Below are 115,343 nucleotides of genomic sequence, written 5' to 3'. Positions count from 1 at the left end.
AAATAGGAATAATTGTTTACACAACAACTTTACCCCGTTATTCTATAGATAAACCCTAATAGGTCTATAGACGTATTTCATGGTTAATTTAAAGACAATTAGAAAATCTTCATATATAATAACGTTTGAGGTGAACAGTATGTCTTTTCTTAGGAAACACACCGAGATCATATTTAGCTACATTATCGGTATCGTTTCACTTTTCACAGGTCTCATCATTCTAATTAACTTGCCATTGATTAAACAATTTAATGGTGATAAAAAAGTTAATACTCATGTACATAATGTATGGGAATTTCTTAATGCATTCTTCGCTGAAATTATAAAAGTGATGAGTAGGTTTATAGGTAGTTTCCCAGTTATAAGTGCCATTATTATTATTTTGTTTGGTATCTTAGTTATGCTTTTAGGTCATACTTTATTCAGAACTATTAAATATGACTATGACATATCCATTTTCTTCTTAGTTATTGGTATTATGTATTTTATTATTACACTAATATTAATGACTCAAGTTTATGGTTTCTTCGCAATTGTGTTTATTATACCGTTCATCGTTCACATCGGATACATTGTTTATAAAGATGAATTAAATAAAAATAATCGTAAAAGTCATTATATGTGGATTATCGTGACATATGGTATTAGTTATTTGATTACACAAATTTCTTTATACGGACGTATAGATGCGAATGAAATTGAATCTATAGATATTTTAAGTGTGAACACATTCTTCATTATTATGTGGTTATTAGGACAGATGTCTATATGGAATTTCTTATTCTTAAGACGATCATTACCATTAACTAAAGAAGAGTTAGGCGAGGAAGAACCTGAACTTTCTAGAACTAATAAAGGAAACGTATCTAATCAAACTAAAGTTCACTTAAAACAACTACAAGATAAGACAACAGAATATGCACGTAAGACTAGAAGAAGTGTAGATTTAGATAAAATAAGAGCTAAAAGAGATAAATTTAAGGAAAAAGTTAAAAATATTGTAGATATTCAAGAAGATGATATTCCTAATTGGATGAGAAAGCCAAAATGGATTAAACCAATGTATGTTGAGTTGTTCTGTGGTGCTGTTATTTTATTCTTTACATTTCTTGAATTTAATAACCGCAACGCCCTATTCTTATCAGGAGAATGGGAACTTTCTCAAACGCAATATGTAGTAGAGTGGGTCACACTCATATTATTACTATTCATAATCATCATCTTTATTGCTACAACTTTAACTTATTATTTAAGAAATAAATTTTATTACTTACAGCTCTTCATGGGTAGTATTTTATTCTTTAAATTCTTAACTGAATTTATCAATATTATGATTCACGGTCTATTGTTATCAATTTTCATCACACCAATTTTACTGTTAATGTTAATTGCAATGATTGTTGCTTATTCATTACAGTTAAGAGAGAAACCATAATTGATTATTAAAAGTCATTGTTATTGTTTATTCAATAGCAGTGGCTTTTTTACATATAATTAAAGACTGATATTTGTTAAAATGATTTTGAAATTGTGCTTACGTATTAATTTTTGAAAAAAGAGAATAGAAAGTGAGGTAAAAGTAAAAAATGAAAATAGCAACATTGAATAGAGGTAAAGAAACTAAATATCTTAATCAATATCCTTTAATTGATGAGGAAGATATTTACCAACATGACCACCTTAAAGAAGGGGATTTAGTTAAAATTGTGACTGATCAACAACAGTATATCGCAACTGGTTATGTTGGCCGTCAACATAAAGGATTAGGTTGGGTATTAAGTTATGATGAAAATGAGGACATTAACACTCAATTCTTCGTAAAATTATTTGAAAGTGCATTAGAGGAAAGAGAATATTATTTCAACATTGATGGTACAAATGCTTTTAGACTTTTTAATGCTGAGGGTGACGGCGTAGGAGGTCTCACAATTGATAATTATGATAGTCATTTATTAATTCAATGGTATTCCAAAGGCATTTATAAATTTAGATATCTTATCATAGAAGCAATTAAAACAGTATTTGGTTATACGTCTATATATGAAAAAATGAGATTTAAGGATACAACATACACAGGTGGATTTGTTGATGGTGAAGCCCCTGAGTTTCCAATTACTATTGAAGAAAATTTCACATTTTATAATGTAGATTTAGAAGATGGTTTAATGACTGGTATCTTTTTAGATCAAAAGGAAGTACGTAAAAAATTAAGAGACCAATTTTCCGAAGATAGAGATGTATTAAATTTATTTAGTTATACAGGAGCGTTTTCAGTTATAGCAGCTCATAATGCACGCTCAACTACAAGTGTTGACTTAGCAAATCGTTCAAGAGGCTTAACGGAAGAAAACTTTGGTTTAAATGGTATTGATCCTAAATCTCAATACATTTATGTGATGGATACGTTTGACTATTATAATTACGCGGCACGTCATGGTCTTCAGTATGAAACGGTAGTCATTGATCCTCCAAGTTTTGCACGCAATAAGAAAAAGACATTCTCAGTTCAAAAAGACTATGGTTCACTCGTTAAAGGCGCCTTAAGTGTATTAGCTCCAGAGGGTTCACTGCTATTATGTACAAATTCAAGTGCATTTTCTTTAAAAGCGTTCAAAAATGTGATTAAAAAGACATTAGATGAAGAGGGGGTAGAGTTTGAAATAAGAGAGGTCATGGGACTTCCTAAAGATTTCAAGACTCATCCACATTACAAACCTTCAAAATATTTAAAAGCTGTATTTATAGATATTAAGCATTAAATTTTTAAATATTGGGTATAAGATTTTATTGAAACAATACTAAGAAAGGATGTATGAATTTGGGTATTAGAAGTAAATTCACAAATGATATCACTAATAAAGTGGGCAATGAACTTTTAAATATAGAAGAAATTAAAGAAAAAAATAATTTACCTAAGACTAAAGAAGAATTAGCGCGTCGCCGAGAACAGGCGTTAACGTTAGTTAAAAAGAAATCAATACTTTCATCAGGCGCAAGTATTGTACCTATCCCAGGATTAGACTTCGGTGTAGATATTAAATTAATGAGAGACATTATTGAGGATGTTAACAAAATTTATGGTTTAGATCATAAAGAAGTGAATTCGTTAGGGGATGATGTAAGAGAGAGAGTGATGTCTGCAGCAGCGATTCAAGGGAGTCAATTTGTAGGAAGAAAAGTTTCAGAAGCACTCTTAAAAGTTGTTATTAAAGATGTAGCGAAACGAGCAGCTGCTAAACAAACAAAATGGTTCCCAGTGATCGGTCAAGCTGTTTCAGCTTCAATTAGTTACTACTTTATGAATAAACTTGGTAAAGATCACGTTGAAAAATGTGAAAAAGTTATCAATAACCTATAGTAAGTGATATAATTTCTAATGTAACGTAAATAATGATATTGAAACCGGTTTTAAACGAATTGAATTTAACAATCGGTTTTGGTAAAGTTATTGTATAAAATATATGTTAGATTGTAATAATATTGAAGATTCTAACTATACGAAGGAGAATATAACTATGGAACAAAAATCATATGTAATTATCGACGAAACAGGGATTCACGCTCGCCCTGCTACAATGCTAGTTCAAACTGCATCAAAATTTGATTCAGATATTCAATTAGAATATAACGGTAAAAAAGTTAACTTAAAATCAATCATGGGTGTTATGAGTTTAGGTGTAGGTAAAGATGCTGAAATCACTATTTATGCTGACGGTAGCGATGAAACTGATGCTATTGAATCTATCAGTGATGTCTTATCAAAAGAAGGATTAACTAAATAATTATGTCTAACTTAATTAAAGGGATTGCTGCCTCTGATGGTGTAGCAATCGCAAAAGCTTACTTATTAGTAGAGCCAGATTTATCTTTTGACAGTAACGAACAGGTCACTGATGTAGAAGGCGAAGTTAATAAATTCAATAAAGCTATCGAAGCATCTAAAGTTGAATTAACTAAGATTAGAAATAATGCAGAAGTTCAATTAGGCGCTGATAAAGCAGCTATTTTTGATGCTCATTTATTAGTTCTAGATGATCCAGAATTAATTCAACCTATCCAAGATAAAATTAGAAATGATAAAGTTAATGCGGCTACAGCATTAAACGATGTGACAACTCAATTTGTTACTATTTTCGAATCTATGGATAATGAATACATGAAAGAACGTGCAGCAGATATTAGAGACGTTTCTAAACGTGTTTTAGCGCACATTCTAGGTGTAGAATTACCAAACCCAAGTATGATTGATGAAAGCGTTGTTATAATTGGTAACGATTTAACACCTTCAGATACTGCACAATTAAACAAGGAATTCGTCCAAGGCTTTGTAACTAACATCGGTGGTAGAACGAGCCACTCTGCAATAATGAGTCGTTCACTTGAAATTGCAGCAGTTGTAGGTACGCAAACTATCACTCAGCAAGTTAAACAAGGTGATATGATTGTTGTAGATGGAATTACAGGTGATGTAATTATCGATCCAACTGAAGACGAATTAATCGCTTATCAAAACAAACGTGAACGTTTCTTTGAAGATAAGAAGGAACTACAAAAATTACGTGACGCGGATACGGTAACTGTTGATGGTGTGCATGCTGAATTAGCAGCGAATATTGGTACGCCAAATGATTTACCAGGAGTTATTGAAAACGGTGCTCAAGGTATAGGTTTATACCGTACAGAATTCCTTTATATGGGAAGAGACCAAATGCCAACTGAGGAAGAACAATTTGAAGCCTACAAACAAGTACTAGAAACAATGGATGGTAAACGTGTTGTTGTACGTACTTTAGATATCGGTGGAGATAAAGAGCTTCCTTACTTAAATTTACCTGAAGAAATGAATCCATTCTTAGGTTATAGAGCAATTCGTTTATGTTTAGCTCAACAAGATATTTTTAGACCGCAATTACGTGCATTATTACGTGCATCTGCTTACGGTAAATTAAATATCATGTTCCCAATGGTTGCTACTATCAAAGAATTCCGTGATGCTAAAGCGATTCTTTTAGAAGAAAAGAAAAACCTTGAAAATGAAGGTTATGAGATATCTGACGATATCGAATTAGGTATCATGGTTGAAATTCCAGCAACTGCTGCATTAGCAGATGTATTTGCGAAGGAAGTAGACTTCTTTAGTATCGGTACTAATGACTTAATTCAATACACACTAGCTGCTGATCGTATGTCAGAACGTGTATCTTATTTATATCAACCATATAATCCTTCTATTTTACGTCTTGTTAAGCAAGTAATAGAGGCTTCTCATAAAGAAGGTAAATGGACTGGTATGTGTGGTGAAATGGCCGGAGATGAAACAGCTATTCCATTATTACTAGGTTTAGGATTAGATGAGTTCTCAATGAGTGCAACTTCTATTCTTAAAGCTAGAAGACAAATTAATGGTTTAAGTAAAAATGAAATGGCTGAATTAGCTAATCGCGCTATTGAATGTGCTACACAAGAAGAAGTTATGGAATTAGTTAACAATAAAGCAAAATAATATAGCTTAATAATACAGCATGAGAGAGTGAATGCAACATTGCATTTACTCTCTTTTTAATCTGTAATTGAAATAAGCTGGCTTCACTTATTAAAAAATCACTCAATATCCTAGAAAAGATAATGTTGAGTGATTTTTATGACTAATTTTAACTATCTAAATTCAATGTAGAATTTATTTTGTCCATATCTACACTATACATTGGTTCATTATTTAATAAGATAAAAGGCGTTGCAAATGCATCATAATCAATCATTTCATTACGATATTGATTATTTTTAATATTCTTTTCAATAAAATCAACGCCTTGCTCTGATAAATAATTTTTCACGAAAGTGCATGGTGGACAATCATCTTGGGTATAAATGACAATGTTCGAAGTCATATAGGTCGTCCTTTCATTAGTAATTCTCAAAATACTATATAGAAAAATGTTGAGAATTTCAAACATGTGAACATTATGTGTCTTGTCAAAAAATGTACATATAAATTTAAAGCAATTTAATTTTGTTCAAAGTCATGAGGTTTTATAATTTTAGACACTTGTGACTCCAATTATTAATAAAAATAGATAAAAAAGGTGATTTATATATGGATTCAGTTGAAATTAGCCGATTTCTCACTGGTATGACATTAGCAGTGCATATTATATTTGCCACAATCGGCGTAGGTATGCCTTTAATGTTTGCGATTGCAGAATTTATCGGTATTAGAAAGAATGATGCAAACTACATTGCATTAGCGAAAAGATGGTCAAAAGGGTACACAATTACAGTAGCCGTTGGAGTCGTGACAGGTACTATTATAGGCTTACAACTTTCGCTTGTGTGGCCAACATTTATGAAAATGGGTGGGCATGTTATTGCTTTACCTTTATTTATGGAAACTTTCGCTTTCTTCTTTGAAGCAATCTTCTTAAGTATTTATCTGTATACTTGGGATAGATTTAAAAATAAATGGACGCATTTTATTATTTCATTACCTGTAATTATTGGCGGTTCATTCTCGGCGTTTTTTATTACATCAGTTAACTCATTTATGAATACACCAGCAGGTTTTGAAATGAAAAATGGACGCATGGTTAATGTACAACCATTAGAGGCAATGTTTAACTCCTCATTTATTGTCAGAGCATTCCATGTAGTAGCTACTGCTGGTATGACGATGGCATTTATATTGGCTGCAATAGCGGCGTTTAAATTATTACGTAATAAACATTCTGAAGATAAAACTTATCATAAAAAAGCATTGAAAATGACAATGATAGTTGGTTTCTTATCAACGATATTATCAATGGTAGCTGGAGATCTTTCCGCTAAATTCTTGCACAAAGTGCAACCAGAAAAACTAGCTGCTTATGAGTGGCATTATGATACTCAATCACATGCTAACTTAGTATTCTTTGGTGTGCTCAATGAGAAGACACATGAAGTAACTGGTGCTATTGAGATTCCGGGATTACTTAGTTTCTTAGCAGATGACAGTTTCAAAACAAAAGTTAAAGGATTAACTGATTTTCCTAAAAATGATTTACCACCTATGATTGTTCATTATTTCTTTGATTTAATGGTTTCTATGGGTGTGTTCTGTTTCATTATTTCAGGACTATATATGTTAATTTTATTCTTCAAGAAATTACGTAAATTTAAAGTTAATAAAGCTATGCTATATGCAATACTTTTAACTGGCCCAGCCTCATTACTTGCAATAGAATTTGGTTGGTTCTTAACTGAAATGGGTCGTCAACCTTGGATCATTAGAGGTTATATGCGTGTGTCTCAAGCTGCTACACAAGCAGGTGGTATCACGTTAGTTACGATTCTCTTCGGTATATTGTATCTCGTGCTTATGGTAACAGCAGCTTATGTACTTATTCGTATGTATCGAAATAAACCTGCTTATCAAGATGTAGACAAAGTGATTGAAGAAAGAGGTGGAACAAAATGATTTACGCATATATTGGGATAACAGTATTATGGATATTTTTATTTTGTTACATCATCGTAGCATCAATTGACTTTGGTGCTGGATTTTTCGCTTTACATTCTAGAATTACTGGTGAAGAGAAGAAGATCAATCACTTAATTCATCGTTATCTTAATCCAGTGTGGGAAGTTACAAATGTTTTCTTTGTCTTTTTCTTCGTTGGATTTATTGGGTTCTTCCCTGATTCTGCAAAGTATTTGGGAACCGTTTTATTAGTTCCAGGTTCAATAGCATTAATTCTTATCTCCATTAGAAGTAGTTTTTATGCTTTTGAAAATTACGGACAAGATACGAAGTTACCATGGATAGTGCTCTATGGTTTTACAGGATTACTTATTCCAGCATCATTAGCTACTGCACTAACTATCTCGGAAGGTGGATATATTAGGGAACATGGGTCTCATATAGATTTGAACTGGGTACAATTACTATTGAGTCCATTTGCCTGGTCTGTGGTATTCTTGGCTATCATTTCGGTTCTATATATTTCTTCAGGTTTCTTAACATTTTATGCTAGTAAAGCAAAAGATAAACCTGCATACCACTTAACAAGACAATGGCATATTTTCTGGGGCCCGCCTATGATTGTTATTTCACTGTTTGTATTTTTATCTTTAAGAATACAAAATGCAGATCATTTTAATAATGCTGTATTTAACTATTGGTGGATGTTTGTAATCAGTTTTATCTTCTTTTTAATTGCAGGTGTATTAACGATTCTTAAGAAAAATCATGGATTAGCTTTTGTCATGGTCATATTACAGATGTTCTTTGCATTCTTTGGCTATGGTATGAGTAAATTGCCATTTTTATTACATCCATTTGTGAAAATCACAAGTTCTCATGTTAACCCAGAAATGGGATTAGCATTAGTTATAGCCTTTATTTTAGGTTTACTTTTATTAATTCCATCGTTAATATTATTATTAAGATTATTTGTTTTTGATAAAGAGTACGTAGAAGGAAAGAAATAATATAACCTTTGAGTATAAGGGGAGATATGTTGATATATTTTATCATCAAACTCTCTTTTTCTCTTTTATTTAATGGAGGACGCATATGGATAAAGAATACGTCGTTATTGGACTAGGTCGTTTTGGTGGCAGTATTGTTAGAGAACTTAACGCTTTAGATATGGATGTCATGGCAATTGATAATGATGAAAATCGTGTCAATGAATACAGTGATATCGCAACACATGCAGTTGTAGCTGATACGACTGATGAAGCGGTCATGAAAAGTTTAGGTATACGTAACTTTGATCATGTCATTGTGGCCATTGGTGAAAACATTCAATCAAGTACGTTAACTACTTTAATTTTAAAAGAGTTAGGTGTTAAAAAGGTAACTGCAAAAGCACAAAACGATTACCATGCTAAAATATTAAATAAAATAGGTGCAGACACTGTCGTTCACCCAGAACGTGATATGGGTAGACGTATAGCGCATAATGTAGCAAGTGCGAGTGTATTAGATTATTTAGAACTTGCTGATGAGCATTCAATTGTAGAGCTTAAAGCGACTGAAAAAATGGCTGGACAGACTATAATTAATTTAGACATCCGAGCACAATATGGTATAAATATCATTGCAATTAAACGAGCGAAAGAATTTATCGTTTCCCCAGATCCGAATCTTAGTATAGAGATTGGTGATATTTTAATCATGATTGGTCATGATAATGATTTAGGTCGTTTCGAGAAAAATATAGCCAAATAATCGGTGACGATAAATTAAGATATACGTTTTTTCTTTTAGCTTATAAATGAATTGAGTTAAAATTCATTTATAAGCTTTTTTGTATAGAATTATTTAATTGAGTCGGTTATACCCATCATACGATTTCATGCTAATCTAAACATAAAAAAATAATAAAGCTTCAATCAATTTAAAAACAAAATAAAATATGAAATATTGTGATTGATTAAATCTATAATTTATTAAGTTTTGCGTAAACACTTGAGAAATAGAATATATCAATTAGGGAAGATAACAAAAATTTTAAAACAATGATGTTAACATTAAATTTGAAAAAATTAATAAGGAGAGTGGATATGTGTAAATTTGTTTTAAAATGCACATCATTGTTAGTAATTGTTTTGTTATTATGTAGTTGTTCGAACATAAAAAATGGCTCATTTAATAATCATTCAAACCGCACTAAATGCATAACAATTTATGGTGATTACAAATGTGCCTATTGTAAAAAAATTGAAAATACTATCGTTCCTAAATTGAAAAAAGATTATATAAAAAAAGACAAAGCGGAAGTTAATTTTGTTAATCTCGGTTTCTTAGGCAAAGACTCTATGAAAGCTGGACGAGCAGCATTAGCAGTCAAACTCATATCTGATAAAGAGTATTTAAAATTTAATCACTTAATTTTTAACGAACAACCTAAAAATAGCCATAAAACTTGGATTACTAATAGATTATTAGATAAGCAAATAGATAAACTTAACTTGAATGATGAAGAAATAAAAAAAGTTAAGAAAATGTATAAAGAAAAAGATAGTAAAGCATGGGAAATGGCTAATGATGATAAAAAAGTTGCTAAAAAGAAAAAAGTTAAGAAAGTTCCTTTAGTATACATAAATGGTGAAAAAGTAAAAAACCCATATAAATATAAAGAATATCAACGCATATTAGACAAAAAGACATCGTAAAATTATATATTCATGCAACAACTAGAGTGAAAACTAAAGGAGAAAAAAAGTTAATTAAAAACAAGCTATATATACTTAGTATTATCACACTCATGATTATAGACATTATCTAAATTAATAATGATAATGTCATCAAAAGCCCAATTGGTTACAGACTTATTTATTTAATTATGTTTATTTCATTTCTAATGATTGTAATAGGAACTACTGTTAGAAAGAGAAATAAATAAAAGGCAAGGACATGTGTCCTTGCCTTAAATATTTAAACAGATAAATTTTATAAGTTAAAAATGTTATTTAGACTCATTTTTATCTTGTTTGTTATTTTTCTTATTAGAAGGTTTATTGTTACCTTTATCTTCATTCACTTTCATAATTACTGGTAAAATCATCGGTCTACGAGCTGTCTTTTCATATAGATAAGGTTGAAGTGTTTCAATAATTGATGATTTAATCTGATGCCATTGAATATCTTTGTTACCATTTAATTTAGATATCACGTCTGTTTTAATTTTACGTTGTGCGTCATAAATAAGTTGACCGGATTCGCGCATATAAACAAAGCCACGTGAAATGATATCAGGTCCTGATAATAACTTATTAGTATTAAAATCGATACTTACAACAACAATGACTAAACCTTCTTCAGAAAGTAGTTTACGATCTCTAATAACTACATTTCCGATATCTCCAATACCGCTACCGTCTACTAACACATTACCTGATGGGATTCTTCCAGCTTTACGAGCTGAATCATGTGTTAAAGCTAAGACATCACCGATATCGAAAATGAATACATTATCCTCATCTACACCACATTCAACACCCGTTTGACCATGTGCTTTCAACATACGATATTCACCATGAATCGGTAAGAAATACTTAGGTTGAATTAAACGTAGCATCAATTGTTGGTCACCTTGTGAACCATGACCTGACGTGTGAATATTTGAAATCTTACTGTGAATGACATCCGCACCAGCTTTATATAAAGCATTTATAGTGCGATTGATACTTTTAGTGTTACCTGGAATAGGAGATGAACTGAATACAACAGTATCTTCAGGTATAATTTTGATTTGTTTATGTGTACCATTTGCAATTCTTGATAATGCAGCCATTGGTTCACCTTGTGAACCAGTACAAAGAATTAACAATTCGTGTTTAGGTATATTGTTAATTTTATTAGGTTCAACAAATGTTTCAGGTGGTGCTTTAATATATCCAAGCTCCATACCAATTTTTATGTTATTTTCCATTGAACGACCAAAAGTAACGATTTTACGATTATATTTTATCGCTGCTTCAACTGCTTGTTGTACACGATAAATATTAGATGCGAAGGTAGCGAAAATGATACGGCCCTTGCAATTTCTAAAAATCTTATCAACGTTTTGTCCAACTTCACGTTCGCTAAGCGTAAAATCAGGTACTAGTGAATTTGTTGAGTCAGATAATAAACATAGTACGCCTTCTTCTCCAAGTTTAGCCATTTTAGCTATATTAGCTGGCTCTCCAACTGGAGTGAAATCAAACTTAAAGTCACCAGTATGAACAATTTTACCTTCTGGTGTATCAACGATAACTCCGTATGCTTCAGGAATACTATGAGTAGTTAAATAGAATGATATTTCAAAATGCTTAGATTTTATTACACTACTCTCATCAATTTCATGTAATTCAGTGGTTCTAAGTAAATGATGTTCTTCTAATTTATTGCGTATGAGACCTAATGCTAATGGACCACCGTAAATAGGTACATTAATTTGTTTTAATAGGAAGGGCACACCACCTATATGGTCTTCGTGTCCATGAGTAATAAACAGACCTACAATTTTGTCTTGGTTCTGTTCTAAGTAAGTGTAGTCAGGAATAACATAATCTATTCCTAGTAAGTTATCATCTGGGAATTTAATACCTGCATCAATGATAACAATTTCATTCTTGTACTCGATGGCGTAGGTATTTTTACCAACTTCACCTAAACCACCAAGTGCATACACACCTACTTCATTAGAATGTAATTGCTTCATTATTCAGCATTCTCCACATTGAAGTGAGTTGAGTGTTCTTTCTCATAGTCTAAATGTGCGCCCTCTAATTTAGTAATAAACTCAATATTATAATTACGATCTTTCAAATAACGTCGAACTTGTTCTTCAGTTTGTCCTTCAACATAAATTGTTTGAGTGTTCTCACGAACGATGACTTCGTCTTTATTATGTTGATAAAATACTTTAAATACTGCCATTTTATATATTTCCTCCTAGAATAATTTCCATAATTTATTTACGACCCTAGTCATTAATACTCGGGTTATTAAAGAATATTCATGCGTACAATTAAGTCTTCAATAATCTAGTGTTCTAATATTTTATTTAGAAACATACCAGCTCAATCTAAACTTTAATATATGTGTTCGTTTAATTTCACTGCCCAGTATGTTTTCTAGGGTAATAGTGTCGTTCCTAATTAGAAATTAGTATTGATATACTAAGATTTCAGTTAACTTATATTTTACATGATGTATTTGAATAAATAAAGCAGTTTTATCTTACTAATTATTGAGTCATACGTATTATTATATATAGAAATATTTTTATTTTGAAAAATAAAAAATACACTTCATCAAGCGTGATAAGTTATCAACTTGATAAAGTGTATATAAGTTTAATAATTTTACTTAAACTTCGACTGCATCTTCGTGAGGTTTAAGTGGTTCATTAGCGTCAATATAATCATAAAACATAACGCCATTTAAATGATCAATTTCGTGTTGAAACACAATTGCTGGATAGCCTTTTAATCTTAGTTTAACTTCATTACCGTCTATATCTTGAGCTTTAATTGTCACTCTATTATGACGGTGTACTAATCCTGGAATGTTTTCGTCAACACTCAAACAACCTTCGCCAGTTGGTAGATAAGCTTCCTGCACACTGTAGCTCATAACTTTAGGATTGACGAGCATATAATCATAAGATTTTCCATTACCATCGTCTGGTAAATAAACTGCTATCATTCTTTTAGCCACATCAATTTGTGGAGCTGCCAAACCAACGCCAGAACGTAATCCATAACGTTTTGCAGTTTCTTCATCTTGACTATTAATTAAAAACTCTCGCATAGAGCGTAAAGTTTCTTTATCTTCTTCAGAAAGAGGGAAACTTAATTCTTTAGCCTTCTCACGAAGCGTTGGATGACCGTCTCTAATAATATCTTTCATAGTTAACATGTCATACACCTTCCTTAAGTAATAATATATCAGATACTATAGAGATTAGTACATTAATAGGTATTTGATTTTGAATGAAGGTTTTATAATATAGGAGGAACAGACACTTTAGACTATTCCATTTAGCTTCAATGAATCGTTTTATTAGTGTATATTGATTTATGAACAATAATTATTTAATATTACAAGCGAACAACTATGAGGAGGTAACAGTTAATGAAGTTCGGTAAAACTGTCGCAATTGTCCTAACATCAACAGTGTTATTAGCTGGATGTACAACTGACAAAAAAGAAATTAAAAAATATGACAACCAAGTTCAAAAAGCTTTTGACCAAGAAAAATCAGTAAATAGTACTAGTAAAAAAATAAATGATTTAGAAGAAAAGAAACAAAAATTATTTAAAAAAGTAAATGGTAAAGATCAGAATACAAGAAAACAAGCTGCAGAAGATATCGTAAAAAATGTAGAGAAGCGTCAAAAAGAATTTAAAAACGAAGAACAAGCATTGAATAATTCTGAAAAAGAATTTAAAAAAGCTAAACAGTATATGAATCATATTGATAACTCGGCTAAGAAAAAAGAAGTAACTCAACTTAATGATGCACTCAAAGAAAAATACGAAGCACATGATGCATATGCAAAGGCTTACAAAAAAGCTTTAAACAAAGAAAAAGAACTGTTTACATTCTTGAACCAAGATGGTGCTACACAATCAGAAGTAGACAGTAAATCTAAAGATTTATCAAAAGCATATAAAGATATGAATAAAAAATTCAATACCTACTCAAAAGCGATGAGAAAGGTTACTCAAGAGAAACAAGACGTAGATCAATTGAAATAAATTATCAGACTGATACAGTTGTGCGGAAAGTACTATAACAGACCGTGCAACTGTATCTTTTTCTATTGAAACAGAACTTTATGAAATCGTTTAACAGGAAAAATCATTTGTGATACAATTAGGGAGGATAAAATGAATTTCTATTTACATGGGAAAGGTATGGTGAATTGAATGGCTCCTAAGTTACAAGCCCAATTCGATGCAGTTAAAGTATTAAATGAAACTCAATCGAAATTTGAAATGGTTCAAATTTTGGATGAGGATGGTAATGTCGTAAATGAAGACTTAGTACCTGATTTAACAGATGAACAATTAGTAGAATTAATGGAAAGAATGGTATGGACGCGTATTCTTGACCAACGTTCTATCTCATTAAACAGACAAGGACGTTTAGGTTTCTATGCACCTACAGCAGGTCAAGAAGCATCTCAACTTGCTTCACAATATGCTTTAGAAAAAGAAGACTTCATCCTACCTGGTTATCGTGATGTTCCTCAAATTATTTGGCATGGTTTACCACTTACAGAAGCTTTCTTATTCTCTAGAGGACACTTCAAAGGTAACCAATTCCCTGAAGGCGTTAATGCACTAAGTCCACAAATTATTATCGGTGCTCAATATGTACAAACAGCTGGAGTAGCATTCGGTCTTAAAAAACGTGGTAAAAACGCAGTAGCAATTACTTATACTGGTGATGGTGGTTCTTCACAAGGTGACTTCTATGAAGGTATCAACTTTGCATCAGCGTATAAAGCGCCTGCTATTTTTGTAATTCAAAATAATAATTACGCTATTTCAACACCACGTAGTAAACAAACTGCTGCAACAACATTAGCTCAAAAAGCTATCGCAGTAGGTGTACCAGGTATTCAAGTAGATGGTATGGATGCTTTAGCTGTATATCAAGCTACATTAGAAGCGCGTGAAAGAGCTGTTGCAGGTGAAGGTCCAACAGTAATTGAAACATTAACTTATCGTTATGGACCACATACAATGGCTGGTGATGATCCAACTCGTTACAGAACCTCAGATGAAGACGCAGAGTGGGAGAAAAAAGACCCATTAGTACGTTTTAGAAAATATTTAGAAGCAAAAGGTCTTTGGAATGAAGATAAAGAAAATGAAGTCATTGAACGTGCTAAATCTGAAATTAAAACAGCTATTAAAGAGGCTGACAATACAGACAAACAAACTGTTACTTCTCTAATGGATATTATGTATGAAGATATGCCTCAAAATTTATCAGAACAATATGAAATTTACAAAGAGAAGGAGTCGAAGTAAGCCATGGCACAAATGACAATGGTTCAAGCGATTAACAACGCGCTTAAAAGTGAACTTAAAAGAGACGAAGACGTTTTAGTTTTCGGTGAAGACGTTGGTGTTAACGGCGGTGTATTCCGTGTTACTGAAGGTTTACAAAAAGAATTTGGTGAAGATCGAGTATTTGACACACCATTAGCGGAATCTGGTATTGGTGGTTTAGCGTTAGGATTAGCTGTAACAGGTTATCGCCCAGTTATGGAAATCCAATTCTTAGGATTCGTATTTGAAGTATTTGACGAAGTTGCAGGTCAAATTGCTCGTACACGTTTCCGTTCTGGCGGGTCTAAACCAGCACCAGTTACTATTCGTGCACCATTTGGTGGTGGAGTACACACTCCAGAATTACACGCCGATAATTTAGAAGGTATCTTAGCACAATCACCTGGTTTAAAAGTGATTATTCCATCTGGGCCATATGATGCGAAAGGCTTATTAATTTCAGCAATTCAAAGTAATGACCCTGTTGTCTACTTAGAACATATGAAATTGTATCGTTCTTTCCGTGAAGAGGTACCGGAAGAAGAATATACAATTGACATTGGTAAAGCTAATGTTAAAAAAGAAGGTAATGATATATCTCTAATTGCGTACGGTGCTATGGTTCAAGAATCTATCAAAGCAGCTGAAGAGCTTGAAAAAGATGGATACTCTGTCGAAGTCATCGACTTACGTACAGTTCAACCAATTGACATTGATACATTAGTTGCATCAGTAGAAAAAACTGGTCGTGCAGTAGTTGTTCAAGAAGCACAACGCCAAGCTGGTGTAGGTGCACAGGTTGCTGCAGAATTAGCTGAGCGTGCAATTCTTTCATTAGAAGCACCTATCGCTCGTGTAGCTGCAGCTGATACTGTATATCCATTCACTCAAGCTGAGAATGTTTGGTTACCAAACAAAAATGACATCGTTGAACAAGCTAAAGCTACATTAGAGTTCTAATTTAAACTCATTAATAAATTAAGTAGCTAACTATAGCAATGAGTAATGAATAAGTGTAAACTAGGTTGTAAGGGCTTCCTTAACTTGCAACTTTAGTATATAAGTATTTGAAATGATTTGATTAAGTAAAATCTTAGGAGGACAAGAACGTGGCATTTGAATTTAGATTACCCGATATCGGGGAAGGTATCCACGAAGGTGAAATTGTAAAATGGTTTGTTAAAGCTGGAGATACCATCGAAGAAGATGATGTCTTAGCAGAAGTGCAAAACGACAAATCTGTAGTAGAAATCCCATCGCCTGTTAGCGGAACTGTTGAAGAAGTTTTAGTAGATGAAGGAACTGTTGCAGTAGTTGGTGACGTTATTGTAAAAATTGATGCTCCTGATGCTGAAGAAATGCAATTTAAAGGTAGCCATAGTGATGACTCTTCTAAACAAGAAGAGAAACAAGAAGAAGCACCAGCTGAAAAAGAATCAACTTCATCATCACAAACTCAGGAAGCTTCAACAGCTTCTACTCAAGAAGCAGAAGTTGATGAGAATAAAACAGTTAAGGCTATGCCTTCTGTACGTAAATACGCTCGTGAAAATGGTGTAAACATTAAAGCTGTTACAGGCTCTGGTAAAAACGGACGTATTACTAAAGAAGACGTAGACGCATACTTAAATAGTGGAAGCACGGATTCAGCTTCTAACGAAAGTGCAGCTGCATCATCTACAGGTAGTGAAGAAACTAGTGCTTCAGCTAGTCAATCAGTACCAGAAGGTGACTTCCCAGAAACAACTGAGAAAATCCCTGCTATGCGTAAAGCAATTGCTAAAGCAATGGTTAACTCAAAACATACAGCACCTCATGTTACATTAATGGATGAAATTGATGTACAAGAATTATGGGATCACCGTAAAAAATTCAAAGAAATTGCAGCTGAACAAGGTACTAAACTAACGTTCTTACCATATGTTGTTAAGGCTTTAGTTTCTGCACTTAAAAAATATCCAGCACTTAACACTTCATTTAATGAAGAAGCTGGCGAAGTTGTACACAAACATTATTGGAATATCGGTATCGCAGCTGACACAGATAAAGGTTTATTAGTTCCTGTTGTTAAACATGCGGATCGTAAATCAATCTTCGAAATTTCAGATGAAATCAATGAACTTGCAGTTAAAGCTCGTGACGGTAAATTGACTTCAGATGAAATGAAAGGTGCAACTTGTACAATCAGTAATATCGGTTCAGCTGGTGGACAATGGTTCACTCCAGTTATCAATCACCCAGAAGTAGCCATCTTAGGAATTGGCCGTATTGCTCAAAAACCTATTGTTAAGGATGGAGAAATTATAGCAGCTCCAGTATTAGCGTTATCACTAAGCTTTGACCACAGACAAATTGATGGCGCAACTGGTCAAAATGCTATGAATCACATTAAACGTTTATTAAATAATCCAGAACTATTATTAATGGAGGGGTAAAAACATGGTAGTTGGAGATTTCCCAATTGAAACAGATACTATTGTAATCGGAGCAGGTCCTGGCGGATACGTTGCAGCAATTCGTGCAGCGCAATTAGGACAAAAAGTAACAATCGTTGAGAAAGGTAATTTAGGTGGCGTGTGCTTAAACGTTGGTTGTATTCCATCTAAAGCATTATTACACGCGTCTCATCGTTTTGTTGAAGCGCAACATTCAGAAAACTTAGGGGTTATTGCTGAGAGCGTGTCTTTAAACTACGAGAAAGTCCAAGAATTCAAATCATCAGTAGTAAATAAATTAACTGGTGGTGTTGAAGGATTATTAAAAGGTAACAAAGTTGAAATCGTTAAAGGTGAAGCATACTTTGTTGATAATAATAGCCTTCGCGTTATGGACGAAAAAAGTGCTCAAACTTACAATTTCAAACATGCTATTATCGCAACTGGTTCTAGACCAATTGAAATTCCTAATTTTGAATTTGGTGAGCGTGTTATCGATTCAACTGGCGCTTTAAATTTACAAGAAGTTCCTGGTAAACTTGTTGTTGTTGGTGGCGGTTATATCGGCTCTGAATTAGGTACAGCATTTGCTAACTTCGGTTCAGAAGTAACAATCCTTGAAGGTGCTAAAGACATCTTAGGTGGATTCGAAAAACAAATGACTCAACCAGTTAAAAAAGGCATGAAAGAAAAAGGTATCGAAATTGTCACTGAAGCTATGGCTAAATCTGCTGAAGAAACTGACAATGGCGTTAAAGTTACGTATGAAGCTAATGGTGAAGAACAAACTATTGAAGCTGACTACGTATTAGTTACTGTAGGACGTCGTCCAAACACTGATGAATTAGGCTTAGAGGAATTAGGTCTTAAATTCGCAGATCGTGGTTTATTAGAAGTAGATAAACAAAGCCGTACTTCTATTGAGAATATCTTTGCAATTGGTGATATCGTTCCTGGTTTACCACTTGCACATAAAGCAAGTTACGAAGCTAAAGTAGCTGCTGAAGCAATTGATGGTCAAGCTGCTGAAGTTGATTACATTGGTATGCCTGCAGTATGCTTCACTGAACCAGAATTAGCTCAAGTTGGTTACACTGAGGCTCAAGCGAAAGAAGAAGGTTTATCAATTAAAGCTTCTAAATTCCCATATGCAGCTAATGGACGTGCGTTATCATTAGATGATACTAATGGTTTTGTTAAATTAATTACACTTAAAGAAGATGATACTTTAATTGGTGCTCAAGTTGTTGGTACTGGCGCATCTGATATCATCTCTGAATTAGGTTTAGCAATTGAATCAGGTATGAATGCAGAAGATATCGCATTAACTGTTCATGCTCACCCAACTTTAGGTGAAATGTCAATGGAAGCTGCTGAAAAAGCAATTGGTTATCCAATCCATACTATGTAATTATTAAACCTTAATCACAATAGTTAAAGATTAATCATTATATACTGCTGAGACTCGTCATGTGCGGGTCTCAGCTTTTTTTAATTATTATTTGTATCGGTTGTTTTATAAAAATGGCTCCGATACACTGTACTTACATAATTATTACAGGAGGTTATTAAGACAATGGAATATCAATATCCTTTAGATTTAGATTGGACGAATGAAGAAATGATGCAAGTCATTCAGTTTTTTAATAAAATTGAAAATTACTATGAATCTTCTGTTAAAGGTGAAGATGTAAAAAAAGCTTATAAAAAATTTAAAGACATTGTACCTGGCAAAGCTGAAGAAAAACAAATCTTTAAAGAATTTGAAAATAAAAGCGGATATAATAGTTATAAAGTTGTTCAAGAGGTAAATAAATATCCTGAACAGCAGAGATTTGGTAAAGATTCTTAATTGATTTCAGATACACTTATTATCTAAAAATTTATACTTACTTGTTTTCTAAAACAATTGAATAAAACTATTGCTTACAAAGCTATATTCTGTTACTTTTATAAAGCACTAAACAAAATGTTTGATATTAGTAAACTTAATGTAGCTTTTTTAGGTGGTTAAAAATATGGATATAGGATATAAATTAAGAAATTTAAGACGTATTAAAAATTTTACTCAGGAAGAACTTGCCGAACGTACGGATTTGTCAAAAGGGTATATCTCTCAGATTGAGAGTCAACATGCGTCTCCAAGTATAGAGACGTTTTTAAACATTTTAGAAGTTCTTGGGACATCAGCTAGTGACTTTTTTCAAGAGCGCCCAAGTGAGAAAGTGTTATATAAAAAGAAAGATCAAATTACATATGATGAATACGATCGAGGTTATATTCTAAATTGGCTAGTTACAGATTCAAATGAATTTGAAATGGAACCATTGATCCTTACATTGAAACCTGGAGCATCCTATAAAAATTTTAAACCATCTGAGTCAGACACGTTTATATACTGCTTAGAAGGTGAAGTGTCATTGCTACTTGGTAATCAAACTTATAAAGCGAGTACTGAAGATGTACTTTATTTTAAGGCGAGAGATAAACATCGCTTATACAATGAAACTCATGAAGAAGTGAAAATATTAATTGTTGCCACAGCTTCATATTTATAGGGAGGAATGTTTATGAATCCGTTACTTTCATTCAAATCTGTAAGTAAAGGCTTTGATGATGTACAAATTTTAGATGAAATTGATTTAGATATTGAATTAGGTTATTTTTATACATTATTAGGACCTTCTGGCTGTGGAAAAACGACAATATTAAAGTTGATTGCTGGGTTCGAGTATCCTGACAGTGGAGAAGTGATATACCAAAATAAACCTATCGGAAAGTTACCCCCCAATAAACGTAAAGTAAATACAGTATTCCAAGATTATGCGCTCTTTCCACATCTTAACGTTTATGACAATATTGCCTATGGCTTAAAATTAAAAAAATTAAGCAAGTCTGAGATAGATGAAAAGGTCATAGAAGCTTTAAAACTAGTGAAGTTACAAGGTTATGAACAACGACAAATTGAAGGCATGAGTGGGGGGCAAAAACAACGTGTAGCGATTGCTCGAGCGATAGTAAACGAACCTGAAATACTTTTACTTGATGAATCATTATCTGCATTAGATTTAAAATTGCGTACGGAAATGCAATATGAGCTACGTGAACTTCAATCTCGTTTAGGAATCACTTTCATATTTGTGACCCATGATCAAGAAGAGGCTTTAGCATTAAGTGATTATATCTTTGTTATGAAAGATGGGAAAATTCAACAGTTTGGTACGCCTATTGATATATATGATGAACCAGTTAATCGTTATGTCGCTGATTTTATTGGTGAATCAAATATCGTTGAAGGAAGAATGGTTAAAGATTTCGTGGTAAATATTTATGGTCAAAACTTTGAATGTGTAGATATGGGGATACCTGAAAATAAAAAAGTAGAAGTTGTAATTAGACCAGAAGACATATCACTCATTGATAAAGAACAAGGACTTTTTAAAGCAACTGTAGATTCAATGCTATTTAGAGGTGTACATTACGAAATTTGTTGTATTGATAGAAAAGGCTACGAATGGGTTATTCAATCTACTAAGAAAGCTGAAGTTGGAAGTGAAGTAGGTCTATTCTTTGAACCAGAAGCAATTCATATTATGGTACCTGGTGAAACTGAGGAAGAATTTGATAAACGTATAGAGAGTTATGAGGATGTAGACCATGCGTAATATCAATAAATTACTACTTGTTCCATATTTATTATGGATGGTTATTTTTATTATTATACCTGTAATTTTACTTGTTTATTTCTCATTCACAGACGTGCATGGTCATTTTAGTTTTACAAATTATGAACAAATTTTTTCGTTGCGCTATTTTAAAATGTTTGCGGATTCCATATGGTATGCATTTCTAATCACTCTCATTACTTTATTGATCAGTTATCCAGCAGCATACTTTATTGCTCAATCTAGATTTCAGAATATATTACTAATGGTAATGATTATTCCAACGTGGATTAATTTACTTCTGAAGACCTATGCTTTTATAGGGTTATTAAGTCATGATGGTATTATAAATCAAGCACTACATGTCTTTCACTTACCAGTATTTAATATGCTTTTCACAAGTGGAGCGTTTTTATTGGTTGCAAGTTATATTTATATCCCTTTTATGATTTTACCTATATTCAATAGTATGAAAGCAATACCTAATAACTTATTACAAGCTTCTAGTGATTTAGGTGCTAGTCCGTTAATTACTTTCAGAAAGGTCATCATTCCTTTAACTAAAGAGGGAGTAATGACGGGGATTCAAGTGACTTTTATACCTGCGTTATCACTATTCATGATTACGCGATTGATTGCAGGTAATAAAGTTATTAATATAGGTACATCGATTGAAGAGCAATTTCTAACAATTCAAAATTACGGTATGGGCTCTACAATTGCGTTATTCCTAATTATATTTATGGCCTTTATTTTAATCTTAACTAAATCTAAGTCATCTAATGGGAAGGGGTGAACGACGTGAAATGGTATGGAAAGATGTACATAGGTATTTTAATAGCAATACTTTATATACCGATATTTTTCTTGATGATATATTCATTTAACTCAGCTGGAAATATGATTCATTTTGAGCATTTCACGTTAGAACATTATCGTACTCTCTTCCAAGATGATCGATTAATATCTGTAATATTTAACACGGTTGCGGTCGCCCTATTAGCTGCATCAGTGTCTACGATAATTGGTACGTTTGGCGCAATTGCTTTATATTATTTACGCAATAAAAAATTCAAAGTAACATTATTGACTTTGAATAATGTACTCATGGTCTCATCGGATGTAGTTATTGGTGCATCATTTTTAATTATGTTTACCGCAATTGGACATTTTACTGGTTTAGGTTTAGGGTTCTTTACTGTATTAGCATCACATATCGCATTTTGTATACCTATCGTAGTGATTATTGTGTTACCACAACTTTATGAAATGAACGATAACATGTTGAACGCAGCTAGAGATTTAGGAGCTAATGAATCGCAATTATTGAGTAGCGTCATTATACCTAATATCATGCCTTCAATTATTGGTGGATTTTTCATGGCTTTAACATATTCTTTAGATGACTTTACAGTTAGCTTTTTCGTAACAGGAAACGGATTTAGTGTCTTATCTGTGGAAGTTTATGCAATGGCTAGAAAAGGTATAAGTATGGAAATTAATGCTATATCGACTATATTATTTATAGTTATTTTATTAGGTATCATAGGATATTATTTAATACAACACTTTGTTAAACGTCAAAAGACGGTGAAACGGGGTGTAAGTGAATGAAACGATTTCTACAACTTATCTTTTCTGCAGTAATTATTGGTATTTTATGTTTAGTTATGAGTCATTGGTTTAAATCTAAAGAGAACACCCAAACGCAAGAAAAGATTTATGTTTATAACTGGGGAGAATACATTGATCCTAGTTTGATTAAAAAGTTCGAAAAACAAACAGGCATACAAGTTGTATATGAAACGTTTGATTCAAATGAAGCCATGGAGGCCAAAATTCGTAATGGGGGTACACATTATGATGTGGCATTTCCAAGTGAGTACACCGTACAAAAGCTTAAGCGTTCCAATTTGTTAGTTCCTTTAGATCATACTAAAATACCCAACATCAAAAATCTTGATTCTGATTATATGAATATGTCTTATGATCCTCATAATAAATATTCATTACCTTATTTCTTTGGTACAGTGGGTATTTTATATAATAAAGATAAATATCCTCATGAAAATTTCAATAGTTGGAGTGATTTGTATCAATCTAAGTATAAAAATGATATTTTATTAGTAGACGGTGCTCGAGAAATGATGGGAATGGGATTAAACAAATTAGGTTATAGTTTGAATGATAACCATTCTTCTCATATTAAAAGAGCTGAAGTGGATTTAAAAAAATTAGTTCCACAAGTAAGAGGTGTCGTTGGTGATGAGATAACAATGATGCTTCAACAACATGAAGGTAACATCGCTGTAGTTTGGAGTGGTGTGGCAGCACCTTTAGTTCAAGGTAGTAATAAGTATAACTATGTCATTCCCAAAGAGGGATCTAATCTTTGGTTTGATAACATGGTTATTCCTAAAACTGCTCAGAATAAAGAAGGCGCATATAAATTTATGAACTTCTTATTAGATGAGAAAAATAATAAAAAGAATACAGAGTGGGTAGGCTATGCAACGCCTAATAAAGCAGCTAGAGATAAGCTACCTAAAGAAGTTAGAGAAGACCATAGATTTTACCCAACAAAAAAAGAACAAAATCGTTTGGAAGTTTATAAGGATTTAGGCCAGAAAACACTTAGCGAATATAACGAAAGCTTTTTAAATTTTAAAATGAACTTAAAATAGATTGATGATAAATAGTAGTTATTTACTCATATTTCTTATATAATGATTTGATAGTAAAGTAAGGAGTTGTAGCGGATGTCAGGAGAGCAATACACACAAATTAAGCGTCCAGTCGGTCGGCTAACTGAAAAAGTACTAGGTTGGTTTAGTTGGGTATTTTTACTCATATTGACGATTGTAACGATGTTTATTGCACTTGTATCATTTAGTAATGATACATCGATTGCTAATTTAGAAAATTCATTAAATAATAATGAGTTGGTTCAACAAATTTTAGGTAACAATGATTTAAGTACAACTCAATTTGTTATTTGGTTACAAAATGGTGTTTGGGCTATCATTGTTTACTTCATCATTTGTTTATTGATTTCATTCTTAGCTTTAATTTCAATGAATATTAGAATACTTTCAGGTTTCTTATTTCTATTAGCAGCTGTAGTTACGATTCCATTGGTATTATTAGTTGTCACATTAATTATTCCAATTTTATTCTTTATCGTCGCTATCATGATGTTTGCTAGAAAAAATCGGGTAGAAACCGTACCAGCATACTATAATGATGAGTATGGACAACCATACTATGATAATTATGAATACTATGATAATCGTAGACCACAGTCTACCTCTCATAATGACTATTACGAAGATGGGTACAATCACGGTTATTACGATGATTACGAACAACCACGTGATAATAAAGAATATAGAAACACACGTCGTAAACGCAGAAAAGAACGTCAACAAAGAGAAGCCTATGAAGCAGAGCACCAATATGAACCTCAACAACATGATGCTTATATGAATGATGAGTCAGAGAGTCATGTTTATGATGAGACAGATGATAAATATGCTCAATTTCCAAAACGTGCTGTAGAGAGTGAATACAAGTCCACTCAGCAGGAAGAAGAAGAACCGACGATTATGTCTAGACAGGCGAAATATAATAAGAAATCTAAAAAAGCTAAGCGTGATGAACAATTCCAAGAAGATTATTATCAAAATGAAGATGATAGTTACGGTTATGAGGATGGCTATGCTTACAACCAAGAGCCACAAGAACCTCAAGTTGATCCTAGAGAACTTAAGGCTCAACGCAAAAAAGAAAAAGCTGAAATTCGTGCGAAGAAAAGAGAAAAGAAAAAAGCTTATAATAAACGCATGAAAGAAAGAAGAAAGAATCAACCTAGTGCAGTCAATCAACGAAGAATGAATTATGAGGAACGTCGTCAAATGTTCCAAGGTGAACAACCTCAAGAAGATAATCAAGAGAACCAAGTTGAACACAAAGACGACACGGAAAATAAATAACACAATATAAGTGATTGACTTAAAATGAAAAGTCAATCACTTTTTTATATGTGTTCGCTATAAGTTCTAATTTTTAGTATTATTGTTTTAGAATGTAACTAAGAGGAGTGTAGCCTAATATGAATAGAAAAACAGAAACTATCTTAGCATGGATAGCTAATGGTTTAAGTATTATATATTTATTATTAACTTGTTTATCACTTTTAGTAATGAAAAGTGGTCAAAATCAACAACAATATAAAGATATAATGAAACAAATGTATGGCAATAATCAAAATGTATCCTCTGATATTTTGTTAGCCTCAATGATGATTTCAATTGGATTTTTAGCATTCTCTACAATATTAGGGATATTTGGAGCCTTAACAATCAAAGGGCGTAAAAATTTAGCAGGGGCCTTACTTATAGCTGCTGCAGTAACAGGTTTAATAACTATGAATTTCATTGCAATGATTTTATGGATTATTGCTGCTATTATGTTGTTTAGTAAAAAGAAAGACCGCAACAATCAGGCACATTATAATCAATCTCATAATAGAGAACAATTTAAAGATAATTACCATGAAAACAAACAATCACATAATAAAGAGTGGGATCCAGACAAAGAACTAAAAAATCACAAGAAAGATGATCCATACATTTATTAGGATTAAAAAGGGTAGAAATTTTACAATTTAAAATCTTTTTAAAGTAGATTATTTAAAAAAGGACATTATTCGACATACTTAATCTACTAAAAAAGCACAAAGATGATTTTTAATTGAATCATCTTTGTGCTTTTTTATGAATATATTGTATAAGAATTTTATAATTCTTGGAACGTTTGAATGATTAAGTAAACATTTAATCCACTTAGAATGACAATTAGCGTCCATGAAATAATATTAACCCACGTTTTATTAATAAAAGGTCCCATTAATTTTTTATTACTTGTAGCAAGTTGAAGCGGTATTAATGAGAAAGGTAATGCGATACTTAGAAATACTTGTGAAAATACAAGAAGTTGTTCAATTTTTTCAGAGTTGCCTTTAAAAATAATTAAACAAATGATAACTGGGATGACTGCAAGCGCTCGAGTAATCAAACGACGTAACCAGTTAGGAATTGATAATCGTAAAAATCCTTCCATCACAATTTGACCAGCCAAAGTACCTGTAATAGTAGAATTTTGTCCAGAAGCTAATAAAGCTACTGCAAATAGTGTACTCATCACGCTGCCTAAAGTTGCGCCTAATACGGGTTCAGTTTTTAAGGCATGATATAAATCGTAGAAACCACCTAAATCATTTGTTTTAGTTCCAAAAAATAGAGCTGCACCTAAAGTTAATAATAAACAATTAACTACAAAAGCTATAGATAATTGAAGGTTTGAATCAATTGTAGCGTACTTAATTGCTTGAGCTTTCTCTTCATTGTCATGTCGATCATATTTACGTGATTGAACAATTGAAGAATGTAGATATAAATTGTGAGGCATGATTGTCGCTCCAATAATACCTAAAGCAATATATAAAATGCCTTGATTAGTAACAATTTCTTTATGTGGTACAAAGCCATTCAATATATCAGTTAATTGTGGAGAAGATATAAAAACTTCAAATACAAATATCGCTAATACAGTAAATATCAATGTTCCAACGATGGCTTCAATTTTTCTGAAACCGAAGCGCATAATAAATAACAATAAGAAAACGTCGAATACGGTAATTAAGGCGCCGACAATTAATGGAATACCAAAAATTAAGTCTAACGCGATAGCACTACCAATAACTTCTGCGATGTCAGTAGCTATGATGGCTAATTCAGCGATAATCCAAAATATGATAGCTACAGGTTTACTTAAAAAATGACGTGTCATTTGCGCAAGATCTTTACCGGTTGCTATTCCTAATCTAACCGTCATACTTTGTAATAACATTGCTGCTAAACTTGAGATTAAAATCACGAATAGCAAGGTATAGCCATATTGTGCGCCACCTTGCATGGATGTAATCCAGTTGCCGGGGTCCATATAACCTACTGCCACGAGTAAACCAGGGCCTAAAAATGCTAAAAACTTCTGACTTGCACTACTTTTATGGTCAAAATGAATAGTATTATTTATTTCGTCTAAACTTCGTTGTTGTTCATAGTTGTCGTCTTTTAACTTCAATCATATCACTCCTAAAATCTTATGAAAATATATTAACCTAAACAAAAAGTTAGGTCAACCTAAAAATATTGTGCGACTATAAAAAAGCCTGAATAGAATTGTAATCATTCCATTCAAGCTTAAAAATGAAGATGTATTATTGATAAAATCTTAAAAACGCATCAAATGTTTCTTCAATAAACTGTAGAAAGGCTTTATCACTTTTTAATCTTTGATCAGAAGGCTGAATTTCTCGTGCTATAAAAAATTCACCTTTCTTAACATTAATTGCGCGATCAATAGCTTTATGAAGATCGTCATCGCTCATATCATTAATAAGTGTCTTTTCAGGTTTCATATGATCTAAGCAAACACTATAGTCTTCAGGTAAGTCTTTAATTTTATCGAAATGCTTTTTAAAGACTTTCATCTGATTGGCTTTATTTTTAGCCTCATGCATTACGCCGAACATTACAAATAATTGGTCTCTAAATAATCCAATTTGAAAATGTGGTAACATCTTATATCCACGTTTATTAGGAGCAAATGCTACCCACGTATCTTTAGGTGGATTAACACTACGACGCGCATGTTTAGCTACATGAGGGTAGAACTCTTCGCCAGTTTGAGTACTAAAATAATCTGCAAAGTATGTTCCTAAATTATTTAATTGAGGTCTAACATATTCATTGAGTGCTTCCATACGATTGTCTAGACCTTCGACATCGAAAGCTTTGAAATCTTTTGGAGCAAATGTATATTGAGTCATATTATGCCTCCTAATAATTGATTACATATATTGTAGCATAGTTAAGGATTTCTAACCTAAAGTATAAGCTTGTTAATTAAGCGTTTGAATTGTTTAAAATAAGGTAAATCTATGTGTATTAATATAATTTTGAAGATGACATCATGTATAATGGTAAGTAATAGGAGATGATACGATGGCATTATATGATTTTGCAAAGGGAATAATACTAGAGGCTGGTAATAAAGTTCGTCATATGATGAAAGATGATTTGGATATAGAAATGAAATCTAATCCGAATGATTTAGTCACGAATGTTGATAAGGCTACTGAAAATTATCTTTACGAAACGATTCATCACAATTATCCTGAACACCGAGTTATAGGTGAAGAAGGGCACGGACATAATTTAAAGGATACACAAGGCATCATTTGGGTCATAGATCCCATAGACGGTACGCTAAACTTCGTTCATCAAAAAGAAAATTTTGCGATATCAATTGGTATTTACCATGATGGTAAACCATTCGCTGGGTTCGTATATGATGTAATGAGAGACGTTCTATACCACACTAAAGTTGGTGAAGGTGCCTTTGAAAATAGCCATCAATTAAAGCCACTAGAAGATTTCGAACTTAAAACAAGTATCATTGGTATAAATCCTAACTGGTTAACTAAACCAATAATGGGCAAAGTGTTTGCGCCAATAGTAGAGGACGCTAGAAGTGCAAGAGCTTATGGTAGTGCTGCATTAGAAATTATAAGTGTGGCTAAAGGTCAACTCGCTGCGTACCTTACACCAAGATTACAACCATGGGATTTTGCTGGAGGCTTAATGATATTGAATGAAGTGGGAGGCGTAGGTAGTAACTTATTAGGGGACAGACTTGAAATGAACCACCCTAATTCTATTTTAATGGCTAACGCAAAACTTCATCGAGAGATACTTAATAACTATTTAAGTGAATTTGAAGAGACGATTGCTAAACATCATGAACAGCGATTTGGTAGAAAACGAGAAAAATAAAAGCAGAGACGACATTGAATCGTCTCTGCTTTAACTTGTTGATCTAACATTATAATGTTAGATGTCTATGTTACAGCCAGTTGTTTTCTCTGTATTTCTTTTTAACAGTGAAACCAACGCCAAATGTTGCAATGAGTAATATAAATGTTAAAATCATCCATGGAACATTAGCAGCACCTAATGCAAAACTAAAAGATACTAAGAAAATGACTGCTAAAATAGAGAATATCCAGAAGATGCCTTTTGATTTTTTTTGTTGCATCCCATACCCCACCTTTTACTTATCTTTTCACTAATATATGATATAATAAAACAGTTGTAATTAAAAGTGGGAGTTTACTCAAGAAAGGAAATTTATAAAATGACTAATTTAAGAGAAGATGTTCGTAATATAGCGATTATTGCGCACGTTGACCATGGTAAAACAACTTTAGTAGATGAGTTGCTTAAACAGTCTGGTATTTTCAGAGAAAATGAACATGTAGACGAACGTGCAATGGATTCAAACGATTTAGAAAGAGAACGTGGTATTACGATTCTTGCTAAAAATACAGCAATTGATTATAAAGGCACACGTATTAATATCTTAGACACACCTGGCCATGCCGATTTCGGTGGGGAAGTTGAACGTATTATGAAAATGGTTGATGGTGTTGTTCTTGTAGTTGATGCATATGAAGGTACAATGCCACAAACTCGTTTTGTTCTTAAAAAAGCATTAGAACAAAATTTAAAACCAGTAGTAGTTGTAAATAAAATTGATAAACCAGCTGCACGTCCTGAAGGCGTAGTAGATGAAGTATTAGACTTATTTATCGAATTAGAAGCAAATGATGAACAGTTAGATTTTCCAGTTGTTTATGCTTCAGCAGTAAACGGTACAGCAAGCCTTGAATCAGATAACCAAGATGAAAACATGCAATCATTATTTGAAACAATAATTGATTATGTTCCCGCTCCAATTGATAATCAAGATGAACCGTTACAATTCCAAGTCGCATTATTAGATTATAATGACTATGTTGGACGTATTGGAGTTGGTCGCGTATTTAGAGGTAAAATGCGTGTTGGAGATAACGTATCATTAATTAAGTTAGATGGCTCAATCAAGAATTTCCGAGTAACTAAAATATTTGGTTACTTTGGTTTAAAACGTGAAGAAATTGAAGAAGCACAAGCTGGAGACTTAATCGCTGTGTCAGGAATGGAAGATATCAATGTTGGTGAAACTGTGACACCTCATGATCATCAAGAAGCGTTACCTGTGTTACGTATTGACGAACCAACACTTGAAATGACTTTCCGAGTAAATAATTCACCATTTGCTGGTCGAGAAGGTGACTATGTCACTGCACGTCAAATTCAAGAAAGATTAGAGCAACAACTTGAAACAGACGTTTCATTAAAAGTTACTCCAACAGACCAACCAGATGCTTGGATTGTAGCTGGACGCGGTGAGTTACACCTTTCAATCTTAATTGAAAATATGAGACGTGAAGGTTTTGAATTACAAGTTTCTAAACCTCAAGTTATTTTAAGAGAAATCGACGGCGTGTTAAGCGAACCATTTGAACGTGTACAATGTGAGGTACCTTCTGAAAACGCTGGTGCAGTAATTGAATCTCTAGGTGCACGTAAAGGTGAAATGTTAGATATGATGACTACTGATAATGGTCTTACGCGTCTTATCTTTATGGTACCAGCACGTGGTATGATTGGTTATACTACAGAATTTATGTCTATGACACGTGGTTATGGTATTATTAACCATACTTTCGAAGAATTTAGACCTCGTGTTAAAGCTCAAATAGGTGGGCGTCGTAACGGTGCTTTAATCTCAATGGACCAAGGTCAAGCTACATCATATGCAATTATTAACTTAGAAGACCGTGGTGTAAACTTCATGGAACCAGGTACAGAAGTTTATGAAGGTATGATAGTTGGTGAACATAACCGTGAAAATGACTTAACAGTTAATATTACGAAAGCGAAGCATCAAACTAACGTACGCTCTGCTACGAAAGATCAAACTCAAACGATGAATCGTCCTAGAATTTTAACTTTAGAAGAAGCATTACAATTTATCAATGACGATGAATTAGTTGAAGTTACACCAGAAAATATTAGATTAAGAAAGAAAATCTTAAACAAATCAGCACGTGAAAAAGAAGCAAAACGCGTTAAACAAATGATGCAAGAAGATCAATAATATAGATAAAAGGTGCGGCTTAAGTTATGGGTAACTTAAACCGCACCTTTTTTATAATTCATCTTTATCGATTGAATGATTTTCTGTTTTAGAAATGTCTTCCATCACTTGTGGTTTGCGTTGTTTAGGTGTATCTAAACGACTTTTACAATCATCGCACATAAAGGTGCGAATAGGATTGTTTCTTAAGCGTTTAGCCTCAACTGTTTGTTCATCAATAAACACTTTTGTATCACAAATGATACATTGAACTTCTAGCACATTAAATCACCTCTATATGAGTTACATATTTGAATTCATATGTATACCCATCCTCTGGCACATAAACAAAGCTATCAACGGCATTGTCGCTATATAATCGTTTGCCATCTTTCGCGAATTGGAAGAATAAGTAAGGTAATAATTCAATTGGTATTTCGATAGCATCATTATCATTATAAAGTTTTATTGCTGTTGCTTTATCGTGTGGTTCAGCATTTTTGAAAAATGGTGTCATATTAATGACGAAAGATCCCTCTAAAACTGAACGCTTTTTATATTTAATTTCTGAATCAAGTGTAGGTGGATTGGTTTGTCCTTCTAAAATAGCTCGATTCCATTCAGTGTTATCTTCGAAGTTAACAGGTCTAGTACCGTCGAAAACCCCACGTTCTAAATCATCGATACTCACTTTTCTGTCATCGAAAATCCAAGTTGTACTATCCAAAGAGATAGGAAACTTAACTGCGCCCTTAATTTGGATCATATATGCCCACTCCCTCATTTTTTATCTTTAATTATTTTAACATAAAATCATAGTGACTTAATTTAAATTCACTTGCTTTTTAATACCTATTAAGATAAACTTCTAATGTGAAGATATTAATTGAAATGATAGGGGGAGTATGTCATGGCTAACCAATCGAAATTAAATAATGCGGCATATGACCAGTTGAATAAAGATGCTGATAGAATCTTACATCTTATTAAAGTTCAGATGGATAACTTAACTTTACCTTCTTGTCCGCTTTATGAAGAAGTGTTAGATACTCAAATGTTTGGCCTTCAAAAAGAGGTTGATTTCGCTGTTCAACTTGGTTTAGTTGATAAAGAAGATGGTAAGCAATTAATGTTAAGATTAGAAAAAGAACTTTCTAAATTACATGAAGCTTTCACAAATGTTTAATGTTTTACTTCCAATAGATTTAGCATAACGCACGTATTTAAAGTGTCAATATGAATGCGTTAATAACATATATATTTACGACAACGTATAGACTTAATCGTACATATACGTCATCGTATGAGTGACTGAGATGATATCTGAACGTGATATCTTTCTCAGTCATTTTTGTTTCATGCTTATGCTATAAAATAAGTTGATGCTTAACCTAATAATATTTGTTTAATTGAAGGGTTCAAGTATATAATAGGTAAGACAGCTTTTTAAAAAGTGAAGATAAATGAACTAAGTCAACGAAGTAATTAACTTTAAAAATTTAGAATTGGATGATCTAGTATATGAATAATTTTAAAAATATAATGCGGTATATTGGAAAAACTTCTAAATTTATCGATTATCCATTATTAATTACATACGTACTCCTGTGTTTGATTGGATTAGTAATGGTATACAGCGCAAGTATGGTAGCTGCAACTAAAGGTACTTTAACTGGTGGTGTAGCCGTTGCAGGAACTTACTTCTATAACAGACAACTTTTATACGTTATTATGAGTTTCGCTATAGTCTTTTTTATGGCATTTATTATGAATGTAAAAGTCCTAAAGAAGCCTAATGTTCAAAAAGGAATGATGATTGGTATTTTCGTACTACTATTACTGACTTTAGTTATTGGTAAAAATATCAATGGTTCCAAGAGTTGGATTAATTTAGGTTTTATGAATCTACAAGCATCAGAGTTACTAAAAATTGCCATCATTCTTTACATACCATTTATGATTGAAAAGAAAATGCCTGCAGTAAGACAGAACATCAAGTTAATCTTAGGTCCAATTCTATTCGTAGTAACGTGTTTGGTTCTTGTTCTTTTCCAAAAGGACGTTGGGCAAACGATGTTAATACTAATCATCTTCTTCTCAATTATTTTCTATTCTGGTATTGGTGTTCAGAATATGTTGAAGTGGGGATTATTAGTAGCTTTAGGATTTGTTATTATTGCATCGTTTATGTTGATACTACATATGGTTCCTAGTTATTTAGAAGCACGTTTTAGTACGTTGACAAATCCATTTGGACAAGAATCAGGAACAGGGTATCATATTTCTAATTCCTTAATGGCGATAGGTAATGGTGGATTATTTGGACGTGGATTAGGTAACAGTATAATGAAATTGGGTTACTTGCCAGAACCTCATACTGATTTTATCTTTGCGGTGATATGCGAAGAGTTAGGTTTAGTGGGTGGCTTATTAGTAATTATTTTAGAATATTTCATTGTATATCGAGCATTCCAATTAGCTAATAAAACAAATTCTTATTTTTACAAATTAGTTTGCGTCGGTATCGCAAGTTATATAGGAAGCCAAACATTTGTTAATATCGGTGGTATTTCAGCTACAATCCCATTAACAGGTGTACCGTTACCATTTATTAGTTTTGGTGGTTCAGCAATGATTAGTTTAAGTATTGCCATGGGTCTTTTATTAATTACTGCTAAACAAATCAAACAAGATGATAAACGCCAAAAGCAACGTAAAATCGATATGAAACGCCGTTATAATTAAATAAGTTATTAAAGACAATCTATAGTTAAATGATTTTCAAGAAGTTGAGATCAAGCTACTATAGATTGTCTTTTTTATTATTTTAAAAATTAAAATAATGTAAAGCATTTATTCTAAACTAGCACATATGTACTATTAATGATAAAATTATGTTATCGATAATAATAAGATTATCTGAAGTTATAGATTTGATAGTGTAGAGAAATTTCATGATCATTTTGTTGCATTGTAAAGTGTTACAAAAAATTAAATTATCTTTAACTTTGTAAATTACTATAGAATTATTCAATCATTTAAGATAAAATCTTATTATCTAATTAGTTAGAAAATTCAAAAAATACGAGGGGTGTCTTCGCTTTTGAAACATATAAAGAAGTTACTTGTTGCTAACCGTGGTGAAATTGCCATCAGGATTTTTAGAGCAGCAGCAGAGTTAAATATCAATACAGTAGCAATATATTCTAATGAAGATAAAAGTTCATTACATAGATATAAGGCAGACGAATCTTACTTAGTTGGTAGTGATTTGGGACCTGCTGAAAGTTATTTAAACATTGAACGCATCATCGAGGTAGCGAAACGTGCAGGTGTAGATGCGATTCACCCTGGATATGGTTTTCTAAGTGAAAATGAACAGTTCGCACGTCGATGTGCGGAAGAAAATATTAAATTTATAGGTCCCCATCTTGAACATTTAGATATGTTTGGAGATAAGGTCAAAGCGAGAACAACTGCTATTAAAGCCGATTTGCCTGTTATTCCAGGTACAGATGGGCCTATTGAAAGTTTTGAAGCAGCCAAACAATTCGCAGAAGAAGCTGGCTTTCCACTAATGATTAAAGCGACTAGTGGTGGAGGCGGTAAAGGTATGCGTATTGTACGGGAAGAAAGTGAACTTGAAGATGCTTTCCACCGTGCTAAATCAGAAGCTGAAAAGTCTTTTGGCAATAGCGAAGTTTATATTGAAAGATATATTGATAATCCTAAACATATTGAAGTACAAGTTATTGGTGATGAACTAGGTAATATTATACATTTGTATGAAAGAGATTGTTCAGTACAACGACGCCATCAGAAAGTTGTTGAAGTTGCGCCTTCAGTAGGATTATCAAACAGTTTAAGAGAACGTATTTGTGAAGCAGCTATTCAGTTGATGGAGAATATTAAATACGTAAATGCTGGAACAGTTGAATTTTTAGTCTCAGGTGATGAATTCTTCTTTATTGAAGTCAATCCACGTGTACAAGTTGAACATACAATTACTGAGATGATCACAGGTATAGATATTGTTAAAACTCAAATTTTAGTGGCTGATGGCGAGTCACTTTTTGGTGATAGAATTGCTATGCCAAAACAACAAGATATTCAAACGCTTGGATATGCGATTCAATGTCGTATTACTACTGAAGACCCATTGAATGATTTTATGCCAGATTCAGGAACAATCATCGCATACCGTTCGAGCGGTGGATTTGGAGTTAGATTGGATGCTGGCGATGGTTTCCAAGGAGCTGAAATCTCACCATATTATGATTCTCTATTGGTTAAATTATCTACACATGCGTTTTCTTATAAACAAGCTGAAGAAAAAATGGAACGTTCACTACGAGAAATGCGTATACGTGGAGTTAAAACCAACATTCCGTTTTTAATCAACGTGATGCGAAATGATAAATTTAGAAGTGGAGATTATACAACTAAATTTATAGAAGAAACACCAGAATTATTCAATATTGCACCTACACTTGATAGGGGTACTAAGACACTAGAATATATTGGGAATGTAACTATAAATGGCTTCCCTAATGTGGAACAACGCCCTAAACCAGATTACGAATCAACATCAATTCCGAGAGTATCTCAAGATCGTGTTAATCAATTATCTGGAACGAAACAAATTTTAGATGACCAAGGACCTAGGGGGCTTGCTGATTGGGTACGAGCACAGGAAGACGTACTCATTACAGATACCACTTTCAGAGATGCACATCAGTCATTATTAGCTACTCGTGTAAGAACGAAAGACATGATGAATATTGCGTCTAAAACTGCTGAAGTATTTAAAGATAGCTTTTCATTAGAAATGTGGGGTGGCGCAACCTTTGATGTGGCATATAATTTTTTAAAAGAGAATCCTTGGGAACGTTTAGAAAGATTGCGTAAAGCAATACCTAATGTCTTGTTCCAAATGTTATTACGTGCATCTAACGCCGTTGGTTACAAAAATTATCCTGATAATGTAATTAAGAAATTTGTACATGAAAGTGCTAACGCAGGTGTAGATGTCTTCCGTATCTTCGATTCATTAAACTGGGTCGATCAAATGAAAATTGCTAATGAAGCCGTGCAAGAAGCAGGTAAAATATCTGAAGGTGCAATTTGTTACACAGGCGATATTTTAAATGTCGAACGTTCTAATATCTATACATTAGATTACTACGTGAAAATGGCTAAAGAATTAGAAAGAGAAGGATTCCATATTTTAGCAATTAAAGACATGGCTGGACTGCTGAAACCAAAAGCAGCAAATGAATTAATCGGTGAATTACGTGCAGCAATTAATTTACCAATTCATCTCCATACACATGATACAAGTGGAAATGGTTTGCTAACTTATAAACAAGCTATTGACGCAGGTGTAGATATCATAGATACAGCTGTTGCTTCAATGAGTGGATTGACAAGTCAGCCTAGTGCGAATTCTTTATATTATGCACTCAATGGTTTCCCACGCAACTTAAGAACTGATATTGAAGGTTTAGAAGAATTAAGTCATTACTGGGCTACTGTTCGTCCTTACTATGCTGACTTTGAAAGTGATATTAAATCACCTAACACTGAAATATATCAACACGAAATGCCTGGAGGTCAGTACTCTAATTTAAGTCAACAAGCTAAAAGTTTAGGATTAGGTGGGCGCTTTGACGAAGTAAAAGATATGTATCGTAGAGTGAATTTCTTATTTGGTGATATAGTTAAGGTAACACCATCTTCTAAAGTAGTGGGAGATATGGCGCTCTACATGGTGCAGAATGATTTAGATGAATCATCAGTACTTAGCGATGGGTATAAACTTGATTTTCCTGAATCAGTGGTTTCATTCTTTAAAGGTGAAATTGGTCAGCCAGTAAATGGGTTTAATCGAAAATTACAAGAAGTTATTCTCAAAGGCCAACAACCACTTACTGAGAGACCTGGAGAATATTTAGAGCCTGTTGACTTTGACGAGATTCGTGAAGAGTTAGCTGAAAAGCAACAGGGTGAAGTGACTGAACAAGATGTTATAAGCTATGTCCTATATCCGAAAGTGTATAACCAATATATTCAAACAAAAGAGCAATATGGTGATCTATCATTACTTGATACACCGACATTCTTGTTTGGTATGCGTAATGGTGAAACCGTTGAAATAGAAATTGATACGGGTAAACGATTAATAATTAAACTCGAAACAATTAGTGAACCTGATGAAAATGGTAATCGTACAATTTATTATGCTATGAATGGTCAAGCACGTCGAATTTATATTAAAGACGAAAATGTGAAGACAAATGCTAATGTGAAACCTAAAGCTGATAAAACTAATCCTAGCCATATAGGAGCTCAAATGCCTGGATCTGTCACTGAGGTTAAAGTTGCTGTAGGTGATGAAGTTAAAGCAAATCAACCATTGTTGATTACTGAAGCTATGAAGATGGAAACTACTATACAAGCACCATTTGATGGTGTAATTAAACAAGTTACTGTAGTGAGTGGTGATGCCATTGCAACCGGCGATCTACTTATTGAAATAGAAAAGCTATCATAATATGCGAAACCCGCCCGATTGTGTGAGGATTAAAAGTTTACACAATCGGGCGGGCTTTTATATACGCTGGCAATAATGTATGACATATGTGTGGGTATATAGAACGCGCCCTTCAAGGTAAACTTATACTCATTATCCTTGAAGGGCGCGGGTAGCAAATGAAGTTGTATTTTCCATTTAACCTAGAAATGAAGGTTAAAATTTATAGTAATACTATTTCATACTACGTGTTGTTCTTAACATCAATAAGATGAAATAGGCAATCATTCCGAATAAATATGTGATAAATAATGCGTGGAATAATGCAATAATTAAATTTACATTTGTTATAACAGATAGCGCACCTGTAATAACTTGTAAAATAACTAAAATAAATGCAGCAGTATAACCATAGCGTACTGTGCGATTGTCAGAATAATTTTTAATAGCATGAATAAATGTGAACATAATCCACATAAATGTGATAAATGCCATACCTCTATGGGCGAATTGTACCCAATCATGCGCATTATGTGGCACAATATCATTAAATGGCACTGGCCATGCACCATAAGCAAGACTCGACTTAGTATGTCTTACTAATGCACCAGTATAAATTGTAAGGTACACAATAATTGCCATTAGCCATGTTAATGTACGCAGTGGCTTCTTAATAAATAATTCATCAGCTTCATATTTTTGGTCAACAGAAAATATGATTAGAGTCATTACGAATACTGATGAAAAACTAATTAAAGAAATACCGAAATGTAATGCAAGAACATAAGCATTCTGTTGCCATATTACGGCTGCGGCTCCTATTAGTGCTTGGACAAGTAAGAAAGCAACACTAATGATTGAAAGTGGTTTGATTTCTTTAATATATCCAATATTCTTCCATGCTGTAATGACTAACCAAAGCACGACGATAAGAGATAGACCTGATACAGCTCTGTGACTTAATTCAATAATCGTCTGAATTGGTAAATTTTGAGGAAGAAGTGCACCATTACATAATGGCCATGATGATCCACAACCATCTTCTGATCCTGTTTTAGTTACGAGGGCGCCACCCAATTGAACAAAGGTCATAATAATCGTAGCTAAAACACCTAACCATTTAAGGTTCTGCTTTCTAAACAATGATAAACACCCCATCATTAATTAAAGTACGCACTTTTTTGCCATCTTTTGTCATAAATTTTAACGTTATTTATTGCATCACATATTGTGATTATAAGACAAAAAAGACAATATAAATTGTTTTGACACTTGTTATTTTAGTACTTTAAATTAATGTACATATTTTTACTTTTAACTCATTATAACAAGAATACCATTTTTAATTGTGTCACAAAATCGACGATTTATAATGTCGCTAAAGTGTCACAATTTAATTTTATAAAACCTAGTCTTTTAATAAAATATACTATATCATTGTACTATATGAAAAATTCAAGGAGGGGAACTATGAGCAAAGAACACACTTTGTCACAGGATACGGGCCGAGTAACCTTCAAAGAATTACAACAAATCATTAAAATGGGCCTCGTTCAAGGTAACTTGATACCTGCATTTGCAGGCGCATGGCTTGCAGTTGTAATGACAAACCATTCCTTCCTATCGTCTATACCTCAAATATTATTGATGATTGTTGGCTCTACTTTAATCATGGGGGGCGCATGTGCTTTAAATAATTATTATGATCAAGATATTGATAGCATTATGCCTAGTAAACAAAGTAGACCGACTGTAAACGATAGAATCTCAGATAGAAACTTATTAATATTAAGCTTTGGTATGATGTTAATTGGTGAAGCTAGTCTTTTCCTATTGAACGTACCTTCAGGCGTTTTAGGTTTAATAGGTATTGTAGGATATGTTTCTTATTATTCAATTTGGTCTAAACGACATACAACTTGGAATACAGTTGTTGGAAGTTTTCCTGGTGCTGTACCACCATTAATTGGTTGGGTAGCTATCGATGGCAATATTAGCTTAGCAGCCATTGCACTATTTTTAGTTGTCTTTTGTTGGCAACCCGTTCACTTTTATGCACTTGCTATTAAAAGAAGTGACGAATATTCATTAGCTAATATTCCGATGTTACCATCAGTTAAAGGTTTTAAACGCACTAGAATTAGCATGTTCATTTGGTTAGTATTCTTATTACCTTTACCATTCTTATTGTCTGGCTTAGGTGTAACATTTGTAGTCATCGCTACATTACTTAATCTAGGATGGTTAGCATTAGGATTGACTACCTTCAAGAAAGATTCTGACCAAACAAAATGGGCGACAAAAATGTTCATTTATTCATTGAACTACTTAGTTGTATTTTTCGTACTTGTTGTTGTCGTTTCATTAATTAAAATGATCTAAATTTACTTAAGTAAGGATGAAACTTATGAGCGTACCCATTTTACCCACGATAAGTACTTCATGTATCGTCATTAGTGCAATCTTAGTGGCTATCGGATGGAGATTAATTTGGAAACGTCAAATTGATAAACATAAAAAAGTCATGTTATGGGCAGCAGTTTTTGCATTAACTTTCTTTATTATTTATGCTAGTAGAACAATTTTCATAGGGAATACTGCCTTTGGTGGTCCAGATTCAGTGAAAATCTACTACACCATCTTTTTAGTTTTCCATATCAACTTAGCTACTATTGGCGGTGTATTAGGATTAGTACAAATTATTTTAGCTTTTAATGATAAATTTAATATTCATAGAAAGATTGGACCGGTTGCATCGATTATTTGGTTCTTCACAGCAATTACTGGCGTGGCGGTGTACATTCTATTGTATGTACTTTACCCAGGCGGAGAAACAACCTCATTAATTAAAGCAACTCTAGGACTATAATTTATTTATTCGTTCTTTCTATTCAACTATACTGATAAAACTTCATTGTAGGTTTTATCAGTTTTTTTAATTTTAGCTACAATACTAAACTAGAAAACTATAAATTAGCGTTGAAGGTTTAATCGCTTGTCTTGATAAATAATAGACTATTTTTGTACAATAAACTTAATTCTGTAGAGGTGGGTGAGTAATGAAAAAGTTAGTTATCAAAGTAGTAGGTGTTATTTTTTTAATTACTTTTTTAATTTATTTATTTTACTCACCACGTCTTAAATTTGATGTATTAGAGAATCCAAATAAAAGTAATAAAAGTAATCATTCAGAACAATTCCAAAAGTCTAATAAGAATGTTGAAAATCCTAAACCTAAACATGGCATTGGTACTTGGATTGGTAAAGATATTAAATTTATGACTAAACACTATGGTCAAGCTGATCGTACATATCCATTTAAATATGGTTATAAAAATTACATATTCAAAAAAGATAATGAATATTATATCGTAAGTACTAAGAAAGATATTATTACTTCAGTTTATGCAACCGGAAAAGACGTCAAAGTTGATCCGTTAACTATCGGTGAGAGTGCCTCACATCTATTTGAAAATACAAGCATTAACCCGGAACCAACGATACAATCTAATGGTAAGACGTATCGATTTGAAATGTCGGATGAAGACATGAAAACTCAAACATTAATTAAATATGGTAATGTCTACGCGCAAGTTTATTCTGACCAAGAATCAAACAAAATCTTAGCAGTTCGATTCTTAGATTCAAATACATTAGCGGCACTACAACCATATAAATTAAATACCGATGAAGGTGACAGTTCAGATTCTAAAGATAAAGCAACACCGTTTGAACAGAACCCGAATCAACTCATTACACTTTATGAAGTCACTAATCAAATGAGAGAGTTAAAGGGGTTAAAACCTTTAAAAATTAATGACGATATTGCACATATAGCTTCAATTAACTTGTATGAAGCAACTGAAAAGGGTACTGATAGTGCCGAATTCACTGAGAATGCATTGACACAACAACTCGATGAAAACAATGTGTCCTACACATCAACGAGTCAGAACGTAGGGTATGATTTTGATGATGTACCAACTTTAATCCATAGTTGGATGAACTCAGATATCCACCGCTCTCGTATGTTAAATAATAAGTATGACGAAATGGGCGGAGAGGTTATGAAAGATTATTATTCATTAATTTTCTTGGAAAAGTAAAATACGAAAGGGTGAGAATATGATTACTGAAGAAACATTATCCATTTTAGATGAGATAGAAAATTTATCTGATATGATTGTTCAATCAGACGTATATCAAACTTATCAATATGCTAAAGATAATTTAGAAAATGACGACGAAGCACATTTACTTTATCAAGCATTTTTAAAGTCAAAAGATCAATATGATGATGTCATGAGATTTGGTAAATATCACCCTGACTATAAAAGAATTATGATGGAAACACGTCAACGTAAGCGTGCATACGAAATGTTATCTGTTGTCATGGAATATAAGACAAAGGAAGTCGCATTACAGAATTTAATTGATGAAGTACTGACAAAAATTGCATTCGCAGTTTCGGAAAATGTGAAAATTGAAGCGGGGGATCCATTCTTCCAAACAGGTCATAATGGGTGTGCAACTGGTGGATCTTGCAATTGTTCATTATAAATATAGATAAAAAGAAGATGCGAAGAGAGTATTTAATCTAGCAATAAAAACACTTTCGATGAATAAAAAATGTCATCGAAAGTGTTTTTTAATTATGATTTGATTTGTGATGATGCGTCTATGTGAAATGAAATGCTTTTATACAATGAGTTGAAAATCTAACTTTAGGATGCATATCATTCTATATAAAATCTCTACTGTATCGATAAGCTTAAAGCAACAGTATTTTACTTATTAAGTAAGGTTTCTTTAAATTGTTTAGCTAAGTCAGGGCGGTCTGTAACTAAGGTGTGAACGCCTTTATTATAAAGGTCTGTCATTAAATCAATGCTGTTCACACCATAGAAACCTGGAACAATATTATTTAAATTTAGCCAGTCGATAAAGCGTTTAGACGTTAACGGCACACCTTTAAACTCAGTTGGCATTTGAAATGTATCAGCTTGAGGCGTGAATGTATTTCCAAGCATACTATTAAATTTCAAGAAACCTTCAGCTACTTCAGCTTGACTAGCACCGACGGCTATTTCATCATTGCTATACTCAACAAAGCGTCGAATTTGAGTTTTATGAAAACTTGTTACGAGCACACGATCTTGCGCTTGATGTTTAACAATAGTATTGTACATCACCTCAGGAGCAAGTCGACCTTCATACGTATTAGGTGCATCTTTTAAATCAACATTGATATACATGTTTGGGTACATCTCTAATAATTCTTCAAATGAAAGTATTTTGGCATGAGGATCATTGCGATAAGGCGTAGCACCATTAATATCTGTAAAATGATAGCCTGCGTCTAGTCGTTTCAATTCTTCTAAAGTATGTTCGCTGACTTTACCTGAACCATTAGTAGTACGGTCGACAAGCGCATCATGAAAGACAATTAATTTACCATCTTGAGTTAAACGTACATCTGTTTCAAAACCGTCTAGTCCATATTCTACTGCATTGTCGAATGCTAATTGAGTTTGTTCAGGACGAACTGCCATCCCGCCTCTATGGGCAAATAAATAGGGTGCTTGTCCTGAAAAAAATGCTGGAATAGACTTAACTTGTTTAGGTGCTTTATTTTTATTAAAGTAAAACAAACTTCCTAAGATACCAGCGGTTGCTAAAGAACCTTTGACTAACCATCTTTTATTATTACTCATCTATGAGCCTCCTCTTTATTATTAGACATAGCTTAACAAATATTTTCTTATTATTAAAAGTATAGTATCTTCATCTCGTATAATCATAATAATATTCATTTTCATAAATAGTGGGCGTAAGGATAAACTTACATAGAGTGGTTAGGGTGTTTCAAGAACAATCATAGTCATTTCAATACAAACATAGACGTGATATGATTACTTATGTATGAATAATGGAGTGAGCAAGATATGAATTTAATTCCTAGAGTAAGTTTAATTATTTATTTAAAACATATTAAGCACGAACGACAAATAAGAAAATATGGACATATTGTTCATTCAAATAGACAAAGAAAATATGTGGTGATGTACGTCAATGAAGCAGATGCTGATTATGTAGTACATAAACTCATGCAGCTTAAATATGTGAGAGATATTGATGGGTCACCATATAAGTTTTTAAAGAAAACTTATGAGAAGGAAAAACATGAAGTGCTATAAACACTCATGTTTTATTGTAATGGTGGAATCCAGCGTTGTAGACGTAATACGCTGATAAGATAGTTAAAATATAAATCTATATCAGGGTAAGTTTCTGGTGGTTGAACATCAATGCCTACAATTGGAATATTATACTTTTCAGCTTCAGTATTAATAATTTCAAATTTCTTATTTCCATCTGGATATGGATAGTTTAAAGCATTAACCATGATATACATAGCTTGAAAGTGGTTGCCAGATGTCGGATTCATAATCATTGCTACTGAAGATAGTTGTTTTTCAGATTGTGGCGAATGAAAGTAAATGATGCGATTGATACGAGGGTGATTGAACTCGATAAGGGTAGTGAATTCAAATAAATCTGTTAAACCTTCACCGATTTTGATAAACGATTGTTTCATAAATTAATCAGTCTCCTTTAATACAACAAATTATATTAAATAACTTATTGAAATGGAAGTGTGAGCGATGCGCGTAATTGCAGGTAAACATAAAAGTAAAGCGTTAGAAAGTCTTGAAGGACGAAATACAAGACCTACTATGGATAAAGTAAAAGAAGGCATTTTTAACAGTTTGCATGAAGTTTCAGGTTTAGGATTAGATTTATTCGCAGGAAGCGGAGCATTGGGCATAGAAGCGTTATCACGTGGTATGGAAAAAGTTATTTTTGTAGATCAAAACTTTAAGGCTGTTAAAGTCATCAAAGCTAATCTAAATCAATTGGATTTAATGCCTCAAGCTGAAGTATATAAAAATAATGCCGATAGAGCGTTAAAAGCACTTGCTAAACGTGATATTCAATTTGATGTCATTTTCTTAGATCCTCCTTACAAAAAGGGGTTAATTGATGAAGCAATTGAGCGAATTTCGGAGTTTAATTTATTAAAAGAAAATGGTATTATCGTTTGTGAGTTTAGTAATCATGAGGATATTAAATATGAGCCGTTCCAAGTGATTAAGCGTTATCATTACGGTTTGACAGATACTTTGTTACTTGAAAAAGGAGAATAAAATGAGTAAGACGAGAGCAGTTATTCCCGGTAGTTTCGATCCTATTACATATGGACACTTAGACATTATAGAGCGAAGCGCCGATCGCTTTGATGAAATTCATGTATGTGTTTTAAAAAATAGCAGCAAAGGTGGAACATTTGATTTAGAAGAACGAATCGATTTAATAAGAGATTCTGTTCAACATTTATCAAATGTAGAAGTTCATCACTTTAATGGCTTGTTAGTCGACTTCTGTGATCAAGTAGGAGCAAGAACGATTATCAGAGGTCTACGTGCAGTCAGTGACTTTGAATATGAATTACGTTTAACCTCCATGAATAAGAAGTTAAACAATAATATTGAAACAATGTACATGATGACAAGCACGAATTATTCATTTATTAGTTCAAGCATTGTAAAAGAGGTAGCAGCCTATAAAGCAGATATTTCAGCATTTGTACCACCAAATGTTGAGAAAGCATTAAAAGATAAATTTGATGTTTAAAAAATAACCATTTCAACAATTTTTACTGAACGAAATTCAATCAGTAAGGGTATGTGTTGAAATGGTTTTTATTTGCGTATGATAGGCGTGTTAAAATCTGTTTGAGATTGTTTGCTGATAAGATTATACACTTGTGTAGCTTTAATTTCATTTTGGAAATAGTGTGCATTTTTTTTATTTATATTAGTGATAAATTGACGCTCAGGAAATTTATTTTTTAAATATTTTAAGTAATTTCTACCAGTATCATTCATTCCTAAAATTCTAACAGCGGGGATGTCTTTTTTTACATTATGAGCACGTACATTGATTAATACATTCATAAGCACACGTTGTATATGAGTATAAGTGTAACGTTTCGTTTTAAGCTTCTCCATTAGTTCTTTAAACGAGTAACTCTCTTGAACTATAGATTTCAAACGATTCTCAAAGCCTTCATTTACAGTGTATATTGACGCTAGAGCGTCAGTATCTTGCACCATAAGTTGATACTTAATGAAAGGAAATGTATCTTCGATTGAAGCATGAGGTTTATGATACAAAACGTGTACTGATTCAGGAACCACACGCTTCCACTCATTATCGTTCTTTATTAAAGACTGACGAATAGATGTTCCACTTGCAAAGGTAGGATGCTGTATTTCAGAGTTGTGATGATGTGAACCTTCACGTTTAATTGTCATTGCTTTCATAAGTGGTGCAAATCGTTTAATTGCCTTAAGATAACTTATACCTAGCATGTTGTTCGGCGATTGAATAAGTTTATGATGATTAGTGAGTTCACTCAATATACGAGGGTAACTCTTTCCTTCTTTGAGTTTACTTTTAAAATCTGGGTGGCTTTCTAAAGTTGAAATAGTAGACGCAAGTTGTTGTAATTCTTCTATATCTGCGCTTTCACTACCAAAAGAAATTTCATCAATATCTAAATAATGAGCTACTTTGATAGCCATTTCAGCAAATGTATCTCCTGAAGAGAGACTAGCTATTAACGGTAATTCCACAACTAAATCAACGCCAGTGAGGGCCATTTCAGCACGAGTAAATTTATTATAAATTGCAGGTTCTCCACGCATAACAAAGTTGCCACTCATCAACGCAATTGTTACATTTGAATTGGAGTGAAGTTGAGTTTGTTGTGAGTGATAAAAATGTCCGTTATGAAATGGATTATATTCAGTTATGAGCCCAACACTTTTCATTTGCATTTCGTCCTTTCAATATTCATCATTAGTATTGTAACAGAACAATATATGTTAAGAAAAAATCTTGACAACTTTTGTTGGGAAAGTTAAAATAAATTTTGTGCTTGTTAGAGGTGAAGCCATATGAAATGGTCAATAACACAATTGAGAAAGTATCAAGGTAAGCCGTTTGAGTTTAACCAAAAGGCTCATTTTGATCATTTGAAAGAGTCATTAGATTTAATTGATCTATCAGAAATAAATGTTGAAGGCCTATTAACAGTGAAATCTAATGAAGTGATTGCAGATATGCATGTTACTGGTACATATACTATGCCATGTGCACGTACGCTAGAGCCAGTAGATGTGCCTCTAGATGTAACTACTTCAGAAGTATTTGACTTAGAAGGCTACGATGATTATACCGATGATGACGATCAAGAAGATGAACATTATCATCTTGTCACTGATGGTATGATTAATATCAAAGACATTGCTGAAGAACTTGTAATTATTGAAAAGCCTATGCGCGCCTTTTCTGAAAATAGTGATCAAATGCTAACAGAAGGTAATGGCTGGGAAGTCATTGATGAAGATCAATTAATTGAAGTTCAAAAAGAACAAGAAGATGATTCTGAAACTAAGCAAGTTGATCCAAGGCTTCAGAAATTACAACAATTATATGATAAAGAGCAATAGCAGTTTAATTAATGGTATAATAGTATTAATTGAACTGACATTTTAATTAAGTGTCTATTCTTAAGGAGGATTAATCATGGCAGTACCAAAAAGAAGAACGTCTAAAACAAGAAAAAATAAACGCCGTACGCATTTCAAAATTTCAGTACCTGGTATGACTGAATGCCCAAGCTGTGGCGAATACAAATTATCTCACCGCGTATGTAAAAACTGTGGTTCTTACAACGGTGAAGAAGTCGTTTCTAAATAATAAATTTATATATTTATTTTTATCCAGTAATCTGTCTAAGGTTACTGGATTTTTTATTTATTATAAACATCGACCTACAGCATTGTAGGGGATTGCTGTAGGCCGACGATAAATTATTGATTAATATTTTGTAAGATAGTGCTATTAATGTTTGTCACTTTTACGGTTCTTTCTATTTATAAGTAACGTACTACCTAAGAATGCTAATAAGCTTGCCCATATTGTTGTTTGAGAAGAATCTAAACCAGTATAAGGTAAAGTTTTAGATTTGTCAGTTGATTGAGATTTGTTTGACTTACTATCTTTAGTAAATGTTACTGTTTGAGTTTGGTCAGATTTTCTATCTTTAGTAACTGTTAAAGTTTTAGTTTTTAAAGAAGTCTTTGTAAGTTTTGTTGGACGCTTAGGATTTGGTTTTTCCTTTTTAGGAATTGGAATAGGTTTGAATTCTTTATTAGGTTCATCATTAATTATTCTAATATCATAATTTCCTTTATAGCCGATTTTAGGAACTTCAATACTTACAAATGCGTTATAAACCTTTTGACCCTCTACATAAGGGAACGCAACAGTACGCGTATCATGTTCTTTATCTCTTGCTATTGTTGTTACACGTTGGCCCTCAACTTTAAATTCTTTCCAATAAGAATCATTTTTAATTGTAAGAACTACAAGTTTGTTGCCTTTTTCATCTATAGCTACTTTAAAAGGTTTTTGAACGTAATTTTCTATTGCAGATGGTTGATCTTTTAATTTTTTCAGTATAGAAAAATCAACGGCTTTTTCATCTTTCAATACTGTAGGTGTAGTAATAGCACTTTCAAAATCTGTTGTAATTGGTTTTACTGATGGTGTCGTGTTTTGAGTTTTCATAGGTTTAGCTGTTGGTGTTTCATTAGGTTTAGTAGTTGGTGTTTCTACAGGGTTAGTCGTTGCATTATTATTGTTTGGATTATTATTTGTAGGATTGTTCGTTTGGTTAGAATCAGCTTTTGGTTTCTCTATAACAGGGAAATCAAGCACTAATGTTGTTGCTACGTCATTTCCTTCTTTATCAAGTTTAGATACCACTTTAGTTACGAGTTGGATTTTATCTAGTAATTTATCAGTAGTTAAAACTGCTTCTTTAACTTTATTACCTTGATCAGTTAATATTACGTTTTCACCATTGTGGGTAATTTTAGAGAATTGATATTTAGTTCTCTTAGTGATAAGTGAATTACCATTTGCTTCTTTGACTTTAAAAGTATATTGATATTTGTCTCCAACTTTTTCTACTTTTACATCCTTTTCAAATAAATTAGCGTATGTTGAATCTTGGGCATTGTCTTTTTGATATTTCAAATCTCCTTTGATAGTTACAGGGAAAGCAGTTGGAACTTTAGCTGTTTCAACTTCATGATCTGGAACTGATGATTGGTCATTATTGTTAGCTTGAGTAGTAGTTTGTTGATTCTGTGATGATGGTGCCGGTTTAGTTGTTTTAGCTGGTTTAGATGGACGCTCTTTAGGGTCATTCCATAAGTCATTATTAAATTGACGCGCACTATCATAGTATAATTGAAGTGTTACGTCATGAGCTTGATCTCTACTCTTATTAGGATTATTAATATTTTCAGGATATTTAGTTGTTCCTGTGAGTTGAATTTTCTCTAATAAATCTTTAGAGGTTACGGTGAATTCCTTAATTTTATTCTTCTCATTAATTGTTTTAAGTTCTAATGGTTGGTCTTTATATTCTACTCTGAAAAGTTCAAAATCATAGAATTCTCCGCCGACATCAGCAATTCCAGGATGTAAGTGAACAGTATATTTATATAAATCATTTAATTTTTCAATTTTTACATTAGGATTTAAAGCACCTTCGTATAAAGATGATTCCTCATTATTAATTGCATTTCTAAAATGTCCACTTACAAAAATTGGTAATTCTTTATGTAATTTATTTTTATCATACACAACATCTTTATAAATATTTTTATACGTTGTTGCTTGATAATCTTTAGCAGTTACTTTTTTAGATGAATCACTGTTTTGTGATGCATTTGAAGTACTCGTGTCTGTAGAAGTTGATTTATTTTCCGTTGAATCACTTGAAACACGTTTCTTCGCAAATTCATTATTTTGAATTCTTACATGATATTGACCATCATAACCAATATTTTTAACTACAACTTTTACAATCGCATTGTATACATCTTTACCATCTTCATAAGGGAAAATGATTGTACGTGTATCATTCGTTTTATCACGAGAAATAGTCACCACACGTTTACCTTCAACTTTTAAATCTTTCCAATATGAGTCAGTTTTAGTTTGCATTACAACGTATTTTTTACCATCAATAGTCGCTGTTTTAAAAGGATGTTGAACAAAGCCGTCCATAACTGAAGGATTATCTTCAGTACTTTCAAGTACTACGAAATCAGCATTTTTTTCGTCAGTTAATGTTTTGGGAGTAGGTTCTACATTTTCAAACTCAGGTTTAGCGGACGTTACTTCTTGTTCTAAATCACTTTTAGCTTTAGCAAGTTTTTCCTTGTATTCTTGTTTTAAATTATCAGGTAGTTTATCTTGAATCTTTTCTAATTCATAAACTTGTCTTTCCAATGTTTTAGCTTTTCTATAAGGTTCTAATAACTTCTCAGTATCATATTCTTGTTGGGTTTGGAATTGGGATGTATCATTCTGAATTGGCTTTTTAAATACTAATCTTGCGTCATAATAATCTTTGTTGGTACCACCACCCCATACTACTGTAGCAAGAACTCTGACTTCTTTAGTTCCATCTGTAACTGGAAATCTTACATATGCATAATCTTTTTCTGAATCAAATGAAACAAGGTTAACGGGTAATTTAGTATCGCCATTATATACTTCAAATTTTTCAAATGAATCTGCGGTCTGAACTTCAAATTCAACTTTTGCGCCATCTCTTGTAAATATGACATCAGCCGGGTTTTTTGTGCTCGCTTCTATATAGAAAGTTTTTTCACTACTACCTTCTAAACTAAATTCTATAGGGCGTCTGGGCCCCTCATCATGTGGTTGATTTGCGACTGCTGGATCTTTAATTGCTTCTTTTAAATTATCAGCAGAGTGAAATTTAGTTTGTGCATTTTGGCTAGTGTTTGAAGCGGATTGAGTTGTATTACTAGCATTATTATTTGAATTATTTTGAGAAGTTGATGTGCTCTGTGTGTCAGATGAAGCTTGAGTAGTATTTTTCGGTTGAGCTTGATCACTTTGATTAGTTGAACTTGAGGTAGAAGCCCCAGTTGGGTGAGCTGTATTAGTGTTTTGTCCAGAAGAAGCTGCCGAATTAGTACTAGCTTGGGAAGTAGTATCTTCAGCAGCTTGAGCTTCATGATTGGTACCTAAGAAGATGGCGGTTCCTAACGTGATTGAAGCTACTCCTACGGTTAATTTACGTATTGAAAAGTAATTGGCATACCTCAATAAATGATTCTTGTGTTGTTTGTTCATGGTGTTAACAACTCCTGAAAATAAATTTCTAATTGATAAATCTTATCAATTAGCTTAGTGTTATTATACACTATTTATTTTTAATTTGAATACTATTTTAAAAATATTTTATTGATTTAATTTTATAATAAAAAACAAGTACATCGTATAATGATGTACTTGTAGTAAGTCATTAGATATTTTTATTGTTTTTTCTTTTAAGAAGGAATAATGAAGATAATAGGGCGATAAGACTAAATACTAGACTGTTACTATTTGATTCTTGTTTTGAACCTGTTTCTGGTAATTCTTTTGAAGTTTTAGATTTACTATTGTCTTTAACTACAGAATCTTTTCCTTTGGCTTCTTTAGAATCTTTATCATGCTTTTGGTCTTTCTTAGGTTTAGGGTCGTTGGAGTCTTTATGTATTTTATCGAGTTTTTCAGAATGTTTAGCAGCATCAGGTTGTTTACCTTTAGGGGTGTCATCTTTTTTATCTTGTTTCTTAGTTTTTACTTCTTGCTTTTTAGTAGTATCGCTTACTTGAGCTTCCGGTTTTTTAGTATCTTGTTTTTTGTCAGTAGCTGTTTGTTGATTTTTAGAAGCGTCATCTTTTTTAGCTTGATTATCAGTTTTATCATTTTTATTGTTAGTAACAGTATCACTTACAGGCGCTGAAGGTTTTTGAGCAGTATCTTGGTTATTCTCAGCAACTGGTAGTTGGTCTTCAGAAGCGTCATCTTTTTTAGCTTGATTATCAGTTTTAGCATCCTGATTGTTAGTAACAGTATCACTTACAGGCGCTGAAGGCTTTTGAGTCGTGTCTTGTTTTTTATTAGCATCAGGTTGTTGATCTGTAGAAGCGTCATCTTTTTTGTCTTGACTATCAATTTTAGTGTTTTGATTATTAGTATCAGTATGGTTTACCGGAGCTGATGGTTTTTCATTTTTAGCTTGATTATTACCAGCATCAGGTTGTTCTACATTCATAGTATCATTTTGTTTAGCTTGATTTTGAGTAGCCGTTGGTTCTGGGTCCTCAATAGTAGGGATGACACTTTCTAATTCAATATGCGTTGTATATTCATGATCATATTTTAAAGCAGGTATTACAATATGAACTTTACTAATAATATTATTCATACCTGGTGTTACTTCCATATTTACTGTTTTAGTATCTTTCTCAGTATTATCATCTACAACTGTAGTGGGTAATTCAGTTTCATTTTCATCGAAAAATCGAAAACTCTTCCACCATGAGGCGTTGTCTAAAGTGATTTGGAAATAGTACTTATCATCTTTTTTTATTACTTTACCAGGATGCTGTACATATTGATCCATGTGAGAAACGTCGTTTGTTTTATCTTTTTGAACTTGGAAATTTAAAGTTTGAGAAAGTTCATTCGACTTTGAATTACTATTGTTTGTATTAGTAGTTGGCGCATTTTGCGTAGTAGCTTGGTTATTTTGAGTATTTGAATTTTGAGTAGCAACCGTATCGGCTGGTTTGGACTGCGCTTGTTGCGGTGATTGATTCGTATTTTTGTTAGTTTGGTCAATAGTTGTAGAGTTTTGAGTACCTTGACTATTATTGCTTTCAGCGGCTTGAGCTTCATGGTGTGCACCAATAATAAGTGCTGAACCTAATGTGATTGAAGCTACTCCAAATTTAAGCTTTCTAATTGAAAAGAAATTATTTAAAATGAGTGTGATTTTCTTATGTTGATGTTTCATGTTGTGAACAACTCCTATGTAATTTTTATTGATATTATTTATCAATTAACACAAAGATATTATACACTAATATGAAATTAAGTGAATAAATTTTCGATAATTTTATTATTATATTTTGAAATGAAAAAACGAGCTAATCTTCATCAGATTAGCTCGCCATGAAATTTATAACTATTTAGATTCTTTTCTTTGTCTTCTTAATAGTAATAATGATGCAGCTAAAGATAGTGTACCGAATACAGTAGTAGCGTAGTCTGATTCATTGCTTAATCCAGTTTCCGGTAATTCAGATTTATCTTTTGAACCATTTGAAGTTTTTACCTCATCGTTAACAACAGTTTGTTTGTTATCACTATCAGTGTTGCCAGTGTCTCCACCAGTTTGACCACCTTTGTCTTCACCAGTATTTCGTCCAGTGTCTCCACCAGTTTGAGCACCAGTGTCTCCACCAGTTTGAGCACCTGTAGGCTCGTTATTTTGATCAGGAGTAACTGTACCAGGTTTAGGATTACCGTTTTCATTAGGTGTTGTTACTTCAGTATTTTGATCAGGATTAGCTGTACCAGGTTTAACACCAGCACCTAATTGTCCATTTTGTTCCGGAGTAGTAGGTTTAGCTTGTCCATCATTATTAGTATCTGGTTTTTCTTGATTATTTTGACCACTTGGTGTTGTTTGACCAGGAGTACCAGTTGAACCGTTATTAGTATCAGGAGCAGGAGTTCCTGTAGCACCAGTAGTGCCTTGTCCAGCTTGATTGTTTTGATCTGGAGTATTTGTACCAGGTTTAGGATTACCGTTTTCATTAGGTGTTGTTACTTCAGTATTTTGATCAGGATTAGCTGTACCAGGTTTAACACCAGCACCTAATTGTCCATTTTGTTCCGGAGTAGTAGGTTTAGCTTGTCCATCATTATTATTAGTATCTGGTTTTTCTTGATTTTCATTACCAGGAGTACTTGGTTTTTCTTGATTATCTTGACCACTTGGTGTTGTTTGACCAGGAGTACCAGTTGCACCGTTATTAGTATCAGGAGCAGGAGTTCCTGTAGCACCAGTAGTGCCTTGTCCAGCTTGGTTGTTTTGATCAGGAGTATTTGTACCAGGTTTTTGATCAGTGTCAGTACCTTGGTCAGGAGTAGTAGCACCAGCATTATTGTTAGTATCAGGTTTAGCGACACCATTGTCATTAGGTTTTACTTCAGTATTTTGATCAGGAGAAGGCGTTACAGTAGTGCCTGCACCATTTTCACCCGTTTGAGTACCTTGACCAGGAGTACCTGTTTGAGGTGTGTCTTGGCCTTGTTGATCATTACCAGGAGTACTTGGTTTTTCTTGATTATCTTGACCACTTGGTGTTGTTTGATCAGGTGTACCAGTCGCACCGTTATTAGTATCAGGAGCAGGAGTACCTGTAGTACCAGTAGTGCCTTGTCCAGCTTGGTTGTTTTGATCTGGAGTATCTGTTCCAGGATTTTGATCAGTGCCAGGTTTAGGTGCAGTACCTTGGTCAGGAGTAGTAACCCCAGCGTTGTTATCAGTACCTGGTTTAGTTTGGTTTTCATTACCAGCTTGGTTTTGATTAGGAGAAGGCGTTACAGTAGTGCCTGTACCATTTTCACCCGTTTGAGTACCTTGACCAGGAGTACCTGTTTGAGGTGTGTCTTGACCTTGTTGATCAGTACCAGGAGCGCTTGGTTTTTCTTGATTATCCTGACCATTTGGCGTTGTTTGACCAGGAGTACCAGTTGCACCGTTATTAGTATCAGGAGCAGGAGTTCCTGCAGTGCCTGCAGTACCTTGTCCAGCTTGGTTGTTATTTTCAGGTGCAGTAGTTCCAGGAGTACCAGTTGCACCGTTATTAGTATCAGGAGCAGGAGTTCCTGCAGTACCTGCAGTACCTTGTCCAGCTTGGTTGTTATTTTCAGGTGCAGTAGTTCCAGGAGTACCAGTCGCACCGTTATTAGTTTCAGGAGCAGGAGTACCTGTAGTGCCTGCAGTACCTTGTCCAGCTTGATTATCTTTATCAGCAGGTGGAGTCACAGTAGTTCCTGCATTTTGATTGCCAGCCTCAGGTTTAGCTTGTGTATCTGTAGTTCCTGTATTTTGAGCTGTACCTGTTTCAGTTGTACCAGGTTTAGATTGAGTACCTTGAGTATCTTGTCCTGTAGTTCCAGGTTGTGGAGTTGTGGTAGCACCATTATTAGTATTACCTGGTTGAGTATCTTGATTGTTTGGAGCAGGTGTAGCTTGATTAGGTTTAGTTTCGCCAGGAGTACCTGCAGCATTTTGAGCATTACCAGCTGAAGTACCTGTTTGTTCTCCATGATTTTCTGTATTAGGTTTCTCTTGATCAGTAGTACTAGTACTTGGTTTAGCTGAACCTGTAGTGTCTGTATTAGGTTGTGTTTCAGGTTGAGATGGAGTAGGTGTTCCAGCACCTACAGTACCAGCTTGAGCACCTTGACCAGTACCATTGTTTTCAGTAGTACCTGGTTTAGATGTAGCATCTTGACCAGTCGTTGCCTCTGGTTTTGTTGAAGCTGCTGGGGAAGTTGCATCATTTTGAGGACTAGAAGTCACAGTGGCTCCATTACCTTGATCTGCTGTTTCAGGATGAGGTTTAGCTTGAGTATCTCCAGTAGCTGTAGTTGGCGAAGTTTGACCTGTGCCAGCAGTTTGAGTTCCTTGTGGAGTACTAGTAGCTTGGTTATCTTGTCCGGTAGTATTTGGACTAGGGTTTGTTTGTGTAGCATCGGCTTGATTAGTTTGAGTTCCTGTAGCTTCTGCAGTGCCTTGACCTTGGTGGTCGGCAGTGTTTGTTTTAGCTCCATCTTGACCTGTTTGTGTAGCAGCAGGAGTACCTGTACCAGCTTGATTATTTTGGTCTTGACTTGTAGTGCTCGGTTGACCAGCTGTGTTAACGGTACCTACAGCTTCTCTTTGCCAAGTATTACCTCCCGTGCCTTCTTCAGCATGTGCCTGTCCGAAGAAAAGGAATGAACCTACAATAATAGAAGCAGTACCAACCGTGAATTTTCTAATTGAATAGTGATTTTTCTGAGTGGGTTTGTCATTTGAAAAATTGTTAGGTTTGTTCATAACTTATTCTCTCCTTTGATAAGTAGTTGTCTCAGTTGTCTTTTGAGAAGTTATAGAATTAGAGTGAAATAAAACATTATCCAATGATAATGGTCAAACAATATATTAGCATATTTTTATAACTTTAAACAACTAATTAAAAATATTATCAATTTTATATTGACGTTGATAACTATTTTCATTTATTATTTTTACAAGAATTAGGGTGAGTAATTTATCAAGTTTTATCACTCTTATGGAGGTTGTATAAATGAAAGTGACTTATAAAACGTTAAGTTTTGTTTTAGTTTTAATAATATTTTTAGTGAATTGGGGACCTAATGTAAGTTACGCAGCCGAAGGTAAGTCTATTAATTTTGAAGTTTTAAAATATAATACAAATGATACTTCGATGGCAAATGACTATTTTGAGAAGCCTGCAAAATTAATTGAAAAAGATGGGAAGAAAGTACTTCAAATCACAGTGAACCATAGTCATTGGATTACTGGAATGACTATTGATGGTAGCAAAGAAAAAATCATTAGCAAAGATGCTAGTAAAGTTATGAGAACATCTGAATTTGTGGTAAACAAAGCTTCTGGTAAAGTAAACGGAACAATTGCAGTTTACATCAATGAGCCAGTAAATGGTAAGCCATTTAAATATGATCATCATTACAATATTACTTTTAAATTTGATGGTAAAGATGGTGGAGCGACTGGATCACCAAATATTGTCCAAGATAAATCAACTGCTGAAAATCCTCAAACTAGTGGTGGAATCCCTACATATACATATTTAATTCCTATAGCTTCTCTATTTGTATTAATTACAATTTCAGTTTTGTCATTCAAATTAAAAAAAGGTAATGAATAATGAAATATTGTAGTCGCTTAATGATGAAATTATTCGTTATAGCGTTTACTTTAGGAATATCTTTAAATAATGATACTTATCAAGTAAAGGCTGATGATAAAAATCTATCATCAGCCGATTATTATATTAATAAAAGCTTTGAAAAAGATAAAAATCATGCGAAACGCCATAGTGATCATCAACAAATTAGAAATAAGATAGAACAAACGATAGAATTTTACGTTCGTAAACAGAATAATAGGGATGTTTCACATATGGATGAGTATGTAAAACATCCTGGTTATATTGTTAATGACGGTAATCAAACATATTTTATAATGACTTTATTAAACAGAGAATGGTGGGAAAGTTATAAATTCTACCAACATGATAAAGAATTAAAAGTGAAGATTGTAAATGAGGATAAAGAACAAGATACGGTAACCATTCAAATACCCCTTATTAACATAAAAGAAGAAATAAAATCTCGTATCCACATTAAAATACCATCGATACATTACGACCATACGTATACCACTTATATCGTTATGAAACATAGCGAAAAGAATGATGAAAAGGTTAACCACAAAGACGCTCAGAATAACAAGTCTAATCAGTTTGATGATAAAGAGAGCCTAAGAAAAGATTTAAAAACAGAAGAAGGACAATTTAATGAAATAAAAAATGAGAATAGTCATCTAAAAGAGTCAAAACAATCAACTCAACAAGATATGTCGTCAAATCAGATTATCAATAGAGAAGAACAAAATAAATTTTCTAATTCAAATAGCAATCTATCAATTAAACCAAGTACAGATAAACAGAGCTCATATTCATTAAATCGGACTAATTTAAATACTCCAGCTAGTTTAAATACAAATACTAATTCTAGGTATAGCCAATTGCCTCAACTTAATCCTTTTAAAAAGGAAAAAGATAAACCTAATCCAAGCTTCAATAGAGATGCTGATAAGAAGAAAGTTGCAAAAAAAGACCATAATGAGGATGTACTCCCTAATCATAGAAATACATACTATCTTCTTGGCTCTGTTATTTTATTGGCAATTTTAGCTTTAATCGCAACATATTTTGTTAAAAGAAAGAGTGAGTCGAAAAAATGAGAAAAACCCGAATAATTTTTACTATCATATTATTTATCGTTTTACTCAGTGGTTGCGAGGCGGATGATAGCAATAAAAAGAAACATAAAGCTGAATCGAAGGATATTCGTATCGTACCTACTACCGTCGCTTTAACGATGACATTAGATAAGTTAGATTTACCTATTGTAGGTAAGCCCACATCTTATAAAAATTTACCAGATCGATATAAAAATGTTCCGGAAGTCGGCCAACCGATGGAACCAAGTGTAGAGGCAGTTAAAAAAGTGAATCCTACACATGTTTTGAGTGTATCTACTATTAAAGATGAAATGAAGCCCTTTTATAAACAATTAAACATGAAAGGTTACTTCTATGATTATGATAGTTTAGATGGCATGGAGAAATCTATTACTGAACTTGGTAAACAGTTTAATAGGGCGAAGAAGGCTAAAGAACTAAATCATCACCTTAATTCCGTGAAAGCGAATATTGAAAGTAAAGTTGCAAAACAAAAGAAACATCCTAAGGTACTGATACTTATGGGGATACCTGGCAGTTATTTAGTTGCCACTGATAAATCATATATTGGAGATCTCGTAAAAATCGCTGGTGGAGAGAATGTCATACAAGACCATTCTAAACAGTATATTTCTTCTAACACGGAACATTTAATTAATGTTAATCCCGATATTATATTAAGACTTCCTCACGGGATGCCAGATGAAGTTAAGAAAATGTTCCAAAAAGAATTTAAACAAAATGATATTTGGAAGCATTTCAAAGCAGTTAAAACGAATCAAGTTTATGATTTAGAGGAAGTACCATTTGGTATCACTGCAAACGTAGACGCTGATGATGCTATGACACAGTTATATAATCTATTTTATAAAAAGTGATGGGGGAAATAATGTTACAACACTACTCTAAATTACTCTTTCTAATTTCAATTATCCTCCTATGTGTGACTGTATATGTGTCATTTATTGTTGGTACGATACCTATTTCTCTTAAAGATATATTAACCCAATTTACTACTGGTCATGTTTCTAATGTAGACACAATCATTGATTTAAGATTACCTAGAATCATTATCGCTTTATGTGTTGGTGCAATGCTTTCGGTATCTGGAGCATTATTGCAAGCAGTTTTGCAAAACCCTTTAGCCGAGGCGCAACTACTCGGTGTTTCATCAGGAGCACTTGTCATGCGTATGATTCTATTGTTGGTGACACCCCAATTATTTTTTGTCATACCTTTACTTAGTTTTCTAGGAGGAATGATACCTTTTCTATTATTATTTCTCTTAAGTGTGAAATTCAAATTTCAACCGACACGTATGATATTAATCGGTGTAGCAATGTATGCAATGCTAACCGGAGTACTTGATTTATTTGCACAGAATCCATTTCTGAAAATACCTCAAGGACTAACTATGAAAACATGGAATGATGTTAAGATTGTCGGAATATCAGCGAGTATAGGTTTATTAATAACAATGCTTTTAACATCTAAAGTGAATTTATTAGCTTTAGAGGATAAACAAGCTAATAATTTAGGCTTTCACATTACTAAATATAGATTAATCATTGGGGGAGTAGCTGTATTTCTAGCGAGTGCTTCTTCTGCAATTGTAGGTCCACTAGCTTTTGTAGGCTTAATTATTCCACATATTGTACGTAAGTTAATTGGTAGTAATTATAAAGAAGTGATACCACTATCTATAATTTTAGGAGGATGGTTTGTTGTTACAACTGATTTGTTAGGTAGAACGTTACATCCACCACTCGAAATACCAGCGAATGTCATTATGATGCTTATAGGTGGTCCAATTTTAATCTATCTTATTTGTAAGGGAGCTGTTAATGATGCGAGTTAAGGGGCTTCATTTTCAATATAAGAATGATTCGGAAATTATAAAAAATCTCTCATTAACATTCAGCTCTAATGCAATTACTTCTATTATCGGACCGAATGGATGTGGAAAATCCACTTTGTTAAAGTTACTTTCTCGAAATTTGAAGCCTTCAAAAGGTGTTATATATTTAGATGAGTTAGATTTGAAAAAATTTAGTAAGAAAGCATTTGCACGTAAACTTGCTACGGTACATCAAAAGATGAATGTTCCGGAAGGATTCACTGTAAGACAATACATAGAACTTGGACGATATAGTCATGAAAGTTGGTTGAAAATAGATGTTAAAAAAGAAACAATTGTTCAAAACATTCTTCAACAACTTAATTTAGTAAATCTTCAGAATAAAAAATTGGCGTCATTATCTGGAGGTGAAGCACAAAGAGTATTTTTAGCAACAGCATTAGTGCAAGAACCTCGTTACATCTTATTGGATGAGCCAACCACTTATTTAGATATTCATTACCAATATCAAGTTTTAGATACTATTCGTACTTTAAAAGATCATTATCATATTACTTTTATAATGGTACTTCATGATATTAATCAAGCAATAGAATATAGTGATGAAGTGATTTGCCTAAATGATAAAGGAGTTATTGCGCAAGGTGCGCCTCAAGAAGTGATTAATGAAACAATTTTAAAAGAAATGTATCAAATTGACGCTAAAATTATAAATGACAGTGAATGTGGCATGATTGTTTGTAGAAAAAGGGTGAGGGATTCAAATGATTAAATTCGTTAGACTTATTCAAATTGTATTAATAGCAGTAATCCTTATATTTAGTTATCAGTTGTTTAAAACTTATCTTGAAGACAAAGCGTCAGCTAAAAGGTATAAAAATTTACAACAACAATTTAAGTCAGAGTCCCTGTCTAAAGAAAAAGAGGTACGACCACAATTTTCTAAATTAGAATCTATTAATAAAGATATTGTTGGATGGATACAACTTAAAGGGACATCATTAAATTATCCAGTATTACAAGGTAAAACCAATCATGACTATTTAAGAGAAGATTTTGATCATGAAAAGACACGTAAGGGAAGTATTTTTATGGATTATCGAAATTCTGTAAAAACTCCTAATTCGAATACTATTATTTATGGTCACCACATGGGTGATAATACAATGTTTGATGTACTAGAAAAGTATTTAAAGCAAAGTTACTTTGATCAGCATCAAAATATTCAATACGACACGAAATATGGAAAATATCTATTACAAGTCTTTAGTGCATATCGCACTACTACGAAAGATAACTATATACAAACTGATTTTAAAACACCATCTGAATTTCAACATTTTATAGATAATACAAAGAAAAAATCGGAGATACAAACAAAAGTTCAAATTAGTAATCAAGACAAGATAGTTACTTTGTCTACTTGCGAGGACGCTTATAACCAAACATCAGGAAGAATTGTTGTCGTGGCGAAGTTAGTCAAAATAAATTAACAGAAAAGAGGAAAACATCATGAAATTTATGGCTGAAAATAAATTAAAATTAGATAAAGGAACAGCTCAAGATATAATAGAAAGGTTCTACACAAGACATGGTATTGAAACACTTGAAGGCTTTAAAGGGATGTTTGTAACAAATACTAAAGAACAACCAGATTATGATGAAGTAAAAATTTTAACATTATGGGAATCTGAACAAGCTTTTATTGATTGGTTACAATCAGATGTGTTTAAAAAAGCACATAAAAATGTTCGTCACCAATCAGCAGATGCATTAAGCCCAATTCTTGAAAACGTAGTTAAGAAATATGATATTGGATACCAATACTTTAAATAATGTGTACTGTAATTAAAAGAAGTAAGTGTGATTAATTGAAATTAAAAACACTTGATTTCGATACAAACTAAAGCAAGTCGAGAGTTTGTTGTCTAAACATAATTGAAACAAATTATGTCAATTTCAAACCTTCGCTTGCTTCTTTTTTATAGTAGTAATTAAATTTTAAAATTATAGTGGACTTTGAAATCAATTGATATTAGATTACAATATGAATACATTAACTTAAGAGTTGGAGAAATGATCATGGAACAAATTACGTCTGCTCAAAATAATAAAATAAAAAATGCAAATAAGTTAAAAAAGAAACGTGATCGTGATAAGACAGGTCTAGCTTTAATAGAAGGAATACACCTTATCGAAGAAGCGTATCAAAGTGGTATTGAAATAAAGCAATTATTTGTAATAGAACCTGACAGAACAGATGAGGACCTAATTGATTACGCGAATGAAACATATGAAATTAATATGAAAGTGGCTGAAGCTCTATCTGGTACTGTAACACCTCAAGGTTTCTTTGCGGTGATTGAAAAGCCACAATATAATAATACGGAAGCGCAACAAGTATTATTAATTGATCGAATTCAAGATCCAGGTAATTTGGGTACATTAATTCGCACTGCAGATGCTGCTGGCATAGATTTAATTGTAATGGAAAAGGGTACTGCAGACCCATATCAAGATAAGGTAATGAGAGCGAGTCAGGGTAGTATATTCCATATTCCTATTGTTATTAAGGATTTAACAACTTACATTAATGAATATGATGGCCCAGTGTATGGAACAGCACTCGAAAATGCAGTAAGCTTTAAAGAGATAGAGGCTCAATCACGATTTGCTTTATTATTAGGCAACGAAGGTGAAGGTGTGAACCAAGAATTATTACAACAAACAACACAAAATCTTATCATACCCATTTATGGTAAAGCTGAAAGTTTAAATGTTGCTATTGCAGGTAGTATATTACTCTACCAGTTGAAAGGTTGACCCTTTGTTCAAATTTCGGCTATAATAGTTGATGAATTTATTAAAAAATGAAGTATTCATTAGCGTTTAAACATCACTGAAACAATTAAATGATCAACCGATAAAAAGACGTAAATTATTTAGAAAGTTGAAAAGGGAGAATAACCGTGACTGAAAGTTATTCCAACTTGAAATAATTTTGTTCATCTTTTTGGTTACTTAAAGAAATTTAAGTCGGAATTGTCATTCCGTTATCAATAGATATACAAGTGTATGCTTAGGCATAAATTTGGGTGGTACCACGGAAAGCTTTCGTCCCAGTTCGATATGGGGTGAAAGCTTTTTTGATGTTGAAGTATTTGAGTTTTCATTTTCAAAAAATAAAATAGTGGCATTAAAAGGAGGAGTTCGGTCATGACTCAAAATGATACGATGGCGGAATTAAAACAACAAGCTCTCGTTGATATTAATGAAGCAGATAATGAACGTGCATTGCAAGATGTAAAGGTTAAGTATTTAGGTAAAAAAGGTTCAGTAAGTGGTTTAATGAAAAATATGAAAGATTTACCTAATGAAGAGAAACCTGCATATGGTCAAAAAGTAAATGAATTGCGTCAAACAATTCAGAATGAATTAGATGAAAGACAAAAGTTATTAAAAGAAGAGAAATTAAACCAACAGCTTGCTGAGGAAACGATTGATGTGACATTACCTAGTCGCCATATTGAGATGGGTTCAAAACATCCTCTTACTCGAACAGTTGAGGAGATTGAGGATTTGTTTCTCGGTTTAGGTTATGAGATTGTAGATGGGTATGAAGTTGAACAAGATTATTATAATTTTGAAGCTTTAAATTTACCAAAGTCTCACCCTGCACGAGATATGCAGGATAGTTTCTATATTACTGAAGAAATATTAATGCGTACGCACACGTCACCAGTTCAAGCACGAACAATGGAGAAACGTGGTGGACAGGGTCCAGTTAAAATTATTTGTCCAGGTAAGGTGTACCGTCGTGACTCGGATGATGCGACACATAGTCATCAATTTACACAAATTGAAGGATTAGTCGTTGATAAAAATATTAAAATGAGTGATTTGAAAGGTACTTTAGAGTTAGTAGCCAAGAAATTATTCGGTGCTGAACGAGAAATTCGTCTACGTCCAAGTTATTTCCCTTTTACAGAACCATCAGTCGAAGTTGATGTCTCTTGTTTCAAATGTAAAGGAGAAGGTTGCAATGTCTGCAAACATACAGGTTGGATAGAAATTTTAGGCGCTGGAATGGTACATCCAAACGTTCTTGAAATGGCGGGCTTTGATTCTAATGAATATTCAGGATTCGCATTTGGAATGGGGCCAGATCGAATCGCAATGTTGAAATATGGTATTGAAGATATTCGTCATTTCTATACAAATGATGTTAGATTCTTAGATCAATTTAAAGCAGTAGAAGATAGAGGTGACCAATAATGTTGATTTCAAATGAGTGGTTAAAAGATTATGTCAATGTTGATCAACCTGTTCAAGATTTAGCTGAAAGAATTACACGCACAGGTATTGAAGTTGATGACATTATCGATTATACGAAAGATATAAAAAATTTAGTGGTTGGTCATGTTGTGTCAAAAGCACCGCATCCAGACGCCGATAAATTGAATATTTGTCAAGTTGATTTAGGCGAGGATGAGCCGGTTCAAATCGTATGTGGTGCTCCAAATGTTGATGAAGGTCAGTATGTCATTGTTGCGAAAGTTGGAGGTCGTCTACCTGGTGGCGTTAAAATTAAACGTGCGAAGCTACGTGGTGAACGTTCAGAAGGTATGATTTGTTCTTTACAAGAAATAGGTATTTCAAGTCACGTTACGCCTAAAGCGTTTGAATCTGGTATTTATGTATTTCCAACAGAAGTGACTCCAGGTACAGATGCGCTTGAAGCATTATATCTTAATGATCAGGTGATGGAATTTGACTTAACTCCTAACCGTGCAGACGCATTAAGTATGGTGGGCACAGCTTATGAAGTAGCTGCTTTATACCAAACTGAAATGACAAAACCTCAAACTTCAAGTCAAGAAAGTGATAAATCAGCCAGTGATGAATTATCTGTTACAGTTCAAAATGAAGATAAAGTACCTTATTACAGTGCAAGAATCGTTCATGATGTAACGATTGCGCCATCACCAGTATGGATGCAAGCACGCTTGATGAAGGCGGGAATTCGTCCTATTAATAATGTGGTAGATATTTCTAACTATGTTCTATTAGAGTATGGTCAGCCACTTCACATGTTTGACCAAAATCAAATTGGTTCACAAAAGATTGAAGTAAGACAAGCAAATTCAAATGAAAAAATGACGACTTTAGATAACGCCGAGCGCGACTTATTAGATTCAGATATCGTTATTACAAACGGCAATGAGCCGATAGCTCTAGGTGGCGTTATGGGTGGAGACTTCTCAGAAGTTACTGATCAAACACGTAATGTAGTTATCGAAGGTGCAATCTTTGATCCAGTATCTATTCGTCATACTTCTCGTCGTTTAAACCTAAGAAGTGAATCATCAAGCCGCTTTGAAAAAGGTATTGCAACTGAATTTGTTGATGAAGCAGTAGATAGAGCTTGTTATTTACTAGAAAGATATGCTTCAGGTACAGTGTTAAAAGATAGAGTAGCAGCAGGTGATTTAGGAGCAATGGTTACTCCAATCAATATTACTGCTGAAAAGGTAAACCAAACAATTGGATTTAACTTAAGTGACGATGATATCGTTAATATCTTTGAACAACTCGGGTTTGAAACCCAAAATCAAAATGGACAATTAACAGTTAATGTGCCATCTCGTCGTAAAGATATTTCAATTAAAGAAGATTTAATTGAAGAGGTTGCACGTATATATGGTTATGACGAAATTCCTTCAACGCTTCCTGTATTTGAAGATGTAACAAGTGGATCACTAACAGATCGTCAATATAAAACACGTACTGTAAAAGAAACTCTTGAAGGTGCTGGGCTTGATCAAGCTATCACTTATTCATTAATATCTAAAGATCACGCTAAGGACTTTGCTTTACAAGATCGTCCTACTATCGAATTATTGATGCCAATGAGTGAAGCGCATTCTACTTTAAGACAAAGTCTTTTACCTCATCTTATTGAAGCTGTGGCATACAATGTTGCGCGTAAAAACTCAGATGTTAAATTGTATGAAATTGGTCGTGTCTTCTTCGGTAATGGGGAAGGAGAGTTACCAGATGAAGTCGAATATTTAAGCGGTATTTTAACGGGACAATATGTTAATCATGCTTGGCAAAGTAAAAAAGAGTCAGTAGATTTCTATTTAGCTAAGGGTGTTGTTGATCGTGTAGCTGAAAAACTAAATATTAAATTTGATTATAGAGCAGGTCAAATCCAAGGTTTACACCCAGGTAGAACAGCTATAGTTTCGTTAAATGGAGAAGATATTGGTTTTATTGGTGAGTTACATCCAACACTTGCTGCAGAAAATGATTTAAAACGCACATATGTATTTGAATTAAATTATGACGCTATTATGAGAGTGTCTGTTGGTTATATTAATTATGAACCAATACCTAGATTCCCAGGTGTATCAAGAGATATAGCGTTAGAAGTGAATCATGAAGTTCCTGCTTCAGATTTAATATCTACTATTCATAATAATGGGGAAGACATTTTAAATGATACGTTAGTATTTGATGTATACGAAGGTGAACACTTAGAAGAAGGTAAAAAATCAGTAGCTATTAGATTGAATTATTTAGATACTGAAAATACTCTTACAGACGAACGTGTAACAGCAGTACACGACAAAATTTTAGAAGCCTTACAACAGCAAGGTGCTACAATAAGATAATTAACTAAAAAAGACCTATCCTGAAAATGAAATTTTTAATGAGGATAGGTCTTTGTATATTTAAGTATATTTTTTCTCGATTAAAGCTAGTGCTTTATCTCGATTTTTAAAATGTTTTTTAGATATAGCATCAAGTTGGCTTAAGCCAGATTTTTGAATGATTTTAGCCGCGAATAAGTCAACTTTATTACTTGCACCTTTTGGAACTTCCATTTTAATTTGTTGTGTTATTTGGTTCATATGTTTTACGAAAGCATATCGCGAGATAATACTAGCTGCTGCAATAGCTAGTGATTTTGATTCACCCTTAGTTTCAAATTGAGTTTTTTTAGGAAAAGGTAGTTCGGAAAGTGCATAATGCTGGTATACTTCCCGTTTAGCAAATTGGTCAATCACGATATAATCTAAGTGATCCACGTCAATTTTTTGAACAACATTTTTGATTGCTTCATTATGTAAAACGGCTTTCATTTTTACTTGTGACCAGCCCATCTTCTGACGCTCATTATACTTCACATTATTTAAAGTTAGTAGTGAGTGAGGGATAAAAGTAATGAGCTGTTCAGCTAGTTCAACAATTTTGTCATCTGTTAATTTTTTTGAATCATCCACGCCTAAGGTTTTTAAAACTTGTGCATTTTTCTCTGAGACGTATGCTGCACAGACGGTTAAAGGACCAAAGTAATCACCGCTACCTGCTTCATCACTACCTATGCAATTATATTTATTATATTGAATTGACGACTGTTTAGAGGTAGATGTTTTTGATTGAGAAGATGAAGATATAGCTTGATTAGGTAACATGCGTTGAGCTACTAATTCTGCATTCTTTCCTTGGAACATGACCTTTCCTGAATGATATATATTAATTGTAGTGTTTTGGTATTTAGTTCTTGCTCTCATGCCTTGTGGCAATTGAGTTGTTTCAAATTGAATTTGTGATAATAATTGATCTATTTCACTTTGAGTTAATTTATGAACGACATTTCCCATAATAAGTAACCTCACTTTTAATTTCGTACTCATACATTCTATCAAATTTCATTTTCTATCTCATTGATGAATATAACAATATAACTATTAAATGATTTAACATAATATGATGTCTTAAATTGTTTGATAATAGCTACTTACATAATTTTTTACTCTCATGTATAATGTGTGTTGATAAGTAAAAATTGAAGTTAAATCATATAGCTATTTACTTTCAAGATTAAGAAAAAAATCTTGAAGTCTTAAATTATAGAAAGTTAAAATCATTTAAATATTAGGTCAGGAGCAATTAAACATGAGTGAATTTAAAAATAGAATAAATGTTACGATCAACGATCAACATTTCACAATCATTGGCGATGACAGTCCTGAGCATATTCGTTATGTTGCACATCTTGTAGATGAGAAAATGCAAGAATTAGGTCAAAAATCCGCAGGCTTAGATACTACTCGTAAATCGATTTTAACAGCGGTAAATATTATGCATGAGAAAGTTTTACTAGAAGAAGAAAATCGTCGATTACAACAAGAAATCAATCAATTTAAACAAAGTGAAGATTAGATGGTTGTTGATTTAGTTGTCATTATATTGATTTTCTACTTTATGATGATTGGTTTCCGTAGGGGGACGTGGTTGTCGACACTACATTTCATTTCTTCAATCGTATCATTATGGATTGCATCTCAGTTTTATAAGCCTATAGCGCAAAGGCTGATTGTGTTTGTACCATTTCCTAAAACGGTAGCATATGACACATCTTATGCAATTCATTTTAATCAATTGCAACAACGATTTGAAAATATTGTTGCATTCATTATTTTAGCTACGCTAGCTAAGCTTATTTTGTATCTAATTATTGTTACATTTGATAATATAGTAGCGTATCAGAAACATCAATTAGTTAGTCGAATTATAGGAATTATTCTAGGTTTAATAATGAGCTTAATTGTGATTCAAATTGGACTATATTTTATTTCATTATATCCCGAGCCATTAATTCAAAATCAAATAGCACAATCGTTAATATGTAAAAGGATAATTTTAAATTTACCATACGTATCACAGGTTATTTTAAATTTATAAACTAATTATATAAGGTCAGGACTAGAGCTAACTTTAATGTTGTGTCCTGGTCTTCTTTTTATGGAGAGATGTATATGACTAAAAAAGATGTAATTCAATTGTTAGAAAAAATAGCAACATATATGGAGTTAAAAGGGGAAAACACGTTTAAAGTATCTGCCTATCGAAAAGCAGCTCAAAGTTTGGAAATAGATGAGCGTCCTTTAGATGAAATTGAGGATGTTACCGAGCTTAAGGGTATCGGTAAAGGTGTGGGCGAAGTTATCAACGAATTTAGAAATCAAGGTGAGTCTAGCACGTTACAAGCCCTCCAAGAGGAAGTACCTGAAGGATTAGTCCCTTTATTAAAAATTCAAGGACTAGGTAGTAAGAAAATCGCTAAACTTTATAAAGAACTTCATATTATTGATAAAAAAAGTTTACAAAAAGCTTGTGAAGAAGGTGAAGTCAGTAAACTAAGTGGCTTCGCAAAGAAGACTGAACAGAATATTTTAGAAGCAGTTAAAGCACTAGGAGCCAAAAAAGACAGTTATCCGATTGATCAAATGAGAGGTCTGAATAATGAAATTATTGATTTCATTAAAAAGCTTAAACATGTAGATAATTATTCTTCTGCTGGAAGTTTTAGACGTTATAAAGAAATGAGTAAAGATTTAGACTTCATTATTAGTACGGAACAACCTCTAGAAGTTCAACAGCAATTGCTTGATATTCCTAACAAAGTAAAAGAAATAGCAGTTGGGGATACTAAAGTATCTTTAGAGTTATCTTATGATGATGAGACGATAGGTGTAGACTTTAGATTAATTGAGCCTAAAGCCTTCTACCATACGCTTCAACACTTTACCGGTTCTAAAGACCATAACATCCGTATTCGACAATTAGCTAAAGAACGTAATGAAAAAGTAAGTGAATACGGTATAGAACAAGCTGATGGTACATTACTGCAATTTCAAAGTGAAGAAGAGATTTATCACCATTTTGACGTAAATTGGATTGCACCTGCAATGCGAGAAGATGGCAGTGAATTTGATAAAGATTTAAGCGATATCATTTCTTTAGAGGATATTAATGGTGATATTCATATGCATACAACGTATAGTGATGGTGCTTTTTCAATTAGAGAAATGGTAGAAGCAAATATTGCTAAAGGTTATCAATTTATGGTAATCACAGACCACTCACAAAGTTTGAAAGTTGCAAATGGTTTACAGGTAGAGCGTCTCTTACGACAAAATGAAGAAATCAAAAAGTTAAATGAAGAATATGATGAAATTGATATTTATTCTGGTACAGAAATGGATATATTACCAGATGGTTCACTTGATTATGATGACGAAGTCTTAGCACAACTTGATTATGTGATAGCTGCTATCCATCAAAGTTTCAATCAATCTGAAGAAGAGATTATGAAACGTTTAGAAGTAGCTTGTAAAAATCCATACGTGCGTCATATTGCGCATCCGACGGGTCGAATCATTGGACGACGACCTGGTTATAAACCTAATATAGAAAAATTAATGAAATTAGCTGAAGAAACAAATACGATATTAGAAATTAACGCGAATCCTAAACGTTTAGATTTAAATGCTGAGACTGTACGTAAATATCCTAACGTTAAGTTAACAATTAATACAGATGCACACCATACGAATCATTTAGAGTTTATGAAGTACGGTGTGGCTACGGCTCAAAAAGGTTTTGTAACAAAAAATAGAGTGATCAATGCGTTATCACGAGAAGAGTTTAAATCACTCGTTGAAAATAATATTAAATTAAAGAAATAGAGGGATTGCATGAGACAAAAGACATTAGATGTTTTGGAATTCGACAAGATTAAATCCTTTGTTGCGGATGAAACAATAAGTGATTTAGGTCGTGAAAAAGTAGATGCAATGACACCAGCAACTGAATTTGAAACTGTTGAATTTCAAATCAATGAAACTGATGAAATTTCTCAAATATACAATAAACATCGATTACCAAGTTTAAGTGGTTTAGCTAAGGTATCACCACTTATTCATAGAGCGAATATTGGTGGCGTTCTAAATGTGACTGAATTGAATGTAATTAAACGACTCATTCAAGTTCAAAATCAATTTAAGACGTTTTACAACCAACTCTTAGAAGAAGATGAAGAAGTAAAGTACCCGATATTAGATGAAAAGATGAGTCAGCTTCCGGTACTAACTGATTTATTTCAAGAAATCAAAGATAAATGTGATACTTATGATTTATATGACCATGCAAGTTATGCACTACAAGGTATTAGAAGCAAAATTTCTAGTACTAATCAACGAATACGTCAGAATTTAGATCGTATTGTTAAAAGTCAGAGCAATCAAAAGAAGTTATCTGATGCCATTGTCACAGTTAGAAATGACCGTAACGTAATTCCAGTTAAAGCGGAATATCGTCAAGATTTTAATGGTATTGTGCATGATCAATCAGCCTCTGGACAAACTCTTTATATTGAACCCAGTTCAGTTGTAGAGATGAATAATCAAATCAGTCGTTTGCGTAACGATGAGGCTGTGGAACGCGAACGTATTCTTACTGAATTGACCGGTCAAGTAGCTGTAGAAGCCGATTCCATACTTATAGCTGAATCAGTGATGGGGCAAATTGATTTCTTAATTGCTAAAGCACGTTATGCACGTTCGATTAAGGGAACGAAACCTACTTTTAAGAAAGAGAGAACGGTTTATCTTCCCAACGCGTTTCATCCATTATTAGATAAACAAACCGTCGTTTCAAATACGATTGAATTTATTGATGATGTTGAAACGGTAATTATTACAGGGCCAAATACAGGCGGTAAGACTGTTACTTTAAAGACACTTGGACTTATTATTGTCATGGCACAATCTGGTTTATTAATACCAACGCTTGATGGCAGTCAATTAAGTATTTTCGAAAATGTATACTGCGATATAGGCGATGAACAATCAATTGAACAGTCTTTATCAACTTTCTCATCTCATATGAAGAATATTGTTGAAATCTTACATGAAGCAGATAAAAATAGCTTAATATTATTTGATGAATTGGGCGCAGGGACTGATCCTAGTGAAGGTGCAGCGTTAGCAATGAGTATCCTAGATTACGTTCGCAACCTAGGATCACTTGTTATGGCAACAACACATTACCCAGAGTTAAAAGCATATAGTTATAATCGCGAAGGTGTCATGAATGCTAGTGTGGAGTTCAATGTTGATACGTTAAGCCCAACCTATAAATTGCTCATGGGCGTACCTGGGCGTTCAAACGCATTCGATATTTCTAAAAAGTTGGGACTTAGCCTCAATATCATTAATAAAGCTAAAACAATGATTGGTACAGATGAACAAGAAATTAACTCAATGATAGAATCTTTAGAAAGAAATTCTAAGCGTGTAGATGAACAACGTATTGAACTAGATCGACTTGTTCGTGAAGCCCAAGAAACTCACGATGCCCTTGCGAAGCAATATCAACAATATCAAAACTATGAACAATCATTGATGAATGAAGCAAAAGAAAAAGCGAATCAACGTGTTAAATCTGCGACTAAAGAAGCGGATACAATTCTTAAAGAATTAAGAGACTTACGTGACAACAAAGGTGCAGAAGTTAAAGAACATGAATTAATTGATAAGAAAAAACAACTAGATGACCAATATGAAGCGAAGTCAATTAAACAAAGTGTTCAGAAGAAAAAATACGATAAAATTAACGCTGGTGATGAAGTGAAAGTGCTCTCATATGGTCAAAAAGGTGAGGTGCTTGAACTTGTTGGTGAAGATGAAGCAGTTGTGCAAATGGGTATCATTAAAATGAAATTACCTATTGAAGATTTAGAGAAAACGAAGAAGAAAAAAGAAAAACCAGCTAAAATGGTTACACGTCAAAATAGACAAACGATTAAGACTGAACTTGATTTAAGAGGATATCGTTATGAGGAAGCACTAATAGAATTAGATCAATATCTAGATCAAGCAGTTTTAAGTAATTATGAGCAAGTTTACATTATTCATGGTAAAGGCACAGGCGCGCTTCAAAAAGGTGTTCAACAGCATTTAAAAAAACATAAAAGTGTCAGCAAATTTAGAGGTGGTATGCCTAGTGAAGGTGGATTTGGCGTAACGGTTGCAGAACTCAAATGATTAATGATTGATTAATTCAAGCACTGCATTTGATTTTTTGAGAAAATAACGTACAATAAACCCAGTATTATTAGTTAATAAAATGATGTGATGAAGCAAATGAGATAATCATACTTTAATTGAGCAATAGCAATGCAGTTGTTATTAAAGTCTGTTATAATTTGCTCATCATTTAAAAATTAAGGAGGATTGGCATTTATGGCAATCGTAAAAGTAACTGACTCTGATTTCGATACTAAAATTGAATCTGGCGTTAAATTAGTAGACTTCTGGGCTACTTGGTGCGGACCTTGTAAAATGATCGCTCCAGTACTAGAGGAGTTAGCCGGAGATTATGACGGTAAAGCTGATATTTTAAAATTAGATGTTGATGAAAACCCATCAACTGCTGCAAAATACGAAGTAATGAGTATTCCAACTTTAATCGTGTTTAAAGATGGTCAACCAGTTGATAAAGTTGTAGGTTTCCAACCAAAAGAAAACTTAGCAGAAGTATTAGATAAACATCTATAAGAATTATATGACTTAAGACTGGGGCATTTCATTATGTAAATGCTCCAGCTTTATTTTGTTTATAAATAGTAATTATAAAAATTAAAAGAAAGGAGGAAAAAATTGGAGGACTATCAAAAGAAAATTAAGGAAAAATTGAATGTAGTGCCGTTAGAACCTGGTTGCTATTTAATGAAAGATAGAAATGACCAAGTGATTTATGTAGGTAAAGCAAAAAAATTAAGAAATCGTCTACGTTCTTACTTTACTGGTGCACATGATGCTAAGACGACCCGCCTTGTTAGTGAGATACGAAACTTTGAATTCATTGTGACTTCAAGTGAGACTGAATCTTTATTACTAGAATTAAATTTAATAAAACAATATCAACCGCGTTACAATATTTTACTTAAAGACGACAAAAGTTATCCTTTTATTAAAATCACAAAAGAAAAACATCCAAGACTGATTGTTACACGCACTGTGAAAAAGGGAACTGGAAAATATTTCGGTCCTTATCCTAATGCGTATTCTGCTCAAGAAACAAAGAAATTGTTAGATCGTATTTATCCTTTTAGAAAATGTGATAATATGCCTGATAAACTGTGCTTATACTACCATATAGGCCAATGTATGGGGCCGTGTGTTTATGATGTTGATTTAGATAAATATGCACAAATGACTAAAGAAATTACGGATTTTCTAAATGGTGAAGATAAAACGATTATTCATAATTTAGAGAGTAGAATGACAAAAGCTAGTGAAGATTTAGACTTTGAACAAGCGAAAGAGTATCGTGATATGATTCAACATATTCACAACTTAACGAAAAAACAAAAAATTATGTCTACTGATAATACAATTAGAGATGTCTTTGGATATAACGTTTCTAAGGGGTGGATGTGTGTACAAGTTTTCTTCATTAGACAAGGAAATATGATAAAACGAGATGCAACAATGATACCGATACAACAATCAGAGGAAGAAGAGTTTTATACTTTCATAGGACAATTCTATAGCTTAAATCAACATATCTTACCTAAGGAAGTTCATGTTCCAAAGAACCTTGATAAAGAGATGATTCATTCAGTTGTAGATACAAAGATTGTTCAACCTTCTCGTGGGGCTAAAAAAGAAATGGTTGATTTAGCTAATCATAATGCTGAAGTGCAACTTGAAAATAAATTCGAGTTAATTGCAAGAGATGAATCTAGAACTATTAAAGCTATAGAAGAGTTAGGAAAACGCATGGGAATTCAAACTCCTATTAGAATAGAAGCTTTTGATAATTCCAATATTCAAGGTGTGGATCCTGTTTCTGCAATGGTGACCTTTGTAGATGGTAAACCAGATAAAAAAGGATACCGTAAATATAAAATTAAAACCGTAGAAGGGCCTGATGATTATAAATCGATGAGAGAAGTAGTACGTCGGCGTTATACGCGCGTTTTAAATGAGGGCTTACCCTTACCAGATTTAATTATTGTTGATGGTGGTAAAGGTCATATGAACGGTGTGATGGATGTCCTTGAAAATGAATTAGGCTTAGACATTCCAGTTGCAGGACTTCAAAAGAACGACAAACACCAAACATCTGAATTACTCTATGGAGCAAGTGCTGAAATTGTACCGTTGAAGAAAAACAGCCAAGCATTTTACTTACTCCATAGAATTCAAGATGAGGTACATCGTTTTGCGATAACGTTCCATAGACAAACTCGACAAAAAACAGGACTTAAATCAGTCTTAGACGATATAGATGGTATTGGCGCCAAGAGAAAAACTACACTTTTAAGAACTTTTGGGTCAATTAAGAAAATGAAGGAAGCCAATTTAGATGATTTAAAAGGTGCAGGCCTACCTGAAAAAGTTGCTAAAAACCTACAAAAAGCACTACAAAATAAATAAATTTCAAAAAAATGGGCATGAGAATTATTCTCATGCCCAAAAGTAGTATAAAAAATGTTACAATATGGTTAACAAAAGCTAATTTTTTTAAGGTTGTGTGGAAGCGTTTTCTAAATGAGAAATGTTATCAATTAAGTGTTGGTAACTTCAACTATGAGTCGTCACATCTTTATTAAAGAATTCTTTATAATCACTAGCCTTTTACTTTTTTAAGCCATACTTGTGTGGATTTATTTCTCATTTAATTAAAGTGTTTACACGTACAAGTACCAAATAAAGAAGTAAATGTAAGCTAGTCTTTTATATGGAATTTCAGGGCATATTGCATACAATTTTCTGGGGATTAGCAAATTTAAATATTTGTTTCACAGGGGGGACTCCTTTTGGCTCAATCAAAAAACGAATTTTACCTTAGACGACTACATTCGTTATTAGGTATTATCCCAATTGGTGCATTCTTAATTGTTCACTTATTGGTAAACCATCAAGCAACACAAGGCGCAGAGGCTTTCAATAAAGCATCTGGTTTCATGGAATCATTACCATTCTTAATTGTGGTAGAATTTTTACTTATTTATATTCCATTGCTATACCATGGACTTTTTGGACTACATATCGCATTTACTGCAAAAGAAAACATCGGTCATTATTCTTTATTTAGAAACTGGATGTTTTTCTTCCAACGTGTAAGTGGTATTTTAGCTTTCATTTTCATTGCGATGCACTTATGGCAAACACGCTTACAGAAAGCATTTTTCGGTAAAGCAGTAGATTACGACATGATGCATGAAACGTTAAAAAATCCATTATGGGCAATTTTCTATATCATTTGTATCATTGCGGTAGTATTCCACTTTGCAAATGGTTTATGGTCATTCTGTGTTACGTGGGGCTTTTTACAATCTAAAAAATCTCAACGCGTATTCACTTGGATTTCTTTAATTGTATTCTTAGTGGTTTCTTATATCGGTGTATCAGCTATTATCGCATTTATGTAACAACGATGATTTCAACTTAAGTCTTAGATTTTTAATATCAGGGGAGTGACATTTCTATGGCAGAGAAAAAAGTTATTGTTGTCGGTGGAGGACTTGCCGGTCTGATGTCAACAATTAAAGCGGCAGAACAAGGTGCACATGTAGATTTATTCTCATTAGTACCTGTAAAACGTTCGCACTCTGTTTGTGCCCAGGGGGGCATTAATGGTGCGGTTAATACTAAAGGTGAAGGAGATTCTCCGTGGATTCACTTTGACGACACAGTATATGGGGGAGACTTCTTAGCTAACCAACCACCAGTAAAAGCGATGGCTGAAGCAGCACCAAAAATTATACACTTATTAGACCGTATGGGCGTAATGTTTAGTAGAACAAACGAAGGTTTATTAGACTTCAGACGTTTTGGTGGTACGTTATATCACAGAACTGCATTTGCCGGTGCTACAACAGGACAACAATTATTATACGCTTTAGATGAACAAGTTCGTTCTTATGAAGTAGATGGATTAGTAACTAAATACGAAGGCTGGGAATTCCTAGGTATCGTTAAAGATGATGAAGATGCAGCAAGAGGTATCGTTGCTCAGAATATGACAACATCAGAAATTCAATCATTTGGATCAGATGCAGTTATCATGGCTACAGGTGGTCCTGGTATCATCTTCGGTAAAACAACAAACTCAATGATTAATACAGGATCTGCAGCATCAATTGTTTATCAAGAAGGTGCAATTTATGCTAATGGTGAGTTTATTCAAATCCATCCAACAGCTATTCCTGGAGATGACAAATTACGTCTTATGAGTGAATCAGCTCGTGGGGAAGGTGGACGTATTTGGACATATAAAGATGGTAAACCTTGGTACTTCTTAGAAGAGAAATACCCAGATTATGGTAACTTAGTACCTCGTGATATCGCAACGCGTGAAATTTTTGATGTATGTATTAACCAAAAATTAGGTATAAACGGCGAGAACATGGTATACCTTGATTTATCTCATAAAGATCCACATGAATTAGACGTTAAATTAGGTGGTATCATTGAGATCTATGAAAAATTCACAGGTGATGATCCTCGTAAAGTACCAATGAAAATCTTCCCAGCTGTACACTACTCAATGGGTGGACTATATGTAGACTATGATCAAATGACAAATATCAAAGGTCTATTCGCTGCTGGTGAGTGTGATTTCTCTCAACATGGCGGTAACCGTTTAGGAGCTAATTCTCTATTATCTGCAATTTATGGTGGTACTGTTGCAGGTCCTAACGCAGTGAAATATGTTCAAAACATCGAAACTTCTTATTCAGAGTTAGACGACAGTATTTATGAAAAACGTGTTAAAGAAGAACAAGAACGTTTTGACAAGCTGTTAAATATGCGTGGTACTGAAAATGCTTATAAACTTCACCGTGAGTTAGGTGAAATTATGACAGCTAACGTAACAGTTGTACGTGAAAATGATAAATTATTAGAAACAGATAAGAAAATACAAGAATTGATGAAACGTTATGAAGATATCGATATGGAAGATACACAAACTTGGAGTAACCAAGCCGTATTCTTCACTCGTCAATTATGGAATATGCTAGTATTAGCACGTGTTATTACTATTGGGGCTTACAACCGTAATGAATCTCGTGGTGCACACTACAAACCAGAATTCCCAGATCGTAATGATGATGAATGGTTAAAAACTACAATGGCTCATTATAGAGGTAGAACTGAAAAACCAGAATTTACTTACGAGCCAGTTGATGTAAGTTTAATTCCACCACGTAAACGTGATTACACTAGTAAGTCTAAGGGAGGTAAAAAATAATGGCTGAACAATCAGTAAAAGAAACTCCAGAAACTCAAGGTAATCAACAAACAAAAGAACAGAATCAACAATCTAATCAAAAAACAGTTAAATTAATCATTAAAAGACAGGACAATAACGAATCTAAACCATATGAAGAAACTTTTGAAATTCCTTACAAAGAGAATTTAAATGTTATCGCATGTTTAATGGAGATTAGACGTAACCCTGTTAATGCTAAAGGTGAGAAGACGACTCCAGTCACTTGGGATATGAACTGTCTTGAAGAAGTATGCGGAGCTTGTTCAATGGTTATCAATGGTCGCGCAAGACAATCTTGTTCAGCAATCGTTGACCAATTAGAACAACCTATCCGTTTAGAACCTATGAGTACGTTCCCAGTTATTCGTGACTTACAAGTTGACCGTTCAAGAATGTTCGACAACTTAAAACGAATGAAAGCTTGGATTCCAATTGATGGTACGTACGATTTAGGTCCTGGACCACGTATGCCAGAGAAAAAACGTCAAACAGCTTACGAATTATCTAAATGTATGACATGTGGTGTTTGCTTGGAAGTATGTCCAAATGTAACGCCTAATAACAAATTCGTTGGGGCTCAAGCGATTTCTCAAGTGCGTTTATTCGACTTACATCCAACTGGTTCAATGACTAAAGATGAACGTTTAGATGCTTTAATGAGCACTGGTGGTTTACAAGAATGTGGTAACTCTCAAAACTGTGTGAATGCTTGTCCTAAAGGTATTCCATTGACAACTTCTATTGCAGCTTTAAACAGAGAAACATCATTCCATATGTTTAAATCATTCTTCGGTTCTGACCATAAAGTAGATTAATATCGATTATATTACGACTAAGACGTTAAAGTCTTAGTCGTTTTTTGTTTTAAAAAAATTTCCCATCAATATGAGTGTCTTTTTAAATTAGTATGCTTCTTAGAAATCATTTTCAAAATAGAAAGTAAAACTAGATTCGTAATAATAAACAGTATAAGTCCATTGTGATAAAATAAAGGTTAACTGAAAAAATAAGGATGAAGATATATGAATAAACCTATAGGTGTTATCGACTCAGGTGTGGGAGGTTTAACGGTAGCCAAAGAAATCATGAGACAATTACCAAATGAGACGATATATTATCTTGGTGATATTGGACGATGCCCTTATGGACCTAGACCTGGGGATGAAGTTAAACAGTTTACTACAGAAATTGCTCAAAAATTAATGGAATTTGATATAAAAATGTTAGTCATTGCTTGTAATACAGCAACAGCTGTTGCATTAGAGCATTTACAAACATTGTTGCCTATTCCTGTTATTGGAGTTATTGAACCAGGTGCACGAACTGCGATTATGACGACTAAAAATCAAAATGTTTTAGTATTAGGAACTGAAGGTACAATTAAATCAGAAGCTTATCGTACTCATATTAAAAAGATTAATCCTAACGTCAATGTTTATGGTGTGGCATGTCCAGGTTTTGTACCGTTAGTTGAACAAATGAGATATAATGACCCAACTATCACAAGTATTGTTATTCATCAGACATTAAAACAATGGAGAAACAGTGATGCTGATACTGTAATTTTAGGTTGTACGCATTATCCTCTATTATACAAACCTATTTATGATTATTTTGATGGTGAAAAAACTGTAATTTCTTCAGGATTAGAAACTGCACGTGAAGTAAGTGCGTTATTAACGTTTAGTAATGAACATGCGAGTTATACAGAACATCCAAAACATCGATTCTTTGCGACTGGTGATACCACACATATCAAAAATATTATTGCCGAATGGCTTAAAATGAATGTACAAGTTGAACAAATTACAGTAGGTGAGTAAGAGAAGGGAGTAAGTATAGTTATGTCAGATATTGTCATTGCATCGAATAACAAAGGTAAAATTAATGACTTTAAAGTTATTTTCAAAGAAGATAATGTCATAGGTATTTCTGAACTTTTACCAAATTTCGATGTTGAGGAAACAGGTACTACATTTGAAGAGAATGCTAAATTAAAATCAGAAGCTGCAGCCAAGGTGTTAAATAAGCGTGTGATTGCTGATGATAGTGGACTTGAAGTGTTCGCACTCAAAGGTGAACCAGGTGTCTATTCAGCAAGATATGCAGGACTAGATAAAAGTGATGATGCTAATATTGATAAGCTATTGGCTAATTTAGAGAATGAATCTGATCGACGAGCACAATTTGTTTGTGTGATTAGTATGAGTGCACCAGGTGAAGAAACTAAAACATTTAAAGGCACAGTTTCTGGTGAAATTACTCATGCAAGACAAGGGACTCATGGATTTGGTTATGATCCAATCTTCTTTGTGCCTGATAAAAAGAGAACAATGGCAGAACTTACTGACGAAGAGAAAAGTGAGATAAGTCACAGAGGAAATGCGATTCAATTGTTGAAAGCGTATCTAGAAGGTGGTCAAAATGAGTAAGTGGATTATTATTAGTGATAATCATAATGAATCAGGGATTTTGTATCACGTGTTTGAAAAGCATCAAGATGCTGGTGCCTTTCTACATCTAGGTGATTCGGAGTTTCAATATAATGATACGGAATTAAGTCTATATCATCGTGTTAAAGGCAATTGTGATTTTTATCCTGAATTTCCTGAAGAAGAGATAATTGAAGAAGAGGGTATGAAAGCATTTTACACACATGGACATTTTTACGATGTCAATCGTACGCGTATGAAACTTGCTGAAAAAGCAAAATCTCTATCTTGCCAATTTGCATTTTATGGACATACTCATGTTGCTAAATATGAGAATATTGCTGGAGTACATGTTATTAATCCAGGTAGTATCTCTTAATCACGCAGTAATATAGAAGAAACATTTGCTGAACTTATTATTAATGATACCGGCTCACAGGCTGAACTAAATTTTAGAAATAGAGAAAATAAAATAATAGATACAGTTATGATAAATATTTGAACAGATAAGCATTAGAAAACGATACCTGCCCGTAAAAGGGCAGGTATTTTTTAGATTACGACACTTTAGCATTGTTTAAATACAGTTAGGCACAAGTAATGGAAAATTTTAGCGGATTTAATGATTGTTATGCATTTTCTTTTTAGAAGAGCGGTATTTAAGTAATTAAAAGATAGCGAAATTAAACTACGCATCTTTTGTAATCAATCTAATTAAATTATCCGATTTACGTTAAGGATCTTTATTAACGAAAAATGAGGGATACTACATTTGTAGTATCCCTCATCGTCTTAAAAGTATATTATTAGCGTCCTGGGAGGGATTCGAACCCCCGACCGATGGCTTAGAAGGCCATTGCTCTATCCAGCTGAGCTACCAGGACATTTTTTAACACAAGAATTATTATATCTAAATGGGGGAGTTTTAGCAATAGTTCTCTTATAAAAAATGTTTATATTTTTCACTATAGTAGTGCTTTTTATACTAGAATGTTAATTTATTGTAAAGATGCAAGGAATTTTTAACAATTGAATTGTAAACAATACACTAAGGAATTCCAAACTGTTGTGCAAACGTTTACATTTCACAGTTTAGACCTTTAAATACCGACTTAAGAAAATATAAACAAATTGTGCTAAATCCGCTTTATAGTATAAGTAACAAAACGATAGATAAACAAACAACACAAGTTCATTCATCGTTTTAAATTAATTAACTCACGCATTATCACATTTTACTGAAGGAGTGTTTGTAATGGAAAAATTATTCGACGCAATTAGAAACACAGTCGATGCTGGAATCAACCAAGATTGGACAAAATTAGGAACTAGCATTGTTGACATCGTTGACAATGGTGTAAAAGTTATTTCTAAATTTATTGGTGCATAATTCAGATTATTAATATCGTTTTAATAATAAAGGAGAGATTATAATGCAAAAATTAGCAGAAGCAATCGCAAACACAGTAAAAGCAGGACAAGATCATGATTGGACAAAATTAGGTACAAGCATCGTTGATATCGTAGAAAACGGTGTAAGTGCATTAACTAAAGTATTCGGTGGTTAATTTTCGATAAATAAGAACTTAATTATAAATAAAATAAACTAAAGGAGAGACTATAATGACTAAATTAGCAGAAGCAATCGCAAACGCAGTAAAAGCAGGACAAGACCAAGATTGGGCAAAATTAGGTACAAGCATCGTAGGTATCGCTGAAAATGGAATCAGCTTATTAGGTAAAGTATTCGGATTCTAATTTAATCAAATTACTCATTTTTTAATAAACTACTAAAAGGAGAGATTATAATGCAAAAATTAGCAGAAGCAATCGCAAACACTGTAAAAGCAGGACAAGATCACGATTGGGCAAAATTAGGTACAAGCATTGTTGGTATCGCTGAAAATGGTATTAACGCTATCACTAAAATCTTTGGTGGTTAATTATCGCATTAATGAAATTTTAAATCTAAAATATAAATAAAGGGAGAGATTATAATGCAAAAATTAGCAGAAGCAATTGCAAACACAGTAAAAGCAGGACAAGACCACGACTGGGCAAAATTAGGTACAAGCATCGTAGGAATCGCTGAAAATGGTATCGGTGCATTAAGTAAAATCTTCGGTGGTTAATTAGCGAATTTAATAATATTTAAATCTAAAATATATAAATAAAGGGAGAGATTTTAATGACTAAATTAGCAGAAGCAATCGCAAACACAGTAAAAGCAGGACAAGACCATGACTGGGCAAAATTAGGTACAAGCATCGTAGGAATCGCAGAAAACGGAATCGGTTTATTAGGTAAAGTATTCGGATTCTAATATATGATTAGATGGACCAGGGCAAGCGCTCTGGTCTTTTTTTATTTTCAGATTATTTGTTATTATTAAAAAGTATAAGAAGTTTGTTCATTAAAATTTGAAACGGGGATAAATTGTGACATATAAACATATCTTATTAGATTTCGATGATACAATAGTTGATTTTTACGATGCAGAGGAAAAGGCATTTTATAATATGGCAAAACATTACCGTCATTTTCCGACTAAACAAGATTTCCAACATTTTAGAAAGGTCAATCAAGCACACTGGGAAGCTTTTCAACAAAATGAATTGACGAAAGAACAAGTTTTATCTCATCGATTTATTAATTATTTTAATGATTTTTACATAGAAGTAGATGGTAAAGAAGCGGATGAGATATTTAGAGATGAATTAGCTAAAGCGCCGCTTAAATTTTTCGATCAAACGATTGAAACTATTAACCAGTTGAAAGATAAACATTCATTATATATTGTTACGAATGGTGTGACAATCACGCAACAGCGTCGCATTGCTCAGACGAATTTTAATGATATATTTAATGGAATATTTATTTCAGAGCAGACTGGTTACCAGAAACCTATGCGAGAATTCTTTGATTACATCTTTAATGAGATTGGAAACATTAATAGAGAGGAAACAATTATAGTTGGAGATTCGTTGACCTCAGATGTTATGGGTGGCCTCAATGCTAATATTCAAACATGTTGGTTTAATTACCGTGGAAAAGAAAATAACTCTAACATACAACCTCATTACGAGATTAGTAATTTGTCAGAACTAATTAATATTGTTGAATAGAAAAAAGCCATTAAATGTATTTAGCATACATTTAATGGCTTTTTATATAAAGTTAAGGCTTCCAAATTAATACATCGTGACCTTCAGGGTTTTTAGCTTCTACATCCTCAAAACCATGTTTTAAGAAATAGTCTTTTGAGTTGTTTCTAGCGATGGCTTTGATAGGTTTATTATTTTCTTTAGCAAAATCGATAAGCTTTTTAGCATAGCCACGACCTTGATATTTTTCAAGAACTTCTAATTTCCATAATAAAATGTAATCATCACAATCTGGGAAATAAGTTTCTTCAACTTCGCCTTTGTCGAGTAAAGCCATTCTTGCCGCTAATTTATCTCCTACAAAAATGCCATAAAAAGGTGAATCTGAACTTGCATCGATCATTTGACCTTTTAATTCTTCAACCATATAGAGATCTTTATTGCCGAACTCTCTAAAATCTTCAAAGAGCTCATCAGTTTTATAATTTATCTCTAGATGTTTTACCTCGCTCATATTTTCTCTCCCCTTTAATTTCTTTTCTCTATTATACCTTATTTTAATGTTAACTTTCATTTATTTAAAATTATAGAAAATTCCAGTTTTAAAATGAATATATAAATAAATTTAAGCCGTAAAATTGTCATAAATGAGTATAGTCTTTATACTATATGAGTAATAGTGATACTGAAGGAGTTAAAACATGAAGTGCAATGTAATAAAGTTAAATGAAGATGATCAGTTTATCTCTAAAATAAAAAATGGCGATTCTCAAATTGCGAGGTTTTATGAATATGATGCAAGTTTAAGCGATAGTTTCTCTAAAAGACTTAATACTCCAAATAATGGTAGAGAAGAGCAACTTTCTTCTGTTATAAAATCTTATATGAGTGATTTAGATTTGTCAGAATCACAAATTATGAATATTAAAGATTTAGCTGAGGGAGCTAAAGTAGTAATTGGAGGGCAGCAAGCGGGATTGTTTGGAGGACCTCTCTACACTTTTCATAAAATTTTTTCAATTATTACTCTAAGTAATCAACTGACAAATCAATATAATGAAAAAATTATACCTGTTTTTTGGATTGCTGGAGAAGACCATGATTTTGATGAAGTTAATCATACTTTTGTATTTAATCATAAGAAGGCAACGCTCGATAAGATTAAATATCATACGATGACTCCACCTGAAACTAGTGTTACTCGTTTTACTCCTGATAAAGAAGCTTTGTTGGAGTCGCTTAATCAGTTTTTTAAAGAATTAACAGAGACTTCCCATAGCAATGAAGTGTATCAGTTATGTCGTAACATCATCTTACGCTACGAAAATTGGACTGATATCTTCAAAGGACTTCTACATGAAATTTTCAAAGAATATGGGGTATTATTCCTAGATGCTCAATTCACAGAGTTAAGGAAAATGGAAAAGCCTATTTTCAAAGATATACTAGATAAAAGTGAAAAATTGGATCAAGCTTTTCGAGATACACAATCCAAAATTGAAGCACAAGGATTAAATCCAATGATTCAGACAGACACTAATACTCATTTATTTATTCATGATGAAAATATGAGACAGTTATTAAAATATAAAGATGGCAGATTTATTACTAGTAAATCGGAGAAGTCATATTCAAAAGAAGATTTATTTAACATTATTGAAAATGAGCCCGAGAGAATATCAAATAATGTTGTTACTCGTCCAGTTATGGAAGAGTGGTTATTTAATACTGTTGCATTTATTGGTGGACCAAGCGAAATAAAGTACTGGGCAGAATTAAAAGAAGTGTTTAATTTACTTAATGTTGAAATGCCCATTGTTTTACCTAGACTTAGAATAAGCTATATGTATGATAGAACTAAAAAATTATTGAAACAATATAATCTGAAAACTGAATCTATCATTTCATATGGAGTAGAACAAGATAGACAGAAATTTGTACGTGAAAAAGCCTCTCAAGAATTAATAGATGAAGTAGAGCAAATGAAAGTAAAACAGCAACAACTAACTGAAAGATTGAAATCTCAAGTTGCAGGAAATCATGATAATGAATTATTGATAGAGAAGAATAATGAAATTCACCAAGAACAATATCATTACTTGTTAAAACGCTACTTATTAAATGTAGAGAGAGAAAATGATATTAGTATGCGCCAATTTAGAGAAATTAATGAAGTGCTCCATCCAATGGGTGGATTACAGGAAAGAATTTGGAATCCATTACAAATAATGAATGATTTTGGGAAAAATGTGTTCCATCCCTCCACCTACCCACCACTTCATTACACTTTTGATCATATAATTATAAAACCTTGATATAAAGGCGTTTGAACCCGTTTTATCTTTTTGATAAAACGGGTTTTTTTGTGTTTGAGCAAATAAATTGAACTAATTTTGCATAATTAGTGGAGGATAGTGGGGAGATGTGGTAAATTATAAATAAGGTGAGGTGATAAAAAATGTTCATGGGAGAATACGATCATCAATTAGATACAAAAGGACGTATGATAGTACCGTCCAAGTTTCGTTATGACTTAAATGAACGTTTTATTATCACTAGAGGCCTTGATAAATGCTTATTTGGTTACACACTTGAAGAATGGCAACAAATTGAAGAGAAGATGAAAACCTTACCTATGACTAAAAAAGACGCACGTAAATTTATGCGTATGTTCTTCTCTGGTGCTGTAGAAGTAGAATTAGATAAGCAAGGGCGTATCAACATACCTCAGAATTTGAGGAAATACGCTAATTTGACCAAAGAATGTACAGTAATAGGTGTGTCTAATCGTATTGAGATTTGGGACAGAGAAACTTGGAATGACTTCTATGAAGAATCAGAAGATAGTTTCGAAGATATTGCTGAAGATTTGATAGATTTTGATTTTTAAATGGAGGTATTCAAGTGTTTCATCACGTCAGCGTCATGTTAAACGAAACCATTGATTATTTAAATATTAAAGAAGATGGTGTGTATGTTGACTGTACGCTTGGTGGTGCAGGTCACGCCCTTTATTTACTTAATCAATTAAATGATGAAGGTAGACTTATTGCGATTGATCAAGATTTAACAGCCTTAGAAAATGCAAAAGTTGTTTTGAAAGAACACTTACATAAAGTCACTTTTGTTCATAACAACTTTCGAGAATTAACGAATATTTTAAAAGATTTAAACATTGAAAAAGTAGACGGCATCTATTACGACCTCGGTGTTTCGAGTCCGCAATTGGATGTCCCTGAAAGAGGATTTAGTTATCATCACGATGCGAAATTAGACATGCGGATGGATCAAACTCAATCATTATCTGCTTATGAGGTAGTGAATGAATGGTCTTATGAAGCATTGGTAAAGATTTTTTATCGTTACGGTGAAGAAAAGTTTTCAAAACAAATTGCAAGAAGAATAGAAGCTCATCGAGAACAACATCCAATAGAAACGACTTTACAACTCGTTGACATCATCAAAGAAGGTATACCTGCCAAGGCGAGACGTAAAGGGGGACATCCTGCTAAAAGAGTTTTTCAAGCAATTCGAATAGCTGTAAACGATGAATTATCCGCGTTTGAAGATTCAATTGAACAAGCAATTGAGAGTGTAAATGTTAATGGAAGGATTTCGGTCATCACGTTCCATTCTTTGGAGGACCGCTTATGTAAGCAAATTTTCCAAGAATATGAGAAAGGACCAGAAGTTCCGAGAGGGATACCAATTATTCCTGAAGGTTACTCGCCGAAATTAAAACGTGTAAATCGCAAACCGATAACTGCTACTGAAGAAGATTTAGACGAAAACAATCGTGCGCGTAGTGCAAAACTACGTGTTGCAGAAATTTTAAAATAAGGAGTAATTGAAATGGCTGTAGAAAAAATTTATCAACCTTATGATGAAGCAACTCAAACCAGTATTCCACAAAGACAACCGCAATCTCGTCCAGAAAAACAGACTGTTAAAAGAAAAGTAGTCGTACAATTAACTAGATTTGAAAAAGTTTTATACATAACGCTTATTACAGTAATTGCCATGATTAGTATTTATATGCTATCTTTAAAAATGGATGCGTATGATACGCGGGGAAAAATTGCAGATTTAGATCAAAAAATAGAAAAACAATCTAGTGAAAACAGCGCATTAAAGTCTGAAATCAAGAAAAATTCTTCATATGAACGCATTTACGATAAGGCTAAAAAACAAGGTATGAGCCTACAGAACGATAATGTAAAGGTAGTGCGTAGTAATGGCGAAGCGAAAAATTAAAATTAAAAAAAATAAAATAGGGGCAGTCCTTCTAGTTGGTTTATTCGGACTGCTCTTTTTTATATTGGTTTTAAGGTTCTCATATATTATGGTAACTGGTCATTCAAATGGTCAGAATCTTGTGATGAAGGCAAATGAAAAATACTTAGTAAAAAATTCTGAGCAACCAGAGCGTGGTAAAATTTATGATCGCAATGGGAAGGTTCTTGCAGAAGATGTTGAAAGGTATAAAGTTGTTGCAGTTGTCGATAAAAAGGCAAGTCAAAACAGTAAAAAGCCACGTCACGTAGTAGATAAGAAGAAAACAGCTAAACAATTATCTAAAGTTATAGATATGAAAGCTTCTGATATTGAAAAACGACTCAATCAAAAGAAAGCTTTCCAAGTTGAGTTTGGTCAAAAAGGAACTAACTTAACTTATCAAGATAAAGAAAAAATTGAAAAAATGAATTTATCTGGGGTTTCATTATATCCTGAGACAGAACGTTTCTATCCTAATGGAAACTTTGCCTCTCATTTAATTGGTATGGCTCAAAAAGACCCTGACACAGGACAACTTAATGGTGCTTTAGGTGTTGAAAAAATCTTTAATAGCTACTTAAATGGAACGCAAGGTACGCTTAAATATATCCAGGATATTTGGGGTTATATTGCTCCTAATACTAAAAAAGAACAAACTCCTAAACGAGGAGACGATGTTCATTTAACGCTTGATTCTAATATTCAAGTCTTTGTTGAAGAAGCGTTAGATGGCATGGTAGAGAAATATGCGCCTAAAGATTTATTTGCAGTTGTAATGGACGCTAAAACAGGTGAAATACTCGCTTATAGTCAACGACCTACCTTTAACCCTGAAACAGGTAAGGATTTTGGTAAAAAGTGGGCTAACGATTTATACCAAAATACGTATGAACCAGGTTCTACGTTTAAGTCTTATGGATTAGCTGCTGCTATCCAAGAAGGTAAATTTAAACCTAATGAAAAATATAAATCTGGACACAGAGACATTATGGGTTCTGAGATCTCAGATTGGAATAAAGAAGGTTGGGGCAATATACCTATGACTCTAGGCTTCACCTATTCATCTAACACGCTAATGATGCATTTACAAGATTTAGTTGGAGCAGATAAGATGAAGTCATGGTATGAACGTTTTGGCTTTGGTAAGAAAACAGATGGAATGTTTGATGGAGAAGCATCAGGCCACGTAGCTTGGGCTAATGAATTACAACAAAAAACATCTGCGTTTGGACAATCTACGACTGTTACACCTGTACAGATGATTCAAGCACAATCAGCATTTTTCAATAAAGGTAATATGTTAAAACCTTGGTTTGTAAATAGCATTGATAATCCTGTCACTAAGAAAAACTTCTATAGTGGTAAAAAAGAGTACGCAGGAAAACCAATTTCAAAAGATACTGCTGATAAAGTTGAAAAAGAGTTAGACAAAGTTGTAAATAGTAAACAAAGTCATGCGATGAACTATCGCGTTAAAGGTTACGACATCGAAGGTAAAACTGGTACCGCTCAAGTAGCAGATTCAAATGGTGGCGGATATGTTAAAGGTGAAAATCCTTACTTTGTAAGCTTTATAGGTGACGCGCCGAAGAAAAATCCTAAAGTCATCGTTTACGCGGGTATGAGTTTAGCTCAGAAAAATGATGAAGAAGCTTACGAGATGGGTGTAAGTAAAGCATTTAAACCTATTATGGAAAACACACTCAAGTATCTCAATGTAGGTAAATCAAGTGATTCTGCATCTAAAGCTGATTACAGTAAGGTACCTAACGTTGAAGGTCAAGAAACACAAAAAGCAGAAGATAGTATGAATGCTCAGTCGCTCAAACCAGTTATTATAGGTAGTGGTAAGCAAATTAAATCTCAATCTGTCAAAGCAGGGACTAAGATTTTACCTCATAGTAAAGTAATGTTACTTACAGATGGTGATATCACTATGCCGGATATGACAGGTTGGACAAAAGAAGATGTACTCGCATTTGAAGACTTAACACATATTAAAGTTTCCACTAAAGGTAATGGTTTTGTAACTAACCAAAGTATTACTAAAGGCCAAGCGTTGAAAAACAAAGATAAAGTAGAAGTGACACTATCTGCTGATAAAACTGATGATAGTGAAGATGATTCAAATGCAACAGAAGCTAGTAAAAATTCGAAAGATGAAAGTAAGTCTAAAGATAAAAACTCTAAACAAGATTCAAGCTCATCTTCTAAATCAGAATCAAAGGATAGTTCAAGTTCTGACTCTAAAAAAGACTCCAATAGCAATTCAAAAAATAATTCAAGTTCCAGCGATGACAGCTGATTGAACTAAGCAGACAACAGAGGTTGGGATGATCATTTTAGGGATTAACTAAGAGATGGTCCCAACCTCATTTATTTATGTTTAAAGATTTATATGAAAATAAACCGAAAACTGATAAACTATTAAAGGTTATTTACAATTAACGAATATATTAGAAAGTGAAGAAAAGGAGATTCATATGTTATTTATATATGCGATCATCGCACTACTCATAACATTTATATTAGTACCAGTGCTCATTCCTACGTTAAAAAGAATGAAATTTGGCCAAAGCATTAGAGAAGAAGGGCCTCAAAGCCACATGAAAAAAACAGGAACACCAACTATGGGTGGACTCACGTTTTTAATAAGTATTATTATTACATCTATTATTGCAATCATATTTGTCGATAAATCAAATCCTATTATTTTATTATTATTAGTTACTATTGGATTTGGACTAATTGGATTTATTGATGATTATATTATAGTAGTTAAGAAAAACAACCAAGGTTTAACGAGTAAACAAAAATTCTTAGCTCAAATTTTAATTGCAGTTATATTCTTTGTGCTAGGTGATGTTTTTCATTTAGTTAATTTCACTACAAATTTACATATTCCGTTTACTCATTTTGATTTACCACTCTCCTTCGCGTATGTAATATTCATAATCTTTTGGCAGGTTGGTTTCTCAAATGCGGTAAACTTAACTGATGGACTGGATGGCTTAGCTACAGGATTATCTATCATTGGATTTGCTATCTATGCAATAATGAGCTTTATATTAGATTCCCCAGCAATCGGTACGTTCTGTGTCATTATGGTGTTTGCATTAATAGGCTTTTTACCTTATAACCTAAACCCTGCAAAAGTATTTATGGGTGACACAGGTAGTCTTGCATTAGGAGGAATATTCGCTACAATCTCAATTATGTTAAATCAGGAATTGTCGCTTTTCTTTGTAGGATTAGTTTTCGTTATTGAAACATTATCAGTTATGATGCAAGTAGCGTCTTATAAATTAACTAAGAAACGTATATTTAAAATGAGTCCTATTCACCATCATTTTGAATTAAGTGGATGGGGAGAATGGAAAGTAGTAACTGTATTCTGGACAGTAGGTTTAATTTCAGGATTAATAGGCTTATGGATTGGAGTGCATTAGAGTGCTGAATTACACAGGATTAGAAAATAAAAATGTTCTAGTAGTTGGCTTAGCTAAAAGTGGTTATGAAGCTGCAAAATTATTAGCTAAATTGGGTGCAAACGTCAAAGTGAATGATGGAAAGGACCTTTCCCAAGACGCACATGCAAAAGATCTTGAATCAATGGGGATAGAGGTAATAAGTGGTGAACATCCTCTTTCGCTACTTGATAATAATCCTATTATCGTCAAAAATCCGGGTATCCCTTATACTGTTTCAATTATTGATGAGGCAGTTCGCAGAGGTTTAAAAATCTTAACCGAGGTCGAATTAAGTTACCTTATTTCTGAGGCACCTATTATAGGTGTGACTGGCACAAATGGTAAGACGACTGTGACATCTCTAATAGGGGATATGTTTAAAAAAAGTGTCTTAACAGGTCGACTATCAGGAAACATAGGTTATGTTGCTTCTAAAGTAGCTCAAGAAGTTAAAGCTGATGAATATTTGATTACAGAACTTTCATCTTTCCAATTATTAGGTATTGATGAATACAAACCTCACATAGCAATCATTACAAACATATATTCAGCACATCTAGATTATCATGAGTCTTTAGAAAATTATCAAAATGCGAAAAAACAAATTTATAAAAATCAAACTGAAGATGATTATCTCATTTGTAACTATCATCAAAGACATTTAATTGAAACAGAGAATTTAAAATCAAAAACACTTTATTTTTCAACACAACAAGAAGTTAATGGAATATATATTAAAGACGGATTTATCGTATTTAATGGCGTTCGTATCATAAATGTTAAAGATTTAGTTTTACCAGGCGAACACAACTTAGAAAACATTTTGGCTGCAGTATTAGCTGCTATTTTGGCAGGCGTACCAGTTAAAGCCATCGTAGATAGTCTGACAACTTTCTCAGGAATTGATCATAGACTGCAATACATTGGTACTCACCGTACGAATAAATATTATAATGATTCCAAAGCAACTAATACTTTAGCTACACAATTCGCTTTAAATTCATTCACACAACCGATTATTTGGTTATGTGGTGGTTTAGATAGAGGCAATGACTTTGATGAACTTATACCTTATATGAATAATGTCCGTGTAATGATTGTTTTTGGAGAAACACAAGAAAAATTTGCTAAACTAGGTAATAGCCAAGGTAAATATGTAATTAGAGCAACGAACGTTGAAGATGCAGTTGATAAAATTCAAGACATTATCGAACCTAATGATGTGGTGTTACTTTCACCAGCTTGTGCAAGTTGGGATCAATATAAAACATTTGAAGAACGTGGTGAGAAATTTATCGAGAGATTCCGAGCACACTTGCCATCTTATTAAGGAGTGTGAATGCTCATGGATGAAAATAATAAAAACAAAAATGATAAAGTTTCGCGCATTGAAGATTTTACTACATCTAAGAAAGACAATAATGATAAAGATGATGTGAGTCTTTTTAGAAGAAATAAAGATTTTCGTAATAGAAAAAGAAAACGTTTCGGTGACAGAGTTAATAACGATGAATATTCGAATGAGGAAACACAAGAAAATGATGTTTTCGAGAATGATTCTCCAGAGACGGAAAGTACTAATGAAGATAAAAAGACTCAATCTGAAAATGAACATAATAAAGATAGTCTAAATCACGGTGATGAAGCAATACAACATCATAAAGACTCTCAAACAGAGATTAATGAAGACGATACAAATGAAGACATCGAAGATATAAAAGAACAATCTCTATCGGATAGCAAAAGTGATGCTTCTGAATCTAGTAAAGATGAGAGTGGTAAGGCGAATAAAAACGTTCATGAAGAGAAAAGTGATAAAAAAGGTTTTATAAATAAGATGCCTTTTATTAATAATAATAGTGATCACAACACAGAAAAAGATAAAAATGAACAACAGAAACCTTTAACATTAGAAGAAAAAAGAGCGTTACGCCGAAAAAGACAAAAAAGAATACAGTATATCATTATTACTGTATTAGTATTATTGATTGTTATATTCTTACTTTATATGTTCACTCCTTTAAGCAAGATTTCTAATGTGAATATTAAAGGAAATAATAATGTTAGTAAAAGTAAAATCAATAAAGAGTTAAATGTTACATCTCATTCAAGAATGTACACATTTAGTAAGAGGAAAGCAATTAACAATTTGAAGAAGAATCCTTTGATCAAGGATGTTGAAATTCATAAACAATTGCCTAACACCATAAATGTAAAAGTAACTGAGTACCAAGTTGTTGGTTTAGAAAAAAATAAAGACAGTTACGTTCCAATTATAGAAGATGGCAAAGAATTAAAAGATTACAGTGATGATGTTTCACATGACGGACCAATTATCGATGGTTTTAAAGGAAATAAAAAAACAAGAATCATTCAAGCTTTATCTGAAATGTCACCTGAAGTAAGAAGTTTAATTGCTGAAGTTAGTTATGCTCCAGAGAAGAACAAACAAAATAGAATTGAAATCTTCACTAAAGATGACATGCAAGTTGTCGGAGATATTACTACAATAGCCGATAAAATGAAATATTACCCGCAAATGTCACAATCGTTAAGTAGAGATGATTCAGGTAATCTTAAGACTGATGGGTATATTGATTTATCAGTGGGTGCTTCATTCATACCTTATAGTGGAGCAACAGGTGCTGAGTCTGAATCCGACCAGAATGTAACAAAATCTACACAACAAGAAAGTGAAGCTAAAGAAGAACTTCAAAGTGTTTTAAATAAAATTAATAATCAATCAAAAGATAATAATTAAAAAATTTCGTTAATACTATGTGTTTATAGTTCACAAGCTATTCAACGTATTGTAAACTAAACATAGTGTATTTTAATAGTAATTTGTCAGGAGGTGCCTATCTATGGAGGAACATTACTATGTAAGTATAGATATAGGTTCATCAAGTGTAAAAACGATAGTAGGCGAAAAATTTCACAATGGAATAAATGTGATAGGTACAGGACAAACCTACACTAGCGGTATCAAGAATGGTCTTATTGATGATTTTGATATTGCGAGACAAGCAATCAAAGATACAATTAAGAAGGCTTCAATTGCCTCTGGTGTAGATATAAAAGAAGTATTCTTAAAGTTACCTATCATTGGTACCGAAGTATACGATGAATCAAATGAAATTGAATTTTATGAAGATACTGAAATTAATGGAACACACATTGAATCAGTTTTAGACGGAATTCGTGATAAGAATGATGTAACAGAAACAGAAGTGATTAATGTCTTTCCTATTCGATTCGTAGTTGATAAAGACAATGAAGTTTCTGACCCTAAAGAATTAATTGCTAGACATTCATTGAAAGTTGATGCAGGCGTTATAGCTATACAAAAATCTATTTTAATTAATATGATTAAATGTGTTGAAGCATGTGGCGTAGATGTATTAGATGTTTACTCTGATGCATACAATTATGGTTCAATTTTAACCGCTACAGAAAAAGAATTAGGCGCTTGTGTCATTGATATTGGCGAAGATTTAACTCAAATTGCTTTTTATGAGCGTGGAGAGTTAGTAGACGCTGATTCAATTGAAATGGCTGGTCGTGATATTACAGATGATATTGCACAAGGCTTAAATACTACATATGATACTGCTGAGAAGATTAAGCATCAATATGGACATGCTTTCTATGATTCAGCTTCAGAACAAGATGTATTCTCAGTAGATCAAATTGATAGTGAAGAACATGTTCAATATACTCAAAAAGATTTAAGCGATTTTATCGAACAACGTGTAGAGGATATATTCTTTGAAGTGTTCGATGTGTTACAAGAACTTGGACTTACTAAAGTGAATGGCGGATTTATTGTAACAGGTGGTTCTGCTAACTTACTTGGTGTAAAAGAATTACTGCAAGACATGGTAAGTGAGAAAGTAAGAATTCATACTCCATCTCAAATGGGTATTAGAAAACCTGAGTTCTCTTCTGCTATTTCGACAATTTCTAGTAGTATCGCTTTTGACGAGTTATTAGATTATGTTACAATTAGTTATCAAGATAATGAAGGATTTGAAGAGGAAGTTATCGAATCTGAAGATAAAGATAACGAATCTAAATCGAGCGGTTTTGATTGGTTTAAACGTAAATCAAACAAAAAAGAGAATCATGAGGAAGAACCTGAATCACCTCGTGAGGAAACATATGAAGACCGCAGAGAACATCACGAAGATGATTATCATCAATCAGAAGGTAAGGACAAAGAAGAAGGTAAATTTAAAAAACTAATGAAATCTCTATTTGAATGATTATTGGCCATTAAGACTAGGAGGAAATTTAAATGTTAGAATTTGAACAAGGATTTAATCATTTAGCTACATTGAAAGTCATCGGTGTAGGTGGCGGCGGTAACAACGCTGTTAATCGTATGATTGACCACGGCATGAATAACGTTGAGTTTATCGCTATCAATACAGATGGACAAGCGCTTAACTTATCTAAAGCGGAATCAAAAATCCAAATTGGTGAAAAGTTAACGCGAGGTCTTGGTGCAGGTGCAAATCCTGAAATTGGTAAAAAAGCTGCTGAAGAATCTCGTGAACAAATCGAAGATGCTATCCAAGGTGCAGATATGGTATTCGTTACTGCTGGTATGGGTGGCGGTACTGGTACAGGAGCTGCTCCAGTAGTTGCTAAAATCGCTAAAGAAATGGGCGCTTTAACAGTAGGCGTTGTAACTCGCCCATTCGGTTTTGAGGGACGTAAACGTCAAACTCAAGCTGCCGCTGGCGTTGAAGCAATGAAAGCTGCAGTTGATACATTAATTGTTATTCCTAATGATCGTTTATTAGATATCGTAGACAAATCTACACCTATGATGGAAGCATTCAAGGAAGCAGATAATGTGTTACGTCAAGGTGTACAAGGTATCTCAGATTTAATCGCTGTATCAGGTGAGGTAAACTTAGACTTTGCCGACGTTAAAACTATTATGTCTAACCAAGGTTCAGCATTAATGGGTATCGGTGTATCTTCTGGTGAAAATAGAGCGGTTGAAGCTGCTAAAAAAGCTATTTCATCACCATTATTAGAAACTTCAATTGTTGGTGCTCAAGGCGTACTTATGAACATTACTGGTGGAGAATCACTCTCACTATTTGAAGCTCAAGAAGCTGCTGATATTGTTCAAGATGCGGCTGACGAAGATGTAAACATGATCTTCGGTACAGTAATTAATCCTGAACTTCAAGACGAAATTGTTGTTACAGTGATTGCTACAGGTTTCGAAGATAAACCGTCATCTCAAGGTCGTAAAGCTACAAGTACTGGTTTCGGTTCAAGTGTTAATAGTAATTCTTCTAACCAAAGTCATGCTGCTCCTAAAGAAGACTCATTTGCTACAAACACTTCAACTAGCTCTCAATCTTCAGAAGGCGTAAGCGAAAGAAGTCACTCTACAAAAGATGACGACATTCCTAGCTTTATTAGAAATAGAGAAGAAAGACGTTCTAGAAGAACAAGACGCTAATTATATATGATAATTTAGATAAAAAGCCATCAGAGTTTGTACTGATGGCTTTTTAAATTACAGTTTATGAATTACATAATATTACTTATTAATTTTCATGACACCAATATTAAGTATATATTTAAATTATTTATTCTTGTAACTTGTAGTTTAAATGGTAGAAAGTATGATATATAATAGTTTTATAATATACTTAATTGTCATGAATTATAATAATTGCTTTTAAACATTCTCAAATGGTGGTGAAACATAATGACTGAAAAGTTTATAAAGAAAGAACATTATTTAGATTATGATGTAAAACCTACTCATAGTATTAAGCTTGGTTTCACAACTAGAGAGAATGGACTGAGTCATTATCCAAAACACGCTTTTAACATGGCTAGATACGTGGATGATAATCAAGCTAATATTACTCAACATCAGGAAATTCTTGCAAATGAAATAGGCTTCGATAGAAATAATTGGGTTTTCCCAATTCAGACACATGGAAATAAAGTCACAGAAATTACTAAAGAACATCGAGGTATGAATATTGAAGAATTAACTGATGACTTATATGGGTTAGATGGCATTTTTACTTATGATTCCAATATATTATTAACCATGTGTTATGCTGATTGTGTTCCTGTTTACTTTTATAGTGAGAAGCATGGTTATGTGGGCCTTGCCCATGCTGGATGGCGTGGTACCTATGGTGAGATCGTAAAAGAAATGGTTAGAAAAATTGACTTTGATTTAAATGATTTACAAGTGGTTATTGGACCAGCAACATCTAATTCCTATGAAATCAATGATGATATCAAAGGTAAATTTGAAACATTAACAATTGACTCATCTAAATATATTGACTCGCGTGCAGCAAACAAACATGGTATTGATTTAAAAAAAGCCAATGCTTTATTACTTGAAGAAGTAGGCGTCCCATCAGATAATATCTATATTACTGAGTATGCTACTTCTGAAAATTTAGACTTATTTTTCTCTTATAGAATTGAAAAAGGTCAGACTGGACGTATGTTAGCATTTATAGGACGCAAGTAAAGTGAGGAGGAACGTTAGTGAGTGTAAAACAAAATTTAAAACAAATTGAACAAGAAATAAGTGAACATTTAGAAAAAAGTTCTAATTCAGCACACCCTCACGTGATTGCAGTGACAAAGTATGTTACAATAGAGCGAGCTAAAGAAGCTTATGAAGCAGGTATTAGGCACTTTGGCGAAAATAGATTAGAAGGCTTCAAAGAGAAAAAAGCAGCATTACCTGATGATGTTGTTTTTCACTTTATTGGTTCTTTGCAATCTAGAAAAGTTAAAGAAGTAATTAACGAAGTTGACTATTTTCACGCTTTAGATCGCCTGAGTTTAGCTAAGGAGATTAATAAGAGAGCAGACCATGTTGTATCTTGTTTTTTACAAGTTAATGTTTCTGGGGAAGAATCTAAACATGGTATAGCATTAGACGAAGTTAATGAATTTTTAAATGAACTAAAAGCTTATGAAAACATCAAAGTAATTGGTTTAATGACAATGGCACCTCTAACTGATGATAGTGCGTACATAAAATCAATTTTCAATGATTTAAAACATAAAAAAGAAGAAATTCAACAATTCAATTTAGAACATGCACCTTGCACAGAATTATCTATGGGAATGAGTAATGACTATCAGATAGCAGTTGAAGAAGGTGCAACCTTTGTCAGAATTGGGACTAAACTTGTAGGAGAAGAGGAGTGAGCCCCTTGGCTTTAAAGGATTTATTTAATGGATTTTTTGTAGTAGAAGATGAAGAAGAAGTTGAAGCACCAGAAGAACGTGAAACATCTCAGACACGTGAGCGTGCTCAAGAACGTGATGTTGAATCACGAAATGAAAACAATGTACCATCAACGCAATCACAAAACAATGTAAACAAACAAAATGCAATCAAATCTGTGCCTCAAAAGAGCACAACAAGAAAAAGTGCAACTTCTGAAGAAAGGAATTATCGTATGAATAATAATTCAAAGAGTAATTCTCGTAATGTTGTAACTATGAATCAATCATCACAAAATTATGCGACACAAGAAAGCTCTAAAATGTGCTTATTTGAACCACGTGTGTTTTCTGATACACAAGATATTGCGGATGAATTGAAAAATAGACGTGCTACTTTAGTGAACTTACAACGCATTGATAAAGTATCTGCTAAACGTATTATTGACTTCTTAAGTGGAACAGTATATGCAATTGGTGGAGATATTCAGCGTGTAGGAACTGATATATTCTTATGTACACCTGATAACGTAGAAGTTGCTGGAAGCATAACTGATCATATCGAAAACATGGAGCAACATTACGAATAAGGAGTCTAATTATGGATATCGGTCTACTTAGTACTATATTCCGATTTATATTATTTTTGGTTCAAATTTATTATATAGGAATGATTATTTATTTCTTCACGTCTTGGGTTCCAAGCATTAGAGAATCTAAAGTGGGGGAATTTCTTGGTAAAATTTATGAACCTTTTTTAGAACCATTTAGGAAAATCATTCCTCCCATTGGCATCATAGATATTTCTTCTATAGCAGCTATTATAGTATTAGTATTATTTCAAAGAGGTTTAGTTACAATTTTTAATATCATACTTACACATTTATCATAAAAATGAAGTAGTTTGAATTTTATATGAGTATTTTAAGCGAGGCAAAGTATTAATTGAACTTTGACCTCGTTTTTGTCATGTGAAATTAAGTTATCTTAATTGAATGTTGTGAAAATAAAATGTTAGGAGTGTCTCACATCGATATATATCAACATTTTAGAAGAGAAGAACAAGAATTGATAGATCAATTAATAGATAAGTGTAATCAAGCTGAAAATCACTATGCGCCTGTGCTCACTGCTTTTTTAGATCCGAGAGGTCAATACATCTTAGAAGTCATCGTGGGGAGTTATGAAATGTTAAAAGTCGACTTTTATGGGGGTCCCTACGCTGAGAGAAAACGTGCTATCGTAGCTCCATCATATTATGAAGCACAAGTGGAAGATTTTGAGCTGTCACTATTACGAATCGATTATCCTGAGAAATTCGTTTCAATCCAACATCAACATGTGTTAGGCACCTTAATGTCTTTAGGTATTGAGAGAGAACAATTGGGGGATATTATAGTTGCAGGTGATATACAATTTGTTTTGACAGAGCGTTTGGAATCTTATATTATGCTTGAATTAAATAGGATTAAAGGTGCCACAGTTAAACTTAATTCTATTCCTATAAAAGATATGATACAATCAAAAGAGAATTGGAAAATTCAAAGCACGACTGTTAGTGCAATGAGATTGGACGTTGTATTAAAAGACATGATTCATAAATCTCGTAATATAGCAAAGCAATTAATAGAAAAGAAAAGAGTCAAAGTGAATCATACTATAATTGATACACCTGACTTTCAATTAGAACAAAATGATCTACTTTCTATCCAAGGATTTGGCAGAGCTCGAATCACTCAAATTGGAGGAAGAACTAAAAAAGATAAACTACACATTACCTATCAGACATTATTTAAATAGTGATGAATTAAGGAGGATATATCATGCCTTTCACACCAAGTGAGATTAAAAATAAAGAGTTTAGTCGAGTGAAGAATGGTTTAGAACCCACTGAGGTTGCTAATTATTTAGATCAATTAAGCACTGAGATTGAACGACTTAAAGAAGATAAAAAGCAACTTGAAAAAGTAGTTGAAGATAGAGACACTAATATCAAATCTTATCAAGATGTGCATCAATCTGTAAGTGATGCTTTAATTCAAGCTCAAAAAGTTGGAGAAGAAACAAAATTAGCTGCTAATAAAGATGCCGAAGCTACACTTGCTAAAGCTCAAGTTCAAGCTGATAAAATTGTAAATGATGCGATTGAAAAAGCACGTCGTTTATCATTCCAAACTGAAGACATGAAACGTCAATCTAAAGTGTTTAGATCTCGTTTCCGTATGTTGGTAGAAGCTCAATTAGATTTACTTAAAAGTGAAGATTGGGATTACTTATTAAATTATGATTTAGATGCTGAACAAGTGACTTTAGAAGATATTCATCACTTAAATGATAATGATCTTACACCAGAAGAACGCGCTATGAAGGAAAGCCAATCTCAAGCAGAGAATAATAGTGGAACAACTTCTACTTCTGAATCTTCACGTACGTCTAATAATCAATCAGAGACTTCTACAACTCATAGTAATTTATAAGTATTCTATTGATAAATGATTAATAGATGGAGACGCAATTGAAGAATTTTAAACTTGTAAATGTATTTATGTTAAAAATACATTTTCTTAATGACAATTTATTGATATGATATAAAAAGACAGACGCGTAAGAAACACTAAACATTTTCCAGCGAGTTAGGAATGGTGAGAGCCTAACATATCGTTTGTTTCTTATATCACTGGCTTTTATTTTAATATGTTTATGAGAGAACTCTAAGTTGAGTTAAATAGGGTGGTACCGCGGTTTAGCCGTCCCTTTTAATTGAACTTAGAGTTCTTTTTATCATTAGAAGGAGTGAACAGTATGAATTTTAAAGATACTTTATTAATGCCCAAAACTGACTTTCCTATGAGAGGCGGTTTACCTAATAAAGAGCCTCAAATTCAAGAAAAATGGGACGCAGAAGATCAATATAAAAAAGCATTAGAAAAAAATAAAGGTAATCAATCTTATATCTTGCATGATGGTCCACCGTATGCAAATGGTAGTTTACATATGGGACATGCACTTAATAAAATTATTAAGGATTTTATCGTCCGTTATAAAACAATGCAAGGATTCTATGCACCATATGTTCCAGGCTGGGATACGCATGGTTTACCAATTGAACAGGCTTTAACTAAAAAAGGCGTAGACCGTAAAAAAATGTCAATTGCTGAATTTAGAGAAAAGTGTAAAGAATTTGCACTTAAGCAAGTAGATATTCAGAAGAAGGATTTCAAACGTCTAGGTGTTCGTGGTGACTTTGATAATCCTTATATTACACTTACGCCTGAATATGAAGCAGCACAAATTCGTTTATTTGGTGAAATGGCAGACAAAGGTTTAATTTATAAAGGTAAGAAACCAGTTTATTGGTCACCTTCAAGTGAATCTTCATTAGCTGAAGCGGAAATTGAATACCATGATAAACGTTCTGCCTCTATTTATGTAGCATTTAACGTTAAAGACGATAAAGGAGTCGTTGATTCAGATGCTAAGTTTATTATCTGGACTACAACACCTTGGACAATTCCTTCAAACGTAGCTATCACTGTTCATCCAGAACTTAAGTATGGCCAATACAATGTAGAAGGACAGAAATTTATTGTTGCTCAAGCCTTATCTGAGACTGTAGCTGATGCTTTAGGTTGGGATAAAGAAACAATACAACTTGAAAAAGAATTTACGGGTAAAGAGTTAGAATATGTTGAAGCGCAACATCCATTCTTAGATCGTACGTCACTAGTGATTAATGGAGATCACGTCACAACAGATGCAGGTACTGGATGTGTTCATACTGCTCCTGGACACGGGGAAGACGACTACATCGTTGGACAAAAATATGACTTACCTGTCATCAGTCCTCTAAATGACAAGGGTGTATTTACTGAAGAGGGCGGCCAATTTGAAGGTATGTTCTATGACAAAGCGAATAAAGCTGTCACTGACTTATTAACTGAAAAGGACGCACTTCTCAAATTAGACTTTATTACACATAGCTACCCACATGATTGGCGTACAAAAAAACCAGTTATCTTTAGAGCGACACCTCAATGGTTTGCTTCAATTAACAAAGTAAGACAAGATATCTTAGATGCGATTGAAGAGACTAACTTTAAAGTAGATTGGGGTAAAACACGTATCTATAATATGATTCGTGATCGTGGCGAATGGGTTATTTCTCGTCAACGTGTATGGGGTGTTCCATTACCAGTATTTTATGCTGAAAATGGTGACATCATCATGACGAAAGAAACAGTTAATCATATCGCTGATTTATTCGCAGAACATGGGTCAAATGTGTGGTTTGAACGTGAAGCGAAAGATTTATTACCAGAAGGATTTACACATCCTGGAAGTCCTAATGGTGAATTTACTAAAGAAACAGACATCATGGATGTATGGTTCGATTCAGGTTCATCTCACCGTGGTGTATTAGAAACAAGACCAGAGTTAAGTTTCCCTGCAGATCTTTACTTTGAAGGAAGTGACCAGTATCGTGGTTGGTTTAACTCTTCAATAACTACTGCTGTAGCAACTCGTGGACAAGCACCTTATAAATTCCTACTTTCACACGGTTTCGTTATGGATGGTGAAGGTAAAAAAATGAGTAAATCGCTTGGTAACGTCATTGTTCCGGACCAAGTTGTTAAGCAAAAAGGTGCAGATATCGCACGTCTATGGGTAAGTAGTACTGATTATTTAGCAGACGTCCGTATTTCAGATGAAATTTTAAAACAAACTTCTGATGTTTATCGTAAAATAAGAAATACACTCAGATTCATGTTAGGTAATATTAATGATTATAACCCTGAGACAGATCGTATCCCTGAAAATGAATTACTCGACGTAGATCGTTATTTACTTAATCGTTTACGTGAATTCACAGCTAGTACTATCAACAACTATGAGAATTTTGATTACCTTAACATTTATCAAGAAGTTCAAAACTTTATCAATGTAGAATTAAGTAACTTCTATTTAGACTATGGTAAAGATATTCTTTACATTGAGAAGAAAGACTCTCATAAACGTCGCAGCATGCAAACAGTGCTTTATCAAATCTTAGTAGATATGACAAAATTATTAGCACCAATCCTAGTGCATACTGCAGAAGAAGTATGGTCACATACACCTCACGTTAAAGAGGAAAGTGTTCATTTAGCAGATATGCCAGAAGTTGTTGAAGTAGATAGAGAATTATTAGATAAATGGAATACTCTTATGGATCTACGCGACGACGTAAACCGTGCTTTAGAACAAGCTCGTAATGAAAAAGTCATTGGTAAATCATTAGAAGCTAAAGTGGTTATTGGCAATAATGAATCATTTAAAGCTGCTGAATTCTTACAAGAGTTTAATGATTTACAACAATTATTCATCGTTTCTCAAGTTGAAGTTGTTGATTCAGTTGAAAATGGTGAAACATATAAATATGGTGATATTCGCATCGAACACGCAGAAGGCGAAAAGTGTGAAAGATGTTGGAACTATAGCGATGAATTAGGTTCTGTTGGAGAACTTGATCATCTATGTCCACGTTGCCAAGAAGTAGTGAAAACATTAGTTTAATTTCTAAATGATTGGTAACCATTAATCATAGACCTGAGAAGATTTTATTATAAAGAAGTCTTCTTAGGTCTTTTATACTTTAAGAAACAAATTGATTAGAAAAATTAAAGTAAGATTTATAAGACTTTAATGAGAAAATGTTGATATATTTAAAATTTCTCTTTAAATTCACATCATAAATTAGAAATTTGAATTCTTAAATATATTTAGTCATAATGTTAAAATTATAGTAATGAAATCTTATATATAGACAACCATTCAGAGTACAAGTCATTGTTGAGAGGGTAGAATGATGTTTCATAGTAAAGATGCACATTTCGTTAATGGAATAATAATAAATGTACGCGATATAGAAGTTATAAGAGCCTTTTATGAGGAAGTTTTAGGATTTAATTTTGTTAATGAATCTATGAAGGCTGTTCAATATAAGGTTGGAGCAAACAATCAATATATAACTTTTAATGAAATTCAAAATGGTAGAGAGCCACTCATGTCTGAAGCTGGCTTATTTCATATAGGAATTAAGTTGCCAGAATTATCCTCTCTAGCCGATTTATTAGTACAATTAAGTGATTTTGAGATACCGGTTAATGGAGGAGAACAAAGTGTTGGAACATCACTCTTTGTTGAAGATCCTGAAGGTAATGCGCTTAAATTTTACGTCGATTATGACTTTGAAATGTGGAAATACGATGAAGATAATAGAGTGAAATTGGATATTAAACCAATTAACGTACCTCGATTGTTAAAAGAAGTTTCTAATGAAAAATGGCAAGGTGTACCTAATGAAGCGAAATTAGGTCATTTGCATCTTAAAACTATTAGAATCTCAGAAATTAAATCATATTATCTTAATTATTTCGGTTTAGAAGAGTCAGCTTATATAGACGATTTCTCATTATTTTTGTCCTCAAATCATTATTACAATCATTTAGCAATGAATCAGTGGTTATCAGGGACCAAGCGTGTTGATAATGAAAACACATATGGTTTAGCGTTAATAGATTTTCACTATCCTGAATCTACGCATTTAAATTTAAAAGGACCAGATGGCTTGTACTTCAGGTTTAATCGAATAAAAGATGAATAATTGAGTAAGCTAAATATTTACTAAAATTAAGTTGAGACACGATTAAGTCTCAACTTTTTGTATGATATTATTGCTCAACATTTCTAATAATTAGATTTATACTCAGCAATCTTTTTTTATGTCTTGGAGTAGGATATAATGTTAAGTGTTGTCAAAAGTGACGTTGAACTGAATGGAGGCACATGAATGAAAAAGAAATATTATATTGGAATCTCACTTCTTTTAGCATTTTTAATTATAATTTTTGACCAAATTTCAAAGTGGATAATTGCTTCATCCATGAAAATTGGCGATTCCTACGAAGTAATTCCTCATTTTCTTAATATTACTTCACATAGAAATAATGGAGCTGCTTGGGGAATTTTAAGTGGTAAAATGGGATTTTTCTATATTATCACATTAGTTATTTTAGTAGTTCTCGTGCTGTTTTATATTAAAGAAGCTAAATATAATTTATTTATGCAAGTTGCAATTACCTTACTCTTTGCTGGTGCGTTAGGTAACTTTATTGATCGCGTATTTAATGGTGAAGTTGTCGATTTTATAGATACAAACATCTTTGGTTATGATTTCCCAATCTTTAATATTGCAGATTCAAGTTTAACTATAGGCGTTATCTTCGTAATTATCGCATTATTAAAGGATACAACTAAAAAGAACTAAGGAGGTATACTTTTGGAAACACATGAATTTAAGATCACAGATGAAACACAAGTTGGTCAAAGAATAGATAAATTTCTATCTGAGTCGAATGATGCTTGGTCTCGTAGCCAACTTCAAGATTGGATTAAAGAAGATTTAGTTAAAGTTAATGATAAAGTGATTAAATCAAATTATAAAGTTAAATTAAATGATCATATCATTGTCACTGAAAAGGAAGTTGTAGAAGCAGACATTCAACCAGAAGATTTAGATTTAGATATCTATTATGAGGATGATGATGTGGCGATTGTTTATAAACCTAAAGGTATGGTAGTACATCCATCTCCAGGTCATTATACGGGCACACTTGTGAACGGCTTAATGTATCAAATCAAAAATTTATCTGGTATTAACGGTGAAATACGTCCTGGTATTGTTCACCGTATTGATAAAGATACTTCTGGTTTATTAATGGTTGCTAAAAATGACATCGCTCATCGAGGTCTTGTCGAACAACTAATGGCTAAAAGTGTTAAACGTAAATACACTGCGTTAGTTCACGGTAATATTCCGCATGATTATGGTACGGTAGATGCTCCAATTGGTCGTAATAAAAATGACCGTCAAGCAATGGCTGTAGTTGATGATGGTAAAGAAGCTGTAACGCATTTCAATGTAATAGAGCATTTTAAAGACTATACTTTGATAGAATGTGAATTGGAAACTGGACGAACTCACCAAATTCGTGTGCATATGAAATATATTGGCTACCCGCTTGTGGGTGACCCTAAATATGGACCTAAGAGAACATTAGATATTGGTGGTCAAGCATTGCATGCGGGTGTGATTGGTTTTGAACATCCAGTAACACATGAGTATATTGAAAGAAGTACTGATTTGCCTAATGATTTTAAAGATTTATTAGAAGATATTCGACGTAGAGATGCTTAAAAAACCACATTACAAAGTTAAACATTACGAGCGATTTTGTTAACTTTTAGTTTAAAGAAATCATTGACTTATTTATTAAAAAGTTTTAGACTAATAACAGTTTAAATATAAAAAACTTCGTCTTTAATTGCGAGTCCAGAGAGGCTTCGAAGACATGAATAATAGGAATAATCATGCATATCAATGTATTTCGCTTAAGAATGTATGCGCGTTCTTAATGATGAAATACTGTAAATATATACCTGAAAGTTAATTACCTGAGTATAATTAATTTTCTTGAAGTGTGCCTTAACCTCATGTCTTTATTAAAGATATGAGGTTTTTCTATTATAAGAGGTGAAACGATGTCTGAACGAATCATTTTAGATGAAGCCGCGATACAGCGTACAATCACTCGAATTGCACATGAGATTTTGGAATATAACAAAGGCACTGACAATTTAGTACTTTTAGGAATAAAGACACGAGGTGCATTTTTAGCGAATCGTATACAAGAAAAGATTCATTCTATTGAGCAGTGCAATGTACCAACCGGCACAATTGATATTACACATTTCCGTGATGATATTGATAATGTCACCCAGCAATCAGACATCAAAGCATTTGATATCGATGTTGACATTACTGATAAAGTGGTGATTATCGTTGACGATGTTTTATATACTGGTCGTACAGTAAGAGCTTCATTAGACGCTATATTGCTACACTCACGACCTGTTAAAATTGGACTTGCAACACTTGTTGATAGAGGCCATCGTGAACTTCCTATCCGAGCAGACTTTGTAGGAAAAAATATACCAACTGCGCGTGATGAATCCGTTTCAGTTTATTTAAATGAAATTGATCATCAGAACGCAGTCATAATAAAATAATATCCCTTTTAAAGCAGTACGAGAGACTGAAAAAGGTGGAGTAAACAAATTAAGCCATAGACGAACGATAAAGCGATGATGTAAATCTTTAAGATTTATCATACCTTTACCATTGTTTAATGTAATACTTCGTTAGAAATGTAATCTTTGAGGTGTAAAACCTTATTCGACTACATTTCAATTAGTCTCTTTGCATTCGCTGATGTAAAGAGATTTTTTTATGAAAGGAAATGAATGACATGGAAAATGAACAAATGTTTGAGCGCACTGTGAAGCCAGTGCTTGATGTTAGAGACAAACCTAAACCAGCACAATGGGCATTCTTAAGTTTGCAACATTTATTTGCAATGTTTGGCTCAACCGTCCTTGTACCATTTTTGACACATTTACCAATATCAGCAGCATTACTTGCTTCAGGTATTGGAACACTTATTTACATATTAATCACAAAGGCTAAAATACCTGCTTATTTAGGTTCAAGTTTCGCCTTTATCACACCGATTATTACTGGTCTAAGTACCCATAGCTTAGGAGACATGTTAGTGGCTCTGTTTATGAGCGGGTTGATGTACGTCATTATAGGTTTACTTATTAGATTAAGTGGAACTGGTTGGCTAATGCATTTACTACCACCAGTTGTAGTAGGACCAGTTATTATGGTTATCGGATTAAGTTTGGCACCTACAGCCGTCAATATGGCTATGTATGAGAATTCTTCAGATATGAAAGGTTATAACTTAAGTTATTTACTCGTAGCTCTAATTACACTCATAGTCACAATCGTAGTACAAGGTTTCTTTAAAGGATTTTTATCACTGATACCTGTATTAATTGGTATTGTAGTTGGTTATATTGTTTCTATTTTCATGGGCTTAGTAAAATTTGGACCTATTGCCCACGCCAAATGGTTAGATTTTCCACACATATATTTACCATTTAAAGATTACACACCATCATTCCATTTAGGATTAGTATTAGTCATGATACCCGTTGTGTTCGTCACAGTAAGTGAACACATCGGCCATCAAATGGTTATCAATAAAATTGTAGGCCGTAATTTCTTTAAAGATCCAGGTTTGGATAAATCAATTATTGGAGATGGGGTATCTACAATGTTTGCGAGTATTATCGGTGGGCCTCCAAGTACAACCTATGGTGAAAATATAGGCGTACTAGCGATTACTAAAATATATAGTATTTACGTCATTGGTGGAGCAGCAGTGATCGCTATCATTCTAGCTTTCATAGGTAAATTTACTGCGTTAATTTCATCGATACCTACTCCTGTCATGGGCGGTGTTTCGATACTATTATTTGGTATTATTGCTGCTAGTGGATTGCGTATGATAGTTGAAAGCAATGTAGATTTTTCAAGTAACCGTAACTTAGTCATTGCATCAGTAATACTTGTAGTAGGTATTGGTAATTTACTTATCAATTTAAAAGGTATTGGAATTAATTTACAAATTGAAGGTATGGCATTATCCGCACTTTCTGGAATTATTTTAAATTTAATTTTGCCAAAAGATAAAAAAGAAGAAAATTAAGATTTAATCCATTAGGAGGGCGCTATATGAAAAATTTATTATCTATGGAACATCTATCAACGGATGAAATATATGATTTAGTTACAACTGCAAGCCAGTATAAATCAGGTGAAAGAGCTTTACCGCAGTTTAATGATACGTATGTAACGAACTTATTCTTTGAAAATTCAACAAGAACAAAGTGTAGTTTTGAAGTAGCTGAACTCAAATTAGGATTAAAACAAGTGAGTTTTGAAACGAGTACCTCTTCAGTTAAAAAAGGCGAGTCGTTATACGATACTTGTAAAACATTAGAAAGTATTGGAGTTAATTTATTAGTCATTCGTCACTCTCAAAATGCTTATTACGAGGAATTAGAAAACATTAATATACCTATAGCAAACGCAGGAGATGGAAGTGGTCAACATCCTACGCAAAGTTTGCTAGATATAATGACTATTTACGAAGAGTATGGGTCATTTGATGGGTTGAATGTGTTAATTTGCGGCGATATTAAAAACTCTCGAGTAGCTAGAAGTAATTATCATAGTTTAAGAGCATTAGGTGCAAATGTCATGTTCTCTAGTCCTGAAGAATGGGTAGATGAGACATTAGAGGCGCCATACGTTAATATAGATGATGTGATTGATCAAGTCGATATTGTGATGTTGTTAAGAGTTCAACACGAAAGACACGGCATTGCTGGTGAAGCTAATTTTGCGGCAGAGGAATATCATCAACAATATGGGTTAACTCAGTCAAGATATGATAAATTAAAAGATGAAGCCATTGTCATGCATCCTGCTCCAGTCAATCGAGGAGTCGAAATTAAAAGTGATTTAGTAGAAGCACCCAAATCACGTATTTTCAAACAAATGGAAAATGGGATGTATTTAAGAATGGCAGTTATCAGCGCGCTTTTAAAATAGGAAGGGGTTATTTTAAAATGAAATTAATCAAAAATGGAAAGATCTTAAGAAACGGAATTTTAAAAGATACTGAGATTTTAATTGATGGTAAACGTATTAAAACAATTAGTAGTAAAATCAATTCTTCATCTCCTAATATTGAAGTTATCGATGCTAAAGGAAATTTAATCGCACCAGGATTTGTTGACGTTCACGTGCATTTACGTGAGCCAGGTGGGGAACATAAAGAAACAATTGAAACTGGTACGAAAGCAGCTGCAAGAGGGGGATTCACTACTGTATGCCCAATGCCTAATACAAGACCAGTTCCAGATTCAGTTGAACATGTTAGAGAATTAAGACAAAGAATTTCAGAAACAGCTAAAGTACGTGTGTTACCTTATGCATCTATTACTAAAAGACAAGCTGGAAAAGAACTTGTTGATTTCAAAGAGTTAGCACTAGAAGGGGTATTCGCATTTACAGATGACGGTGTAGGTGTTCAACAAGCTAGTATGATGTATGCGGCTATGAAACAAGCAGCACGCGTTAAGAAACCAATCGTAGCACATTGCGAAGATAATAGCTTGATTTATGGTGGCGCAATGCATAAAGGTAAACGTAGTGAAGAACTTGGTATTCCAGGTATACCAAACATTGCTGAATCAGTGCAGATCGCTAGAGATGTCTTATTAGCTGAAGCTACAGGATGTCATTATCATGTATGTCACGTTTCTACTAAAGAAAGTGTACGTGTGATTAGAGATGCTAAGAAAGCTGGCATTCACGTCACTGCAGAAGTAACTCCACATCACTTACTTTTAACTGAAAATGATGTACCAGGCGATGATGCAAACTATAAAATGAACCCACCATTAAGAAGTAAAGAAGATAGAGAAGCATTATTAGAAGGTTTATTAGATGGAACGATTGATTGTATAGCAACTGACCATGCGCCACATGCAAAAGAAGAAAAAGATCAACCAATGACTCAAGCACCGTTTGGTATCGTGGGTAGTGAGACAGCTTTCCCATTATTATACACTCACTTTGTAAGAAGAGGTAATTGGTCACTTCAACAGTTAGTGGATTATTTCACTATTAAACCTGCAACAATCTTTAATTTAAACTATGGTAAATTGCATAAAGATAGTTATGCTGATTTAACAATTATAGATTTAAATAATGATAAAGAAATCAGAAGTGAAGACTTCTTATCTAAAGCGGATAATACACCATTTATCGGTGAAAAAGTTTATGGTAATCCGATTTTAACAATGGTTAAAGGCGAAGTAGTATTTGAGGAGGAAAAATAGATGCTTGAAAAACGTTATCTTGTACTGGAAGATGGCTCTTATTATGAAGGATATCGCTTAGGTTCAGATGACCTTTCAATAGGCGAAATCGTATTTAATACTGCAATGACGGGGTATCAGGAAACTATTTCTGACCCCTCATATACAGGTCAAATCATTACATTTACTTACCCATTAATTGGGAATTATGGTATTAACCGTGATGACTTTGAATCATTGACACCGACATTGAATGGTGTAGTAGTGAAAGAGGCAAGCACACATCCTAGTAACTTTAGACACCAAAAAACATTACATGAAGTACTTGTTCAATATCATATTCCAGGTATTTCTGGCGTGGATACAAGAAGTATCACACGTAAGATTCGCCAACACGGTGTATTGAGAGCTGGATTTACAGATAATAAAGATGACATTCAAGCGCTTGTAGAACATTTAAAAACTGCTGAATTACCAAGAGATGAAGTTCAAACAGTCTCTACTAAAACACCATACGTATCAACAGGTTCAGATTTAAGTGTGGTTTTAATCGACTTTGGTAAGAAACAAAACATTGTTCGTGAACTAAATACACGTGGTTGTAATGTAACAGTTGTACCATACAATACAACAGCAGAAGAAATTTTAGGCATGTCACCAGATGGAGTGATGTTATCTAACGGTCCTGGAGACCCAGATGAAGTTGAAGTTGCTATCGAAATGATCAAAGGTATCTTAGGTAAAATACCATTCTTCGGAATATGCTTAGGACATCAACTTTTTGCTTTATCACAAGGTGCCACTTCTTTCAAAATGAAGTTCGGTCATCGTGGTGCTAATCATCCTGTTAAGGATTTAAGAACAGGTAAAGTAGATATCACCAGTCAAAATCATGGCTATGCTATAGATCGTGATTCACTTGAAAATACTGATTTAGAGGTGACACATATTGCGCTTAATGATGGGACAGTGGAAGGTTTGAGACATAAACAATTACCTGCTTTCTCAGTACAATATCATCCTGAAGCAAGACCGGGCCCAAGCGATTCAAACTATTTATTCGATGAGTTTATAACGATGATGAATGAGTTCAAAGAAAAGGAGCGTCATTTTAATGCCTAAACGCGACGATATTCAAACAATTTTAGTAGTAGGTTCAGGACCAATTATTATAGGTCAGGCTGCAGAATTTGATTATGCAGGTACGCAAGCATGTCTGGCTCTTAAAGAAGAGGGATATAGAGTCATCTTAGTTAACTCTAACCCTGCGACAATAATGACTGATAAAGAAATTGCTGATAAAGTCTATATTGAGCCGCTAACTCATGATTTTATTGCTCGTATTATTCGTAAAGAGCAACCAGATGCATTGTTACCTACTCTAGGTGGACAAACTGGTTTAAATATGGCAATTCAACTCCACGATAGTGGCGTACTTGCTGCGAATAATGTGAAACTTTTAGGAACTGAGCTTGAATCTATTCAACAAGCTGAAGACCGAGAAATGTTTAGAACATTAATGAATGATTTAAATGTCCCTGTACCTGAAAGTGACATTGTTAATACTGTAGAACAAGCCTTTGAATTTAAAGAACAAGTGGGTTATCCACTCATCGTTAGACCAGCCTTCACTATGGGCGGTACTGGTGGTGGAATCTGCTACAACGATGACGATTTAAAAGAAGTTGTAAGTAATGGATTACATTATAGTCCAGCTACACAGTGTTTAATCGAAAAATCAATAGCAGGTTATAAAGAAATTGAATACGAAGTCATGCGTGATAAAAATGATAATGCCATTGTTGTTTGTAACATGGAAAATATCGATCCAGTTGGTATACATACAGGGGATTCCATTGTCGTAGCTCCAAGTCAAACGTTGTCAGATGTTGAATACCAAATGTTACGTGATGTGTCATTAAAAGTAATTAGAGCATTAGGTATTGAAGGTGGCTGTAATGTACAACTAGCTCTAGATCCACATTCTCTCAATTATTACATTATTGAAGTGAATCCTCGAGTGTCTCGTTCATCAGCTTTAGCTTCTAAAGCTACAGGTTATCCAATAGCTAAATTAGCAGCGAAAATTGCAGTAGGTTTAACTTTAGATGAAATGTTAAATCCTATTACTGGAACATCTTATGCAGCTTTTGAACCAACATTGGACTATGTTATTTCTAAAATTCCTCGTTTCCCATTCGATAAATTTGAAAAAGGTGAACGTGAACTAGGTACACAAATGAAAGCAACTGGAGAAGTCATGGCAATTGGACGTACTTATGAAGAATCATTACTTAAAGCGATTCGTTCACTTGAGTATGGTGTGCATCACTTAGGTTTACCAAATGGTGAGAGCTTTGATTTAGACTACATTAAAGAACGAATTGGTCACCAAGATGATGAACGACTATTCTTTATTGGAGAAGCTATTCGCCGAGGTACAACTTTAGAAGAAATCCATAAAATGACGAAAATTGATTATTTCTTCCTAAATAAATTCCAAAACATCATCAACATTGAACACGAATTAAAAGAACATCAAGGTGATTTGGAATATCTTAAATATGCTAAAGATTATGGCTTTAGCGATAAAGTAATCGCTCATCGTTGGGATATGAATGAAGACGATGTCTACCAATTACGAGTGAAAAATGATATTAAACCTGTATATAAAATGGTTGATACATGTGCAGCAGAATTTGAATCGACAACGCCTTATTATTATGGAACGTATGAATCTGAAAATGAATCTGTTGTAACGGATAAAGAGAAAATTCTCGTATTAGGTTCAGGTCCTATTCGCATTGGTCAAGGTGTAGAATTCGATTATGCTACTGTACATGCTGTATGGGCAATTCAAGATGCAGGCTACGAAGCTATTATTGTAAACAATAATCCTGAAACTGTATCTACTGACTTCTCAATATCAGATAAATTATACTTTGAACCATTAACTGAAGAAGATGTAATGAATATCATCAATTTAGAACAACCTAAAGGTGTTGTTGTTCAATTTGGTGGACAAACTGCCATCAATTTAGCTGACAAACTTGCTAAACATGGTGTTCAAATCATGGGAACTTCTTTAGAAGATCTAAATCGCGCTGAAGATAGAAAAGAATTTGAGGCGTTACTACGTCAGATTGAAGTGCCACAACCTCAAGGTAAAACATCTACATCTCCTAAAGAGGCACTCGAAAATGCGCGTGAAATTGGTTATCCAGTTGTTGTTCGACCATCTTACGTATTAGGTGGCCGTGCTATGGAAATTGTAGATAATGACCAAGAATTAGAAAACTATATGACACAAGCAGTTAAAGCAAGCCCAGAACATCCAGTACTTGTTGACCGTTATTTAACAGGTAAAGAAATCGAAGTAGATGCTATCTGTGACGGAGATACAGTGATTATTCCTGGTATTATGGAACATATTGAACGTGCTGGTGTGCATAGTGGTGACTCAATTGCTGTATATCCACCACAAACGTTAACTAAAGAAGAGATTGATACGCTCGAAGATTATACAATTAAATTAGCTAAAGGATTAAATATTATTGGCTTAATCAACATACAATTTGTCATCGCTCATGATGGTGTTTATGTGTTAGAAGTTAATCCACGTTCAAGTCGAACGGTTCCATTCTT

General features: G+C 33.3%; 108 protein-coding genes, 1 tRNA gene and 1 pseudogene (1 of these 110 running past the window's edge). 91 read left to right on the top strand and 19 right to left on the bottom strand.

What is annotated here, in order from left to right; all coding sequences use genetic code 11:
* The first annotated feature begins 139 nt into the window (after positions 1-139).
* The 5 genes from auxA (at position 140) to ptsP (ending at position 5,503) form a co-directional block, all read left to right on the top strand.
* A complete protein-coding gene (auxA, locus tag MHI13_RS14510; protein WP_002435336.1) occupies positions 140-1,435 on the top strand; it encodes a lipoteichoic acid stability factor AuxA in 1,296 nt (431 codons plus the stop codon).
* A 151-nt stretch (positions 1,436-1,586) separates the two neighbouring features.
* Positions 1,587-2,759: a class I SAM-dependent rRNA methyltransferase gene (locus MHI13_RS14505; RefSeq protein WP_064210254.1), complete on the top strand. Its 1,173-nt coding sequence runs from the start codon at positions 1,587-1,589 to the stop codon at positions 2,757-2,759.
* Between the two features lie 59 nt (positions 2,760-2,818).
* The gene (locus tag MHI13_RS14500) at positions 2,819-3,358 is read left to right on the top strand and encodes a hypothetical protein (protein ID WP_002435405.1); all 540 of its coding nucleotides are present in this window, start codon (positions 2,819-2,821) and stop codon (positions 3,356-3,358) included.
* A 157-nt stretch (positions 3,359-3,515) separates the two neighbouring features.
* Complete coding sequence (locus MHI13_RS14495) at positions 3,516-3,782, top strand: phosphocarrier protein HPr (protein ID WP_002435387.1); 267 nt, start codon at positions 3,516-3,518, stop codon at positions 3,780-3,782.
* A 2-nt stretch (positions 3,783-3,784) separates the two neighbouring features.
* A complete protein-coding gene (gene ptsP, locus MHI13_RS14490; RefSeq protein WP_064210253.1) occupies positions 3,785-5,503 on the top strand; it encodes a phosphoenolpyruvate--protein phosphotransferase in 1,719 nt (572 codons plus the stop codon).
* A gap of 148 nt (positions 5,504-5,651) precedes the next feature.
* Here ptsP and MHI13_RS14485 read toward each other — a convergent pair whose 3' ends face one another.
* A complete protein-coding gene (locus tag MHI13_RS14485; protein ID WP_064210252.1) occupies positions 5,652-5,888 on the bottom strand; it encodes a glutaredoxin family protein in 237 nt (78 codons plus the stop codon).
* 206 nt (positions 5,889-6,094) lie between these two features.
* Here MHI13_RS14485 and MHI13_RS14480 point away from each other — a divergent pair, with 206 nt between their 5' ends.
* The 4 genes from MHI13_RS14480 to MHI13_RS14465 all read left to right on the top strand — a co-directional run bounded on the left by MHI13_RS14480 (position 6,095) and on the right by MHI13_RS14465 (position 10,155).
* Entirely contained in the window at positions 6,095-7,450 is a 1,356-nt protein-coding gene (locus tag MHI13_RS14480; RefSeq protein ID WP_030065190.1) for a cytochrome ubiquinol oxidase subunit I, read from the top strand.
* On the top strand, positions 7,447-8,463 hold the full coding sequence (locus tag MHI13_RS14475; protein WP_023350471.1) for a cytochrome d ubiquinol oxidase subunit II: 1,017 nt from the start codon (positions 7,447-7,449) through the stop codon (positions 8,461-8,463). Before MHI13_RS14480 ends, MHI13_RS14475 begins: the two co-directional genes overlap by 4 nt.
* A gap of 85 nt (positions 8,464-8,548) precedes the next feature.
* Complete coding sequence (locus MHI13_RS14470; RefSeq protein WP_002435479.1) at positions 8,549-9,208, top strand: potassium channel family protein; 660 nt, start codon at positions 8,549-8,551, stop codon at positions 9,206-9,208.
* Positions 9,209-9,573: 365 nt separating this feature from the next.
* On the top strand, positions 9,574-10,155 hold the full coding sequence (locus MHI13_RS14465; protein WP_243081536.1) for a DsbA family protein: 582 nt from the start codon (positions 9,574-9,576) through the stop codon (positions 10,153-10,155).
* Positions 10,156-10,448: 293 nt separating this feature from the next.
* Here MHI13_RS14465 and rnjA read toward each other — a convergent pair whose 3' ends face one another.
* The 3 genes from rnjA to def all read right to left on the bottom strand — a co-directional run bounded on the left by rnjA (position 10,449) and on the right by def (position 13,390).
* Positions 10,449-12,188: a ribonuclease J1 gene (gene rnjA / locus MHI13_RS14460; RefSeq protein WP_002435458.1), complete on the bottom strand. Its 1,740-nt coding sequence runs from the start codon at positions 12,186-12,188 to the stop codon at positions 10,449-10,451.
* Complete coding sequence (locus tag MHI13_RS14455; RefSeq protein WP_002435438.1) at positions 12,188-12,406, bottom strand: DNA-dependent RNA polymerase subunit epsilon; 219 nt, start codon at positions 12,404-12,406, stop codon at positions 12,188-12,190. The genes rnjA and MHI13_RS14455 overlap by 1 nt, the downstream gene beginning before the upstream one ends.
* A gap of 432 nt (positions 12,407-12,838) precedes the next feature.
* Complete coding sequence (def, locus tag MHI13_RS14450; RefSeq protein ID WP_064210251.1) at positions 12,839-13,390, bottom strand: peptide deformylase; 552 nt, start codon at positions 13,388-13,390, stop codon at positions 12,839-12,841.
* 216 nt (positions 13,391-13,606) lie between these two features.
* Between def and MHI13_RS14445 the strand changes: the two genes are divergently transcribed.
* From MHI13_RS14445 to MHI13_RS14385, 13 genes are all read left to right on the top strand, one after another.
* On the top strand, positions 13,607-14,233 hold the full coding sequence (locus MHI13_RS14445; protein ID WP_023350467.1) for a YkyA family protein: 627 nt from the start codon (positions 13,607-13,609) through the stop codon (positions 14,231-14,233).
* Positions 14,234-14,404: 171 nt separating this feature from the next.
* On the top strand, positions 14,405-15,517 hold the full coding sequence (gene pdhA / locus MHI13_RS14440; protein ID WP_002435429.1) for a pyruvate dehydrogenase (acetyl-transferring) E1 component subunit alpha: 1,113 nt from the start codon (positions 14,405-14,407) through the stop codon (positions 15,515-15,517).
* Between the two features lie 3 nt (positions 15,518-15,520).
* Entirely contained in the window at positions 15,521-16,498 is a 978-nt protein-coding gene (locus tag MHI13_RS14435; RefSeq protein ID WP_064210250.1) for an alpha-ketoacid dehydrogenase subunit beta, read from the top strand.
* 149 nt (positions 16,499-16,647) lie between these two features.
* Entirely contained in the window at positions 16,648-17,973 is a 1,326-nt protein-coding gene (locus tag MHI13_RS14430; RefSeq protein WP_064210249.1) for a dihydrolipoamide acetyltransferase family protein, read from the top strand.
* Positions 17,974-17,977: 4 nt separating this feature from the next.
* The gene (lpdA, locus tag MHI13_RS14425; RefSeq protein ID WP_002435425.1) at positions 17,978-19,384 is read left to right on the top strand and encodes a dihydrolipoyl dehydrogenase; all 1,407 of its coding nucleotides are present in this window, start codon (positions 17,978-17,980) and stop codon (positions 19,382-19,384) included.
* A gap of 165 nt (positions 19,385-19,549) precedes the next feature.
* The gene (locus MHI13_RS14420; RefSeq protein WP_064210248.1) at positions 19,550-19,825 is read left to right on the top strand and encodes a UPF0223 family protein; all 276 of its coding nucleotides are present in this window, start codon (positions 19,550-19,552) and stop codon (positions 19,823-19,825) included.
* A gap of 166 nt (positions 19,826-19,991) precedes the next feature.
* Positions 19,992-20,531 carry a helix-turn-helix domain-containing protein gene (locus MHI13_RS14415; protein WP_002435290.1) on the top strand — a complete coding sequence of 180 codons (540 nt, stop codon included), beginning with the start codon at positions 19,992-19,994 and terminating at the stop codon, positions 20,529-20,531.
* 12 nt (positions 20,532-20,543) lie between these two features.
* Positions 20,544-21,638 carry an ABC transporter ATP-binding protein gene (locus MHI13_RS14410; RefSeq protein WP_064210247.1) on the top strand — a complete coding sequence of 365 codons (1,095 nt, stop codon included), beginning with the start codon at positions 20,544-20,546 and terminating at the stop codon, positions 21,636-21,638.
* Positions 21,631-22,434, top strand: a complete 804-nt coding sequence (locus MHI13_RS14405) for an ABC transporter permease (protein ID WP_023350465.1) — start codon at positions 21,631-21,633, stop codon at positions 22,432-22,434. The genes MHI13_RS14410 and MHI13_RS14405 overlap by 8 nt, the downstream gene beginning before the upstream one ends.
* A gap of 5 nt (positions 22,435-22,439) precedes the next feature.
* Positions 22,440-23,252 (top strand): ABC transporter permease, encoded by an 813-nt coding sequence (locus tag MHI13_RS14400; RefSeq protein WP_064210246.1) that lies wholly within the window; start codon positions 22,440-22,442, stop codon positions 23,250-23,252.
* Positions 23,249-24,322: an ABC transporter substrate-binding protein gene (locus MHI13_RS14395; RefSeq protein WP_064210245.1), complete on the top strand. Its 1,074-nt coding sequence runs from the start codon at positions 23,249-23,251 to the stop codon at positions 24,320-24,322. Before MHI13_RS14400 ends, MHI13_RS14395 begins: the two co-directional genes overlap by 4 nt.
* Positions 24,323-24,397: 75 nt before the next feature.
* Positions 24,398-25,630 carry a lipoteichoic acid stability factor AuxB gene (gene auxB, locus MHI13_RS14390; protein WP_064210244.1) on the top strand — a complete coding sequence of 411 codons (1,233 nt, stop codon included), beginning with the start codon at positions 24,398-24,400 and terminating at the stop codon, positions 25,628-25,630.
* A 119-nt stretch (positions 25,631-25,749) separates the two neighbouring features.
* Entirely contained in the window at positions 25,750-26,277 is a 528-nt protein-coding gene (locus MHI13_RS14385; protein ID WP_064210243.1) for a DUF4064 domain-containing protein, read from the top strand.
* A 158-nt stretch (positions 26,278-26,435) separates the two neighbouring features.
* On the opposite strand, the gene MHI13_RS14380 is transcribed toward MHI13_RS14385, so the two are convergent.
* Both MHI13_RS14380 and MHI13_RS14375 read right to left on the bottom strand, forming a co-directional pair.
* The gene (locus MHI13_RS14380; protein ID WP_064210242.1) at positions 26,436-27,782 is read right to left on the bottom strand and encodes an Nramp family divalent metal transporter; all 1,347 of its coding nucleotides are present in this window, start codon (positions 27,780-27,782) and stop codon (positions 26,436-26,438) included.
* A gap of 136 nt (positions 27,783-27,918) precedes the next feature.
* Complete coding sequence (locus tag MHI13_RS14375; RefSeq protein ID WP_047796135.1) at positions 27,919-28,530, bottom strand: YktB family protein; 612 nt, start codon at positions 28,528-28,530, stop codon at positions 27,919-27,921.
* Positions 28,531-28,705: 175 nt separating this feature from the next.
* Here MHI13_RS14375 and MHI13_RS14370 point away from each other — a divergent pair, with 175 nt between their 5' ends.
* Positions 28,706-29,536 (top strand): inositol monophosphatase family protein, encoded by an 831-nt coding sequence (locus tag MHI13_RS14370; protein WP_064210241.1) that lies wholly within the window; start codon positions 28,706-28,708, stop codon positions 29,534-29,536.
* 70 nt (positions 29,537-29,606) lie between these two features.
* On the opposite strand, the gene MHI13_RS14365 is transcribed toward MHI13_RS14370, so the two are convergent.
* The gene (locus MHI13_RS14365) at positions 29,607-29,798 is read right to left on the bottom strand and encodes a DUF5325 family protein (protein WP_002435391.1); all 192 of its coding nucleotides are present in this window, start codon (positions 29,796-29,798) and stop codon (positions 29,607-29,609) included.
* A gap of 99 nt (positions 29,799-29,897) precedes the next feature.
* Between MHI13_RS14365 and typA the strand changes: the two genes are divergently transcribed.
* Complete coding sequence (typA, locus tag MHI13_RS14360) at positions 29,898-31,745, top strand: translational GTPase TypA (RefSeq protein WP_023350459.1); 1,848 nt, start codon at positions 29,898-29,900, stop codon at positions 31,743-31,745.
* A gap of 51 nt (positions 31,746-31,796) precedes the next feature.
* Here the strand turns inward: typA and MHI13_RS14355 are convergent, their stop codons facing one another.
* Both MHI13_RS14355 and MHI13_RS14350 read right to left on the bottom strand, forming a co-directional pair.
* Positions 31,797-32,006 (bottom strand): DUF2197 domain-containing protein, encoded by a 210-nt coding sequence (locus MHI13_RS14355; protein WP_030065216.1) that lies wholly within the window; start codon positions 32,004-32,006, stop codon positions 31,797-31,799.
* A 1-nt stretch (position 32,007) separates the two neighbouring features.
* Complete coding sequence (locus MHI13_RS14350) at positions 32,008-32,490, bottom strand: hypothetical protein (RefSeq protein WP_023350458.1); 483 nt, start codon at positions 32,488-32,490, stop codon at positions 32,008-32,010.
* Between the two features lie 144 nt (positions 32,491-32,634).
* Between MHI13_RS14350 and MHI13_RS14345 the strand changes: the two genes are divergently transcribed.
* From MHI13_RS14345 to MHI13_RS14335, 3 genes are all read left to right on the top strand, one after another.
* Positions 32,635-32,910, top strand: a complete 276-nt coding sequence (locus MHI13_RS14345) for a YlaN family protein (RefSeq protein ID WP_002435383.1) — start codon at positions 32,635-32,637, stop codon at positions 32,908-32,910.
* 335 nt (positions 32,911-33,245) lie between these two features.
* Positions 33,246-34,469 (top strand): cell division peptidoglycan polymerase FtsW, encoded by a 1,224-nt coding sequence (ftsW, locus tag MHI13_RS14340; RefSeq protein WP_002435326.1) that lies wholly within the window; start codon positions 33,246-33,248, stop codon positions 34,467-34,469.
* 358 nt (positions 34,470-34,827) lie between these two features.
* On the top strand, positions 34,828-38,277 hold the full coding sequence (locus tag MHI13_RS14335) for a pyruvate carboxylase (protein WP_064210240.1): 3,450 nt from the start codon (positions 34,828-34,830) through the stop codon (positions 38,275-38,277).
* A gap of 213 nt (positions 38,278-38,490) precedes the next feature.
* Here MHI13_RS14335 and MHI13_RS14330 read toward each other — a convergent pair whose 3' ends face one another.
* On the bottom strand, positions 38,491-39,399 hold the full coding sequence (locus MHI13_RS14330) for a COX15/CtaA family protein (RefSeq protein WP_002435308.1): 909 nt from the start codon (positions 39,397-39,399) through the stop codon (positions 38,491-38,493).
* 327 nt (positions 39,400-39,726) lie between these two features.
* On the opposite strand from MHI13_RS14330, the gene cyoE reads away from it, so the two are divergent.
* The 4 genes from cyoE to MHI13_RS14310 all read left to right on the top strand — a co-directional run bounded on the left by cyoE (position 39,727) and on the right by MHI13_RS14310 (position 42,816).
* A complete protein-coding gene (gene cyoE, locus MHI13_RS14325; protein ID WP_002435363.1) occupies positions 39,727-40,638 on the top strand; it encodes a heme o synthase in 912 nt (303 codons plus the stop codon).
* Between the two features lie 25 nt (positions 40,639-40,663).
* Entirely contained in the window at positions 40,664-41,125 is a 462-nt protein-coding gene (locus MHI13_RS14320; RefSeq protein WP_002435338.1) for a DUF420 domain-containing protein, read from the top strand.
* A 190-nt stretch (positions 41,126-41,315) separates the two neighbouring features.
* Positions 41,316-42,362 carry a CAP-associated domain-containing protein gene (locus tag MHI13_RS14315; RefSeq protein WP_064210239.1) on the top strand — a complete coding sequence of 349 codons (1,047 nt, stop codon included), beginning with the start codon at positions 41,316-41,318 and terminating at the stop codon, positions 42,360-42,362.
* Positions 42,363-42,381: 19 nt separating this feature from the next.
* Positions 42,382-42,816: a YlbF family regulator gene (locus MHI13_RS14310; RefSeq protein WP_064210238.1), complete on the top strand. Its 435-nt coding sequence runs from the start codon at positions 42,382-42,384 to the stop codon at positions 42,814-42,816.
* Positions 42,817-43,043: 227 nt separating this feature from the next.
* Here MHI13_RS14310 and MHI13_RS14305 read toward each other — a convergent pair whose 3' ends face one another.
* Entirely contained in the window at positions 43,044-43,970 is a 927-nt protein-coding gene (locus MHI13_RS14305) for a glycerophosphodiester phosphodiesterase (RefSeq protein ID WP_030065224.1), read from the bottom strand.
* 231 nt (positions 43,971-44,201) lie between these two features.
* Here MHI13_RS14305 and MHI13_RS14300 point away from each other — a divergent pair, with 231 nt between their 5' ends.
* Positions 44,202-44,453: a DUF2129 domain-containing protein gene (locus MHI13_RS14300; RefSeq protein WP_002435298.1), complete on the top strand. Its 252-nt coding sequence runs from the start codon at positions 44,202-44,204 to the stop codon at positions 44,451-44,453.
* An 11-nt stretch (positions 44,454-44,464) separates the two neighbouring features.
* Here the strand turns inward: MHI13_RS14300 and MHI13_RS14295 are convergent, their stop codons facing one another.
* Complete coding sequence (locus MHI13_RS14295) at positions 44,465-44,854, bottom strand: DUF7147 family protein (RefSeq protein WP_002435389.1); 390 nt, start codon at positions 44,852-44,854, stop codon at positions 44,465-44,467.
* Between the two features lie 67 nt (positions 44,855-44,921).
* Between MHI13_RS14295 and rsmD the strand changes: the two genes are divergently transcribed.
* On the top strand, positions 44,922-45,464 hold the full coding sequence (rsmD, locus tag MHI13_RS14290; protein ID WP_030065228.1) for a 16S rRNA (guanine(966)-N(2))-methyltransferase RsmD: 543 nt from the start codon (positions 44,922-44,924) through the stop codon (positions 45,462-45,464).
* 1 nt (position 45,465) lies between these two features.
* A complete protein-coding gene (coaD, locus tag MHI13_RS14285; RefSeq protein WP_002435417.1) occupies positions 45,466-45,951 on the top strand; it encodes a pantetheine-phosphate adenylyltransferase in 486 nt (161 codons plus the stop codon).
* A 68-nt stretch (positions 45,952-46,019) separates the two neighbouring features.
* On the opposite strand, the gene MHI13_RS14280 is transcribed toward coaD, so the two are convergent.
* Positions 46,020-47,153: a nucleotidyltransferase gene (locus MHI13_RS14280; protein ID WP_064210237.1), complete on the bottom strand. Its 1,134-nt coding sequence runs from the start codon at positions 47,151-47,153 to the stop codon at positions 46,020-46,022.
* A gap of 126 nt (positions 47,154-47,279) precedes the next feature.
* Between MHI13_RS14280 and MHI13_RS14275 the strand changes: the two genes are divergently transcribed.
* Both MHI13_RS14275 and rpmF read left to right on the top strand, forming a co-directional pair.
* Complete coding sequence (locus tag MHI13_RS14275; RefSeq protein ID WP_002435440.1) at positions 47,280-47,834, top strand: YceD family protein; 555 nt, start codon at positions 47,280-47,282, stop codon at positions 47,832-47,834.
* Positions 47,835-47,910: 76 nt separating this feature from the next.
* A complete protein-coding gene (gene rpmF, locus MHI13_RS14270; protein WP_002435373.1) occupies positions 47,911-48,084 on the top strand; it encodes a 50S ribosomal protein L32 in 174 nt (57 codons plus the stop codon).
* 144 nt (positions 48,085-48,228) lie between these two features.
* On the opposite strand, the gene MHI13_RS14265 is transcribed toward rpmF, so the two are convergent.
* The 3 genes from MHI13_RS14265 to MHI13_RS14255 form a co-directional block, all read right to left on the bottom strand.
* Positions 48,229-51,570, bottom strand: a complete 3,342-nt coding sequence (locus MHI13_RS14265; RefSeq protein ID WP_064210236.1) for an NEAT domain-containing protein — start codon at positions 51,568-51,570, stop codon at positions 48,229-48,231.
* Positions 51,571-51,742: 172 nt separating this feature from the next.
* Entirely contained in the window at positions 51,743-53,284 is a 1,542-nt protein-coding gene (locus MHI13_RS14260; protein ID WP_064210235.1) for an NEAT domain-containing protein, read from the bottom strand.
* A gap of 171 nt (positions 53,285-53,455) precedes the next feature.
* On the bottom strand, positions 53,456-56,386 hold the full coding sequence (locus MHI13_RS14255) for a YSIRK-type signal peptide-containing protein (protein ID WP_340761367.1): 2,931 nt from the start codon (positions 56,384-56,386) through the stop codon (positions 53,456-53,458).
* A gap of 250 nt (positions 56,387-56,636) precedes the next feature.
* Between MHI13_RS14255 and isdC the strand changes: the two genes are divergently transcribed.
* The 10 genes from isdC (at position 56,637) to pheT (ending at position 66,877) form a co-directional block, all read left to right on the top strand.
* On the top strand, positions 56,637-57,242 hold the full coding sequence (isdC, locus tag MHI13_RS14250) for a heme uptake protein IsdC (RefSeq protein WP_064210786.1): 606 nt from the start codon (positions 56,637-56,639) through the stop codon (positions 57,240-57,242).
* Entirely contained in the window at positions 57,242-58,342 is a 1,101-nt protein-coding gene (locus tag MHI13_RS14245; RefSeq protein WP_340761364.1) for an NEAT domain-containing protein, read from the top strand. Before isdC ends, MHI13_RS14245 begins: the two co-directional genes overlap by 1 nt.
* Positions 58,339-59,220: a heme ABC transporter substrate-binding protein IsdE gene (gene isdE, locus MHI13_RS14240; protein ID WP_064210787.1), complete on the top strand. Its 882-nt coding sequence runs from the start codon at positions 58,339-58,341 to the stop codon at positions 59,218-59,220. The genes MHI13_RS14245 and isdE overlap by 4 nt, the downstream gene beginning before the upstream one ends.
* A gap of 11 nt (positions 59,221-59,231) precedes the next feature.
* Positions 59,232-60,200: a FecCD family ABC transporter permease gene (locus MHI13_RS14235; protein WP_064210788.1), complete on the top strand. Its 969-nt coding sequence runs from the start codon at positions 59,232-59,234 to the stop codon at positions 60,198-60,200.
* The gene (locus MHI13_RS14230; RefSeq protein WP_064210789.1) at positions 60,190-60,972 is read left to right on the top strand and encodes an ABC transporter ATP-binding protein; all 783 of its coding nucleotides are present in this window, start codon (positions 60,190-60,192) and stop codon (positions 60,970-60,972) included. Before MHI13_RS14235 ends, MHI13_RS14230 begins: the two co-directional genes overlap by 11 nt.
* Entirely contained in the window at positions 60,965-61,693 is a 729-nt protein-coding gene (srtB, locus tag MHI13_RS14225) for a class B sortase (protein WP_064210790.1), read from the top strand. The genes MHI13_RS14230 and srtB overlap by 8 nt, the downstream gene beginning before the upstream one ends.
* Before the next feature lie 19 nt (positions 61,694-61,712).
* Positions 61,713-62,036, top strand: coding sequence for an antibiotic biosynthesis monooxygenase (locus MHI13_RS14220; RefSeq protein ID WP_064210791.1), 324 nt, complete (start codon positions 61,713-61,715; stop codon positions 62,034-62,036).
* Between the two features lie 246 nt (positions 62,037-62,282).
* Positions 62,283-63,023 carry a TrmH family RNA methyltransferase gene (locus MHI13_RS14215; protein WP_064210792.1) on the top strand — a complete coding sequence of 247 codons (741 nt, stop codon included), beginning with the start codon at positions 62,283-62,285 and terminating at the stop codon, positions 63,021-63,023.
* A 393-nt stretch (positions 63,024-63,416) separates the two neighbouring features.
* A complete protein-coding gene (gene pheS / locus MHI13_RS14210) occupies positions 63,417-64,475 on the top strand; it encodes a phenylalanine--tRNA ligase subunit alpha (RefSeq protein WP_064210793.1) in 1,059 nt (352 codons plus the stop codon).
* Positions 64,475-66,877: a phenylalanine--tRNA ligase subunit beta gene (gene pheT / locus MHI13_RS14205; protein ID WP_064210794.1), complete on the top strand. Its 2,403-nt coding sequence runs from the start codon at positions 64,475-64,477 to the stop codon at positions 66,875-66,877. The genes pheS and pheT overlap by 1 nt, the downstream gene beginning before the upstream one ends.
* Positions 66,878-66,937: 60 nt before the next feature.
* On the opposite strand, the gene rnhC is transcribed toward pheT, so the two are convergent.
* Positions 66,938-67,870 carry a ribonuclease HIII gene (rnhC, locus tag MHI13_RS14200; protein WP_047796155.1) on the bottom strand — a complete coding sequence of 311 codons (933 nt, stop codon included), beginning with the start codon at positions 67,868-67,870 and terminating at the stop codon, positions 66,938-66,940.
* 295 nt (positions 67,871-68,165) lie between these two features.
* On the opposite strand from rnhC, the gene zapA reads away from it, so the two are divergent.
* The 12 genes and pseudogenes from zapA to MHI13_RS14140 all read left to right on the top strand — a co-directional run bounded on the left by zapA (position 68,166) and on the right by MHI13_RS14140 (position 81,275).
* Positions 68,166-68,432: a cell division protein ZapA gene (gene zapA, locus MHI13_RS14195; RefSeq protein WP_002435154.1), complete on the top strand. Its 267-nt coding sequence runs from the start codon at positions 68,166-68,168 to the stop codon at positions 68,430-68,432.
* Positions 68,433-68,954, top strand: a complete 522-nt coding sequence (locus MHI13_RS14190) for a CvpA family protein (protein WP_037548753.1) — start codon at positions 68,433-68,435, stop codon at positions 68,952-68,954. It abuts the gene before it with no gap.
* 74 nt (positions 68,955-69,028) lie between these two features.
* The gene (gene polX / locus MHI13_RS14185) at positions 69,029-70,741 is read left to right on the top strand and encodes a DNA polymerase/3'-5' exonuclease PolX (RefSeq protein ID WP_064210795.1); all 1,713 of its coding nucleotides are present in this window, start codon (positions 69,029-69,031) and stop codon (positions 70,739-70,741) included.
* Positions 70,742-70,750: 9 nt separating this feature from the next.
* Entirely contained in the window at positions 70,751-73,099 is a 2,349-nt protein-coding gene (locus MHI13_RS14180) for an endonuclease MutS2 (RefSeq protein ID WP_064210796.1), read from the top strand.
* A 198-nt stretch (positions 73,100-73,297) separates the two neighbouring features.
* A complete protein-coding gene (trxA, locus tag MHI13_RS14175; protein ID WP_002435174.1) occupies positions 73,298-73,612 on the top strand; it encodes a thioredoxin in 315 nt (104 codons plus the stop codon).
* Between the two features lie 102 nt (positions 73,613-73,714).
* A complete protein-coding gene (gene uvrC, locus MHI13_RS14170; RefSeq protein WP_340761354.1) occupies positions 73,715-75,499 on the top strand; it encodes an excinuclease ABC subunit UvrC in 1,785 nt (594 codons plus the stop codon).
* Between the two features lie 383 nt (positions 75,500-75,882).
* Positions 75,883-76,497: a succinate dehydrogenase cytochrome b558 subunit gene (locus MHI13_RS14165; RefSeq protein ID WP_002435177.1), complete on the top strand. Its 615-nt coding sequence runs from the start codon at positions 75,883-75,885 to the stop codon at positions 76,495-76,497.
* 56 nt (positions 76,498-76,553) lie between these two features.
* Positions 76,554-78,320, top strand: coding sequence for a succinate dehydrogenase flavoprotein subunit (gene sdhA, locus MHI13_RS14160; RefSeq protein WP_002435075.1), 1,767 nt, complete (start codon positions 76,554-76,556; stop codon positions 78,318-78,320).
* Positions 78,320-79,156, top strand: coding sequence for a succinate dehydrogenase iron-sulfur subunit (gene sdhB, locus MHI13_RS14155; protein WP_002435188.1), 837 nt, complete (start codon positions 78,320-78,322; stop codon positions 79,154-79,156). Before sdhA ends, sdhB begins: the two co-directional genes overlap by 1 nt.
* 207 nt (positions 79,157-79,363) lie before the next feature.
* Positions 79,364-80,164, top strand: coding sequence for a glutamate racemase (gene racE, locus MHI13_RS14150; protein WP_002435221.1), 801 nt, complete (start codon positions 79,364-79,366; stop codon positions 80,162-80,164).
* Positions 80,165-80,185: 21 nt separating this feature from the next.
* Entirely contained in the window at positions 80,186-80,773 is a 588-nt protein-coding gene (locus MHI13_RS14145) for an XTP/dITP diphosphatase (protein WP_030065269.1), read from the top strand.
* A pseudogene (locus tag MHI13_RS14140) lies at positions 80,766-81,275 on the top strand (YfcE family phosphodiesterase). Before MHI13_RS14145 ends, MHI13_RS14140 begins: the two are co-directional and overlap by 8 nt.
* A gap of 308 nt (positions 81,276-81,583) precedes the next feature.
* On the opposite strand, the gene MHI13_RS14135 reads toward MHI13_RS14140, so the two are convergent.
* Positions 81,584-81,657 (bottom strand) — tRNA-Arg (locus tag MHI13_RS14135).
* Between the two features lie 371 nt (positions 81,658-82,028).
* On the opposite strand from MHI13_RS14135, the gene MHI13_RS14130 reads away from it, so the two are divergent.
* The 7 genes from MHI13_RS14130 (at position 82,029) to MHI13_RS14100 (ending at position 83,898) form a co-directional block, all read left to right on the top strand.
* On the top strand, positions 82,029-82,163 hold the full coding sequence (locus MHI13_RS14130) for a beta-class phenol-soluble modulin (RefSeq protein ID WP_002435197.1): 135 nt from the start codon (positions 82,029-82,031) through the stop codon (positions 82,161-82,163).
* Positions 82,164-82,206: 43 nt separating this feature from the next.
* Positions 82,207-82,341: a beta-class phenol-soluble modulin gene (locus MHI13_RS14125; RefSeq protein ID WP_002435168.1), complete on the top strand. Its 135-nt coding sequence runs from the start codon at positions 82,207-82,209 to the stop codon at positions 82,339-82,341.
* 55 nt (positions 82,342-82,396) lie between these two features.
* Complete coding sequence (locus MHI13_RS14120; RefSeq protein ID WP_002435169.1) at positions 82,397-82,531, top strand: beta-class phenol-soluble modulin; 135 nt, start codon at positions 82,397-82,399, stop codon at positions 82,529-82,531.
* 50 nt (positions 82,532-82,581) lie between these two features.
* Positions 82,582-82,716 carry a beta-class phenol-soluble modulin gene (locus MHI13_RS14115; protein WP_002435067.1) on the top strand — a complete coding sequence of 45 codons (135 nt, stop codon included), beginning with the start codon at positions 82,582-82,584 and terminating at the stop codon, positions 82,714-82,716.
* Between the two features lie 54 nt (positions 82,717-82,770).
* The gene (locus MHI13_RS14110) at positions 82,771-82,905 is read left to right on the top strand and encodes a beta-class phenol-soluble modulin (RefSeq protein ID WP_037548763.1); all 135 of its coding nucleotides are present in this window, start codon (positions 82,771-82,773) and stop codon (positions 82,903-82,905) included.
* Positions 82,906-82,961: 56 nt separating this feature from the next.
* Positions 82,962-83,096, top strand: coding sequence for a beta-class phenol-soluble modulin (locus tag MHI13_RS14105; RefSeq protein ID WP_002435157.1), 135 nt, complete (start codon positions 82,962-82,964; stop codon positions 83,094-83,096).
* 115 nt (positions 83,097-83,211) lie between these two features.
* The gene (locus tag MHI13_RS14100) at positions 83,212-83,898 is read left to right on the top strand and encodes a YjjG family noncanonical pyrimidine nucleotidase (RefSeq protein WP_064210523.1); all 687 of its coding nucleotides are present in this window, start codon (positions 83,212-83,214) and stop codon (positions 83,896-83,898) included.
* A 52-nt stretch (positions 83,899-83,950) separates the two neighbouring features.
* Here the strand turns inward: MHI13_RS14100 and MHI13_RS14095 are convergent, their stop codons facing one another.
* Positions 83,951-84,391 carry an N-acetyltransferase gene (locus MHI13_RS14095; protein WP_002435175.1) on the bottom strand — a complete coding sequence of 147 codons (441 nt, stop codon included), beginning with the start codon at positions 84,389-84,391 and terminating at the stop codon, positions 83,951-83,953.
* 187 nt (positions 84,392-84,578) lie between these two features.
* On the opposite strand from MHI13_RS14095, the gene bshC reads away from it, so the two are divergent.
* From bshC to carB, 26 genes are all read left to right on the top strand, one after another.
* The gene (gene bshC / locus MHI13_RS14090) at positions 84,579-86,192 is read left to right on the top strand and encodes a bacillithiol biosynthesis cysteine-adding enzyme BshC (RefSeq protein WP_064210524.1); all 1,614 of its coding nucleotides are present in this window, start codon (positions 84,579-84,581) and stop codon (positions 86,190-86,192) included.
* Between the two features lie 143 nt (positions 86,193-86,335).
* A complete protein-coding gene (mraZ, locus tag MHI13_RS14085) occupies positions 86,336-86,767 on the top strand; it encodes a division/cell wall cluster transcriptional repressor MraZ (RefSeq protein ID WP_002435248.1) in 432 nt (143 codons plus the stop codon).
* Positions 86,768-86,781: 14 nt separating this feature from the next.
* Positions 86,782-87,717: a 16S rRNA (cytosine(1402)-N(4))-methyltransferase RsmH gene (gene rsmH, locus MHI13_RS14080; RefSeq protein ID WP_064210525.1), complete on the top strand. Its 936-nt coding sequence runs from the start codon at positions 86,782-86,784 to the stop codon at positions 87,715-87,717.
* Between the two features lie 12 nt (positions 87,718-87,729).
* Positions 87,730-88,131, top strand: a complete 402-nt coding sequence (gene ftsL, locus MHI13_RS14075; RefSeq protein ID WP_023350435.1) for a cell division protein FtsL — start codon at positions 87,730-87,732, stop codon at positions 88,129-88,131.
* On the top strand, positions 88,112-90,457 hold the full coding sequence (locus MHI13_RS14070) for a penicillin-binding protein (protein ID WP_064210526.1): 2,346 nt from the start codon (positions 88,112-88,114) through the stop codon (positions 90,455-90,457). Before ftsL ends, MHI13_RS14070 begins: the two co-directional genes overlap by 20 nt.
* Before the next feature lie 178 nt (positions 90,458-90,635).
* Positions 90,636-91,601, top strand: a complete 966-nt coding sequence (gene mraY / locus MHI13_RS14065) for a phospho-N-acetylmuramoyl-pentapeptide-transferase (RefSeq protein WP_023350433.1) — start codon at positions 90,636-90,638, stop codon at positions 91,599-91,601.
* A 1-nt stretch (position 91,602) separates the two neighbouring features.
* Positions 91,603-92,952 carry a UDP-N-acetylmuramoyl-L-alanine--D-glutamate ligase gene (gene murD, locus MHI13_RS14060; RefSeq protein WP_047796164.1) on the top strand — a complete coding sequence of 450 codons (1,350 nt, stop codon included), beginning with the start codon at positions 91,603-91,605 and terminating at the stop codon, positions 92,950-92,952.
* A 15-nt stretch (positions 92,953-92,967) separates the two neighbouring features.
* Entirely contained in the window at positions 92,968-94,383 is a 1,416-nt protein-coding gene (locus MHI13_RS14055) for a cell division protein FtsQ/DivIB (protein WP_064210527.1), read from the top strand.
* A gap of 103 nt (positions 94,384-94,486) precedes the next feature.
* Positions 94,487-95,887: a cell division protein FtsA gene (ftsA, locus tag MHI13_RS14050; protein WP_002435260.1), complete on the top strand. Its 1,401-nt coding sequence runs from the start codon at positions 94,487-94,489 to the stop codon at positions 95,885-95,887.
* Positions 95,888-95,919: 32 nt separating this feature from the next.
* Positions 95,920-97,107, top strand: a complete 1,188-nt coding sequence (ftsZ, locus tag MHI13_RS14045) for a cell division protein FtsZ (RefSeq protein WP_047796167.1) — start codon at positions 95,920-95,922, stop codon at positions 97,105-97,107.
* A gap of 252 nt (positions 97,108-97,359) precedes the next feature.
* A complete protein-coding gene (gene pgeF / locus MHI13_RS14040) occupies positions 97,360-98,151 on the top strand; it encodes a peptidoglycan editing factor PgeF (RefSeq protein WP_064210528.1) in 792 nt (263 codons plus the stop codon).
* 17 nt (positions 98,152-98,168) lie between these two features.
* Complete coding sequence (locus MHI13_RS14035; RefSeq protein ID WP_064210529.1) at positions 98,169-98,843, top strand: YggS family pyridoxal phosphate-dependent enzyme; 675 nt, start codon at positions 98,169-98,171, stop codon at positions 98,841-98,843.
* A complete protein-coding gene (locus MHI13_RS14030) occupies positions 98,840-99,451 on the top strand; it encodes a cell division protein SepF (RefSeq protein WP_153019920.1) in 612 nt (203 codons plus the stop codon). Before MHI13_RS14035 ends, MHI13_RS14030 begins: the two co-directional genes overlap by 4 nt.
* 11 nt (positions 99,452-99,462) lie before the next feature.
* Complete coding sequence (locus MHI13_RS14025; RefSeq protein WP_047796170.1) at positions 99,463-99,753, top strand: YggT family protein; 291 nt, start codon at positions 99,463-99,465, stop codon at positions 99,751-99,753.
* A gap of 119 nt (positions 99,754-99,872) precedes the next feature.
* Complete coding sequence (locus MHI13_RS14020) at positions 99,873-100,661, top strand: YlmH family RNA-binding protein (protein ID WP_064210531.1); 789 nt, start codon at positions 99,873-99,875, stop codon at positions 100,659-100,661.
* 23 nt (positions 100,662-100,684) lie between these two features.
* Entirely contained in the window at positions 100,685-101,338 is a 654-nt protein-coding gene (locus tag MHI13_RS14015; protein WP_030065292.1) for a DivIVA domain-containing protein, read from the top strand.
* 325 nt (positions 101,339-101,663) lie between these two features.
* Positions 101,664-104,414, top strand: coding sequence for an isoleucine--tRNA ligase (gene ileS / locus MHI13_RS14010; protein WP_064210532.1), 2,751 nt, complete (start codon positions 101,664-101,666; stop codon positions 104,412-104,414).
* 292 nt (positions 104,415-104,706) lie between these two features.
* Entirely contained in the window at positions 104,707-105,504 is a 798-nt protein-coding gene (locus tag MHI13_RS14005; RefSeq protein WP_064210533.1) for a VOC family protein, read from the top strand.
* A 186-nt stretch (positions 105,505-105,690) separates the two neighbouring features.
* Complete coding sequence (gene lspA, locus MHI13_RS14000) at positions 105,691-106,167, top strand: signal peptidase II (RefSeq protein ID WP_023350426.1); 477 nt, start codon at positions 105,691-105,693, stop codon at positions 106,165-106,167.
* 12 nt (positions 106,168-106,179) lie between these two features.
* The gene (locus MHI13_RS13995) at positions 106,180-107,097 is read left to right on the top strand and encodes an RluA family pseudouridine synthase (protein WP_047796174.1); all 918 of its coding nucleotides are present in this window, start codon (positions 106,180-106,182) and stop codon (positions 107,095-107,097) included.
* A gap of 344 nt (positions 107,098-107,441) precedes the next feature.
* On the top strand, positions 107,442-107,969 hold the full coding sequence (gene pyrR, locus MHI13_RS13990) for a bifunctional pyr operon transcriptional regulator/uracil phosphoribosyltransferase PyrR (protein ID WP_002435073.1): 528 nt from the start codon (positions 107,442-107,444) through the stop codon (positions 107,967-107,969).
* 239 nt (positions 107,970-108,208) lie between these two features.
* A complete protein-coding gene (locus MHI13_RS13985; RefSeq protein ID WP_002435254.1) occupies positions 108,209-109,516 on the top strand; it encodes a uracil-xanthine permease family protein in 1,308 nt (435 codons plus the stop codon).
* A gap of 26 nt (positions 109,517-109,542) precedes the next feature.
* The gene (locus MHI13_RS13980; RefSeq protein ID WP_002435230.1) at positions 109,543-110,424 is read left to right on the top strand and encodes an aspartate carbamoyltransferase catalytic subunit; all 882 of its coding nucleotides are present in this window, start codon (positions 109,543-109,545) and stop codon (positions 110,422-110,424) included.
* A gap of 17 nt (positions 110,425-110,441) precedes the next feature.
* Entirely contained in the window at positions 110,442-111,719 is a 1,278-nt protein-coding gene (locus MHI13_RS13975) for a dihydroorotase (protein WP_002435237.1), read from the top strand.
* Positions 111,720-112,820, top strand: a complete 1,101-nt coding sequence (locus tag MHI13_RS13970) for a carbamoyl phosphate synthase small subunit (protein WP_064210535.1) — start codon at positions 111,720-111,722, stop codon at positions 112,818-112,820.
* Positions 112,813-115,343, top strand: the 5' portion of a protein-coding gene (gene carB / locus MHI13_RS13965; RefSeq protein ID WP_058121861.1) for a carbamoyl-phosphate synthase large subunit. Its footprint extends 643 nt past the window's final position; only the first 2,531 of its 3,174 coding nucleotides appear in the window; the start codon lies at positions 112,813-112,815; its stop codon lies beyond the right edge, outside the window. The genes MHI13_RS13970 and carB overlap by 8 nt, the downstream gene beginning before the upstream one ends.

The organism is Staphylococcus sp. FSL K6-0223 (assembly GCF_038008285.1).
This window is presented reverse-complemented; position numbering and strand designations above follow the sequence as displayed.

Coding starts and splice junctions, on each gene's coding strand:
- pheT (WP_064210794.1), top strand. CDS start 64,475: ATGTTGATTTCAAATGAGTGGTTAAAAGATTATGTCAATGTTGATCAA.
- lspA (WP_023350426.1), top strand. CDS start 105,691: ATGAAAAAGAAATATTATATTGGAATCTCACTTCTTTTAGCATTTTTA.
- pdhA (WP_002435429.1), top strand. CDS start 14,405: ATGGCTCCTAAGTTACAAGCCCAATTCGATGCAGTTAAAGTATTAAAT.
- rpmF (WP_002435373.1), top strand. CDS start 47,911: ATGGCAGTACCAAAAAGAAGAACGTCTAAAACAAGAAAAAATAAACGC.
- MHI13_RS14110 (WP_037548763.1), top strand. CDS start 82,771: ATGCAAAAATTAGCAGAAGCAATTGCAAACACAGTAAAAGCAGGACAA.
- MHI13_RS14015 (WP_030065292.1), top strand. CDS start 100,685: ATGCCTTTCACACCAAGTGAGATTAAAAATAAAGAGTTTAGTCGAGTG.
- ftsW (WP_002435326.1), top strand. CDS start 33,246: ATGAATAATTTTAAAAATATAATGCGGTATATTGGAAAAACTTCTAAA.
- MHI13_RS14370 (WP_064210241.1), top strand. CDS start 28,706: ATGGCATTATATGATTTTGCAAAGGGAATAATACTAGAGGCTGGTAAT.
- MHI13_RS14455 (WP_002435438.1), bottom strand. CDS start 12,406: ATGGCAGTATTTAAAGTATTTTATCAACATAATAAAGACGAAGTCATC.
- MHI13_RS14470 (WP_002435479.1), top strand. CDS start 8,549: ATGGATAAAGAATACGTCGTTATTGGACTAGGTCGTTTTGGTGGCAGT.
- MHI13_RS14295 (WP_002435389.1), bottom strand. CDS start 44,854: ATGAAACAATCGTTTATCAAAATCGGTGAAGGTTTAACAGATTTATTT.
- isdC (WP_064210786.1), top strand. CDS start 56,637: ATGAAAGTGACTTATAAAACGTTAAGTTTTGTTTTAGTTTTAATAATA.
- zapA (WP_002435154.1), top strand. CDS start 68,166: ATGAGTGAATTTAAAAATAGAATAAATGTTACGATCAACGATCAACAT.
- MHI13_RS14095 (WP_002435175.1), bottom strand. CDS start 84,391: ATGAGCGAGGTAAAACATCTAGAGATAAATTATAAAACTGATGAGCTC.
- MHI13_RS14260 (WP_064210235.1), bottom strand. CDS start 53,284: ATGAAACATCAACATAAGAAAATCACACTCATTTTAAATAATTTCTTT.
- MHI13_RS14245 (WP_340761364.1), top strand. CDS start 57,242: ATGAAATATTGTAGTCGCTTAATGATGAAATTATTCGTTATAGCGTTT.
- MHI13_RS14190 (WP_037548753.1), top strand. CDS start 68,433: ATGGTTGTTGATTTAGTTGTCATTATATTGATTTTCTACTTTATGATG.
- MHI13_RS14105 (WP_002435157.1), top strand. CDS start 82,962: ATGACTAAATTAGCAGAAGCAATCGCAAACACAGTAAAAGCAGGACAA.
- def (WP_064210251.1), bottom strand. CDS start 13,390: ATGTTAACTATGAAAGATATTATTAGAGACGGTCATCCAACGCTTCGT.
- ptsP (WP_064210253.1), top strand. CDS start 3,785: ATGTCTAACTTAATTAAAGGGATTGCTGCCTCTGATGGTGTAGCAATC.
- MHI13_RS14125 (WP_002435168.1), top strand. CDS start 82,207: ATGCAAAAATTAGCAGAAGCAATCGCAAACACAGTAAAAGCAGGACAA.
- MHI13_RS14305 (WP_030065224.1), bottom strand. CDS start 43,970: ATGAGTAATAATAAAAGATGGTTAGTCAAAGGTTCTTTAGCAACCGCT.
- MHI13_RS14275 (WP_002435440.1), top strand. CDS start 47,280: ATGAAATGGTCAATAACACAATTGAGAAAGTATCAAGGTAAGCCGTTT.
- MHI13_RS14315 (WP_064210239.1), top strand. CDS start 41,316: ATGAAAAAGTTAGTTATCAAAGTAGTAGGTGTTATTTTTTTAATTACT.
- bshC (WP_064210524.1), top strand. CDS start 84,579: ATGAAGTGCAATGTAATAAAGTTAAATGAAGATGATCAGTTTATCTCT.
- MHI13_RS13970 (WP_064210535.1), top strand. CDS start 111,720: ATGCTTGAAAAACGTTATCTTGTACTGGAAGATGGCTCTTATTATGAA.
- mraZ (WP_002435248.1), top strand. CDS start 86,336: ATGTTCATGGGAGAATACGATCATCAATTAGATACAAAAGGACGTATG.
- MHI13_RS14070 (WP_064210526.1), top strand. CDS start 88,112: ATGGCGAAGCGAAAAATTAAAATTAAAAAAAATAAAATAGGGGCAGTC.
- MHI13_RS14215 (WP_064210792.1), top strand. CDS start 62,283: ATGGAACAAATTACGTCTGCTCAAAATAATAAAATAAAAAATGCAAAT.
- MHI13_RS14115 (WP_002435067.1), top strand. CDS start 82,582: ATGCAAAAATTAGCAGAAGCAATCGCAAACACTGTAAAAGCAGGACAA.
- rsmD (WP_030065228.1), top strand. CDS start 44,922: ATGCGCGTAATTGCAGGTAAACATAAAAGTAAAGCGTTAGAAAGTCTT.
- MHI13_RS14415 (WP_002435290.1), top strand. CDS start 19,992: ATGGATATAGGATATAAATTAAGAAATTTAAGACGTATTAAAAATTTT.
- MHI13_RS14420 (WP_064210248.1), top strand. CDS start 19,550: ATGGAATATCAATATCCTTTAGATTTAGATTGGACGAATGAAGAAATG.
- MHI13_RS14130 (WP_002435197.1), top strand. CDS start 82,029: ATGGAAAAATTATTCGACGCAATTAGAAACACAGTCGATGCTGGAATC.
- MHI13_RS14180 (WP_064210796.1), top strand. CDS start 70,751: ATGAGACAAAAGACATTAGATGTTTTGGAATTCGACAAGATTAAATCC.
- MHI13_RS14395 (WP_064210245.1), top strand. CDS start 23,249: ATGAAACGATTTCTACAACTTATCTTTTCTGCAGTAATTATTGGTATT.
- trxA (WP_002435174.1), top strand. CDS start 73,298: ATGGCAATCGTAAAAGTAACTGACTCTGATTTCGATACTAAAATTGAA.
- MHI13_RS13985 (WP_002435254.1), top strand. CDS start 108,209: ATGGAAAATGAACAAATGTTTGAGCGCACTGTGAAGCCAGTGCTTGAT.
- MHI13_RS14280 (WP_064210237.1), bottom strand. CDS start 47,153: ATGAAAAGTGTTGGGCTCATAACTGAATATAATCCATTTCATAACGGA.
- MHI13_RS14350 (WP_023350458.1), bottom strand. CDS start 32,490: ATGATCCAAATTAAGGGCGCAGTTAAGTTTCCTATCTCTTTGGATAGT.
- MHI13_RS14120 (WP_002435169.1), top strand. CDS start 82,397: ATGACTAAATTAGCAGAAGCAATCGCAAACGCAGTAAAAGCAGGACAA.
- ftsA (WP_002435260.1), top strand. CDS start 94,487: ATGGAGGAACATTACTATGTAAGTATAGATATAGGTTCATCAAGTGTA.
- sdhB (WP_002435188.1), top strand. CDS start 78,320: ATGGCTGAACAATCAGTAAAAGAAACTCCAGAAACTCAAGGTAATCAA.
- MHI13_RS14265 (WP_064210236.1), bottom strand. CDS start 51,570: ATGAACAAACAACACAAGAATCATTTATTGAGGTATGCCAATTACTTT.
- MHI13_RS14495 (WP_002435387.1), top strand. CDS start 3,516: ATGGAACAAAAATCATATGTAATTATCGACGAAACAGGGATTCACGCT.
- sdhA (WP_002435075.1), top strand. CDS start 76,554: ATGGCAGAGAAAAAAGTTATTGTTGTCGGTGGAGGACTTGCCGGTCTG.
- MHI13_RS14320 (WP_002435338.1), top strand. CDS start 40,664: ATGAGCGTACCCATTTTACCCACGATAAGTACTTCATGTATCGTCATT.
- mraY (WP_023350433.1), top strand. CDS start 90,636: ATGTTATTTATATATGCGATCATCGCACTACTCATAACATTTATATTA.
- MHI13_RS13980 (WP_002435230.1), top strand. CDS start 109,543: ATGAAAAATTTATTATCTATGGAACATCTATCAACGGATGAAATATAT.
- MHI13_RS14410 (WP_064210247.1), top strand. CDS start 20,544: ATGAATCCGTTACTTTCATTCAAATCTGTAAGTAAAGGCTTTGATGAT.
- ftsL (WP_023350435.1), top strand. CDS start 87,730: ATGGCTGTAGAAAAAATTTATCAACCTTATGATGAAGCAACTCAAACC.
- MHI13_RS14020 (WP_064210531.1), top strand. CDS start 99,873: ATGTTAGGAGTGTCTCACATCGATATATATCAACATTTTAGAAGAGAA.
- MHI13_RS14485 (WP_064210252.1), bottom strand. CDS start 5,888: ATGACTTCGAACATTGTCATTTATACCCAAGATGATTGTCCACCATGC.
- MHI13_RS13975 (WP_002435237.1), top strand. CDS start 110,442: ATGAAATTAATCAAAAATGGAAAGATCTTAAGAAACGGAATTTTAAAA.
- MHI13_RS14145 (WP_030065269.1), top strand. CDS start 80,186: ATGTCAGATATTGTCATTGCATCGAATAACAAAGGTAAAATTAATGAC.
- MHI13_RS14235 (WP_064210788.1), top strand. CDS start 59,232: ATGTTACAACACTACTCTAAATTACTCTTTCTAATTTCAATTATCCTC.
- MHI13_RS14365 (WP_002435391.1), bottom strand. CDS start 29,798: ATGCAACAAAAAAAATCAAAAGGCATCTTCTGGATATTCTCTATTTTA.
- cyoE (WP_002435363.1), top strand. CDS start 39,727: ATGAGCAAAGAACACACTTTGTCACAGGATACGGGCCGAGTAACCTTC.
- MHI13_RS14025 (WP_047796170.1), top strand. CDS start 99,463: ATGGATATCGGTCTACTTAGTACTATATTCCGATTTATATTATTTTTG.
- typA (WP_023350459.1), top strand. CDS start 29,898: ATGACTAATTTAAGAGAAGATGTTCGTAATATAGCGATTATTGCGCAC.
- MHI13_RS14480 (WP_030065190.1), top strand. CDS start 6,095: ATGGATTCAGTTGAAATTAGCCGATTTCTCACTGGTATGACATTAGCA.
- lpdA (WP_002435425.1), top strand. CDS start 17,978: ATGGTAGTTGGAGATTTCCCAATTGAAACAGATACTATTGTAATCGGA.
- polX (WP_064210795.1), top strand. CDS start 69,029: ATGACTAAAAAAGATGTAATTCAATTGTTAGAAAAAATAGCAACATAT.
- MHI13_RS14005 (WP_064210533.1), top strand. CDS start 104,707: ATGTTTCATAGTAAAGATGCACATTTCGTTAATGGAATAATAATAAAT.
- MHI13_RS14345 (WP_002435383.1), top strand. CDS start 32,635: ATGGCTAACCAATCGAAATTAAATAATGCGGCATATGACCAGTTGAAT.
- MHI13_RS14255 (WP_340761367.1), bottom strand. CDS start 56,386: ATGAACAAACCTAACAATTTTTCAAATGACAAACCCACTCAGAAAAAT.
- MHI13_RS14445 (WP_023350467.1), top strand. CDS start 13,607: ATGAAGTTCGGTAAAACTGTCGCAATTGTCCTAACATCAACAGTGTTA.
- pyrR (WP_002435073.1), top strand. CDS start 107,442: ATGTCTGAACGAATCATTTTAGATGAAGCCGCGATACAGCGTACAATC.
- auxB (WP_064210244.1), top strand. CDS start 24,398: ATGTCAGGAGAGCAATACACACAAATTAAGCGTCCAGTCGGTCGGCTA.
- coaD (WP_002435417.1), top strand. CDS start 45,466: ATGAGTAAGACGAGAGCAGTTATTCCCGGTAGTTTCGATCCTATTACA.
- pgeF (WP_064210528.1), top strand. CDS start 97,360: ATGACTGAAAAGTTTATAAAGAAAGAACATTATTTAGATTATGATGTA.
- auxA (WP_002435336.1), top strand. CDS start 140: ATGTCTTTTCTTAGGAAACACACCGAGATCATATTTAGCTACATTATC.
- MHI13_RS14055 (WP_064210527.1), top strand. CDS start 92,968: ATGGATGAAAATAATAAAAACAAAAATGATAAAGTTTCGCGCATTGAA.
- MHI13_RS14385 (WP_064210243.1), top strand. CDS start 25,750: ATGAATAGAAAAACAGAAACTATCTTAGCATGGATAGCTAATGGTTTA.
- MHI13_RS14230 (WP_064210789.1), top strand. CDS start 60,190: ATGCGAGTTAAGGGGCTTCATTTTCAATATAAGAATGATTCGGAAATT.
- rnjA (WP_002435458.1), bottom strand. CDS start 12,188: ATGAAGCAATTACATTCTAATGAAGTAGGTGTGTATGCACTTGGTGGT.
- MHI13_RS14375 (WP_047796135.1), bottom strand. CDS start 28,530: ATGACTCAATATACATTTGCTCCAAAAGATTTCAAAGCTTTCGATGTC.
- racE (WP_002435221.1), top strand. CDS start 79,364: ATGAATAAACCTATAGGTGTTATCGACTCAGGTGTGGGAGGTTTAACG.
- MHI13_RS14220 (WP_064210791.1), top strand. CDS start 61,713: ATGAAATTTATGGCTGAAAATAAATTAAAATTAGATAAAGGAACAGCT.
- isdE (WP_064210787.1), top strand. CDS start 58,339: ATGAGAAAAACCCGAATAATTTTTACTATCATATTATTTATCGTTTTA.
- MHI13_RS14405 (WP_023350465.1), top strand. CDS start 21,631: ATGCGTAATATCAATAAATTACTACTTGTTCCATATTTATTATGGATG.
- pheS (WP_064210793.1), top strand. CDS start 63,417: ATGACTCAAAATGATACGATGGCGGAATTAAAACAACAAGCTCTCGTT.
- ileS (WP_064210532.1), top strand. CDS start 101,664: ATGAATTTTAAAGATACTTTATTAATGCCCAAAACTGACTTTCCTATG.
- MHI13_RS14505 (WP_064210254.1), top strand. CDS start 1,587: ATGAAAATAGCAACATTGAATAGAGGTAAAGAAACTAAATATCTTAAT.
- MHI13_RS14310 (WP_064210238.1), top strand. CDS start 42,382: ATGATTACTGAAGAAACATTATCCATTTTAGATGAGATAGAAAATTTA.
- srtB (WP_064210790.1), top strand. CDS start 60,965: ATGATTAAATTCGTTAGACTTATTCAAATTGTATTAATAGCAGTAATC.
- MHI13_RS14435 (WP_064210250.1), top strand. CDS start 15,521: ATGGCACAAATGACAATGGTTCAAGCGATTAACAACGCGCTTAAAAGT.
- ftsZ (WP_047796167.1), top strand. CDS start 95,920: ATGTTAGAATTTGAACAAGGATTTAATCATTTAGCTACATTGAAAGTC.
- MHI13_RS14475 (WP_023350471.1), top strand. CDS start 7,447: ATGATTTACGCATATATTGGGATAACAGTATTATGGATATTTTTATTT.
- rnhC (WP_047796155.1), bottom strand. CDS start 67,870: ATGGGAAATGTCGTTCATAAATTAACTCAAAGTGAAATAGATCAATTA.
- MHI13_RS14300 (WP_002435298.1), top strand. CDS start 44,202: ATGAATTTAATTCCTAGAGTAAGTTTAATTATTTATTTAAAACATATT.